The sequence below is a fragment of the Streptomyces sp. LUP30 genome, from assembly GCF_001746365.1.
Classification (GTDB): domain Bacteria; phylum Actinomycetota; class Actinomycetes; order Streptomycetales; family Streptomycetaceae; genus Streptomyces.
Map to the genome: position 1 here is coordinate 1 of NZ_MJAJ01000009.1, position 113,712 is coordinate 113,712.

The 113,712-nt window shown below is 71.6% G+C and carries 101 protein-coding genes and 5 pseudogenes (1 of these 106 only partly in view); 55 read left to right on the plus strand and 51 right to left on the minus strand.

Translation table 11 applies throughout. The features are described from left to right. The 3 genes and pseudogenes from BG482_RS10430 to BG482_RS40805 form a co-directional block, all read right to left on the minus strand. Nucleotides 1-1,886: glycoside hydrolase family 48 protein (locus BG482_RS10430; RefSeq protein ID WP_306286861.1), on the minus strand; the 1,886-nt coding region annotated here is incomplete at both ends. Nucleotide 1,887: 1 nt separating this feature from the next. After that, nucleotides 1,888-2,937, minus strand: a pseudogene (locus BG482_RS40800) (glycoside hydrolase family 48 protein); the annotation flags it as partial. A gap of 12 nt (nt 2,938-2,949) precedes the next feature. Then, a pseudogene (locus tag BG482_RS40805) lies at nt 2,950-3,277 on the minus strand (cellulose binding domain-containing protein); the annotation flags it as partial. A gap of 569 nt (nt 3,278-3,846) precedes the next feature. Between BG482_RS40805 and BG482_RS10435 the strand changes: the two are divergent. The 6 genes from BG482_RS10435 to BG482_RS10460 all read left to right on the plus strand — a co-directional run bounded on the left by BG482_RS10435 (nt 3,847) and on the right by BG482_RS10460 (nt 12,417). Beyond that, the gene (locus BG482_RS10435; RefSeq protein ID WP_069768665.1) at nt 3,847-5,667 is read left to right on the plus strand and encodes a glycoside hydrolase family 6 protein; all 1,821 of its coding nucleotides are present in this window, start codon (nt 3,847-3,849) and stop codon (nt 5,665-5,667) included. Nucleotides 5,668-6,022: 355 nt separating this feature from the next. Then, complete coding sequence (locus BG482_RS10440) at nt 6,023-6,814, plus strand: N-acetyltransferase (RefSeq protein WP_069768666.1); 792 nt, start codon at nt 6,023-6,025, stop codon at nt 6,812-6,814. Beyond that, nucleotides 6,811-7,035 (plus strand): translation initiation factor IF-1, encoded by a 225-nt coding sequence (infA, locus tag BG482_RS10445; protein ID WP_069768667.1) that lies wholly within the window; start codon nt 6,811-6,813, stop codon nt 7,033-7,035. Before BG482_RS10440 ends, infA begins: the two co-directional genes overlap by 4 nt. A 317-nt stretch (nt 7,036-7,352) precedes the next feature. Continuing rightward, entirely contained in the window at nt 7,353-8,180 is an 828-nt protein-coding gene (locus BG482_RS10450; RefSeq protein WP_069768668.1) for a PIG-L family deacetylase, read from the plus strand. 333 nt (nt 8,181-8,513) lie between these two features. Beyond that, nucleotides 8,514-9,965 carry a serine/threonine-protein kinase gene (locus tag BG482_RS10455; RefSeq protein ID WP_069768669.1) on the plus strand — a complete coding sequence of 484 codons (1,452 nt, stop codon included), beginning with the start codon at nt 8,514-8,516 and terminating at the stop codon, nt 9,963-9,965. 397 nt (nt 9,966-10,362) lie between these two features. Further along, complete coding sequence (locus BG482_RS10460; RefSeq protein WP_069768670.1) at nt 10,363-12,417, plus strand: alpha-L-fucosidase; 2,055 nt, start codon at nt 10,363-10,365, stop codon at nt 12,415-12,417. Nucleotides 12,418-12,504: 87 nt separating this feature from the next. On the opposite strand, the gene BG482_RS10465 is transcribed toward BG482_RS10460, so the two are convergent. From BG482_RS10465 to BG482_RS45090, 3 genes and pseudogenes are all read right to left on the minus strand, one after another. Beyond that, complete coding sequence (locus tag BG482_RS10465) at nt 12,505-14,508, minus strand: ricin-type beta-trefoil lectin domain protein (protein ID WP_069768671.1); 2,004 nt, start codon at nt 14,506-14,508, stop codon at nt 12,505-12,507. Nucleotides 14,509-14,570: 62 nt separating this feature from the next. Beyond that, nucleotides 14,571-15,642: glycoside hydrolase family 43 protein (locus BG482_RS10470; RefSeq protein ID WP_141746564.1), on the minus strand; the 1,072-nt coding region annotated here is incomplete at its 5' end. 1 nt (nt 15,643) lies between these two features. Next, nucleotides 15,644-16,313, minus strand: a pseudogene (locus tag BG482_RS45090) (alpha-L-arabinofuranosidase); the annotation flags it as partial. A 302-nt stretch (nt 16,314-16,615) separates the two neighbouring features. Here BG482_RS45090 and BG482_RS10480 point away from each other — a divergent pair. Continuing rightward, nucleotides 16,616-17,161 (plus strand): YciI family protein, encoded by a 546-nt coding sequence (locus tag BG482_RS10480; RefSeq protein ID WP_069768672.1) that lies wholly within the window; start codon nt 16,616-16,618, stop codon nt 17,159-17,161. A 411-nt stretch (nt 17,162-17,572) separates the two neighbouring features. Next, nucleotides 17,573-17,776, plus strand: a complete 204-nt coding sequence (locus tag BG482_RS10485; RefSeq protein ID WP_069768673.1) for a cold-shock protein — start codon at nt 17,573-17,575, stop codon at nt 17,774-17,776. 244 nt (nt 17,777-18,020) lie between these two features. Here BG482_RS10485 and BG482_RS10490 read toward each other — a convergent pair whose 3' ends face one another. Next, nucleotides 18,021-18,452 (minus strand): cupin domain-containing protein, encoded by a 432-nt coding sequence (locus BG482_RS10490; protein ID WP_069768674.1) that lies wholly within the window; start codon nt 18,450-18,452, stop codon nt 18,021-18,023. A gap of 143 nt (nt 18,453-18,595) precedes the next feature. Here BG482_RS10490 and BG482_RS10495 point away from each other — a divergent pair, with 143 nt between their 5' ends. Beyond that, nucleotides 18,596-19,201: a dihydrofolate reductase family protein gene (locus BG482_RS10495; protein WP_069768675.1), complete on the plus strand. Its 606-nt coding sequence runs from the start codon at nt 18,596-18,598 to the stop codon at nt 19,199-19,201. Between the two features lie 190 nt (nt 19,202-19,391). On the opposite strand, the gene BG482_RS10500 is transcribed toward BG482_RS10495, so the two are convergent. From BG482_RS10500 to BG482_RS10510, 3 genes are all read right to left on the minus strand, one after another. Next, nucleotides 19,392-21,344, minus strand: a complete 1,953-nt coding sequence (locus tag BG482_RS10500) for an RICIN domain-containing protein (RefSeq protein ID WP_256096325.1) — start codon at nt 21,342-21,344, stop codon at nt 19,392-19,394. Nucleotides 21,345-21,816: 472 nt separating this feature from the next. Then, entirely contained in the window at nt 21,817-23,829 is a 2,013-nt protein-coding gene (locus BG482_RS10505) for a glycosyl hydrolase (RefSeq protein WP_069768676.1), read from the minus strand. Between the two features lie 313 nt (nt 23,830-24,142). Continuing rightward, the gene (locus tag BG482_RS10510; RefSeq protein WP_069768677.1) at nt 24,143-24,547 is read right to left on the minus strand and encodes a hypothetical protein; all 405 of its coding nucleotides are present in this window, start codon (nt 24,545-24,547) and stop codon (nt 24,143-24,145) included. A gap of 500 nt (nt 24,548-25,047) precedes the next feature. On the opposite strand from BG482_RS10510, the gene BG482_RS10515 reads away from it, so the two are divergent. Beyond that, nucleotides 25,048-25,917 (plus strand): universal stress protein, encoded by an 870-nt coding sequence (locus tag BG482_RS10515; protein WP_069768798.1) that lies wholly within the window; start codon nt 25,048-25,050, stop codon nt 25,915-25,917. Between the two features lie 132 nt (nt 25,918-26,049). Here the strand turns inward: BG482_RS10515 and BG482_RS10520 are convergent, their stop codons facing one another. Together BG482_RS10520 and BG482_RS10525 are read right to left on the minus strand one after the other, a co-directional pair. Continuing rightward, nucleotides 26,050-27,051, minus strand: coding sequence for a nitroreductase family protein (locus tag BG482_RS10520; protein ID WP_069768678.1), 1,002 nt, complete (start codon nt 27,049-27,051; stop codon nt 26,050-26,052). Between the two features lie 118 nt (nt 27,052-27,169). Then, the gene (locus tag BG482_RS10525; RefSeq protein WP_069768679.1) at nt 27,170-27,835 is read right to left on the minus strand and encodes a DUF4389 domain-containing protein; all 666 of its coding nucleotides are present in this window, start codon (nt 27,833-27,835) and stop codon (nt 27,170-27,172) included. 421 nt (nt 27,836-28,256) lie between these two features. On the opposite strand from BG482_RS10525, the gene BG482_RS10530 reads away from it, so the two are divergent. Then, nucleotides 28,257-29,129, plus strand: coding sequence for a universal stress protein (locus BG482_RS10530; RefSeq protein ID WP_069768680.1), 873 nt, complete (start codon nt 28,257-28,259; stop codon nt 29,127-29,129). A gap of 365 nt (nt 29,130-29,494) precedes the next feature. On the opposite strand, the gene BG482_RS10535 is transcribed toward BG482_RS10530, so the two are convergent. Next, on the minus strand, nt 29,495-30,079 hold the full coding sequence (locus tag BG482_RS10535; protein WP_069768681.1) for a TerD family protein: 585 nt from the start codon (nt 30,077-30,079) through the stop codon (nt 29,495-29,497). 337 nt (nt 30,080-30,416) lie between these two features. Here BG482_RS10535 and BG482_RS10540 point away from each other — a divergent pair, with 337 nt between their 5' ends. Continuing rightward, nucleotides 30,417-31,178, plus strand: a complete 762-nt coding sequence (locus BG482_RS10540; protein ID WP_069768682.1) for a methyltransferase domain-containing protein — start codon at nt 30,417-30,419, stop codon at nt 31,176-31,178. 225 nt (nt 31,179-31,403) lie between these two features. On the opposite strand, the gene BG482_RS10545 is transcribed toward BG482_RS10540, so the two are convergent. Further along, complete coding sequence (locus tag BG482_RS10545; protein WP_069768683.1) at nt 31,404-31,862, minus strand: MarR family winged helix-turn-helix transcriptional regulator; 459 nt, start codon at nt 31,860-31,862, stop codon at nt 31,404-31,406. Between the two features lie 62 nt (nt 31,863-31,924). Here BG482_RS10545 and BG482_RS10550 point away from each other — a divergent pair, with 62 nt between their 5' ends. After that, nucleotides 31,925-32,293: a VOC family protein gene (locus tag BG482_RS10550; RefSeq protein ID WP_069768684.1), complete on the plus strand. Its 369-nt coding sequence runs from the start codon at nt 31,925-31,927 to the stop codon at nt 32,291-32,293. A 290-nt stretch (nt 32,294-32,583) separates the two neighbouring features. Here BG482_RS10550 and BG482_RS10555 read toward each other — a convergent pair whose 3' ends face one another. The 3 genes from BG482_RS10555 to BG482_RS10565 form a co-directional block, all read right to left on the minus strand. Further along, nucleotides 32,584-33,285 carry a response regulator transcription factor gene (locus BG482_RS10555; RefSeq protein ID WP_069768685.1) on the minus strand — a complete coding sequence of 234 codons (702 nt, stop codon included), beginning with the start codon at nt 33,283-33,285 and terminating at the stop codon, nt 32,584-32,586. Nucleotides 33,286-33,472: 187 nt separating this feature from the next. Continuing rightward, nucleotides 33,473-33,937 (minus strand): cyclic nucleotide-binding domain-containing protein, encoded by a 465-nt coding sequence (locus tag BG482_RS10560; RefSeq protein WP_069768686.1) that lies wholly within the window; start codon nt 33,935-33,937, stop codon nt 33,473-33,475. Nucleotides 33,938-34,086: 149 nt separating this feature from the next. Beyond that, nucleotides 34,087-35,799 carry a SulP family inorganic anion transporter gene (locus tag BG482_RS10565; RefSeq protein WP_069768687.1) on the minus strand — a complete coding sequence of 571 codons (1,713 nt, stop codon included), beginning with the start codon at nt 35,797-35,799 and terminating at the stop codon, nt 34,087-34,089. A gap of 333 nt (nt 35,800-36,132) precedes the next feature. Here BG482_RS10565 and BG482_RS10570 point away from each other — a divergent pair, with 333 nt between their 5' ends. From BG482_RS10570 to BG482_RS10610, 9 genes are all read left to right on the plus strand, one after another. After that, nucleotides 36,133-37,038, plus strand: coding sequence for a universal stress protein (locus BG482_RS10570; protein WP_069768799.1), 906 nt, complete (start codon nt 36,133-36,135; stop codon nt 37,036-37,038). Between the two features lie 44 nt (nt 37,039-37,082). Beyond that, entirely contained in the window at nt 37,083-38,105 is a 1,023-nt protein-coding gene (locus BG482_RS10575; RefSeq protein WP_069768688.1) for a zinc-dependent alcohol dehydrogenase, read from the plus strand. A gap of 5 nt (nt 38,106-38,110) precedes the next feature. Then, nucleotides 38,111-38,983, plus strand: a complete 873-nt coding sequence (locus BG482_RS10580) for a universal stress protein (protein ID WP_069768689.1) — start codon at nt 38,111-38,113, stop codon at nt 38,981-38,983. Nucleotides 38,984-39,057: 74 nt separating this feature from the next. Then, nucleotides 39,058-41,439 (plus strand): phosphoketolase, encoded by a 2,382-nt coding sequence (locus tag BG482_RS10585; RefSeq protein ID WP_069768690.1) that lies wholly within the window; start codon nt 39,058-39,060, stop codon nt 41,437-41,439. A 123-nt stretch (nt 41,440-41,562) separates the two neighbouring features. Further along, complete coding sequence (locus BG482_RS10590; protein ID WP_069768691.1) at nt 41,563-42,060, plus strand: flavodoxin domain-containing protein; 498 nt, start codon at nt 41,563-41,565, stop codon at nt 42,058-42,060. A gap of 404 nt (nt 42,061-42,464) precedes the next feature. Next, nucleotides 42,465-43,139 carry a pyridoxamine 5'-phosphate oxidase family protein gene (locus BG482_RS10595; RefSeq protein ID WP_069768692.1) on the plus strand — a complete coding sequence of 225 codons (675 nt, stop codon included), beginning with the start codon at nt 42,465-42,467 and terminating at the stop codon, nt 43,137-43,139. Between the two features lie 110 nt (nt 43,140-43,249). Next, nucleotides 43,250-43,690 (plus strand): pyridoxamine 5'-phosphate oxidase family protein, encoded by a 441-nt coding sequence (locus BG482_RS10600; protein WP_069768693.1) that lies wholly within the window; start codon nt 43,250-43,252, stop codon nt 43,688-43,690. A 298-nt stretch (nt 43,691-43,988) separates the two neighbouring features. After that, nucleotides 43,989-45,707: a GAF domain-containing sensor histidine kinase gene (locus tag BG482_RS10605; RefSeq protein WP_069768694.1), complete on the plus strand. Its 1,719-nt coding sequence runs from the start codon at nt 43,989-43,991 to the stop codon at nt 45,705-45,707. A gap of 801 nt (nt 45,708-46,508) precedes the next feature. Further along, nucleotides 46,509-47,036, plus strand: a complete 528-nt coding sequence (locus BG482_RS10610) for a DUF2231 domain-containing protein (RefSeq protein ID WP_069768695.1) — start codon at nt 46,509-46,511, stop codon at nt 47,034-47,036. 216 nt (nt 47,037-47,252) lie between these two features. Here the strand turns inward: BG482_RS10610 and BG482_RS45095 are convergent. The 4 genes and pseudogenes from BG482_RS45095 to BG482_RS10625 form a co-directional block, all read right to left on the minus strand. Beyond that, nucleotides 47,253-47,378, minus strand: a pseudogene (locus BG482_RS45095) (TetR/AcrR family transcriptional regulator); the annotation flags it as partial. A 521-nt stretch (nt 47,379-47,899) separates the two neighbouring features. Next, complete coding sequence (locus BG482_RS10615) at nt 47,900-48,865, minus strand: pirin family protein (protein ID WP_069768696.1); 966 nt, start codon at nt 48,863-48,865, stop codon at nt 47,900-47,902. A 177-nt stretch (nt 48,866-49,042) separates the two neighbouring features. Beyond that, entirely contained in the window at nt 49,043-49,531 is a 489-nt protein-coding gene (locus BG482_RS10620; protein WP_256096326.1) for a hypothetical protein, read from the minus strand. A gap of 26 nt (nt 49,532-49,557) precedes the next feature. Next, nucleotides 49,558-50,022 (minus strand): ATP-binding protein, encoded by a 465-nt coding sequence (locus BG482_RS10625; protein ID WP_256096327.1) that lies wholly within the window; start codon nt 50,020-50,022, stop codon nt 49,558-49,560. Between the two features lie 130 nt (nt 50,023-50,152). On the opposite strand from BG482_RS10625, the gene BG482_RS10630 reads away from it, so the two are divergent. Both BG482_RS10630 and BG482_RS10635 read left to right on the plus strand, forming a co-directional pair. Continuing rightward, entirely contained in the window at nt 50,153-50,383 is a 231-nt protein-coding gene (locus BG482_RS10630; protein WP_069768697.1) for a DUF397 domain-containing protein, read from the plus strand. 215 nt (nt 50,384-50,598) lie between these two features. After that, the gene (locus BG482_RS10635; protein ID WP_069768698.1) at nt 50,599-51,513 is read left to right on the plus strand and encodes a helix-turn-helix transcriptional regulator; all 915 of its coding nucleotides are present in this window, start codon (nt 50,599-50,601) and stop codon (nt 51,511-51,513) included. 74 nt (nt 51,514-51,587) lie between these two features. Here the strand turns inward: BG482_RS10635 and BG482_RS10640 are convergent, their stop codons facing one another. Then, nucleotides 51,588-52,406 carry an SAM-dependent methyltransferase gene (locus BG482_RS10640; RefSeq protein WP_069768699.1) on the minus strand — a complete coding sequence of 273 codons (819 nt, stop codon included), beginning with the start codon at nt 52,404-52,406 and terminating at the stop codon, nt 51,588-51,590. Nucleotides 52,407-52,599: 193 nt separating this feature from the next. On the opposite strand from BG482_RS10640, the gene BG482_RS10645 reads away from it, so the two are divergent. From BG482_RS10645 to BG482_RS10655, 3 genes are all read left to right on the plus strand, one after another. Then, entirely contained in the window at nt 52,600-53,316 is a 717-nt protein-coding gene (locus tag BG482_RS10645) for a transcriptional regulator (protein ID WP_069768700.1), read from the plus strand. Further along, nucleotides 53,313-54,290 (plus strand): pyridoxal-phosphate dependent enzyme, encoded by a 978-nt coding sequence (locus tag BG482_RS10650; protein WP_069768701.1) that lies wholly within the window; start codon nt 53,313-53,315, stop codon nt 54,288-54,290. The genes BG482_RS10645 and BG482_RS10650 overlap by 4 nt, the downstream gene beginning before the upstream one ends. Nucleotides 54,291-54,431: 141 nt before the next feature. After that, nucleotides 54,432-54,791: a cupin domain-containing protein gene (locus BG482_RS10655; protein WP_069768702.1), complete on the plus strand. Its 360-nt coding sequence runs from the start codon at nt 54,432-54,434 to the stop codon at nt 54,789-54,791. 92 nt (nt 54,792-54,883) lie between these two features. Here BG482_RS10655 and BG482_RS10660 read toward each other — a convergent pair whose 3' ends face one another. Further along, nucleotides 54,884-56,236 (minus strand): VWA domain-containing protein, encoded by a 1,353-nt coding sequence (locus tag BG482_RS10660; protein WP_069768703.1) that lies wholly within the window; start codon nt 56,234-56,236, stop codon nt 54,884-54,886. Next, entirely contained in the window at nt 56,233-57,090 is an 858-nt protein-coding gene (locus tag BG482_RS10665; RefSeq protein ID WP_069768802.1) for a MoxR family ATPase, read from the minus strand. Before BG482_RS10665 ends, BG482_RS10660 begins: the two co-directional genes overlap by 4 nt. A 122-nt stretch (nt 57,091-57,212) precedes the next feature. On the opposite strand from BG482_RS10665, the gene BG482_RS10670 reads away from it, so the two are divergent. Next, on the plus strand, nt 57,213-57,788 hold the full coding sequence (locus tag BG482_RS10670; RefSeq protein ID WP_069768704.1) for a hypothetical protein: 576 nt from the start codon (nt 57,213-57,215) through the stop codon (nt 57,786-57,788). A 43-nt stretch (nt 57,789-57,831) separates the two neighbouring features. On the opposite strand, the gene BG482_RS10675 is transcribed toward BG482_RS10670, so the two are convergent. From BG482_RS10675 to rhaI, 6 genes are all read right to left on the minus strand, one after another. Then, nucleotides 57,832-58,473, minus strand: a complete 642-nt coding sequence (locus tag BG482_RS10675) for an LUD domain-containing protein (RefSeq protein ID WP_069768705.1) — start codon at nt 58,471-58,473, stop codon at nt 57,832-57,834. Further along, a complete protein-coding gene (locus BG482_RS10680; protein WP_069768706.1) occupies nt 58,470-59,972 on the minus strand; it encodes a LutB/LldF family L-lactate oxidation iron-sulfur protein in 1,503 nt (500 codons plus the stop codon). The genes BG482_RS10675 and BG482_RS10680 overlap by 4 nt, the downstream gene beginning before the upstream one ends. Further along, nucleotides 59,969-60,724, minus strand: coding sequence for a (Fe-S)-binding protein (locus BG482_RS10685; protein WP_069768707.1), 756 nt, complete (start codon nt 60,722-60,724; stop codon nt 59,969-59,971). The genes BG482_RS10680 and BG482_RS10685 overlap by 4 nt, the downstream gene beginning before the upstream one ends. 74 nt (nt 60,725-60,798) lie before the next feature. Next, nucleotides 60,799-62,235 carry a rhamnulokinase family protein gene (locus BG482_RS10690; protein ID WP_069768803.1) on the minus strand — a complete coding sequence of 479 codons (1,437 nt, stop codon included), beginning with the start codon at nt 62,233-62,235 and terminating at the stop codon, nt 60,799-60,801. Nucleotides 62,236-62,240: 5 nt separating this feature from the next. Continuing rightward, nucleotides 62,241-64,280, minus strand: coding sequence for a bifunctional rhamnulose-1-phosphate aldolase/short-chain dehydrogenase (locus tag BG482_RS10695; protein ID WP_069768708.1), 2,040 nt, complete (start codon nt 64,278-64,280; stop codon nt 62,241-62,243). 142 nt (nt 64,281-64,422) lie between these two features. Continuing rightward, a complete protein-coding gene (gene rhaI, locus BG482_RS10700) occupies nt 64,423-65,583 on the minus strand; it encodes an L-rhamnose isomerase (protein ID WP_069768709.1) in 1,161 nt (386 codons plus the stop codon). Between the two features lie 318 nt (nt 65,584-65,901). On the opposite strand from rhaI, the gene BG482_RS10705 reads away from it, so the two are divergent. The 10 genes from BG482_RS10705 to BG482_RS10750 all read left to right on the plus strand — a co-directional run bounded on the left by BG482_RS10705 (nt 65,902) and on the right by BG482_RS10750 (nt 76,706). Continuing rightward, complete coding sequence (locus BG482_RS10705) at nt 65,902-67,419, plus strand: sugar ABC transporter ATP-binding protein (protein WP_069768710.1); 1,518 nt, start codon at nt 65,902-65,904, stop codon at nt 67,417-67,419. Further along, a complete protein-coding gene (locus tag BG482_RS10710) occupies nt 67,416-68,516 on the plus strand; it encodes an ABC transporter permease (RefSeq protein ID WP_069768711.1) in 1,101 nt (366 codons plus the stop codon). Before BG482_RS10705 ends, BG482_RS10710 begins: the two co-directional genes overlap by 4 nt. Continuing rightward, nucleotides 68,509-69,516 (plus strand): ABC transporter permease, encoded by a 1,008-nt coding sequence (locus BG482_RS10715; protein WP_069768712.1) that lies wholly within the window; start codon nt 68,509-68,511, stop codon nt 69,514-69,516. Before BG482_RS10710 ends, BG482_RS10715 begins: the two co-directional genes overlap by 8 nt. A gap of 36 nt (nt 69,517-69,552) precedes the next feature. Next, on the plus strand, nt 69,553-70,635 hold the full coding sequence (rhaS, locus tag BG482_RS10720; protein ID WP_069768713.1) for a rhamnose ABC transporter substrate-binding protein: 1,083 nt from the start codon (nt 69,553-69,555) through the stop codon (nt 70,633-70,635). 40 nt (nt 70,636-70,675) lie between these two features. Next, entirely contained in the window at nt 70,676-70,996 is a 321-nt protein-coding gene (locus BG482_RS10725; protein WP_069768714.1) for an L-rhamnose mutarotase, read from the plus strand. A gap of 51 nt (nt 70,997-71,047) precedes the next feature. Next, nucleotides 71,048-72,472 (plus strand): BNR repeat-containing protein, encoded by a 1,425-nt coding sequence (locus tag BG482_RS10730; RefSeq protein WP_069768715.1) that lies wholly within the window; start codon nt 71,048-71,050, stop codon nt 72,470-72,472. Between the two features lie 91 nt (nt 72,473-72,563). Continuing rightward, complete coding sequence (locus BG482_RS10735; RefSeq protein WP_069768716.1) at nt 72,564-73,604, plus strand: LacI family DNA-binding transcriptional regulator; 1,041 nt, start codon at nt 72,564-72,566, stop codon at nt 73,602-73,604. Nucleotides 73,605-73,776: 172 nt separating this feature from the next. Further along, entirely contained in the window at nt 73,777-75,078 is a 1,302-nt protein-coding gene (locus tag BG482_RS10740; protein ID WP_069768717.1) for an alpha/beta fold hydrolase, read from the plus strand. A 28-nt stretch (nt 75,079-75,106) separates the two neighbouring features. Beyond that, nucleotides 75,107-75,850, plus strand: a complete 744-nt coding sequence (locus tag BG482_RS10745; protein WP_069768718.1) for a PIG-L deacetylase family protein — start codon at nt 75,107-75,109, stop codon at nt 75,848-75,850. A 25-nt stretch (nt 75,851-75,875) separates the two neighbouring features. Beyond that, nucleotides 75,876-76,706 carry a pentapeptide repeat-containing protein gene (locus tag BG482_RS10750; RefSeq protein WP_069768719.1) on the plus strand — a complete coding sequence of 277 codons (831 nt, stop codon included), beginning with the start codon at nt 75,876-75,878 and terminating at the stop codon, nt 76,704-76,706. Here the strand turns inward: BG482_RS10750 and BG482_RS10755 are convergent. After that, nucleotides 76,668-78,344 (minus strand): cytochrome P450, encoded by a 1,677-nt coding sequence (locus BG482_RS10755; protein ID WP_079141731.1) that lies wholly within the window; start codon nt 78,342-78,344, stop codon nt 76,668-76,670. The two genes, BG482_RS10750 and BG482_RS10755, sit on opposite strands and share 39 nt — an antisense overlap. Before the next feature lie 108 nt (nt 78,345-78,452). Between BG482_RS10755 and BG482_RS10760 the strand changes: the two genes are divergently transcribed. After that, complete coding sequence (locus BG482_RS10760) at nt 78,453-79,067, plus strand: TetR/AcrR family transcriptional regulator (protein WP_069768720.1); 615 nt, start codon at nt 78,453-78,455, stop codon at nt 79,065-79,067. 127 nt (nt 79,068-79,194) lie between these two features. Then, nucleotides 79,195-79,920, plus strand: a complete 726-nt coding sequence (locus BG482_RS10765; RefSeq protein ID WP_069768721.1) for a DUF2470 domain-containing protein — start codon at nt 79,195-79,197, stop codon at nt 79,918-79,920. On the opposite strand, the gene BG482_RS10770 is transcribed toward BG482_RS10765, so the two are convergent. The 4 genes and pseudogenes from BG482_RS10770 to BG482_RS10785 all read right to left on the minus strand — a co-directional run bounded on the left by BG482_RS10770 (nt 79,888) and on the right by BG482_RS10785 (nt 84,295). Further along, entirely contained in the window at nt 79,888-81,165 is a 1,278-nt protein-coding gene (locus BG482_RS10770; protein WP_079141732.1) for a lactonase family protein, read from the minus strand. The genes BG482_RS10765 and BG482_RS10770 overlap by 33 nt on opposite strands. Before the next feature lie 326 nt (nt 81,166-81,491). Beyond that, on the minus strand, nt 81,492-82,745 hold the full coding sequence (locus tag BG482_RS10775) for an aromatic acid exporter family protein (protein ID WP_069768722.1): 1,254 nt from the start codon (nt 82,743-82,745) through the stop codon (nt 81,492-81,494). 301 nt (nt 82,746-83,046) lie between these two features. Beyond that, nucleotides 83,047-83,703 (minus strand): annotated as a pseudogene (locus BG482_RS10780) (PAS domain S-box protein). Beyond that, complete coding sequence (locus BG482_RS10785) at nt 83,696-84,295, minus strand: HD domain-containing protein (RefSeq protein WP_069768723.1); 600 nt, start codon at nt 84,293-84,295, stop codon at nt 83,696-83,698. Before BG482_RS10785 ends, BG482_RS10780 begins: the two are co-directional and overlap by 8 nt. A 177-nt stretch (nt 84,296-84,472) precedes the next feature. Here BG482_RS10785 and BG482_RS10790 point away from each other — a divergent pair, with 177 nt between their 5' ends. The 4 genes from BG482_RS10790 to BG482_RS10805 all read left to right on the plus strand — a co-directional run bounded on the left by BG482_RS10790 (nt 84,473) and on the right by BG482_RS10805 (nt 90,518). Continuing rightward, complete coding sequence (locus BG482_RS10790; RefSeq protein ID WP_069768724.1) at nt 84,473-87,658, plus strand: bifunctional cytochrome P450/NADPH--P450 reductase; 3,186 nt, start codon at nt 84,473-84,475, stop codon at nt 87,656-87,658. A gap of 24 nt (nt 87,659-87,682) precedes the next feature. Beyond that, a complete protein-coding gene (locus BG482_RS10795; RefSeq protein WP_069768725.1) occupies nt 87,683-88,645 on the plus strand; it encodes a phosphotransferase family protein in 963 nt (320 codons plus the stop codon). 90 nt (nt 88,646-88,735) lie between these two features. Then, nucleotides 88,736-90,073 (plus strand): ROK family transcriptional regulator, encoded by a 1,338-nt coding sequence (locus tag BG482_RS10800; RefSeq protein WP_069768806.1) that lies wholly within the window; start codon nt 88,736-88,738, stop codon nt 90,071-90,073. 208 nt (nt 90,074-90,281) lie between these two features. Further along, nucleotides 90,282-90,518 carry a hypothetical protein gene (locus tag BG482_RS10805; RefSeq protein WP_069768726.1) on the plus strand — a complete coding sequence of 79 codons (237 nt, stop codon included), beginning with the start codon at nt 90,282-90,284 and terminating at the stop codon, nt 90,516-90,518. 56 nt (nt 90,519-90,574) lie between these two features. Here the strand turns inward: BG482_RS10805 and BG482_RS10810 are convergent, their stop codons facing one another. Beyond that, nucleotides 90,575-91,603 carry an SDR family oxidoreductase gene (locus BG482_RS10810; RefSeq protein WP_069768727.1) on the minus strand — a complete coding sequence of 343 codons (1,029 nt, stop codon included), beginning with the start codon at nt 91,601-91,603 and terminating at the stop codon, nt 90,575-90,577. Between the two features lie 175 nt (nt 91,604-91,778). Here BG482_RS10810 and BG482_RS10815 point away from each other — a divergent pair, with 175 nt between their 5' ends. Next, the gene (locus BG482_RS10815; RefSeq protein WP_069768728.1) at nt 91,779-92,651 is read left to right on the plus strand and encodes an alpha/beta fold hydrolase; all 873 of its coding nucleotides are present in this window, start codon (nt 91,779-91,781) and stop codon (nt 92,649-92,651) included. Here the strand turns inward: BG482_RS10815 and BG482_RS10820 are convergent. From BG482_RS10820 to BG482_RS10830, 3 genes are all read right to left on the minus strand, one after another. Then, nucleotides 92,617-93,585: an SDR family NAD(P)-dependent oxidoreductase gene (locus tag BG482_RS10820; protein WP_069768729.1), complete on the minus strand. Its 969-nt coding sequence runs from the start codon at nt 93,583-93,585 to the stop codon at nt 92,617-92,619. The genes BG482_RS10815 and BG482_RS10820 overlap by 35 nt on opposite strands. 308 nt (nt 93,586-93,893) lie before the next feature. After that, nucleotides 93,894-94,550: an HAD family hydrolase gene (locus tag BG482_RS10825; RefSeq protein ID WP_069768730.1), complete on the minus strand. Its 657-nt coding sequence runs from the start codon at nt 94,548-94,550 to the stop codon at nt 93,894-93,896. Between the two features lie 63 nt (nt 94,551-94,613). Continuing rightward, nucleotides 94,614-95,654, minus strand: a complete 1,041-nt coding sequence (locus tag BG482_RS10830; RefSeq protein ID WP_069768731.1) for a PHP domain-containing protein — start codon at nt 95,652-95,654, stop codon at nt 94,614-94,616. A gap of 121 nt (nt 95,655-95,775) precedes the next feature. On the opposite strand from BG482_RS10830, the gene BG482_RS10835 reads away from it, so the two are divergent. Continuing rightward, nucleotides 95,776-96,012, plus strand: a complete 237-nt coding sequence (locus BG482_RS10835) for a hypothetical protein (protein ID WP_069768732.1) — start codon at nt 95,776-95,778, stop codon at nt 96,010-96,012. A 31-nt stretch (nt 96,013-96,043) separates the two neighbouring features. Here the strand turns inward: BG482_RS10835 and BG482_RS10840 are convergent, their stop codons facing one another. Next, a complete protein-coding gene (locus BG482_RS10840; RefSeq protein WP_176741344.1) occupies nt 96,044-96,676 on the minus strand; it encodes a VanZ family protein in 633 nt (210 codons plus the stop codon). A 145-nt stretch (nt 96,677-96,821) separates the two neighbouring features. Beyond that, complete coding sequence (locus BG482_RS10845) at nt 96,822-97,511, minus strand: DUF4230 domain-containing protein (RefSeq protein WP_069768733.1); 690 nt, start codon at nt 97,509-97,511, stop codon at nt 96,822-96,824. 359 nt (nt 97,512-97,870) lie between these two features. On the opposite strand from BG482_RS10845, the gene BG482_RS10850 reads away from it, so the two are divergent. Continuing rightward, a complete protein-coding gene (locus BG482_RS10850; RefSeq protein ID WP_069768734.1) occupies nt 97,871-98,824 on the plus strand; it encodes a ribose-phosphate pyrophosphokinase in 954 nt (317 codons plus the stop codon). 90 nt (nt 98,825-98,914) lie between these two features. On the opposite strand, the gene BG482_RS10855 is transcribed toward BG482_RS10850, so the two are convergent. Together BG482_RS10855 and BG482_RS10860 are read right to left on the minus strand one after the other, a co-directional pair. Continuing rightward, on the minus strand, nt 98,915-99,295 hold the full coding sequence (locus BG482_RS10855) for an anti-sigma factor antagonist (RefSeq protein WP_069768735.1): 381 nt from the start codon (nt 99,293-99,295) through the stop codon (nt 98,915-98,917). A 190-nt stretch (nt 99,296-99,485) separates the two neighbouring features. After that, a complete protein-coding gene (locus BG482_RS10860; RefSeq protein ID WP_176741345.1) occupies nt 99,486-99,878 on the minus strand; it encodes a MarR family winged helix-turn-helix transcriptional regulator in 393 nt (130 codons plus the stop codon). A gap of 179 nt (nt 99,879-100,057) precedes the next feature. Between BG482_RS10860 and BG482_RS10865 the strand changes: the two genes are divergently transcribed. Then, a complete protein-coding gene (locus tag BG482_RS10865) occupies nt 100,058-101,512 on the plus strand; it encodes an aldehyde dehydrogenase (RefSeq protein WP_069768737.1) in 1,455 nt (484 codons plus the stop codon). A 44-nt stretch (nt 101,513-101,556) separates the two neighbouring features. Next, a complete protein-coding gene (locus BG482_RS10870) occupies nt 101,557-102,663 on the plus strand; it encodes an NAD(P)-dependent alcohol dehydrogenase (RefSeq protein WP_069768738.1) in 1,107 nt (368 codons plus the stop codon). A gap of 7 nt (nt 102,664-102,670) precedes the next feature. Here BG482_RS10870 and BG482_RS10875 read toward each other — a convergent pair whose 3' ends face one another. After that, on the minus strand, nt 102,671-103,639 hold the full coding sequence (locus tag BG482_RS10875; RefSeq protein WP_069768739.1) for an NADP-dependent oxidoreductase: 969 nt from the start codon (nt 103,637-103,639) through the stop codon (nt 102,671-102,673). Nucleotides 103,640-103,709: 70 nt separating this feature from the next. On the opposite strand from BG482_RS10875, the gene BG482_RS10880 reads away from it, so the two are divergent. Continuing rightward, nucleotides 103,710-104,663 (plus strand): GlxA family transcriptional regulator, encoded by a 954-nt coding sequence (locus tag BG482_RS10880; RefSeq protein ID WP_069768740.1) that lies wholly within the window; start codon nt 103,710-103,712, stop codon nt 104,661-104,663. 282 nt (nt 104,664-104,945) lie between these two features. On the opposite strand, the gene BG482_RS10885 is transcribed toward BG482_RS10880, so the two are convergent. Together BG482_RS10885 and BG482_RS10890 are read right to left on the minus strand one after the other, a co-directional pair. Next, complete coding sequence (locus tag BG482_RS10885) at nt 104,946-105,509, minus strand: TetR/AcrR family transcriptional regulator (protein WP_069768741.1); 564 nt, start codon at nt 105,507-105,509, stop codon at nt 104,946-104,948. Then, nucleotides 105,506-105,868, minus strand: a complete 363-nt coding sequence (locus BG482_RS10890; RefSeq protein WP_069768742.1) for a DUF1304 domain-containing protein — start codon at nt 105,866-105,868, stop codon at nt 105,506-105,508. Before BG482_RS10890 ends, BG482_RS10885 begins: the two co-directional genes overlap by 4 nt. Nucleotides 105,869-106,075: 207 nt before the next feature. Here BG482_RS10890 and BG482_RS10895 point away from each other — a divergent pair, with 207 nt between their 5' ends. Next, nucleotides 106,076-106,468 (plus strand): VOC family protein, encoded by a 393-nt coding sequence (locus BG482_RS10895; RefSeq protein ID WP_069768743.1) that lies wholly within the window; start codon nt 106,076-106,078, stop codon nt 106,466-106,468. Nucleotides 106,469-106,641: 173 nt separating this feature from the next. Here the strand turns inward: BG482_RS10895 and BG482_RS10900 are convergent, their stop codons facing one another. Continuing rightward, entirely contained in the window at nt 106,642-106,938 is a 297-nt protein-coding gene (locus BG482_RS10900) for a DUF4235 domain-containing protein (RefSeq protein WP_069768744.1), read from the minus strand. Between the two features lie 51 nt (nt 106,939-106,989). Then, a complete protein-coding gene (locus tag BG482_RS10905; protein WP_069768745.1) occupies nt 106,990-108,009 on the minus strand; it encodes a glutathione S-transferase family protein in 1,020 nt (339 codons plus the stop codon). Between the two features lie 243 nt (nt 108,010-108,252). On the opposite strand from BG482_RS10905, the gene BG482_RS10910 reads away from it, so the two are divergent. Continuing rightward, nucleotides 108,253-109,170, plus strand: a complete 918-nt coding sequence (locus BG482_RS10910) for a cation diffusion facilitator family transporter (protein ID WP_256096329.1) — start codon at nt 108,253-108,255, stop codon at nt 109,168-109,170. Between the two features lie 172 nt (nt 109,171-109,342). Here the strand turns inward: BG482_RS10910 and BG482_RS10915 are convergent, their stop codons facing one another. Together BG482_RS10915 and BG482_RS10920 are read right to left on the minus strand one after the other, a co-directional pair. Then, nucleotides 109,343-109,792: a nitroreductase family deazaflavin-dependent oxidoreductase gene (locus BG482_RS10915; RefSeq protein WP_069768808.1), complete on the minus strand. Its 450-nt coding sequence runs from the start codon at nt 109,790-109,792 to the stop codon at nt 109,343-109,345. 178 nt (nt 109,793-109,970) lie between these two features. Continuing rightward, entirely contained in the window at nt 109,971-110,594 is a 624-nt protein-coding gene (locus BG482_RS10920; RefSeq protein WP_069768747.1) for a LysE family transporter, read from the minus strand. 332 nt (nt 110,595-110,926) lie between these two features. Between BG482_RS10920 and BG482_RS10925 the strand changes: the two genes are divergently transcribed. From BG482_RS10925 to BG482_RS10935, 3 genes are all read left to right on the plus strand, one after another. After that, the gene (locus BG482_RS10925; RefSeq protein ID WP_079141735.1) at nt 110,927-112,237 is read left to right on the plus strand and encodes a cytochrome P450; all 1,311 of its coding nucleotides are present in this window, start codon (nt 110,927-110,929) and stop codon (nt 112,235-112,237) included. 11 nt (nt 112,238-112,248) lie between these two features. After that, on the plus strand, nt 112,249-112,449 hold the full coding sequence (locus BG482_RS10930) for a ferredoxin (protein ID WP_069768748.1): 201 nt from the start codon (nt 112,249-112,251) through the stop codon (nt 112,447-112,449). A 248-nt stretch (nt 112,450-112,697) separates the two neighbouring features. Then, nucleotides 112,698-113,213: a flavoprotein gene (locus BG482_RS10935; protein WP_069768749.1), complete on the plus strand. Its 516-nt coding sequence runs from the start codon at nt 112,698-112,700 to the stop codon at nt 113,211-113,213. Between the two features lie 21 nt (nt 113,214-113,234). On the opposite strand, the gene BG482_RS10940 is transcribed toward BG482_RS10935, so the two are convergent. Continuing rightward, nucleotides 113,235-113,712, minus strand: partial view of a phytanoyl-CoA dioxygenase family protein gene (locus BG482_RS10940; protein ID WP_069768750.1) — the 3' portion only. It continues 383 nt past the right edge of the window; 478 of the gene's 861 nt are visible here — the last part of the coding sequence; its start codon lies beyond the right edge, outside the window; the stop codon is at nt 113,235-113,237.

A 113,712-nucleotide genomic window follows, 5' to 3' on the forward strand; every position in this document is an offset into this window, starting at 1 on the left:
TCCGCGTACGAGCCCATGGCCAGGGCGATGTCCGCCTGGGCCCAGAAGCGGTGGTAGGTGAACACGGGGGCGGCGCCGCCTGCGAGGTAGGCCTGGATCTTCGACCAGGCCGGGTCGTTCTTGTAGAAGGAGCGCAGGGAGGCGAAGGTGGAGGTGGAGTCGATGGCGTCGCCGTTGGGCATCTTGCCGGTGTAGCCGCTCGGGACGTAGACGCTGTCGTTGAAGCGGTTGTAGTCGGCGCGGGTTTCGGGGACGGCGATGCCCAGGGCGTCCTGGTCGTTGGTCCACATGCCGTCCAGGAGGGCTTTGGCGGTGGTCTTGGCCTGGGTGTTGCCGGACTTGGCGGCGTAGTACGTCAGGGTCTTGGCGTATGCGGCGGCCACGCCGACGTCGTCGGTGTAGTCGGCGACGGTGACGTGCAGTGCGGTGTTGGCGCCGGGGCTGGAGGCGTTCCAGGTGTCGGGCTGGCCGGACCATTGCAGGGTGGAGGGGATGCGGAAGGTGCCGTCGGGGTTGATCGTGGTCTTGGACAGTGCCCAGGCGACCCACTTGTCGAGGACTGTCTTGGCGGCCGGGTTGCCGGTCTGCTGGTAGTACTCGGCGACGCGTTCCATGGACCAGGCCTGGAAGCCGAACCACTGGTTGGAGGGGGGGTCGTGGTAGACGGGCTGCTGGTCGTAGTACATGCCGTAGAAGGTGGAGGTGCCGGTGGGGGGAGTGGCGTAGCGGCCGGCCCAGCTGTTGGTGGCTCCGCCGGCGATGGCGCCTTCGCTGGACTGCAGCCAGCGGTAGAACTCCAGTTGGCGGCCGAGTGACTTGGCCCAGTCGGCCTGTCCGGTCGCTGATTTGGGCTTGAGGTCGGCGTTGTTGCTCAGGGCGTAGGCGGCCAGGGGGTTCTGGTAGCCGCCGTGGGTGTGGCTGGAGCCGATGCGCCAGGCCCAGCCGGCGTTGGTGTCGGTGGCGCCGCCCCAGGCGTAGTACCAGGACAGCAGGTAGTGGGAGGCGTCCTTGCCGGTGCCGGCCGGGCAGGCGGTGGGTCCGACGCAGTTGCCGACCTTCTTGAAGTACTTGTCGTACATGGCGTAGCGCAGGTAGTCGCCCATTTTCGCGGCCTTGCCGACGGTGGTGGAGACGTCGGCGGCCTTGCCCTGCTGTCTGGCCCAGGTGTCGGCCCAGTAGGCGGCCTGCACGGCGCGTGCGTCGGCGTCGGGGGCGTCGGTGAACTTCCACTGCTTGGCGTAGGACGAGTCGCCCGTGAACAGGTCCAGGTAGCCGTTCTTGCCGCCGTACTTGAAGGCGTCGCAGGTCGGTTGCGGAACCGTTTCCCACACCGATTCCTGTGCGCCGCGCTGGAAGGTGTTGATGTAGGACGGACCGGTGTCGGTCGGTCCTGCCTCGCACTTGCCGGGCGCGTTGCCGTAGCCGTAGGTGTTGTCGACGTCCTCGAGCCAGTGCATGCCGTAGATGTCGTCGGTGCCGTAGGCGCTCTTGAGTTCACCGGCGATGGGGTCCGAGCCCACGGAGACACCGGTGTCCAGCTTGGCCGGGTACTCGTTCGGCGTGTCCAGTTCCGGGGCGTAGGTGGCCGGCTTGGASGCGTTGTAGAAGGAGTTGGTCGGCTGGTCGGCGTGGGTGGGGATCATGTACTTCTCCATGATTGCCCAGGCGCCGTTGAACTTCGACCAGTCGCCGGTGACCTTGCCGTACATGGCCTGCAGCCACAGCAGGTAGCTGTAGGCCTCCGAGGTGGTCTCGTGGCCCTGGTCGGGGGCCTCGACGATCAGCGTCTCGACCGAGTGGTAGGGGATGCCCGCGGGGGAGAAGTAGCCGTTCGCCGGGTTGGTGATCTTGCCGTAGAGGTCCAGGAACCGGGCGTCGTACGCCTTNGATCATGTACTTCTCCATGATTGCCCAGGCGCCGTTGAACTTCGACCAGTCGCCGGTGACCTTGCCGTACATGGCCTGCAGCCACAGCAGGTAGCTGTAGGCCTCCGAGGTGGTCTCGTGGCCCTGGTCGGGGGCCTCGACGATCAGCGTCTCGACCGAGTGGTAGGGGATGCCCGCGGGGGAGAAGTAGCCGTTCGCCGGGTTGGTGATCTTGCCGTAGAGGTCCAGGAACCGGGCGTCGTACGCCTTCGTGGCTCCCAGTTCCGTCACGGTGACCGAGGCCTTGGCGTGCCCCGGGGCCGTCGACTCGAAGACGGCGGGGCCGGTGCCGGAGGCGTCCGCGGTGACGGTCACCTTCTGGGCGGTGCTCCAGTTGGAGGGCGTGAAGGTGAGGCTCGCGCCGCCCGTGATCGACAGGCCCGAGTTGCCGCTCGCCCGAGCCGTCGTCACCGTCACGTTCGCGTTCGGCTGCTTCGACAGCTTCACCTCGTAGGTGCCCGTCTTGCCCTGCTGGACGCCCAGTTGGGTGGGCGTGGTGACCACGGTCGGGCCCGAGGCGACCGTGACGCCGACCGGGGTGGACTCTGCGGACGCGCCCAGGCTGTCGTACGCCTTGGCGATGAGCGAATGACTCCCTACGGCCAAGTCGGTGGCGGAGAACGTGTACGGCGCACTCGTGTCCGTGCCGAGCAGCTTGGTGTCGTCGTAGAACTCCACCTTGCTGATCGTCGCGTCGTCCGCGGCCGCCGCCGTGGCCGCGAGCGGCACCGCCTCGCCCTGCGTGTAGACGGCGCCCGCGGTCGGGCTGGTCAGCACCGTGACCGGCGGCTGGTGCGCGCCGACGCAGGCGGTGCCGTTGACCGAGAAGCTCGCGGGAGCGGCGTTCGTGCCGCTGTAGGTGAACTGCGCACCCGTGCTGACCGCCGCGCCCGCCGCGATCGTCCCGTTGTACGACGCGTTGTTCACCGTGATCTGCTGACCGGACTGCGCCCAGCTGCCGTTCCAGCCGTTCGACAGCTTCTGGTTGCCCGCGTAGGAGTACGTCAGCGTCGCCCGCCGCGATCGTCCCGTTGTACGACGCGTTGTTCACCGTGATCTGCTGACCGGACTGCGCCCAGCTGCCGTTCCAGCCGTTCGACAGCTTCTGGTTGCCCGCGTAGGAGTACGTCAGCGTCCAGCCGTTGATGGCGTCCGTGCCGCGGTTGGTGAGGGTCAGATCCGCGGTGAAACCGGAGCCCCAGTCATTGGTCTTGTAGTCCACATTGCACTGAACACCCGCTGCCTGTGCGGGGGTTGTGCCGGTGGCCAGCATCGACAGGGGCAAGGCCAATGCGGCTGCCGCGGCGGTCCACACGCGCCGAAGGGTGGTGCGTTTGCGTCCGGGATCCATGAACTGGTTCCTCCTAGCGGCTTGCGGCTCGGGGAAGGACAAGTCTTGGCCAGTGGGAGCGCTCCCATAATGGGGATGCGGGGTGCGGCGGTCAAGAAGCTTGAAGAGTCGAAAGCCCAGAAGCATGTGGTTCAAAGGAAGTTGAGCGCTCCCCCTGTGCAACCGGGCCACTTGGCGCTAACTTCCTTCGCACCAGTGGGAGCGGTTCCAACCAGTCGACGCACCGATCACGGCGCGCCAAGCTGAAGGAGTCGCTCATGCGACACCCCCCACCCTCGCACCCTGCATCCGCCGTGGGCGCGGACGCGCTCGTCGCGACGTCGGCCGTCCCGACGGGGCGGCCGCAGGTAGCGATGCCCTGGGCCGTGGAGCACACCGTCGCCGGCCCGCGGAACGACGGCGACCATGCGCCCCGCACGGGCCGGTCCACGACGACCGGACCGATTTTCCGGTGAGCCCTTCCTGATCACGACCACGCGCCGTACCGGCGTCGTGGGGCACCAAGCTGCGCGAACGCCTGTGCCTGCTCAACCAGTGAAGAAATCCCCGAAGCAGAAGGAACCGTTCTCATGAGTCGCACCAACATCTCCTTGCTCGCCGCGCTGGCGCTGTTGACCGGAGCCTCCGGGGCTGCGCTCCTCACGGCGCCGGCCGGGGCGGCCACCGCCTCCGTGCCCTGCGCGGTGGACTACAAGGTGCAGAACCAGTGGGACACCGGCTTCACCGCCGCCGTGACGATCACCAACAACGGCGCGGCCAAGTCGGGTTGGTCGGTGAAGTGGTCGTACGCCGGCAACCAGAGGATCTCCAACGGCTGGAACGCGAAGGTCACCCAGAGCGGGGCCGCCGTCACGGCCGCCAACGAGAGCTACAACGGCACGCTCGGCACCGGCGGTTCCGTCAGCTTCGGCTTCCAGGCCGCCTACAGCGGTTCCAACGCCGTCCCCGCCACGTTCACCCTCGACGGCGTGACCTGCAACGTCGACGACGGAAGCGGATCGGGCGGCGGCACGGGCGGAAGCACGGGAGGCGGTACCGGCGGCGGCACGGGAGGCGACACCGGCGGAGGCACCGGAGGCGACACCGGCGGCAGTACGGGCGGGGGCACGGGAGGCGACGACGGCGGTGGCACGGACGGCCGTGTCGCGAACCCCTACGTCGGTGCCAAGGGCTATGTGAACCCCGAGTGGTCGGCCAGGGCCGCCGCCGAGCCGGGCGGCAGCCGCATCGCCAACCAGTCCACCGCCGTCTGGCTCGACCGGATGGCCGCCATCAACGGTGTCGCCGGCGGCATGGGCCTGCGCGCCCACCTGGACGAGGCGCTGAAGCAGAAGGGCTCCGGCGAGCTCGTCGTCCAGCTGGTCATCTACGACCTGCCGGGCCGTGACTGCGCCGCCCTGGCCTCCAACGGCGAACTCGGACCGAACGACCTCGACAAGTACAAGAGCCAGTACATCGACCCGATCGCCTCGATCCTGTCCGACCCGAAGTACGCGGGCCTGCGGATCGCCACGGTCATCGAGCCCGACTCGCTGCCCAACCTGGTCACCAACGCCGGCGGCACCAACACCACCACCGACGCCTGCGTGACGATGAAGAGCAACGGCAACTACGAGAAGGGCGTCTCCTACGCCCTCGACAAGCTCGGCGCCATCGCGAACGTCTACAACTACATCGACGCCGGCCACCACGGCTGGCTCGGCTGGGACAGCAACCTCGCTCCGGCGGTGCAGGAGTTCGCCAAGGTCGCCACCAGCAACGGCGCGAGCGTGCACGACGTGGCCGGGTTCATCGTCAACACCGCCAACTACAGCCCCGTCAAGGAGCCCAACTTCAAGATCACCGACACGGTGAACGGGCAGACCATCCGCCAGTCGAAGTGGGTCGACTGGAACCAGTACGTGGACGAGCAGTCGTTCGCGCAGGGGCTGCGGGACAAGCTCGTCGCCGCTGGGTTCGACTCCGGCCTCGGCATGCTGATCGACACCTCCCGCAACGGCTGGGGCGGCTCCGCCCGGCCCGCCGGTCCCGGCCCGACGACCTCCGTCGACGACTATGTCAACGGCAGCCGGACCGACCGGCGCATCCACGCCGGCAACTGGTGCAACCAGAGCGGCGCTGGACTCGGTCAGCGGCCCACCGCGGCTCCGGCCGCCGGCGTGGACGCCTATGTGTGGGTGAAGCCGCCGGGGGAGTCGGACGGCAACAGCGCGGCCGTCCCCAACGACGAGGGCAAGGGCTTCGACCGCATGTGCGACCCGACCTACGGCGGCAACGCCCGCAACGGCAACAACCCCACGGGCGCACTGCCGAACTCGCCGCTCGCCGGACACTGGTTCTCCGCCCAGTTCCAGCAGCTGATGCAGAACGCCTACCCGCCGCTGCCGTAACTTTCTGACGCGGTGAACGTCCGCCGGGTCCGGGCCCCCATGAGGACCGGACCCGGCGGAACCATGTGCGTCCGGGGCAGCGCAACGCCGAAGGCCTGATGTGCCTGATCCCGCCTTCGCGGCCGACTCGGGTCCCGGAGAGGGTCGGTGACGCCTGGACGAGGTCGTGGAAAAGGATTTGAGGCGTTCGCGCCCCGCTGCTACTTTCGCGGTGGACCGTGAAATCGTCGTATGGAGGTGAGCCCCGTGAACACAGTTACCCGTGGGTGCTCCCTCAACCCGTCACGGTCCGGCGGCTGACGTTCGGTGTCGCCAGGAGCGCCTGAGATCGAGGCACTCCTGGAAGGAGACTCCGATGAATACCAGACGTTCGACCCCTGGCCTGAGCGAGAGCGCGGTGATGATCACGCGCGTCGCGGACAGGCAATGGCATGCACTGGATGACGACCTGGTGGTCGGCCGGGGGCATGCGGAGCACCGGCCCGACGGACGTTTGTTCGTCAGCGTGGACGCCTGGCACGACGCCGCCTTCGACCGGCTCGCCCAGGCGATGCTGACGGAATTGCCGGCGCCCCTGCACACGGTGGTCGACGAAGCCGACGTCGAGCTGACGGCGGCCTGGCGGCGGGCCGGGTTCTCGGTCCGGCGCCGCGAGTGGGAGTACGTCGTGCCCACCGACCCGCGGATCACCGGGCTCGAAGCGGTCCTGCCGCCCCCGGGCGTGACGATCGTGCCCGCCGGTCAGGCGGACGAGAGGCTGCTGAGGGCGGTGGACCGCGCGATCCGTGACGAAGTCGAGGCGACCGTCGGGTGGCAGTCGATGCCCGCGGAGGTCGTTCCCGGCCTCGACGGCCACACCATCGTCGACCCGTCCGTCTACGCGGTGGCCGCTGCGCCGGACCGTTACCTGGGTCTGATCCGGGTGGTGAGGGTGAAACGGCCGCGCATCGGGTTGGTCGCGGTGCGGGCCGGAGAGCAGCGCCGCGGCATCGCGCGGGCGCTGCTGGCCCACGCGCTGGGGACGCTGCACCGTTCCGGGGCCGCCGAGGCATGGACCGAGGTCCACGAGGGCGACCAAGCGGCCTCGGCGCTGTTCGAGGGCATCGGCGCCCGGCCGACGAGCAGCAACCTCGAGCTGGTGCGATGACGAGGAACAGGAACGTCATCGAAGTCGAGGGCAAGGTCGTCGAGTGTCTGCGCAGCGCCATGTTCACCGTGGAGCTCGAGAACGGCCATCAGGTGCTCGCGCACATCAGCGGCAGGATCCGCAAGAACTACATCAAGATCATGCTGGAGGACCGGGTGCTGGTGGAGCTCCCGCCGTACGACCTGACGCGCGGCCGGATCGTGTTCCGGTACCGGAACTAGCGGCGGTCGGCTCCTTCCGCGACGGCTGATCCCCCGCCCCCGGTCACGGTCCCTCCGTGACCGGGGGCCGACCGAGGCCGACGACGCCGCACCACAGGCGCGCACCGGGAACAGCCGGTGCGCCCGGCGTTGTTGCACCTCACAAGAGCCCGGCGTCGCGGACGGCGGGGCGCACAGAGATCGACAGGCCGTCCCGACGTGATCCATGGCCCCGGGTCCGCGGTACGCCCGTCATCCGACGTCTGATATTGAGGGGCGACCGCTCGACGCCCGCCGCGGACTTGGACCGGGACCTTTTCACACAGGAGGACTGTTTCATGAACGACTCGCCCTTGACGCTCATGGCGGTGCACGCCCACCCCGACGACGAGGCCACGGGAACGGGAGGCGTCCTCGCGCGATACGCGGCTGAGGGCATGCGCACGGTCCTTGTGACGTGTACCGACGGTGGTTGCGGAGACGGACCGGGGGGCGTGAAGCCGGGCGATCCCGGGCATGATCCGGCGGCCGTCGCCTTGATGCGGCGTCAAGAACTCGAGGCGAGCCGCGAGGTCCTGAAGATCAGTCACCTGGAGATGCTGGACTACGCCGACTCCGGGATGATGGGCTGGCCGACCAACGACGCCCCCGGATCCTTCTGGCGGACGCCCGTGGAGGAGGGCGCTGCCCGACTCGCGGAACTCTTGCTGCGCTACCGGCCCGACGTGGTCGTCACCTATGACGAGAACGGCTTCTACGGCCACCCCGACCACATCCAGGCCAACCGCATCACGATGGCGGCGCTGGCGATGACCGAGCTGACACCGAAGGTGTACTGGACGACGGCGCCCCGTTCGATGATGCAGCGGTTCGGGGAGGTCATGCGCGAGTTCGGCGGGCAGGAGCCGGATCCCGCCGAGGCCGCCGAGATGGCCGAGATCGGACTCCCCGACGAGGAGATCACCACCTGGGTGGACACGTCCGCCTTCGGAGGCCAGAAGTTCGATGCGCTGGCCGCGCACGCCAGCCAGGGCGAGAACATCTTCTTCCTCAAGATGGGCCAGGAGAGGTTCACCGAGCTGATGGGCGTCGAGACCTTCGTGCGCGTGCAGGACACCACCGGCGCGGCCGTCCCGGAGAACGACCTCTTCGCCGGACTGCGCTGATCCGCCCGACCCCCGCGTGCCCGGGAGCGCCGGAAGAGCTCGCCTGCGAGTCGCCGTCGCCCCGGCCACCCGTCGCCCCGGCCTCGTCGACCGGGAGGACCGCTCCCGTCACACAGGAGGCGCGGTCACTGAGAAGCCGGGCGGCGGGCTGGGCGATCCCTCCTGGGGCGGCCGCTCGGCGCAGCCGGTGTGAGCGTCGAGCGGGCCGCCCGGGGGCACGACCGGCTGCCGAGCGATTCGGGGGTAGGCCGGCGTCTGGTGGGTACCCGCGTCCGGCGTGCCTCGACAGACGGGAGCGCGCAGCAATGGTGCGTCGAAGCATGAGGTGATGGAATGCGGCTCCGCGAGTCGGCTCTGGCGTTGGCCTCCCGGTGTTCCGCCGAGATACTGGCCGGTCGCTACCGCCTGGACGCTCGCATCGGATCGGGCGGCGCGGCGGATGTCTACCGTGGCTTCGACCTGCGGATGAGGCGCGCCGTGGCGGTCAAGGTCTTCCGGCCCGGCACCGGTGTCGAGTCGGAGAAGAGCTCCGAGAGCGAGGCCGTGATCCTCGCCCGGTTGCAGCATCCCGGGCTGGTCACCGCCTACGACGCCGGACGGCATGACGGCCGCGCCTACCTGGTCATGCAACTGATCGAAGGCTCCACGCTCAAAGCCCGCATCGCCGAAGGCGCCCTGCCCTGCGAGGAGACCGCGACGCTGGGAGCCGACCTCGCGCGGGCCCTCGCACACGCCCACGAGGCGGGGATCGTCCACCGAGACGTCAAACCGTCCAACATCCTTCTCGACCTCTCGGGTCGCCCCTACCTGACCGACTTCGGCATCTCCCGGCTGCTCGACGCCACCACCCGGACCGCCACCGGAACCCTCGTCGGCACCGCCGCGTACCTCGCTCCGGAACAGGTGCTGGGTCGGCCCGTCGGTCGGCCTGCCGACGTCTACGCCCTGGGACTCGTGCTCCTCGAATGCCTCACGGGCCGGCTCGAGTACGACGGCGGCCCCCTCGAAGCTGCGATCGCGCGACTCCACCGCGAGCCCGTACTGCCGGGCGCCCTGCCCAGCGAACTCGCTGATCTGCTGAGGGACATGACCGCCCTGGACGAGCAGAGCCGTCCGTCGGCGCCGGACTGCGCCCGCACGCTGGCCGCCCTGGCCGACATGACCGTCTCCGCGCCCGACGGGCCCACCGCCCCGACGGCGTCGGCGGCCGACGCCACAGCCCTGGTGCGGAGCCGGAAACCGGCGCACGACGACGACGCGACGCACCTGGACGCGTTGCCGGCCCCGGTGCGAGCCGCCGCGAAGGCGGCTCCGGCGCGTGGCCGGGTCCTGGTGATGGGCGGAACCGTGGCGCTGGCCACGGTCATGGCGGCCGCTCTCGCCGCCACCGACGGCTTGCCGTACCAGGGGAGGGACGGGAACACCACAGGAGCGGTCACCCGTCCTGCCGAGAACGCCGACTCCGAAGGCGGCTCCGCCGGAAGGAACGACTCCTCCGCGCCTCCGAGGACTCCGTCGGCCTCGGCCCACGACACCTCTGACGGACCCCTCCGTGACGCCGCCTCCGTGCGCGGTGTCCGGCCCCCTTCCGGCGGCATGAGCCCGAAGCCGGTCCATGCGACGGTCATGTCTGTCGACAGCAGGTCCGGCAGCGGAGCACAGGCCGAGCGGAAGCCGGCCACATCCGGTAAGCAGTCGGGCAATCCGGAGAACGCCGGGAACGCCGCGAAGGCGGAGCTGAAGCCCAAGGAGAAGAAGCACCGGAAGCCGGGCAAGACCGACTGACGGTGCGGGGTGGGTCGGTGCGGGGCGGTGCGGGGCGGTGCGGTGCGGGGCGGGTCGTGTCGGGCCGGCTGGGACGGATCGAGGACGGGCAGGTGAGGTGCCCGGTCCCATCCGAGCCAGGGCCCACGCAGGGGAAGAGCTTCACGCCTTATATACATCCTATGTATGGTCGGATTCGTTGACGAGTGCCTGATCTTCCGGGCTCAAGAACCCCTGGTGCGACCCCGATCTTCTCGGTCTTCCGGGTCAATCTCGTCTCAGGTGTAGACGCGGCTGCCGTCGGTCTCCTATAAATCCATCCGATGTCTACTCTGGGGCGACGCGGAGCACGGCCGTTCGGTCGACGCTCCGGTCCTGGCGTCCTGTCATCCCCCACCTCGACAGATGGAGCCGCACCATGCCCTCTGACTCCCTCAGCAGACGTTCTCTGATGAAGGCCGCCGCCCTGGCCGGAGGAGTGGCGGCCTTCGGGCTGCCGCAGGTTCTGTGGCCCTCCACGGCCGAGGCGTACACCGTCCCCTCGAAGATGGACTGGTGGTACCAGGCCAGGTTCGGGATGTTCATCCACTTCGGGTCCTACTCGCAGCTCGGCCAGGGCGAGTGGGCGTTCGACAGTCAGCAGTGGAGCAAGGCGAACTACCAGAACCAGGTCACCAAGAACTTCGACCCGGCCCGGTTCAACGCCGCCACCATCGCCGAACTGGCCGAGAACGCGGGCATGAAGTACCTCGTGATCACCGCCAAGCACCACGAGGGCTTCGCCATGTGGAACTCCGACGTGGCGAGCTTCACCGACACCACGGCCGCCAACCTGTACAACCTGCACGACTACAACGGCGTCCAGAGCGACCCGCTCATGGAACTCAAGACGGCCTGCGAGAGCCGCGGGATCAAGTTCTGCCTGTACTACTCGATACTCGACTGGAACCACCCTTCCCAGACGGACCGCCATCAGGGCGGTCTCACCACGATGTCCTCCCAGGCCGCCCGCACCGCCTACATCACCGACCTGAAGGCACAGCTCCAGGAACTGCTGGACCGCTACGACCCGGCGCTGCTGTGGTTCGACGGCGACTGGTTCGGCGAACCTTCCAGCCCCACCCTGGAGGACTGGTGGCTGTCGTCGGACGGCGTCGACCTCTACAACTGGCTGATCGCCCGCAAGCCCGACCTCGTCGTCAACGAACGGGTCAAGCGGGACCACGGTCTCGGCGACTACGCGGTCGCGGAGTTCGGGATACCCGCCGAGCCGATGGGCCGCCCGTGGGAGCGGTGCTCCACCATGAACGGCGCCTGGGGTTACAACGCGTCGCGTGAGAACTCCTACAGATCCGTGAAGGACATCGTCCAGGAACTGGTCACGGTGGTCTCCCGGGACGGCAACCTCCTGTTGAACATCGGCCCCAAGGGCGACGGTTCGGTCACCTCCGGGACGCAGACCGTCCTCACCGGCCTGGCCTCATGGATGTCGGCGCACAGCGACAGCGTCCACGGGACCAGCGGCAGCCCGTTCGCCGTCGAACCCGCATGGGGGAAGGTCACCAAGAAGAACGGCAAGCTCTTCGCCCATGTCTTCGCCTGGCCCACGGACGGCCGCCTGCGGATCCCGGCGATCGACAACACGATCAGCCGCGTCTACCTGCTGAACAACCCCTCGGTCTCGCTCCCGTACACCGTCACCGACCAGATCAACGTCAGCGTGCCGGCCACCGCGCCGAACGCCGACGACTCCGTGGTGTGCGTCGAGGTCCAGGGCATGCCCGTGCGGGTCTCGGCGACGGTGTTCCAGAACGTCGGCTACGAAGGCGCCCACGCCGTTCTGCCGCTGGGCAGCTACACCTCGTCCCAGCTGTCCGCCGCCGGCCTGGGGCCCGCCATGGCCTCCTCCCTCCTGGTGCCCGACGGCTTCCAGGTGCAGGGCTACTCCGGCGACGACTTCACCGGCACCGCCTGGACGTTCACCTCGGACACCCCCGACCTCCGGGTGACCGGCAACAACGACGTCATCGCCTCGCTGAAGGTGATGTTCAGGACCGACAAGTACTTCCGCCTGGCCAACGTCACGAACCACCTGGTGCTGGACAGCGGCGGCAAGGTCGCCGGCGGCTCCGCCCTGAAACAGTGGGATCCGGTGGAGCACACCAATCTCCAGTGGCAGGCGATCGAACTCGGCAACGGTTACTACCGGCTCGTCAACCGCACCAACGGCATGGTCGCCGACGGCTGGGGCGCCACCGGCAACGGCGACCCGGCCCGTCAGCAGGCCTGGAACGGCAGCGACGCCCAGCAGTGGCGGATCACCCACCGGGGCCAGGGCCAGTACTCGATCGCCAACCGCAGCACGGGCCTGGTCCTCGACGGCGGTGGAATGGCCGCCGCAGGGGCCGTGACCAAGCAGTGGACGTGGCAGCAGAGCACCAACCTGCTGTGGACGTTCAGCCCGGTCGCCTGACAGGCCCCACCCCGACGGCACACCCGTGTGCCGGTGACCCGGGGCAGGGTCGGTCCGCGCCGGGCCGGCCCTGCCCCCCCCGGAACGTCAGGTGAGGGTCCATTTCTGGTTGGTCTGGCCGTTGCAGGTCCACAGAACGAGCTTGGTCGCGTTGGCGGTCGCCGCGTTCGACGCGTCGAGGCAGAGGCCCGAGAGGTTGTTGGTAAGGGTGCCGTCGGAGTTGGCGGTCCATTTCTGGTTGGGGCCGCCTGTGCAGTCCCAGATGATGACCTTGGTGCCGTTGGCGGTGCCGCTGTTGTCGGCGTCCAGGCACTTGTCGCCGTAGACGACGAGTTCTCCGCGCGAGGTTCGGGCGAAGGTCTCGTTGCGTCCGCCGGAGCAGTCCCAGATCTGGGCCTGGGTGGCGTTGACGAGGGTGTTCTTGTCGATGTCCACGCAGCGGCCGGAGGCCGAGCCGACAAGGGCGACGCCGTCGGCGCCGGGGATGCCCTGGACGCGAACGGCGTCGACGTCGGGTGCGGAACTGCCGGTGACGGCCGCGAACTTCACCGTGTTCGTGCCCTTGGCCAGGTGCGCGAGCACGGACACGGTGCGGTAGGCGGTCGCCGAGCCGGTCGGCGGGAAGGCCACGACGTACCTGTACTGGCCGTTGACCTGGATGGTCGCCTTACGGGCGGTGCTGGAGCCGTTGGCGTAGGTGATGTCGACCAGCTTGGTGCCCGCCGTGGCGGCGGTGACGTCACCGAAGGTCGGCGTGGCGGCGGCGGTGTTGTCCTCGAAGGTGGAGCCGGCCGCTTCCGTGCCGGAGACGGTCAGCAGCACGGCGTCGTTCGCGCCCACCGAGGTGGTGAAACCGGTGGCGAAGGAGCCGACGGCCGTGCGTGTCCAGGCGTTGCGTACGGACGCGGACGCCGAGGTCAGGCCGAGATCCGCCCAGCGGGCCGTGATGTTCGCGGCGGAGCCGGTGCGGTTGAGCAGCATCACCGCCCGCTTGCCCGTGCCCGTGAGCACCTTGCCGTAGACCTGCAGGCCGGGGGTGTCCTCGGCGACCTTGACGCCCTGCAGTCCGCGCGGGTCCTGATCGACGGCCAGGACCTCGGGGTTGGTGAGGATGTCGCGGGTCTCCGTGCTCATCGTGGCCACGTTGTTGCCCGCCAGCAACGGGGCGCCGGCGATCGACCACAGACTCATGTGCAGTCGGTTGCGCGCGGCGGTCATGCCGTTCAGGCCGACCATCATCATGTCGGGGTCGTTGTAGTACCCCGTGTGCTGGGCGGCGGGCTGCAGGGCCTGGTCGAAGTTGCGGTACATCTTCGTCAGGCCCGGCGTCTCCTGGTAGAAGAGGACGTCGTCACTGGTGCGCCACAGGTCGCCGTAGCCGGTCGCCCAGTTCCAGGGCAGACCGGTGCCCCACTCGCAGAAGGACAGCACCAGCTTGCGGCCGGTGACCGCCGAGGCGGCGTCGTTCGCGGCGGAGATCTGCCGGTACTGGGTCTCCTGGTTCAGTCCCTCCACCCGGCCGCCGCACCAGTCGATCTTGACGTAGTCGAAGCCCCAGCGCTGGAAGGTGCTCAGATCCTGCTGGTAGTGGCCCTCCATACCGGTGTTGGGGGCGGCCGGCCGGGTGGTGGGGTAGTAGTAGCCGCAGCCCTGCTTGCCCGCGTCGGTGTAGATGCCGGCCTTGAGCCCCTTGCTGTGGATGTAGTCGGCGATCGCCTTCATGCCGCCCGGCCACAGGTTCTCGTCGACGACGATGTCGCCGTTGGCGTCACGGGCGCCCTGCCACCAGCCGTCGTCGAGGTTGACGTACTTGTAGCCGGCCGCCGCCATGCCGGACGAGACCAGGGCGTCGGCCTGCTGCCTGATCACGGTGGAGTCGATGCTGCTGAAGAAGGAGTTCCAGGACGCCCAGCCCATCGGCGGAGGGGTGACGTCCATCTGGCTCGTGCTCACGGCGGTCGGCTCGGCGGACAGGGGCCCCGACGGCTCCGCCTGACGGTCGAGGGTCGCCAGACCCATGACGGTGAGTCCGACGGCGAGGGTCTGGACGGTCACGCGTCTGAGCCACTTTCGGGCAGCGGTGCGGGGCATACGGCTCTCCAGAGCGGGGGGCAGGGAAGGGAGCGCAGCGAGTGTCGACCAGCCGTGGCGCGTCAGTAGCCGACGGAGAAGGTGGCGTCCGCCCGGTCGGTGGCGGTGGCGATCGGGTCGATGCGCAGGACGTAGTCCGAGTGCCGGATGTAGCGGGTGGGGAAGTTGTGGGAGCGGAACGACGTCCACGCGGAGTCGGCCAGGCCGGCCTCCTTGTGGAAGGTGGCGTCCTGGGCGAACGTGCTGGTCCCGTCCCTGGCCTCCAGCCTCAGCTGGTAGTTGTAGTGCCGCAGGTAGCGCGTCGGTTGTGTCAGCGACTGGAAGGACACCCCGGAGCTGTCGGCGAGGCCGGGCACGATCTTCCACTGGGAGTCGGTGTACGGGTCGAAGGGGTAGGGGTCGATGCGGCCGACCGAGTCGGACTGCCTCACGTAACGGCCCGGGAAGTTGTACGACTTGATCCTGTTCCAGGCCGGGGCGCCCCACTGCGCGACCATGTTGTCGTACACGGTCGAGGTGATCGTGGTGATGCCGCAGTGTTTGGAGTTGAGCGGCTGGGTGTAGAGGCGCTGGTCGAGCGCGGTCCAGGTGCCCGCCGCGAGGTCGCTGCTCTGCCAGGCGTAGAAGACGCCGTTGGGGGTGTAGGTGTCGCCCCACAGGTACCAGGTCCCGGATGTCAGGGACTTGACCAGGGTCGGGGCTTCGGTGCCGCCGTGTGAGACGGCGGTGCTGAACGGGGTGAAGCTGCCGGGGTTCAGGGAGGTGGACCTGGCGCCGACGAGCGTTCCGTTCTTCTTGAAGTAGAGGTAGTTGACGCCGTTGACGCCGACGGCCATGTCGCCGTCGATGATGTCGTAGCCGGGGTCGAAGAAGACCTGGGGTGCGGAGGCGGTGACGAAGTCGGTCGTGTAGTTGACCATGATCACGTTGTGGCCGCTGCTGTTGACGGCGGAGTAGATGAGCGCGTACTGGCCGCGGCTCGCGTCCCAGAACGCCTCCGGCGCCCAGCTGTGGGTGTTCATGTCGTGCAGCTTCAGCCGGTGGTAGCCGGTGAAGGTGCGCAGGTCGGTGGAGTTCCAGACGTGGACGTACTGGCTGACGTAGTTCCAGTCGGTGCCCTTGAGGTCGGTGGCGNCCAGGTCTTCTTCGACCCCGGCTACGACGTCATCGACGGCCATGTCCCCGTCGATGACGTCGTAGCCGGGGTCGAAGAAGACCTGGGGTGCTGAGGCGGTGACGAAGTCGGTCGTGTAGTTGACCATGATCACGTTGTGGCCGCTGCTGTTGACGGCGGAGTAGATGAGCGCGTACTGGCCGCGGCTCGCGTCCCAGAACGCCTCCGGCGCCCAGCTGTGGGTGTTCATGTCGTGCAGCTTCAGCCGGTGGTAGCCGGTGAAGGTGCGCAGGTCGGTGGAGTTCCAGACGTGGACGTACTGGCTGACGTAGTTCCAGTCGGTGCCCTTGAGGTCGGTGGCGAGCACGACGAAGGTGCCGTCCTGCTTGCGCAGGATGAACGGGTCGCGCAGGCCGAGCGAGCCCTCGGTGGGGGTGACCACCGGGTTGTTCTGGTTCAGCGGCATCCACTGCAGACCGTCCCGGCTGACGGCCAGGTGCAGGCCGTAGTTGGCCTCGAGCATCGTCGTGGACTCGGTGAAGTAGGCCATGACGTATGCCGAGTCCGCGGCATGGGCGGCCCCCGCTCCGATGGTCACGTCGGCGATCGCGGCGGCCAGGGGGACGCCGGCGGCCATCCCGAGGAACCGCCGACGGGACGGCTGGAAGTCGGACCGGGAACTTGTGCTCATCTGCTCTCCAAGGCGACGTGCGGGCGGGCATGACACATCGACCGTCCGGTATATCGGACAAGGTTCGACTATTCGGTCAGAAGTTAGGGGTGAGGGAAGAGCGGGTCAATGGTTCTGTCGTTCGTCGTCGGATTTTGCGTGATCGGTCACGGCGGACCGCTCCGCCCGGACCGCGCCTTCGGTGCGGGCGGGAACGCCGCCATCCGTCGCCCGGAGTCTGCACGCGCTTCCGTCCGAGGCCGACCGGGCGTCCCGGAGGAAACCCGGTCGACCTGGTTCCCTCCTGGGAGAGATCCTTGCGCATGGAGTTCCTCTGCTACCACCGCGACCGGCCCGGCTCCCTGCCGCTGCGTGACGAGCTGCTGGAAGAGCACTGGTCCTATATGGACCGGTACGCGAAGGAGTTGATCGCCCGCGGCCCGACCTTCACCGACGACACACCCACCGGCAGCGTGCACATCGTCGACCTGCCCGATCCCGCCGCCGCCCGCGCGTTCGCCTTCGACGAGCCGAACTACCAGGTCGGCGTCTACCGTGACGTGCTGCTGCGACGCTGGCGCAACACGCTGGGACGCACCATGTGGGAGTTCCCCGGCGGCCGGACCGGCGGCAACCGGTATCTGGTGCTGGGCTTCGGCACGGGGGAGCCGGCCGACCTCGTGGTCCCGGCCGGCCGGGACGAGCTGATCGCCTACGGGCCGCTGCTGTCCGACGACGGCGCCACCTGGCTGGGCACGGCGGTGTTGCTCCGGGCGCCGGACCCGGAGAGGGCACGCGCCGTCCTGACCCGGGATCGGTACGCCGACATCGAGGTGCACGACTGGCAGTTCGGCGGGCGGCCTTCGTGAGCAGGACGCAGCGCCGCGGCCACGGACCGGTCGTGTCCGAGCACTGACCGCCGCTCCGGGGGATTCGCGGCGACCGCGGGCAACCGCGGTCGCCGCATGCGTCCCATGCCGGCGCCCGGCCCGCCCACCGGGCGTCCTGGGTCGAACGGAGAGGCCACCCCTGTACGACTGTCCGAGTGTGCGGACGGACATCGGGCTCACTCGGGTGGTCCGGGTGTGAAACCGGCGCGTGTCGGTGGCGGTCCGCGCTCTGGCGTTATAGCGTTGTGATCAGCAGTCGTGGTTCCGAAGTTCTGTTCGCCCGTGATCGCCGTCGCGGGCGTTCTTGCTGTTCAGCGCCTCTCCGGACCAGGGCGATCACCTCCCGGTCACGCAGGGTGCGTGCCCGGTTTCCCCTCGAAGGAGACAGTCATGGCCAAGGGCACTGTGAAGTGGTTCAACAGCGAGAAGGGCTTCGGCTTCATCGAGCAGGAGGGTGGCGGCCCCGACGTGTTCGCCCACTACTCCAACATCGCCAGCCAGGGATTCCGTGAGCTGCAGGAGGGCCAGAAGGTCGAGTTCGACGTGACCCAGGGCCAGAAGGGCCCGCAGGCGGAGAACATCCGCCCCGCCTGACGCCTCCCGCCTCGGTCCGGCCCGGCATCCCGACTCGGGACGCCGGGCCGGACCGTGTCCGGAGGTCCTCCAGCCGGCCCCGGAGGCGTCCCGGACTGCGGAGACCGACGTCAGCACGGCGTCTCCCGCGGCTACAACGCCCACGCGAACGCCCACGCGCGCGCCCGGCCCGAAGAAGACCGGCAGCCGCCCGTGCCGCAGCACGTCCTGTCAGCGCTATGAGCCAGGGCCACATCGTCCCGTGTCACAGCATCTCGAAGTCCTCGTACTCGAAGCCCGGGGCGACGATGCAGGACACCAGGACCGGCTGGTCACCGGCCGGCTGCGCGGTCTGCCAGACGCCGGCCGGCACGAGGAACTGCGGCTGCTGCCCGTACTCGACATCGGGTCCCACCGCAGCGACGGCCGCTTCCTGCGGAGCGGCTCCGCTGCCACCGAGTCGCAGGGTGAGTGGGCCGCCCCGGTGCCACAGCCACAGTTCGTCCGAACGCACCCGGTGCCAGCGGGACACCTCGCCGGGGTGGAGCAGGAAGTAGATGCCGGTCGCGAAGGGGCGTGGCCCTGCGTACCCGTCCGGAACCGCTGTCGGTCCGGTCCGCCATGTCTGCCGAAACCAGCCGCCCTCGACGTGCGGCTCCAGTCCCAGACGCGTCACCAGCTCGGAAATCTCACTCATGAGGACACATGCTGACGCATGCCCACCTCGTATGAGGCAACGTCCGGATCACCCCGGCTGCGTCGGTGCCGCACCGCGGGAGTGACTGCGCCGATGAGTTTCCGGCGGTCGTGCGGTCTACTCGTCAACGAAGGGAGCGCACCATGCGCAAGATCATTGTTTGCACGTTCCTGACACTGGACGGGGTCATGCAGGCGCCGGGCGGTCCGGACGAGGATGCCGAGAGCGGCTTCGAGCATGGCGGCTGGCAGAAGCCGGTGAGCGACGACGAGGTCGGCGCGGCCATCGCCGGTTGGTACGAGCATTCCGACGCGATGCTGCTCGGCCGCAAGACGTACGAGATCTTCGCGTCGTACTGGCCGACCGCCGATCCCGGCAATCCGTTCACCGAGCGGATGAACAGCATGGACAAGTACGTGGCGTCCCGGACCCTGACGTCCGTCGAGTGGCGGAACTCCACGCTGCTGGAGGGCGACGTCGTCGATGCCGTACGCGAGCTGAAGGCGTCCGACGGCGGCGACATCAACGTCGTGGGCAGCGGCGACCTGGCCCAGACCCTCATGCGGCACGGTCTCGTCGACGAGTTCCGGCTGACCGTCCATCCGGTGATCATCGGCAGCGGAAAGCGGCTGTTCGCCGACGGGGCGATCCCCACCGCGCTGGAGCCGGTCAGCGTCTCGACGACGAAGAGCGGCACCGTCGTCGGCGTCTACCGGCCGAACGGGAAGCCCGGCTACGACAGCTACTAGGGCGTTGAGTGCGCGTCACCGAACGGCCGGGGAAAGAGGAATTCCACGGATCCCTGTATCACCGAAACGGCAGATGACGTGGGAGCGGGCGTATTCGCACCGCTCCCCGTCGTCCGACACGGCGTCCCGGAGGTCCACGGGCGACGGGGGCGACGGGCGTCGGTGAAGGCGTCGCCCGTCGTCAGGACCGTCAGACGGCGATGATCTGCCACTGCTCCTCGGGCACGCGGTTGTAGGTGAACTGGTTGATGTTGGCGCCGTCGGCGGTCGAGCCTCCGTCGACGTTGAGGGACAGTCCGCTGAACCGGTTGGTGAGGTAGTAGTAGCCGTCGCCGGTCGGGGTGACCGCCCAGTGCTGCTGGGGGACGTTGCTGTCCCCGTAGAGGGCGACGTTCCCCCCGTCCGCCCGCGAGAGGCCGGCCACCTCCATCAGTTTGCCGCTGTTGATGTTCTTGATCTCGTAGTAGCCGTCTCCGGTGGAGGCGAAGGTCCACTTCTGGGCAGTGTTGTTCAGCCACGGCCACAGCTGGATGTTGGCGCCGTTGGCGGTGCCGAACTTGTAGACGTCGGCGACCTTGCCGCTCTTGCGGTTGACGATGCGGTAGACCGTGCCGTCGCCCGGGAGGACGTTCGACACCAGCGACGGCTTGGCCGTCCGGCCGCCGATCCTGACACCGCCCATGTTGGCGTAACCGCCGGTGGCCGCGTTCGCCTGGAGCCGTACGAAACCCACGTTATGGGCGGGCCATTCGGCGACCTTGGTGGTGCGGTCACCGGCCCAGGCGCCGGTGGCGACCTGGGTGAAGTTCGTACCGTCGGTGCTGGTGGAGATGGTGTAGGAGGTGATGTCGCCGTCGGTGGAGTCGCTGCGGTTCCACTGCTTGGGCAGGTACTCCAGGGTGGAGACGTTGCTCCACACCCCGCCCAGGTCGATCGTGATCGAGTGAGGCAGGGCCGAGGGCAGCCCCCACGTCGACCAGCAGGTCTCGTAGCCCTTGTCGCTGAGTCCGTCGATGGCGTTCAGCGGTCCCTCACCGGTGCGGAAGCCGGTGGCGTAGGCGCTGACGGGGGTGACGGGATGTTCGGCGCGGGGCATCTGGGCGGGCAGTCGCGGGCGGGAGGCGTTCGGGCTCCAGGCCGCCCCGACTTCGGCGAGCCGGTTGACGATGTTGGTGTCCAGCCTGCCGTCGCGGTTGGGCGGGCAGTTGAGGATGAACGAGGTGTACTTCGGTTCCAGGTCCGCCAGGTGCGACAGGATCGCCGCCTTGCTCAGGGGGTCGGTGGTCGGCGTGGTCGGATGCCAGAACCACCCGTTGCTGATCGTCTGCCCCTGCGTGGCGGCACAGGTGTTCCCGGCCGGCGCCGTGACGCCCAGCGGTTCCTCGAAGTAGATGGCGTCACCGAGGAAGGGCACCGACAGTCCGCCGTGGTCGATCATGACGATGTCCGGCTGGAGCGACTTCACGTGCTCGCGGATCCGCTGGTAGGAGACGGCCTGTTGGCCCATCTGCCACCCGTAGCCGTCGGTGACGAACAGGTCGATGGTGCCGTAGTTCGTGAGCAGTTCGGTGATCTGACCCAGGATGAAGGTCATGTCGCCGGGCTGGATGGCATCGGTGATATCGAGCCCGGCCACCTTGTGCCGGCTCTCCCACGCCTCGACGCCGAAGGTGCGGTCCCATATCGAGTAATAGAGCCCGACCTTCAGTCCCTTCGCGCGGAAGGCGTCGCAGTACGCCTTCACCACGTCCTGCTTGTAGGAGCTGTTCGCGACGTTCTGGGTGCCGTAGGCGCTCGGCCACAGGGCGAAGCCGTCATGATGCTTGGTCGTCAGGATGCCGTAACTCATCTTCGCCGCCGCGGCGGCGGCCGCCCACTGGGCACAGTCCACGGCCGTGGGGGCGAACAGGGCGGGGTTCTGGTTCGGGGTGGCCCACTCCTCGTCGGTGAACGTTCCCAGGTTGAAGTGGTTGAACATGCCGAACCGCATGTTCACCAGGTTTTCCAGGTTGGTCTGGGGGTCCGCGGCGGCCGCCTGCGCCAGCAAAGGCGACAAGGCGGGGATCACGGGCAGCGCGGTCGCCGCCACAGCGGCGCCCGCGGCGCTCAGCAGCGTGCGACGGGACAGTCTTTTTGACGACATGGGCTTGCTCCTACGTCCAGGGGATGGGGCGCCCGCATCCCCGGGAAACCGCTTCGTCCGTTCACGAGAGGGGAAACCGCCCGCGTCGAGGATGTGGACACGACACGAGGGCGTGCTTTTGTGGGGAACACACGAGTGGCGCGGTACTCCTGGGTGTTGGGTACCGGATGTTACGCATGAAGTTCGGCCATGCGACCCGCCCCTGTCAACGGGCGTGCAGGGATGAACTGCTGTCCCTGCGAAGTCCTTCTGTCCGTAAAGTTGGCTATGGTGTGATTTGCCCGGCGCCAGACATCGTATGTCTGGCGCCTTCGTCCCCGGGGTTGCTGCTTCCTCGTTTCGGTTCGGCGGGTGGGTGTGGGGGTCCGTGGTGGCGGCCCCGGAACATGCCGACGGGGTGGTGCTGTCGGAGGCATTCAGCCGCGCGTCGGCCGGGGCTCCCCGCCCCGCATCAACCATGGGTCGAGCTGCGTCATTCGGCTCGGACGTCGTCCAGGTGCACGACGCCCTTCGTCGCCGCGTCGCTCCCATGGACGAGGTACAGGCTGAACGCCGCCACCTTGGTGAGACGAGCGGTGTCGAGCACGGCTCCGGCGTGTTCGGTGTCCCAGGGAGCGGGCGTGAACTCGCTGAAGGGCGCCCGCAACTCCTGCCCGTCCGTGTCGGACAACGGGAACTGGTACCAGAAGTCGACTCCGTCGGCGGCGATCTGGAGCGCTCCGCCGTTCGCGGAACCGTCGCCCTGCAGCCACAGCGCGAGGGAGGTGAAGGCGGACCAGTCCGCGTCGACCGGCTTGCCCACGCCGGTGTACTCGGCGCCGGAGAAGTCGTACGCGTAGGCCAGCCCGTAGGAGCCCGAGGACTTGTGGTCGGCCGACAGGGTGAGGGTGTGGGAGTTGACATGGGTGTACGCCTCGTTCAGCGCGACGTCGTCTCCGGCGTATCCCTCGAAGTCGTCGACCCGACCGGCAGGCAGGGGGTCGGTCTTGCCGAGAAGGACCACGGCCGAGTCGGTGAGCATCCTGCCGTCCACCCGTGCGCTCACCGTGAGGGTCACCGAGCGGTTGTCCGGCGAGGCCTCGCAGACCGGCCAGTCGCCCGAGTAGAAGCCGTCCGCGTCGAGGCGCAGCGGTCTGGCGCGTCCGCCGTTCACGGAGTAGGTCACCCGGCCGGCCCTCGCCGGTGTGACACGCACCCGGACGGTGGTGTCGCGGGCCGTCACGCGCTGGCGGTCCGTGGGGGTGACCAGGTGCATGAGCGGGGCGTTGCTGACAGCGGTGGTGCGAGCGGAGTACACACCCCGGAGATCCGCGGCGAACAGGGTGTAGGGGTCCTGGTGGTACTTGACGAAGTCCGGCAGCAGGACGTGGCCCGGATAGGGCACGTAGGCGCGCTTGACGCCTCCGAAGTTGGCCCAGGTGAGCATGTAGGTCGCCTGACGGGCCAGCGGGTCCGCCTCGATGGCCTGCGACAGCCGGGTGAACCACTGCAGGTCGCGGACCTCGGTGCCGCCCTCTCCGAACTCGGTGAGGGCAGGGGCCTTGCCTCGCTCGTTCGCCAGCCGGGCCACCATCGCCAGGTCCGTCACGAGGCCGTCCAGCCAGGGGGTCGGCCCGGCGTTGTCGTCGTAGGAGTCGTAGCCGAGGATGTCGACGAAACGGTCACCCGGGTAGGTCCTCAGGTAGCCGGCCGGGTCGCCACCGAAACTCGAGTTGGGCGAGTAGGCGTACAGCAGATTGTGGACGCCTCTGGTGTCACGCAGGTACTCGACGGTGTAGCGGTACAGCTCGATGTACTCGCGCGAGGTGGTGTGGCCGGCGCCCCACCAGAACCAGCCCGCGTTGTTCTCGTGGTAGGGGCGGAAGACGACCGGGATCGCGGTGCCGTCAGGCCGCCGCGCGCCCTTGACCGCCTTCGCGACGCGGTCGAGGAAGGCCTTGAAGTCCGCGTGCTTGGCGCCTCCGGGAAGGATCTGGCTGACCACACGGCCCGTTGTGTCGTAGAAGTCCTTGCCGGTGACGAAGTTCGGCATGTGGGCGCTGAGGGTGTTGATCCCGCCGCGTGCGTCCCCCTGCCGGATGCACCGGCTGAGTGCGGCTATGTTCCCGGCTTCGGTTCCGCCCTCGACGCCGGGGCGTTCGGCTCCGTCGAGGATGAGGGTGTCCCAGCCGAACACAGCGGGGTGGTCGCCCACTGCCGCCCTGGTGTCGGACGCCTTGCCGTCGGGCGTGGTGAAGGTGAAGCCGTAGGTGAGGTCATGCTGGTGACCGAACATGATGCCTTTGCCCTGCTGCCGCCGCAGGTACGCGAACAGCGCGCGGGTGGCCGGGGTCGCCCTGTCGTCGACGATCCGTACCGGTGTCGGCATGCCTGCGGGCGCCGGGGAGGCCGCTGCCGCGGCCGCCGGATTCCAGGTCCCGGCTGCCATGGCGACCGTGGCGCCGATGAGGATGAACGCGCGACGCTTCATGGAGGGGTCGGACATGTACGTCTCCTTCGACGTGACGGACTTTCGCAAGGGGAAGCGCGGGGCGGAACAGGGCCGAGGAGACGGCACGACCTGCGAGCCTTCGGGCACCGGTTGCCACAGCTCTGAACGCCCGGGGGCTGTCGGTCACTTGTGGGGCCTTCTGTGACGCTGCCGGCGGCAGGGCGGCGTCGAAGGACGGGGGTCCCGGCCGCCGGGGGACGCGCAACTCACGACGCGCGTGTGCTTCAAGTGACGCTATTTGACTAGAGTTTCAAGGAAAGAGAAAGGGGTTGCGCTGAGGTTGGATCTGCCTCGGCCGAGCATCGCCTCAGGCGTCGCCTCTCGGCTCCCGGACCGCGTCGGCCACGCTGACCACGTCGTCCACGACGTCGGTCAACGGCTTGGAAGCATCGATGAGCGTCGCGCCATGGCCCTCGTAGATCGCTCGCATCAGAGGATTCCACTTCAGGGCCGCTGCGAGTTCCTCGGGATGACGACCGAACGCGTTCGTGGTCCGGGTCGCGAGCCGGTGGCGGAGGGTGTCCTCGTCGATCACCAGGCAGACGATGAGGTCGAAGAGATCGCGGACGTCCGCCTCGTTCTCCGCCGACCCGCACAGGAACGCGATCCGGGACCGGGACTCCTCGACGAGCGATGTGACGCGTTCGCGGACGATCGCCCACCCGTATCGATCGAGCCAGCCCCTGGGAACCGGATACGGAGGATCCGTCACGACCTCGTTCGTGGCCCGGTCGATCCAGTGACTGAAGCCGTCCTCGTCCGCATCGAGCGCGACGTGACCAGCTCGCGCAACGCGCCGCGGACGGTGGACTTACCGGTCCCTGAATTGCCCGTCACCCACACCAAGGCCACGCCGCCAGCATAGACATGACCACCCCGGTCCATCGACGCCGGCGCCGCGATCCGGCAAGGCGCGGATTCGTGCCGCCGCCGCTCCCACGGCCTGCCCGCCGTGCCGGGCCACCAGCGCCTTCCTGCGCGGCGATCGAAAAGCAATCGCCGGTCCCCTGCTGCTCGTGGGCCGACCCCGGCCGTGCTGCAGCCCGGTATCCGGTCCGGTTCCACATGCGGTGGGGAGGGGATGGAGTGATTCTCGAAGGAGGGAAGCAGCGTGTCCGGCACGTCGGCGGCTTCCGGACCGGGTTCGCCGTCGGGCTCGTACACCTTCATCCACGTCGCATCCCGCGTCGCAACGGGACGGAGGCCGCCGCCATGCAACCGGTCGTCACTGTGGGCCTCGACGGCTCAACCGAAAGTCTCGCCGCCGCTCGGTGGGCCGCCGACGAGGCCGACAAGCGCAGGCTCACGCTGCGTCTGCTGCATGCGTGGCCCCTGCTGTTGCCGGAGCCCGCGCACGCCACGTCCGAGGTCGACCAGAACTACTGGGCGAAGCGCCTTGTGCACACGGCGCAGGCCGAGGCGCAGGCCCGGCACCCGGGTCTGACCGTCGTCGGGAGTCTTGTGGCCGATGACGCGCACGTCGCTCTGCTCAAGGCGGCGTCGGAGTCGGAGATGACCGTGCTCGGCTCCCACGGGATGGGGACCGTCGAGAGCTACTTCATGGGCGAGGTCAGCATGCCGGTCGTGGCGCACGCCCCGTGCCCGGTGGTGCTCGTTCGCGCCGCGGCGCGGGACGGGGGAACGGATGCCGCACCCCCCGGTCCTGTGGTCGTGGCCCTCAAGTTGAACGGTTCCTGTGACGGTCTGCTTGATTTCGCGTTCCATTCCGCGGCGGCCAGGGACGTTCCGCTGGTCGTGACGCACGGTCGAAGTGTGCCCTTCCACGCGCGTGTGCCCTGGGGTGTGGATCACCAGGTGACCGAGGAGATGACGCGGGCGGCGCAGCACGAGATGAGCATGGTGCTCAATCCCTGGCGTGAGAAGTATCCGCAGGTGGAGGTGGCGGAGGACCTTCGTCTCGTAAGTCCCGCCAAGGCCGGGGTCCAGGCCTCCGCGGGCGCCGGGCTGCTGGTCGTGGGCCGACGGGCGCCCCGGCACGGTGGGGCGCCCCACCTCGGACCGGTCGCCCACGCCGCCATCCACCACGGGCGCTGCCCCGTCGCCGTCGTCCCGCATGACTGAGCCCGGACACCAGGGCTGACGTCCCACCGCCCGGAGTGCGCGAGACCCATGCCGCCGTCGTGCTCTTCACCGGGGATCGCGGCGCACTGTGGCCACCGCACGAAGAGGCGCCCCGGGGCAGGGGGAGGGGGCTCAGACGACGTCGAGTACCTCGGCCACGGGGCGGCGCGGTGTGCCGGGGCCCGCGGGTCCGTATCCGAGCCGGAGCACCATCTGGACGAACCCCATGGCCGACTGCGGGTCGCGCACGCTCCACCGGAGCTCCGGCCATTCGAGGGCCTGCGAGGTGAGGGACGTGGCCAGTCCGTCGAGGGTGGCCTGGAGCAGGACGCGTTCCATGGCCTGGCCCGCCAGGATCCAGTCCCTGGGCCTGTCGCGCACGGTGCCCAGCAGGGCGAGCTGGGGAGCGTTCTCGAACGCGGCTGCCTCCCGGCCCGGAACGACGCTCCTGCCCGCGTAGTCGCGCACGGGCGCCCTGCCGTAGAGCTTGCGCGGCCCGAAGGCGTACGCGGGCACCCCGTCGCTCGCCGCGCCCGCGCTCTCCGGGCCGATGCGGGTCCAGCGCCTCAGCTCCTCGGTTGCCGCGGCGTCCGTGGCATCGCGCCCCTCCGCGTCGTGCACCAGGTTCAGCAGCATCTGCACATGCCATTCATCGGGGAAGAGGAGCCGCACCCCCTCCAGCAGCGCGGCGGCGCTCAGGGCGTCCTTGATGGCCTGGGGTATCGCCTCGTCGGTGAACGGCTCGCGGCTGGTGTGGCGGCGACGGATCGCCGGATACAGCGGGGCGAGATCCTCCTCGACGCCGTCTCCCGTGAGCGCCGGTCCGGTCGGGCGGACCACCGCGAGCAGTCGAGGTTCCGCCGGATCGGGCAGCAACCGGGTGCTCGCCGCCCAGCCGGCGTGGGCAATGGCGACCCGCAGGTTGAACAGCGCGGCGGCGCACCCCAGGTGCAGGCCGCGAGTGGTGGGGTCGGCCTGCGGCATGGCGCGATCGAGATCCGAGTACACCTGGATCGCGCTGTCTTCGCGCAGGAACCGGAATCTCCACGGCTGCGCGTTGTGCATGGACGGAGCCGCGGCGGCGTCCTCGACCAACGCTGTCACGGTCGTCGTCCCGAGTGCGCCCACGGACATCGCACCCGCCTCCCTTCGAGGCCACCGATCCTCATGGAAGGGCGATTCCCGTCTCCTCCACTGTCCCACGGCCGCCCCCTGGCGGCCCCGGCGACTTCGCGGCGGGGGCGGCAACGGGTCATGACGGCAGGTGAGGGTCGTCGGGCTCGCCGCCTCCCATGTCGAGACGGAACGGCGGATAGACGTCCGTCATCAGGGTGACGTAGGCCGCGACGCGCAGTACCCATCGGTTCAGGCCTGTGACCAGGTCGAACAGGTCGCGCGGGTACTTTTCCGTGAAGGCGAGGACGACGGCGGCGATCAGGGTGAGCACGTCCACGAGTCCGCCCGTCCACCAGCCGAGGTGCCAGCCTCCGACGAAGAAGCCGATGACGATGTACTGCGGGATGGCCAGCAGCCACCACTTCACCAGGACCAGGCCCCGTGAGAGACGCTCGGGATACGCGATGTCCAGGCGTGCGGGGTAGTCCGGTTCCTCCCCCAGAGTGAAGGGCGGGTAGCGGTCGGTGGCCAGAGCGGCGTACGAGTAGTAGGCGACTCGCCAACTCCAGCGCAGTACACCCAGGTTGAAGTCGAAGAGGGGGCGTGGGTAACGCTCGGTGAACAGGATGGCGAAGAAGGCGATCACGGTGACGACGCCGAAGGCGATCCAGAGGAAGAACAGCAGCAGGCAGTGCGGAATGATCAGGATCCACTTCACCAGCCACAGCCAACGGGAGAGCGGGGCGTCGAGCCGGGCGGTGACCCGGACCGGTCTGTCGGGCTTGGCGACCGCAGGGCTCATGGCGATCAACTCCGCTTCGGTGCTCAGGTGGCCGGCCCGGTGCCTGTGACACGACGTCCTCACGCGGCAGGTCCGCCTCGGAGGCGGCGCCCGCGAGCGCTCGCCGTCGGCGACCGGTCCGGCGGGGATGGCTTCCGTCTCCCCGTGTCGCGTACGTTCCTCCTTCCACTCTCCGCCGGGTTCACGAGAGCCGCATGTGCCGAGCGGCCTCCACCGGCTCGCCGATGCGACGGAGCAGCCGTCAGGCACTCGGACGCCTGGGGGCCGGTGCAGCGTTTCGCCGCACTGTGGCGCCCGCTGAACGTCACCAGCAGTGTGGTGCGAGCGTGCTCACCCGCGAGTCGCGTGGCGTGGCGGGGCCCGGCGGCGGGGGCGACGCTGGAGGAGGGGTGCGACGGCGCGGAGATCTCCTGGAGGTGTCATGGCTGGTGCGGACGGGCGCAGGCCGATCGTCGTGGGCGTGGATCCCGATGCCTCGAAGCGACTCGCACTCGCCTGGGCGGCCGACGAAGCGGACCGACGGGGTCTACCGCTGCGGCTCGTGCATGCCCAGGGCGTGCCGACCCGCGGTTATCGGTCGCGGGAGGTGCGGCCCTCCTGGGAGGAGTGGAACCAGGCGCTGCACGGGGCGGGCGACCAGATCCTCGAGGAGGCGGTCACGTTCGTCGAGTCCCGGCGACCGGAGGTGGAACTGTCGACGCTGCTGGCGGAGGGAGAGCCGGCGTGGGTCCTGCGCGAGGAGGCGCGCGGTGCCTCCATGGTCGTGGTGGGCTCCTGGCACCTGAGCAGACGGCGTGAACTGCTCGCCTCCGCCGCCGTGGCCCTGCCCCTCGTGGCCCACGCCCCCTGCCCGGTGGCGGTCGTCCCGGAACCGGAGCACGTCACCCAGGAGCCGGCGTACTTCGTCGTCGGCGTCGACGGCAGCCCGCACTCGGCGGCCGCGGTGGATCTGGCGTTCGAGGAGGCGGCCCTGCGGGGGGCGGTCCTCCGCGCCCTGTACGTGTGGCAGCCTCCGCTCCTCGGCATCGTGGACGAGGACGCGGCGGTGCAGGAGGCCCGCCGCGTGCTGTCCGAGACGGTCGCGGGCCGTACCGCGACACACCCGGAAGTGGAGCTGCATCACGAAGTCCTTCTGGGGCACCCGGTGCACGTCCTCACGGAAGCCTCGGAGCACGCCCTCGGCCTGGTCGTGGGAACACGGGGGCACGGCGGATTCACGGACATGTTCCTGGGCTCGGTGAGCCAGGGGGCACTGCACCACGCACGCTGCCCCGTCATCACGGTTCCGGTGTGAGCCGTCGAACGAACCGGCCCTTCGTCGCGGACGAGGCCGTCCGGGCCCGAGGGAACAGGCCTCCGCCTCCGCCCTCCTCGCCGAGCTGCCGCGCGGGACCGGGACGGAGGCAGGACGGCCGGCTCGGCTGCGGCGCCGGTGCGGGCGGGGAGGGGGGGGTGGGTCCGTTCGGAAGCCTGTCGACCGAGCCCATGACGAACGCCTCGAAGTCCTCCGCGACCAAGGTGATCGCGAAGTCGTCCGCCCGCAGTCTTCCGGGGCGGTGGCGTTGATTCCGCCGTGTGCGCGTCGGGCCTGCTTCCGGCAGTCCCGGCGCCGGAGCGGAATGCGCCGCGGGCGCGGTCGGACGACGGCCGCAGGCAGGGTTACTTGCTGACGGCGAAACGCATCAGGGCGTGTTCGTCACCCTGCTTGATCTTGCCCGTGATGTTGATCACTTCGAGTTTCCAACTGCCCCCGACGCGGACGGCCTTGGCCACCGCGCAGCCGTTGTCCTGGGTCAGCAGACTCGGCCAGATGTCGGCGACCTGCTGCGAGCTGCCTCCGGTCGCGTCGTAGACCTTGAAGCTGATGTTGCGCGCCTTCTGGAAGGAGCTGCCCTTCTTGTACGCCGCGGCGACGAACACGATCGACGTGATCTGGGGCGGTATCCGGGCGAACTCGACGGTCACCGTCTCGTCGTCACCGTCGCCGTGCCCCGTCTGGTTGTCGCCGCTGTGCACGAGCGAGCCGTTGCCCATCGGGTCGAGCGAGTCGAGACCCGCGAGGCGCACCGGGTCGCCGCCCTGCATGGCCACGGCGATCAGGTCGAGGTCGGTGCCGGACTTGCGGCGCAGTTTGCCCAACACCCCGCCGCTGCTGCCGGCGGTGGGATCCCAGGAGACCCCGAAGGTCAGGCGGGTCACTCCGTCCAGGTCGGCGGGGCCGTCTTCTTTGGTGAGGGTGATCATGTGTGGCTCATCCTTTGCGCGAAGGGACTACAACACGCAGAGTGTGCCCAATGCCTTTCTGGTTCCCGCCTCACCCCCCGGGATCGGACCGGGCGGGCCCGAGGGTGATCATGCGCGGGGCCGGGGGCCGGGGAGACCGGGGCGCGTGCGATGGCGGCGGGGGAGACGCCGCCCACCATCGCCTGCACGTCACCCGCGCCGCGCCGCGGTGCGTGCCGTCGGGGCGCCCGGTCGGCAGGGCCGCGAGAGAGGCGGAGTGAAATGTCCGTCTCGCTGCGCGTCCGGGTCCGGGATCCTATGCTGACAGCGAGAGTGGGACGATCTGGGGGGTTGCCTGATGCAGGCAGCAGGCAAGGCATTGAAGTCGGGGGCCAAGCGGCTCCTGGGGCGTGCCGGGTTCGACATCGTGCGCAGCAGCAACAACCGGGGCGGCGTCGACGACTTCCTCCCGTTCGAGGCCACGATGCGGGCCGCACGGGCGGCCGGTCTGTCGGTCGGCGACCACATCGACCAGGTGATGAACGGGACGCCGGGCGCCACCCAGTCGACCATCGACGAGCTGCGCGCCCTCGGCGTCTTCGCCGGACGACCGACCTCGGTGCTGGAGATCGGGCCCGGGTCCGGACGCTACCTGGAGAAGACGCTGAAGGAGTGTTCACCGGAACGCTACGAGATCTACGAGACGGCTGCGCCCTGGGCCGACTACCTGGTGGAGACGTTCGGCGTGGTCGCCCGGCCGACCGCGGGAAGCAGTCTGGCCCCCACGCCCGACGCCAGCATCGATCTCGTCCAGGCGCACAAGGTCTTCAACACCGTGACCTTCCTCTGCGCCTCCCGGTACTTCCTCGAGATGGCACGTGTCACGCGACCCGGGGGTCGCATCGTCTTCGACGTGATGACGGAGACCTGCCTCGACCCGGACGCGGTGCGCACCTGGGCGACACAGGGCGGCGAGGGGCACGGCTCCTACCCGGCCGCGCTGCCTCGCCGGACGTGCGTGGACCTCTTCGCGACCCTCGGTTGCACCCTGGAGGCCAGCTTCGTGGCGCCCATGGGCGTCGCCACGACGGAGGTGCTCGTCTTCGGAAAGGCGGCTTGATCCGGAGCGGGCCTCCGCCTGCCGGTCGACGGGACGGTGGACCAACGGCCTTGCCCGGGGCCTGTGACGACGAGGGGCGCGGCGTCCCCGCACCCACGACGACGCCGAGCAGGGCGTTCGGCGGGCCTGGCAGGTCTTCTTCGCTCCGGATCCCTCCGTCGAAGTCGAAGACCGGGTTGCCGCCTTGGAAGGCCGCCCCGGCAAACGCTGACGGCCGAGGGCGAGCTATGCACCGCCGGTGTCATCGCGCAGGGAGTGAATCATCCTGCGCAGGATCAGGAAGGCGCCTGACTGCTCGCTCTCGGTCATTCCGGCCAGCATTCTGACCTCGACGGACCGCACCGCCGCGGACGCCTTCTCCAGACTCCGCCGGCCGCGAGGCGTGAGCCGCGCGGGAAGGGCCTTCCCGACAGGCGCCTGTGCGGGCCTGGTCACGTAGCCCTCTCGTTCCAGGTTCTGGAGCAGCACGTTCATCGACTGCCGTGTCACGAAGGCGCCACGCGCGAGCTCGGAGTTCGACAAGCCCGGCCGTTGAGCCAGGAGCTCGAGGCAGGAGTAGTGCGTCACGCTCATCCCCAGTGGCCGCAGCACCTCCTCCATGGCCGTGCGCAGGGCGCTCGAAGCCTCTTTCAGCAGGTAGCCCAGTGATGTGTCCAGGTCGATGCCGGCACCGTTTTGACTCATGTCAGGATTCTGACATACCTTGCCTGTGTCAGGAATCTGACACGAAGCGAAGGAGCATCATCATGCCCACCACCGGCCCCGACTTCATCTCGCTCCAGGTGCGCGACCTCGACGCTTCGCAGGCGTTCTACGAGCAGTACCTCGGCCTCGTCCGCTCGCCCGCCGGACCGCCGCACGCCGTCGTCTTCGAGACGAAGCCGATCGCGTTCGCACTCCGCGACGTCGTTCCCGGCACCGATCTCGCATCCGTCGCCCAGCCCGGCATCGGTGTCGCCGTCTGGCTCCACGCCACCGATGTCCAGGCCGCCCACGACGCCCTCGTCGCCGACGGTCACACCATCGTCTCCACGCCGATCGACGGCCCCTTCGGCCGGACCTTCACCTTCGCCGACCCCGACGGCTACCACGTCACGCTCCACGACCGCGCCTGACGAGCCGAACGCCGCCGACGATCACCATTCCCCCCGAAGGCCGCCGATCGAGAGGCCGATCAGATCCACGCCTTCGGCGATCACGACGAAGACGCTCACCGCACTGATCTCGCAATGATCAAGTGGCGCTTCGCCGTACCCAAAGGGCCGTACGCACCGCCCGTTCCCGTCTGGCTGCCCCCGGCCGACTAGGGCGCTGCTCGCTCGCCGGTGCGACGGCCACCGTCGTCGCGACCGCTGCCGACGCGGGCACCGGAGCTGTCACGCGGTCCCGACGGCTCCGGTCCCCGTCACCTGGTCCGGTGCTCGCCCGCTTCCGGTTGCTCCAACTGGGAGGCGAGGACCGCGGCCTGGACCCTGCGCTGCACACCGAGCTTCGCCAGCAGACGGGAGATGTGGTTCTTGACGGTCTTCTCGGACAGGTAGAGCTTCTTGCCGATCTCACGGTTGGTCAGGCCGTCGCCGATCAACGCCAGGATGTCCCTCTCGCGCGGTGACAGGCCCGCCAGCTCGGACGGCACGGCCGGGCTGTCCGCGGGGTCGGCCCGCAGCGAGCGCATCAGGCGGGCCGTGGTCGAGGGATCCAGCATCGACTGGCCGGCGGCGACGGTGCGGACCGCGGAGACGAGGTCGGATCCCTTGATCTGCTTGAGGACGTAACCCGAGGCGCCGGCCATGATCGCGTCGAGCAGGGCCTCTTCGTCGTCGAACGAGGTCAGCATCAGACAGGCCAGTTCCGGCATCTGGCTGCGCAGTTCCCGGCAGACCGAGATGCCGTCGCCGTCGGGCAGCCGCACGTCGAGGACGGCGACGTCGGGGCGGAGTGCGGGGCCCCGGACCAGCGCTTGGTCGTGGGTGCCCGCATCGCCGATCACGCAGATGTCCGGCTCGGCGTCGAGGAGGTCGGCCAGGCCGCGACGGACGACCTCGTGGTCGTCCAGCAGAAACACCCGGATCGGGTCCTGCTCGGTGAAAGTGCGTGGCTCTGGCATCGCGTCCCCTTGCTTCCCCTGAAGGGACAGGTTGCGGGTTCTCCTTCATGTCGATCATCACTCGCCCGGGCCGCCCGCACCAGGGGCCGACCGGCCCTACCTCGAAGGGAGGACCGGTCCGGGTTTGACCACCCTCGCGCGGGCCATGGTCCGGGCGGCCCGGGCGGGCGTGGCGTCCGGGGCCGGCTCAGACGGTGCTGCCGGCGCCGTAAGGGGCGTACAGGTCCAGCAGGCGCGTCCTGGTCGAGCGGAGTCGGTGGGCGAGTACCCGGCCGACCCACTGGCTGACGTCGTGGCCCAGCGCCGGGTCTTCCCGGCACATGAACCGGACGGCCGTGGCGTCGAACTCGTAGGCCCGCACGGGTGTGGTCGCCTCGGCGCCCATGTGCCACACGTGCGGGGGGAAGAGCCAGGACCAGCCGACCAGTTCGTTGTGTCCGAGGTTCTCGACGACGGCCGCCCGGCGGCCGGGGACGCGCGTGTCGAGTTCGATCCTGCCGGTGCGGATGATCCAGAAGCGGTCCGCGCGTCCGCCCTCTTCGAAGAGGCGCGTTCCCGGAGGGAAGGACACCTCGTGGGCGATCCGCATGAGCCGCTCGCGGTGATCGGCGGACAGCGAGCGCAGTATGCCGGCGGTGGGGCACGTGTTCATGGCCTGTCTCCCTCGAGGGGTCCCGACTTCCACTGCCACCCTGCGCCCCGGCGTCGAGCGGGGCCATGGGCCACCTGGCCCACACCGGTTCCCGGGGCGGCCCCGATCGCGAGCGTCCGCCCTCGCTCCGAGGCCCAGGGGGCGCCGGCCTACTGACGGCCCAGCCACGCCCGGTACGAGGCCACGGCCGTCGGGAGGGTCGGGAAGATCAGCTCCTCGCCGACCGAAGCGGTCAGGCCGTACGCGGTCAGGTCGGCCCACAGGTCCTGCTTCACCCGGGCGAGGGCGAACACGACGCCGCGGTGCACGAGTTCGCGGCGCAGCTCGTCGACCGCGTCGAGGGCGGTGATGTCCACCTCGACATTGGCCTCGGTGTTGAGGACGAACCAGCGCACCGGGTCGCTCTGCTCGTCGACGGCGGCCAGCGCACGCCTGCGGAAGTTCTCCGCGTTGGCGAAGAACAGCGGCGAGTCGTAGCGGTAGATCAGCAGACCGGGGATCGTCCGGGCGGTGGGATAGTCGTGGACGTCGTGCATTCCGGCCATGCCGGGGACGAGTCCCTCGACGGCGTCGTGCGGGCGGGCCACCCGGGTGAGCAGCTCGGCCACGGACAGCCCGACGGCGACGATCACTCCGTACAGAATGTCCAGGGTGAGCACCCCGGCGAGGCACCCGAGCGCCAGGAGCAGTTCACGGCGCCGGAAGGACGCCAGCCGGCGGAAGCCCGCGAGGTCGATCATCCGGACCGCGGCGTAGACGACGAGTGCGCCGAGCACGGCGGACGGCGTGCGGGCCAGCAGGGGGCTGAGGAACAGCAGCACACCGAGTACGACGGCGCCTGCGACCAGTGAGTACGCCTGGCTGTGGGCGCCCGACGAGGAGGCCAGCGCGGTGCGGCTGGCACTGCTGCTCACCGGGAAGCCGTGCAGCGCCCCGGCGCCGATGTTGGCCGCGCCCAGGGCGAGAAACTCCTGGTCGGCGTCGAGCTCGGGGCCGTCGTCGTCGTGGTCGGCGAAGGCCCGCGCCGTGAGGATGAAGTCGGTGTAGGCCACCAGGAGCACGCCCAGTGCGGGCAGCACGAGACGCGGCACCTCGCTCAGGTCCGGCAGGGCGAGAGCCGGCAGACCGGCCGGGATCTCGCCGATCACCTTGAGCCCGTAGCGGCCGTCGAGGTCGAAGGCCGCCACGGCGGCCGTGCCGAGGACGACGGCCGCCAGCGGACCGGGCACGAACCTGAGGTAGCGGGCCGGGCCGAACAGGAACACCAGGGCCGCCGCGGAGAAGAGGACGGTGGGGAGGTGCGCGTCCCCCACATGGGTGACGAAGGACCACAGCTGCGGGAAGAACTCCGAGCCGGTCGTCCGCACCCCGGTGAGTTTCGGCAGCTGGTCCACGATCATGATCAGGGCCACGCCCGCCAGATAGCCGATGAGTACCGGGCGGGAGAGCAGGTCCGCCAGAAAACCCAGGCGCACGGCCCGGGCGACCAGGCACAGCAGTCCGACCGTGACCGCCAGGGCCGCTGCCAGCGCGGCGTAGCGCCTGGGGTCTCCGGCGGCGAGCGGCGCGACCACCGTGGCCGTCATGAGGGCGGTGGTGGATTCGGGGCCGACCGACAGCAGACGGGAGGAGCCGAACAGGGCGTAGAGCGCGAGCGCCGGGAGGATCGCCCACAGGCCGGCCGCCGGGGGCAGCCCCGCCACCCCCGCGTAGGCCATGACCTGCGGCACCAGGTACGCGGCCACGGTCACCCCGGCGAGCAGATCACCCGGGAGCCACGCACGCCGGTAACCGAGCAGGGTGACGAGCCCGGGCGCAAGCCGGCGCCATGGCGAGACGCGCGGGGCCGAACTCCTGGACATCTGCCGCCTTCCGTCGTCTGCCCTCATGATCCACCGCTGTGTGACCGGGTGCGAGGCCGCTGGCCGCGACCGGCGCGTCCGCGGCGGGATCCGAGCCCAACGGCCCGCGCACACAGGGCCGTTCGGCCCTCTCAGCGCGGACCATCGGCATCCGGCGCCGACACGGGTGAAGGACGAGGGTCGGTCACGTCCGGCGATGACGCGACCGACCCGTCTCCGCCGCCGAGCCGGGCAGGGGCCGTTGGTCCGGAATCCGGGACCAGTGGCCCCTGCCCGCAGAACCGCCCGAGAACGACGCTGGAATCGGATCCCTCGCCCCAGGAGGTGGAGATCATGCTCCGCACCATCACCGTAGGTCTCGACGGCTCGCAGGAAAGCCGGGCCGCCGCGGAATGGGCGGCCCGCGAAGCGAATCTGCGCGGCCTGCCGTTGAAGATCGTCCACGTCCGGGAGCCGGTTCCGGAGCCGATGGCGCAGGCGCCGCTTCTCGGTGCGCAGACCCACCGGCACGGGACCGAGCGGGTTCCCCGGGAAGCCGCGGAGGGCCTCAGGCTGCGCCACCCCGGCGTCGAGGTGCGCACCGAGCAGGTGTCCGGCCGTCCGGCCGAGGCCCTGGCCGAGGCGGCGGACAGCGCCGAACTGCTCGTCCTCGGCTCACGCGGTCTCGGCGGGCTCGGCGGGTTCATGGTCGGCTCGGTCGGCCTGTCCGTCATCGCACACGCGGACCGTCCCGTCGTGCTGGTGCGGGCGCTGGAGGTGGCCGCCGACGAGCACGAGCCGGACCCGGTCGGCGTCCCCTCCGCCGCGACGCCCTTCCTGCCCGTGGTCCTCGGGCTCGATGTCGAGCACCCGGACGAGACGCTGATCGAGTTCGCCTTCGACACCGCCGGGCGCCGGGCGACGCTCCTGCGGATCGTCCACGGCTGGAACCCGCCGCCGTACTACGCCTACGGCACGCCCGTCGATCCCGCGCTGCACGAGGCACTGGCCGACGCCGCCGCCGAGGCCCTCGCCGAGGCGGTGCGGCCCTGGCGGCGCAAGTTCCCGGACGTGGAGGTCGCCGAGGCGTCCCGCTACGGCAGCGCGGCCGTCCACGTCGTGGAGGCCGCACGCGAGGCCTCCCTCGTGGTCGTGGGCCGGCGGATCCGCCGCAGCGCCCTGGGCGCCCACATCGGTCACGTCACGCACGCCGTCCTGCACCACAGCGCCGCCCCCGTCGCCGTCGTCCCCCACGGCTGACCCGCCCCCGGTCGCTCCCGAACACGCGCGAGGAGAAGAGAGCCATGAAAGCAGCGGTCGTACGAGCGTTCGGCGAGCCCCTGGTCATCGAGGAGCGCCCCGACCCGCAGCCCGGCCCCGGACAGGTCCGCGTCCGGGTGGAGGCGTCGGGGCTGTGCCACACCGACATCCACGCGGCGCACGGAGACTGGCCGGTCAAGCCGAACCCGCCGTTCGTCCCGGGACACGAGGGCGTCGGGCTGGTGGAGGCGCTCGGCGAAGGCGTGACCCACCTGTCCGCCGGGCAGCGGGTCGCCGTTCCCTGGCTCGGCCGGGCGTGCGGACGGTGCGAGCACTGCCTGTCCGGCTGGGAGACCCTGTGCGAGCAGCAGATCAACACCGGATACGGCTGCGACGGCGCACACGCCGAGAAGATGCTCGCCTGGGCCGACTTCGCGCAGCCGGTGCCCGACGGCATCACCGCCCTGGAGGCCGCCCCGCTGACCTGCGCGGGCGTCACGACGTACAAGGCGCTGAAGGTCGCGGGCGTCCGTCCCGCCCAGCTCGTCGCGATCTCCGGAGTCGGCGGCCTCGGCCATCTGGCCGTGCAGTACGCGAAGATCGCCGGCGCGACCGTGGCCGCGATCGACGTCACCGACGACAAGCTCCGGCTGGCCACGGAACTCGGTGCGGACATCGTCATCGACGCCCGCACGGAGGACGTCGGCGCGGTGCTCAAGCGGCACGGCGGCGCGCACGCCGCCATCGCGCTCGCGGTGAACGACGCGGCCTTCGAGGCCGTCAACGCCGGACTGCGGCGCGGCGGCAGGCTCGTCATGGTGGCCCTGCCCGCACACGGCACGGTCCGCGTGCCCGTCTTCGACACCGTGCTGAACGGCACCTCGGTGATCGGTTCGATCGTCGGCACCCGGCAGGACCTCGCCGAGGTCTTCCGACTGCACGCCACGGGCCGCACCGAGGTCGTCTACGAGGCCCGTCCCCTCGCCTCCGTCAACGACTCCATCGACGAGGTGCTGCGCGGCGAGGTCAAGGCCCGCATCGTGTTCGACCTCGGCGCGGGACGGTGAGGACCATGGACCTGCCGATCGTCGTGGGCGTGGACGGCTCGGAACCTAGCCTGCGGGCCGCCGACTGGGCCGCCGACGAGGCCGCCCTGCGCGGGGCCCCGCTGCGGCTGGTGTACGCCTCCCTCTGGGAGCGCTACGAGGGCGAGTCCCTCGCGGAGGACATCGGCAAGCCGCCCGAGCAGGTGCGGGCCGAGGACATCGTGCGGGTGGCCGCGGAACGCGCCCGGCTGCGGCAGGCCGGCGTCGACATCTCCACCGACGTGCTGCCGGAGGAGCCCGAGTACGCGCTCGTCCGTGAGGGACGCGGCGCCTGCGCGCTGGTGCTCGGCACCCGCGGTCGCAGCGGCCTGGCGGAGATGCTGCTCGGCTCGGTGAGCCTGACCGTGGCCGCGCACGCCGACTGCCCGGTGATCGTGGTGCGTCCCGGCAACGACAACCAGGTCCGTGCAGGTGCACACGGCCGCGTGGTCGTGGGCGTCGGGGAGCAGGGCGCGGACTCCGCGGCGCTGCGCTTCGCCGTCCGGGAGGCGAGGCTGCGCCATGCGAGCCTGGACGCCGTACGGGCCTGGCGGTGCCCCGCGCACGAGAGCACCGACCATCCCCTGCTCGCCGGCGAGCCCGCGCGGCTGCACGAACAGCACGCTGTCGAGGTCCTGGACAGGGCGTTGAAGGAGACGCCCGCAGACATGGACCTTCACCGGCTGACGGTCGAGGGCCCGGCCCGCAGGGTCCTGCTGAACGCCTCGCACGAGGCCGACCTGCTGGTGGTCGGCGCCCGCCGCAAGCAGGGACACCCGGGGCTCCAGCTGGGGCGTGTGGCCCACGCGGTCCTGCACCACCCGGCCTGCGCCGTCGCCGTCGTACCCGAGCCGGCGTGAGTTCCGCCTTCACGACGGCCGCCTCCGTCCAAGACCGCCCGACGATCCCACGCCGACGACACCCGGAGACCACCATGGCCACGGTCCGACACCAGGACGCCACCGCACTGACCGACGACGAGATGCGCACCCTGGACGCCCACTGGCGGGCCGCCAACTACCTGGCCGCCGGACAGATCTACCTGATGGCCAACCCCCTGCTGACCGAGCCCCTGAGGCCCGAGCACATCAAGCCCCGGCTGCTCGGCCACTGGGGCACCTCGCCCGGCCTCAACCTCGTGTACACCCACCTCAACCGGGTGATCAAGGCGCGGGGGCTCGACGCCCTGTGCGTCTGGGGCCCGGGCCACGGAGGCCCGTCCGTCCTGGCCAACTCCTGGCTGGAGGGCAGCTACAGCGAGACCTACCCGGACGTGCCGCGGGACGGCGCGGGCATGGCCCGGCTCTTCCGGCAGTTCTCCTTCCCGGGCGGAGTGCCCAGCCACGTCGCCCCGGAGACACCCGGTTCCGTCCACGAGGGCGGAGAGCTCGGCTACTCCCTGGCCCATGCCTACGGCGCCGCCTTCGACAATCCCGACCTGCTGGTCGCCTGCGTGATCGGCGACGGCGAGGCGGAGACCGGACCGCTGGCCGCGGCCTGGCACTCGAACAAGTTCCTCGACCCCCTGCATGACGGAGCGGTGCTGCCGATCCTGCACCTCAACGGGTACAAGATCGCCAACCCGACGGTGCTCTCCCGTCTCCCGGAATCCGAACTCGACGAGCTTCTGCGCGGCTACGGTCACGAGCCCCTGCACGTGACCGGCGACGATCCGGCCCAGGTGCACCGTGCCATGGCGGCGGCGATGGACGACGCCCTGGACCGGATCGCCGTGATGCAGCGGAGCGCACGCGAGGACGGCGTCACCGAGCGCGTGCACTGGCCCATGATCGTGCTGCGCACGCCGAAGGGCTGGACCGGCCCCGCCGAGGTGGACGGCGTCCCCGTCGAGGGCACCTGGCGCGCGCACCAGGTCCCCCTGGCCGGGGTCAGGGAGAACCCCGAGCACCTCCGCCAACTGGAGACGTGGCTGCGCTCCTACCGGCCCCAGGAGCTCTTCGGCACCGACGGACGGCCCGTCGCCGACGTCCTCGCCTGTGTCCCCGGCGGCGCCAAGCGGCTCGGCGCCACCCCGCACGCCAACGGCGGCCTGCTCGTCCGCGACCTGCCCCTGCCGGCGCTCGACGAGTTCGCCGTGCCCGTCGACAAGCCGGGCACCACCCTGCACGAGCCCACCCGGGTTCTCGGCGACCTCCTCGCCCGGGTGATGAAGGACACCGGCGGCCGCCGCGACTTCCGGCTGGTCGGACCCGACGAGACCGCATCCAACCGGCTCCAGGCCGTCTTCGACGTCAGCGGAAAGGCGTGGCAGGCCGAACACCTGCCGGTCGACGAGCACCTCGAACACCATGGCCGGGTGATGGAGATCCTCTCCGAACACACCTGCCAGGGCTGGCTGGAGGGCTATCTGCTGACCGGCCGGCACGGACTGTTCTCCTGCTACGAGGCGTTCGTCCACATCGTCGACTCGATGGTCAACCAGCACATCAAGTGGCTGAAGACATCGAGGGAGTTGGCCTGGCGTGCGCCCATCGCCTCCCTCAACTATCTCCTCACCTCCCACGTATGGCGCCAGGACCACAACGGCTTCTCCCACCAGGACCCCGGCTTCGTCGACCACGTCCTCAACAAGAGCCCGGACGTCGTACGCGTCTACCTGCCGCCGGACGCCAACACCCTGCTGTCGGTGGCCGACCACGTCCTGCGCAGTCGTGACTACGTCAACGTCGTCGTCGCCGGCAAGCAGCCGTGCTTCGACTGGCTGTCCATGGACGACGCCCGCGCGCACTGCGCCCGCGGCGCCGGGACCTGGGAGTGGGCCGGGACGGACCACGGCGGTGAACCCGACGTGGTCCTGGCCTGCGCCGGTGACGTGCCCACCCAGGAGGTGCTCGCCGCCGCCCAACTGCTGCGCCGACACCTGCCGGACCTCGCCGTCCGCGTGGTCAACGTCGTCGACATGACCCGGCTGCTGCCGCGTGAGGAACACCCGCATGGCATGAGCGACTTCGAGTACGACGGCCTGTTCACCACCGACAAGCCGGTGATCTTCGCGTACCACGGCTACCCCTGGCTCATCCACCGCCTCGCCTACCGCCGCACCGGCCACCGCAACCTGCACGTACGCGGCTACAAGGAGTCCGGCACGACGACGACGCCGTTCGACATGGTCGTCCGCAACGACCTCGACCGCTACCGCCTCGTCATGGACGTCGTCGACCGCGTCCCCGGCCTCGCGGTGCGGGCCGCCGCCGTACGCCAGCAGATGGCCGACGCACGCACCCGGCACCAGGCCTGGATCCGCGAGCACGGCACCGACCTGCCCGAGGTCGCCGACTGGACCTGGAACGACTGACCGCCCCGCACTCCGGAAGGAACCCACGCCAAGAACCCACGCCAAGACATACGGCTGGTGCCGCCGACGTGGTCGGCCGTCCCACCCACCGGCCGCGCCGACTGCGAAGGGAGGCGGACCACCATGGCCGACACCGTGCTGGTCACCTACGGAACGACGAACGGATCCACCGCGGAGATCGCCGAAGTCGTCGCCGACGTCCTGCGCAAGGCCGGACTGTCCGTCGAGTCGACGCCGGCCCGGTCCGTGACGGGCGTCGAACGGTACGACGCCGTCGTGGTCGGCGGCGCGCTCTACGCGGGGCGCTGGCACAAGGACGCGCGGCGGTTCGTCCGCCGCAACCGCGGCCCCCTCGCGGAGCGTCCGGTGTGGTTCTTCAGCAGCGGTCCCCTCGACGCCTCGGCATCCGAGCGGGACATCCCGCCCGTGCGGGGCGTGCGGCGGGCCCTGGACCGACTGGGCGTCAGGGACCACGTCACCTTCGGAGGGCGCCTGGAGGAAGGCGCCGAAGGGCGGGTGGCCGGGATGATCCTGCGCTCGGGCAAGGGCGGAGACTTCCGGGACTTCCGTGCGATCGAGGCGTGGGCCGAAGCCGTCGCCGCCGCACTGACGCACACCTGAGAGGAGCGGCACCGTTCGGCCGTCCCGACGGCCGGTGGGGAGGACCGGCCGGACAGGCGATGAGGGCCGGACGGCCCAAGCGGATCGAACGGAAAGACGACAATCTGGATGTGCTGGGGCATCCCGGCAACCGGAAAGGGACGGTGAAGAGCGTCATGACAGGCCTCCTCTCCCACGGCCCCGGCCTGCCCGCCCGGGAGGACGTCGTCCAGTACCCCGGCATCGCGGAGCCCGCCGACGCCGTCGTGCGGGTGGGCGCCGTCACCCTTCCCCCTGGACCGCATCGAGGAGGCGGACGACCTCTTCGCGCGGGCCGCCGACACCGGCGCTCGAGGTGGTCCTCGGCGAGCGATCGCACGCGGAGGCCGCTGTCCGGGCGGCCTGACGAGAGGACGTGACAGGTCATGACCGAACAACACACGGCGAAGGCGCCGGAGGGACCGCCGTCGGGCGATCTGGGCCGCCGGCTCGCCACCCGCCGCACGCAGCTCGGACTGACGCGCGAGGAGACAGCCGACCGGGCCGGCATGGCGCCCGGCTACCTGGGGCACCTGGAGGAACACCCCGACGCCTCGCCGAGCCACGGCGCGCTGCTCAGACTGGCGGGAGCCCTGGAGACCACCCTCTCGTCGCTCACCGGAGGCGACGCCGACCAGCCGCCCGGACCCGGACTGGCCGGTCACTCACCGAAGTTCACCGAGCTGAGCAGGACCGAGTGCGGCGACCTGCTCTCCACGCACGGTGTCGGAAGGCTCGCGGTGCCCACCGCGCAGGGCCCGGTGATCGTCCCCGTGAACTACAGCGTCATCGACGGCACGATCGTCTTCAGGACCGCACACGGCGCCACGCCGTCCCTCGCGGTCGGCTGCCCCGTCGCCTTCGAGATCGACCGCATCGACGACGCGTTCAGCCAGGGCTGGAGCGTGCTGGTGCGCGGCCACGCGCGCATGGTGACGGACCTCGGCGAGGCGCAACTGCTCGCGCGACGTGCGCACAGCACGCCCTGGGCCGGCGGCCGGCGTGACGTGTGGGTGCGCGTCGAACCGTATGCCGTCACGGGACGCCGCATCACCGTGTGAGCCGGTTCCTCCCCGGGTGGGCCGAAGGCCGCCGGCCTCCGGCCGGGGTCCCGCACGGCTCGACGACGGACCGGCTCAGCACATTCATCAGGTGAGAGGCGAGAAGGCAGATGGACGCCAACGACGGATTCCGCGACCTGGACCGGCAGGAGTGCCTGCGCCTGCTGGCCACGGCGCCGGTGGGGCGCATCGTGTACACACGGCACGCGCTGCCCGCCGTTCTGCCCGTCAACTTCTGCCTGGATCACGACGGCGCGGTGCTGGTCCGCACGTCGGCAGCCTCGGAAATGGTGCGCGCCGTCGACGGAGCACTGGTCGCCTTCGAGGCCGACGAGGTCGACGACGCCACACACTCCGCATGGAGCGTCGTGGTCATGGGAGCGGCCGCCGTAGTGACCGACCCCGCGGAGCACACGCGGATGCTGCGCACCGGGCCGCGTTCCTGGGCGCCCGCGGCGCAGGAGGTCTTCCTGCGTATCGACCCGGAGCTGCTCACCGGACGCGAGCTCATCGGCGGACGTTCCCTGTACGGCGTACGCCTTCCCCGGTGAACAGGCCTTGCCCGCAGGGTTCGTTCAGCATCGGGGAGGGTCCGTCCGGCGGATGCCGGTCACCTCGGTCGGCGCGCGTCCTGCCGCCGAGCAGTCCGGCGCGGTCACGGCCGCGCTCGGCGAGGTCGTACACATGACGGACCGTGGCGGCGGTCGGTCCTTTCCATGGGGCCGGTCGGCCCAGGCCGGAAACCCCGGCCACCCGGACCGATCCGCTACCGGGCGCTCAGGCCGGAGACTAACGTGGCACATGATCGGACCGCTGGGCGTCCGAGCGTCGAGGGCCGGAGGAACGCAGGTGGGAAGCTCCGAGGAAGCCCGCGTACGGCTGCCTCAGCTGCGACTGGACGAGCTGCTGGAGGAGCTGCAGGCACGGCTGGACGCGGCCCGCGGCACCCGGGACCGGGTGCACAGCCTGCTGGAGGCGGTGCTGTCGGTCGGCAGGGAGCTGGACCTGGAGCAGGCCCTGCACAGCATCGTGGAGGCCGCCGCGGCGCTGGTCGACGCGGAGTACGCCGCGCTCGGCGTGATCGGCCCGGACGGCAGGAGCCTGTCGGCCTTCCACACGGTCGGCGTCAGCGAGGAGCAGATAGCCGACATCGGCCCGTTTCCCGAGGGGCACGGGATCCTGGGGGAACTGATCCGCCATCCCGAGCCGCTGCGCCTGGCGAAGATCTCCGAGCACCCCGCCTCGTACGGCTTCCCGGCGCACCATCCGCCGATGAACACGTTCCTCGGCGTCCCGATCCGGGTGCGTGACCATGTCTTCGGCAACCTGTACCTGACCGAGAAGCGGGGCGGCGCACAGTTCGACGAGGAGGACGTCTCGGTCACGCAGACGCTGGCCGTGGCGGCCGGGGTCGCGATCGACAACGCCCGGCTCTACGAGGAGTCCCGGCTGCGGGAGCGCTGGCTGCGGGCGAACGCGGAGATCACGCACAGCCTGATGTCCGGCAGCGACCGTACGGAGGTTCTCGCGTTGATCGCCGAGCGGGCCGGCGAGATCACCGGATCCGCCCTGGCGGCGGTCGCGCTGCCCATGCAGGACACCGGGTCACTCGCCGTGGAGATCGCCGTCGGCATGGACGCGGAGGCGCACCGGGGTCTTGTGCTGCCCATGGACAGCAGCCTGATGGGGCTGGCCTTCTCCCGCGCCTCATCGGTTTCCAGCGCCGACGTCGGCCAGGACGACAGGATCTCCCTGGAGCCGCCGCGGTTCGACGGGCTCGGCCCCGCCGTGGCCGTGCCCATCGGCACGGGCTCCGCAGGTCCGCGAGGGGTGGTCCTCCTGGCACGCAAGGCCGGCCTGCCGGCGTTCTCGGTGACGGAGACCGAGCCGCTGCAGGCCTTCGCCGGGCAGGCCGCACTGGCGATGGAGCTTGCGGAACGGCGTGCGGACGCCGAGGAGGTCGCGGTGCTCCAGGACCGCGACCGCATCGCCCGCGATCTGCACGACCTGGCCATCCAGCGGCTGTTCGCCACCGGCATGACCCTTCAGAGCGCCGGCCGTTTCATCGAGCACGAGGAGGCCGCCGAGCGAGTGGCGCGCGCGGTCGACGACCTCGACGAAACCATCAAGATCATCAGGTCGACGATCTTCGCCCTGCGCACCCGAAAGGGAGCGGGAGAGGCCGGGCTGCGGGCGCGTGCCGTACGGGTGGTCGGAGAAGCCGCGCCGGTCCTCGGCTTCGCCCCCGGCGTCCGGATGGAGGGTCTGCTGGACACCGACGTACCGAAGGAGATCGCGGATCACGTGGTGGCGGTGCTCTCCGAGGCCCTGACCAACATCGCCCGCCACGCCCACGCGAGCCGTGCCGACGTCCTTCTCACCACCGACGGGCGGCAGGTGCGGCTGTCGGTCGCGGACAACGGGACGGGCATCCCGGCCGGCGGCCGCCGCAGCGGTCTGCGGAACATGGCCGAGCGCGCCGAGCAGTTGGGCGGCCGGCTGGAACTGGGCAGTCCGGAGGGTGGCGGCACCACGCTTACCTGGCAGGTGCCGGCGCGGAAGTCGTAGCCGTCCAGGAGCACGGCCCGCGCCTGGGGGGTCACGCGGGCCGAGAGCGGCACGAAAAGGCGGGCCTTCGCAACGACTGTGCGCGAAGGACGCCACCCGCTTACCGCGGATCCTGAGTGTGCGGTGTGCGGTGTGCGGTGCGCGGTGCGCGGTGTGCGGTGCGCGGTACGCGGCTTGCGAGCGCCGCTCCTCCGTGCCTTGGCCGCGATCTGCCCGCCACCTCCGGCACACCACCAGGACGGCACCGCCCGTCGCGCGCGGGGAGCTCGTCCCCGGCCCATCGAGCGGGGCGGCGGCATCTTCGCGGGGCCGATCGGCTCCCGGCGGGGACCTCCGGCCCCTCCTGCGGCCCGGGCGTCGCTCGGAGACTGATGGCGCACCCCTGAAGGAGGTCCGCACGTGCCCGCCGTCATCGTCGGTGGCGGTGGTCCCGCACGACTGACGCGAGCCGCCCGGTACTGACACGGTCGGTGTGCTGACCATCACGGTCCCGGTCCCGGAGGGGAGGGCGGGTACCAGGACCATCCGGGTGCGGCGCGGCTGCGGCAGGGCGCGTCGGGTCGCACCGGGTGTGCGCGGCCGGCGGGATCGTCGGCCGCGCACACCGAAGCCACGATCAGCAGCCCCAGCAGAGGCAGCCGACCGCTTGGAGGTGGCCACGCGAACGTCGTGCACACCGGGCTGCTGGGGTTCAGAAGAAGCTGAGAACTTCCTGTGCCAGGCTGACGCGTCGTACCGGCCGTCACGGGCAGACCGTGGGCGCGTCGTCTCCGCACGGTCACCTTCTGGAGGAAACACCCGATGAGCCTCACCGTCGTCAACGGGCTGCCCGCACACGTCCTGATCGTGCATTTCGTCATCGTGCTCGTCCCCCTGAGCGCATTGGCGGTCGTGGTCGGCGCGATATGGCCGAGCGCGGCGCGGCGCATGGGAGTGGTGCTGCCGTTGCTGGCACTGGTGACGCTCGCCAGTGTGCCCCTGGCCACGCAGGCGGGCGAGTGGCTGGAGGAGCACGTGGCCGGCAACGCCCTGGTGCGCAGGCATGCCGAGCTCGGCGACGGGCTGCTTCCCTGGGCTGCGGGTTTGCTGGTGCTGGCAACGGCGATCTGGTGGACGGCCCGCAGGTCGGCCGCGGCCGAGGCCGGATCCGGAGAGGGGAGCCGGCCCGTCGCGGCACGGTCCGCGACGGCCGTCCGTGTCGTGACAGCGGTGCTCTGTCTCGGGGTGGCCGCGGGCGCCATGGTGGACGTGTACCGGATCGGGGACTCCGGGGCCAAGGCCGCCTGGCAGGACGGCTTCTCCAAGACCGCCCGGGGCGACAACGGCTGACGGAGGGATACGCGGGTGGCGCGCGAGCACCGGGCTGCACCGGGCCACATGGAGAGCCGTGTGGCCGGGGCTTCCCGGGAGGTACGGGGGACGGCGGACCGGTCTGCCCCGCGCGTCAGGGAGTTCCCCGTACTGACCCAGCCGGCCGGGGGCGGTCTGCGGCACGTCGATATGACCACCCACTGCGGGTGACGCGGCGCCGCGGTGACGCGACGGTCAGGCAGTGGCGGGCAGGGGGCGCCTGGCGACCTCGTGGGCGTCCTCCTGGGGCAGGCCCAGCGTGCGCAGAACCATCTCAGCCAGGTTCGCCGCGGCCTCGTCGCCGTTCAGGTCGGGGCGGGCCCGACATGAGCACCAACGTCCTGCGCACCGCCGACGGTTACCAGGCGATCCTGCCCCAGACTCTCGGCTCCGCTCGGGCGGACGGCTCCGGGCCGGTCGGTGTGCGCCCCGGTCGAGCAGGTCGTCAACCCCGCCACCGCGGACGCCCCCGGCCTCGTCGACCACTACGCACGCCTGGGCGCCGTACGCCGAAAGCGGTGGGCCGCGATGTCCGTCGACCACGCACGTTGCGAGGGCCACGGCCGTGCGCCGAGCAGGCCCCCGCCGTCTTCAGCCTGGACGACGACGCCGAACTCGCCCACCACTTCGAGGGCGTCCGGTTACCTGCCGTGCATCAGCCCGCCGCTCGCGCCGCCGTAGAGGCCTGCCCGACGGCCGCCCTGCGAGCCCTGCCGTGAGCGCACGGCGCCCGGTGCTCGTCGTCGGCGAGGCGCTCGCCGGCGTCACCGCCGCCCGCCCCTGTCCGGGGCGGTCCTCGAGCAGTTGGCCGTCACGCAGACCGACGGCGGTGGATACCGAGGTCAGCGCACCCTTCCGCGCGGTTTCAGCGGCACCGACGGCAGCTCCGGTGCGGGCAGGGGGCCGCCGTCGTAGCCCTTCACCTCGCCGAAACGGGTGCCCTTCATCCAGTCCTCGCGAGCCTGCACGATCTCCTCCTGGGACCGGCCGACGAAGTTCCACCACATGACGAGCTCCTCCTCGAACGGCTCGCCGCCGAGCAGCATCAGGGCCGCGTCCGACTCGGCCCGCAGGGGCAGTTCGGTGCGGCCGCAGCCGAGGTAGAGCATGGAGCCGGGGAGGACGGGGACGCCGTCCACGTGCACCTCGCCGGACATCGACAGGACGCCGTACTCGAAGTCGGGCAGCAGCGGCAGCCGGACGTCGGCGCCCCGGGCGAGGGCGAGGTCTGCTCCCACGATGGGGGTGTACGCCGTTCCGGGGGACGTGGAACCGTCGAGGTCGCCGAGGAGCACCGTGGCGGTGAGGCCGGGCGCGGTGACCGTGGGCAGGTCTGCGTGGTGCTCGAAGCGGGGGTCGGTGTGCCGGTGGACGTCCGGCAGCGCCACCCAGAGCTGCGCGCCGTGAAGAAGGCGGGCGTGCGTCCGCGGACTCTCCTCGGAATGGCTGATGGCGCGCCCGGAGGTCATCAGGCCGAGTTCCCGGGGCCGGATGGTCTGCAGGCTGCCCGTCGAGTCGCGGTGCAGCACCTCGCCCTCGTGCAGCCAGCTGACGGTCTGCAGGCCCATGTGGGGATGCGGCGGGACCTGCATGCCGGGTTCGTCGGCGATGTCGTCGGGCCCGTAGTGGTCGACGAAGGCCCAGGCGCCGATCATGCGCCGGCCGAGATTGGGCAGCAGGCGGCGCACCTCGGTCGACCCGCCGAGTTTCACGTGGCGGGGGCTCAGCAGTTCACGGACGGGTTCGGTGACGACGAATCCGCGGCCGCCGCACACACTCGGCACGGGCGAGCGGTCAAGGTTGCTCATGCGGTCAACCTAGCGCTCGCGCGGGGGTGCGTGGGAACGGGGAGACGCGGCCCGAGGCCGGTGAGCCTCAGGACCCGCGTTCGCACCGGCGTTCGGCCCGGCCGGTCGGTTCGTCGAGCGGTCAGGCGGGTCGAGCGGGCGGTCGACGGCTGCTCGGTCGGTCGTACCGCCGAGCGGTCAGTCGGTCAGGGCGGCGGCGAGTTCTGTGGTCGCCCGTTTTATCTCGGTGTCCGGTTCGGCCAGGAGCTGGCGCAGGACGTCGCGCTGGGCGTGGACGGCGTGGCGGGCCGCGCGTTCCCACGCCACGTAGTTGCCCGGGTGGTGCAGCAGCTTGGGATACGCGACGGCCGTGGTCTCCCACTGCCGGGCGTCGGCGATGCTCTTCAGCAGGCGCAGGATCTTCGCGCGGCAGGTGACCTGGGGGAGCCGGACGAGTTCCCAGAGGAAGGGCACCGTCGCCGCCGTGGCCTCGTCCACGACGAAGCCGAACTGGCAGATTCTCCGGCGGAGTTGGCCGAGGGCGGAGTCGGCGCTGTCGGCGTCGCCCCGGGCCAGCGTGGTGAGCAGGAACGGGATGCCCGCGGCGGATCCGGTGGAGTCCCTGATCTCGGGCCACGGCACGTGTCCCAGGTCCGCGAGCGGTGCGGTTCTCTTCGTGGCAGTCATGTCCGGTGTCTGGTGTGGGTCGGGGATCAGGGCTGGTGTCGGGTCGGCAGCATGGCCCAGACGGTCTTGCCCACGGGGCAGCGACGGGTCCAGCCCCAGTGCTCGGAGAGGGCCTCGATGATGTGCAGTCCGCGGCCGTGTTCCAGGAGGTTGTCGCCGGCGTGCGGGTAGACGGGCAGGCTGTCGCTCGGGTCGGTGACGGCGCACACCAGGTGGGAGCGGCGCAGGGTGAGCCTGAGCCGCACGCGGAACTCGTCCGCCGAGGTGTGCGGGAGTGCGTGCAGCACCGCGTTGGCGGCCAGTTCCGTGACGACGGTGACCGCGTCGTCGCTGCAGTGGTTCAGGGACCAGCAGTCGAGGGTGCGATGGGTGAAGTCACGCGCCTGGGCGAACTCTTCGCGGCTGCCCGTGAGGTTCAGGGCGGCGGTTCTGGGCGAGTCGCGGACGGAGACGGACTCGTGGCTCCGGAGCTGCTGCGCAGGTGATGGCACGGGGCATCTCCCTGAGACGACGTCAGGACGGTGGGCCAGAAGTGCGGTTGACGGCATGGCTATTATCCACGCTGAAGAGGTCCTCGTGCAATTTCACGGGAAATTGCGCGTACGAAGCGAGGAGAGTGCAATGGCGTCAGTGCCGAACGGAGTGCGGGCGAGCTCGCTGGGCGTCCGCTGGCTCAAGAGCAGTCACAGCAACGCCGAGGGCAACTGCGTCGAGGTCGCGGCCCTGGAGGGGGGAGGCGTAGCACTGCGCAACTCCCGTGATCCCGACGGTCCGGCGCTGGTGTACACGCCGGCCGAGGTGGCCGCCTTCGTGGCCGGCGCGAAAGGCGGGGAGTTCGACCATCTGGTGTGAGGTCCGGGTGAAGGCGACGTGAGGATCCGGGGTGGACCCGGTGTGTCCGGCGGACTCGACGGAATCGCACGGGCGGGTGGGGATCCGTCGGAGCGTGAGAGTGTTCGACGGGTGCGAAGGTGCTCGACGGAACCTCAATTCCCCTGCAACGTGCGGCCCGAGGGGTTCGGATGCGATACTGCGGTCTGTCGTCTGCCGGTCCACGGGGAGTCAGGATGTCTGTCGAGTCACCTCGCGTGTCCCGCCTCGAACCGTATCTGAACCGGGCGGAGCCCGCCCCGACCTTGCTGAAAATGCTGGTCGGCGTGCAACTGACCGGCATCCGGGAGGATGCCGGCTACTCCCAGGACCAGGCCGCGCGCGCTCTTGGGTTCAGTCCGGCGAAGCTGTCGCGCATCGAGGCGGGCAAGGGGAGAAGGCCTCCCGTCGAGGCCGACGTGCGCGCCCTGCTGTCGCTGTACGGAACGGCCGAGCACGAGGCGTCCGTGTTGATCCAGCTGCTGCGGCAGGCGGGTCAGCCGGGATGGTGGCAGCGCTACGACAAGCGCCTGATGCCCGAGTGGTTCGACCGGCTGGTCGGCCTGCAGGAGGCGGCCACAGCGATCCGTACCTTCGAGATCCAGTACGTTCCCGGCCTGCTGCAGACTCCCGCGTACGCGCGTGCCGTCGTCGAGCGCGGGCTCCCGTCGGCGACGTCGCGGGAGGTCGAGCGCAGGGTGGAGCTGCGGACCCGGCGCACCGAACTCCTGCGTCGGCCGGACCCTCCGCGGATCTGGGCCGTCCTCGACGAGTCGGTGCTGCTGCGGGTGCTGGGCAGCCGTGAGGTGATGCGTGAGCAGCTCCACCACCTCGTGGAGCTTGCCGGTCTGCCCCATGTCACGGTCCAGGTGGTGCCGTTGGACGTCACGCACGCCTCGGCGCCGGCCATACCGGTCACCTACCTCCGCTTCGGCGGCGTCGATCTGCCCGATGTCGTCTATCTGGAGCAGATCCGCAGCGCCACCTTCCTGGAGGACCGGGACGAGACGGAGGAGTACCGGGTGGCGCTGGACCGGCTGGCCGACGAGGCGCTCAATCCGCGTGAGTCCGTGGCGCTGCTAGAAGCGACCGTGCGGCAGCGCTACGCCTGAGGGTGCGGGGGCGCCCGATCCGGTGTCGCGGCCCGCCGGGGTCGCGCTGATCTCGTGGCGCCGGACCGGGCGAGCTAGCCCAGGCGGGCCACACCGCCGAACTCGATCCACTCCTGCGTGAGTTGGCGGGGCGCGACCTCACTGTCGGGGCGCCAGGTGGAGACCTCGACGAGCCCCGGGTCGAGGATGTCGAGGCCGTCGAACAGCGCGGCGACGTCCTTCTCCTGGCGGACCCGGCCCCAGTGGCCCTGGGTGGCCTTGTCCATGAAGTCGGTGACGAACTCCCTGACGGCAGGGTCCTCGCTGACGAGCTGACACATCAACAGGAAGCTGCCGGGGGCGAGGTGTTCGGTCACCCGGCGCACCACCGCCCGGGGCCCGTCGGTGTCACTGTCGGGGATGCAGTGGAAAACCGAGTTGAACAGCACGGCCACCGGCCGGGAGAAGTCGATCAGCCGCTGGGTGTCCTGGTGGGCGAAGACGGCGTCCGTGTCCCGCATGTCGGCGTGGATGACGGTGGTGCGCTCGTCCTGCTCCAGCAGGGCCCGGCCGTGCACGAGGACCATGGGGTCGTTGTCCACGTAGACGACGTGTGTGCTGGGGTCGATGCGCTGCGCCACCTGGTGCACGTTGTCCTGGGTGGGCAGGCCGGAACCGTGGTCGAGGAACTGCCGGATCCCGTACTCCTGGCTCAGGGTCCGCACGGCCCGCTGCAGGAAGCGCCGGTTGTTCAGGGCGAGGGCGCGGGTGCTGGGGACGACCTTGTCGAGCTCCTCGCAGGCGGCTCGGTCGGCAGCGTAGTTGTCCTTGCCGCCCAGGTAGTGGTCGTACATGCGCGCGGCCGTCGGCACCGCGGCGTCGATCGACGTGGACAGCTGCTTGCCAGGCTGCATCTCTTCCCCCAGATCCCCACCGTGCCATGGGCCGGCGCGGCCGACAACCCATCCTAGGGAAACGGCAATTGACGGCACCACCCCTTGATCGACAGTTCCCCTGAAGGTGTCCACACCTGGCCGAAACCGTACAGGACAGGGGATGAGGGGTGGACTCTGTGTCCAATCGCTGGACTCGTGGTCTAATGGAGGTATGGAAGCCACCGAAGCGAGCCATGGCCGGGAAGCCGAGCGGGACGCGATCCTGCGCGCGCTGGCTCCCGTCGTCGAGGGGATCGCGGCGACTTTCGGGCCGGTGTGCGAGGTGGTCCTGCACGACTACCGGCGACCGGAGCGGTCCGTGACCGCCGTCGCCGGTTCGGTGACGGGGCGGACGGTCGGCGGTGCGATGAGCGAGATCGGCATGCGGGTCCTCGCCCGCGGCGACGACGCCGTCGACGAGCTGAACTACGTCACACGCACCGCCGCCGGGAAGCTGGTGAAGTCGTCCACGATGGTGCTGCGCGACTCGGCCGGCGCGGTGTTCGGCGCGCTGTGCGTCAATGTGGACGTCACGGAGGTGGACCGGGTGCAGAGCGTGCTGGCCGCGCTCGCGGGGACGGCGGGAGCACGGCCCGACACCCCGCCCGTGACCACGTTCGGCGACGACATCGACTCCGTCGTCGACGCCCTTCTCGACGCCCATCTCGCGCGCCAGGACCAGACCTGGGCCGGGCTCGACGGCCCGCGCAGGCTGGCGCTCTTCCGCGGTCTGGACGAACGGGGCGTCTTCGCCGTGCGCCGCGCCGTCGAGCAGGTCGCCGCCCGCCTCGGCATCTCCCGCGCCTCCGCCTACAACTACCTGTCCCGGTCCAGAGCCGCGCGCGACGCCGACGGCTCCGACAGCACCCCCGAGGGAGCACACCCGTGACGACCACACCCCTGCCGATCACCCTCGACGACGTGCGCGACGCGGCCGTCCGCCTCAAGGGCGTCGCCCACCGTACGCCCGTGCTCCGCTCCCGGACCCTCGACCGGACGGTCGGCGCCGAGGTTCTCCTGAAGTGCGAGAACTTCCAGCGTGTCGGCGCCTTCAAGTTCCGCGGCGCCTACAACGCGGCTTCCCGGCTGGCCCCCGAACAGCTCGCCCGGGGCATCGCCGCGTACTCCTCCGGCAACCACGCCCAGGCCGTCGCGCTGGCCGCGCGTGAGCTCGGCGCCACCGCCGTGATCGTCATGCCCGAGGACGCGCCGCGCTCCAAGCGGGCGGCGACGGAGGCCTACGGCGCCGAGATCGTGACGTACGACCGTTACAGCGGCGACCGGGTGGCCGTCGCCGAGGCGCTGGCCGCCGATCGGGGCCTGGCGCTGATCCCGCCCTACGAGCACCCGCACGTCATGGCCGGTCAGGGCACCGCCGCGCTGGAACTCCTGGAGGAGGCGGGGGAGTTGGACGCCCTGCTCGTGCCGGTCGGCGGCGGCGGGCTCGTCGCCGGCAGCGCGACCGCGGTCAAGGGCCTGCGGGCGGGCGTCCGCGTGGTCGGCGTGGAACCGGAGGGCGGGGACGACACCAAGCGGTCGCTGGAGGCGGGTCGGCGCATCGAGATCCCCGTGCCGCGGACCATCGCCGACGGCCAGGCCGTGCACGTCCCCGGAGAGCTGACCTTCTCGGTGAACCGGCGGCTCGTGGACGAGATCGCCCTGGTCTCGGACGACGAGATCCGCTCCGCCATGCGGTTCGCGTTCGAGCGCCTGAAGATCGTCATGGAGCCCAGCGGCGCCACCGGTCTCGCCGCCCTGCTAGCGGGCCGGGTCGTGGCCCCGGGCCGTCGGATCGGTGTGATCGTCTCCGGCGGCAACGTCGACGCCGCCCGCTTCGCCGAGCTGTGCGGTGGTGACGTCTAGGCCCGTGTCGCCCGGATGGCGGCCCCCGGTGGACAGGCGGACGATGGAGGCGTAGGGGTGCGGCTTCCACCGGCGCCGTCCAGGTCCGCCGGGGAGACCGGCCCCGGCCGTGGTCGAGCGCGGCCGGAAGGGAGGAGCGTCATGATCGAAGTGAAGACGCTCGACAAGCCGGACGAACGCCGCGATTTCCCCCGCGGGCACCTCGAGGCCGTCCATATGACGGGGCTCGACTTCGCCGTGGCGACCTTCGAGCCCGGCTGGCGCTGGACCGAGTCGCTCGCGTCGATCGCGGGCACCGCCACCTGCATGATCCACCACAACGGCTACGTCGTCTCGGGACGCATGCACGTCACGATGGACGACGGCGGCGAGGCCGAAATGGGCCCGGGCGACGTCTTCGTCGTCCCGCCCGGCCACGACGCCTGGGTGGTCGGCGACGAACAGTGCGTGGTGTACGACTTCGCCGGGGCGATGGCGAAGGACTACGCGAAGGCCGAGTAGGACCACGAGCAGGGCCGGGGGAGGGGAAGAGAGGGAAGAGGAGAGGAGGGGCGGCGCAAGACGGGGGCCCGGGGCGGGAGAGCCGCTTCGGATCAGATGGGGAGCAGGCGGCCGGTGAGCTCGCCGAGTTGGCGGGCGTTGCGGCATTCGTGCATCGCCACCAGCTCGGCGTACTCCGGCGCGGCCGAGTCTCCGGTGCCCCACAGCGAGCGCGGCTCCGGGTTCAGCCAGTACACCCGGCGGGCCCGTTCGGAGATCTCCCGTACGGACGACAGGTTCGGGTCGCTCATGTTGGTGCGCGCGTCCCCGAGGACGAACACCGTCGTGCGGGGCCCGACGGCCGCGCTGTAGCGCTGCGCGAACTCGCCCAGGGCGACGCCGTAGTCGCTGCTGCCGTGGTAGCCCGTCACCGTCGCCTCGGCCCGGATGCGCGCACCGAGGCCCTCCGGATCGGCGGCGCCGTGCTCCAGCAGCCCCGTCACCTCGTCGATCCGGTTGACGAAGGCGAACACCCGGAGCTTGCTGAACTGGTCGTGCAGCGCCTGCACCAGCAGCATCGTGAAGTCGGAGAACCCCGAGACCGAGCCCGACACGTCGCACAGCAGGACCAGTTCGGGGCGGACCGGCCGACGGCGGCGCAGCACGGGTCGCATCGGCACCCCGCCCGTCGACAGCGAGGCCCGCAGCGTGCGCCGCAGATCGATCGTGCCCCGGGCGGCCCGGCGGCGGCGCGCTGCCATGCGGGTGGCCAGTTTGCGGGCCAGCGGCTGTACCGTCCGCCGGAGTTCGGCCAGCCGGTCCTTTCCCGCGTACAGGAAGTCGACCCGGTCGGCGGTCGGCGCCACCGCGCGCCGGGCGATCTCGTCGCGCCCCCGCCGTTCCGCGACCCGGCGCCGTGCCTCCTGGGCGACCAGGGCGCGGAAGGACTCGATACGGCGCCGGATCTCGTCCTCCAGCAGCCGGTCGGCGAAGCCGGAAGCGCCGCCCCGGGCCCGGACGTCGTCCCGCACACGCGCCAACAGCGTCTGCGGGCGCAGCCGTTCGAGCGTCTGGTGCGACGACCAGCCGTCCGCGCCGGGCGAGCTCCCGTACCCGCCGAGCCCGTCGACCGCCTCGATCGCCAACCGGGCCAGCAGCGCCTCGTCGTCCGCGGCGAGCGCGGCGGCCAGCCGGTCGCGAAGGTCGTCCCGGTCGCCGGGCTCGTCCACCGGCGCGCCGACGCCGTACGGGAAGTACAGGTCGAAGACGGTGTCGAACACCCGTCGCTGGTCCGTGGAGTGCAGGAGCGTCGCGGCCAGTCCTTCTCGGAGCAGACCCCGGTCGGCGAACCCCAGGGCCGCCGCGGCCTCGGCGGCGTCGACCGTCTCGCCGGTGCCGACGCGGACGCCGTGTGCGCGCAGCGCGGCGACGAAGCCGACGAGGCGGTCGGCGACCTCGGCGCTCACCCGGCGTCCAGGTCGAGCTTCGCGCCGGCCTTGAGGATGTCGTCCTGGTGCTTGAGGATCACGCCGAGCGTCTCGCGGACGACGTCCTCGTCGAGGGTGTCGGCGCCGAGGGCGAGCAGGGTGCGCGCCCAGTCGATCGTCTCGGCGACGGAGGGCGCCTTGCGCAGGTCCATGGCGCGCAGCGCGCCGACCACCCGGACCACCGACTCGGCCAGCGCCGCGCCGATCCCGGGCACCTTCAGCCGGACGATGCGCCGCTCCAACTCCTCCTCGGGGAAGCCGATGTGCAGGAACAGGCAGCGTCGGCGCAGCGCCTCGGACAGCTCCCGGCTCGCGTTGGAGGTGAGGACGACGAACGGGCGGCGGGTCGCGGTGACGGTGCCCAGCTCCGGGACGGTGATCTGGAAGTCGCTGAGCACCTCCAGGAGCAGTCCCTCCACCTCGACGTCGGCCTTGTCGGTCTCGTCGATCAGCAGGACGGTGGGCTGGTCGCCGCGGATCGCGGTCAGCAGCGGACGCGGGAGGAGGAACTCCTCGCTGAAGATGTCGGTGCGGGTCTCGTCCCAGGTCTCGCCGCGGCCGGCGCTGATGCGCAGCAACTGCTTGGCGTGGTTCCACTCGTACAGCGCCCGGGACTCGTCGACGCCCTCGTAGCACTGCAGCCGCACCAGCCGGGCCTGCGCCACCTGGGCAACGGCCTTGGCGAGTTCGGTCTTGCCGACCCCGGCGGGGCCCTCCACGAGCAGCGGCTTGCCGAGCCGGTCGGCGAGGAAGACGGTCGTCGCGACGGCGGGGGAGGCCAGGTAGCCGCTCTCCGCGAGGCGGGCGGAGACATCGTCGACGGATGTGAACAACGGGGCCTCCGAGCGGTCGGCGCGGGCTGCGGGCATGGTCGGGGCACTATCTAAGCGCTTGTTCACCTCCTTTGTCATCAGATCGGGGACCGTTGTCAGTGGCGGGCGGTACGTTGCGGATCATGGGTGTTTATCTGGTGAGCGTGGACGCGCGGGAGTGGCTCGGGCAGCACGAGGGCGGGCACGGCGAGACCGCCGCCGCGCTGAACGAGGAGTTGCGGCGGCGCGGACAGCCGCCGTACCTGCCGGGAGAGCCCTCGGGCGCCGGGACCGGCTGGTTCGAGGAGAAGATGAGCCCGTCCATGGAGGGGTTCGCCGCACTGTGCCGGGCGCATCTGACCCGGGCCGAGGAGGAGACCCTCTCGGGGTGGTCCGTCCTGGTGCCGCTCTTCCTCGACCAGGAGATCGAGCTGCCGATCGGCACGTCGTACAGCGATGAGACGCTGGTGGCGGGAGCGCCGCAGGTCCTCGCGATCGCGGAGCGGCTGGCCGCCGTCCTCGACCTGCCGCTGGACGCGATACCGGCGACCGGGAACCTGGAACTGACGCTGTGGTTCCTGGACGGGCAAGGGCGTGAGGTCGCCACCGCCCGCCCCGGACCGTGGGCAGAGGACCTGGACACCGCCTTCTACGTGGCGGTGTATCTGCGGGCGGCCCAGTACTCCCTGCGGCACGGCTGCCCGATGGTCTACTCCTGAGCACCGCTGGAGCCCCGCGAGCGGTGCACCGCACGCGCGTGGTTCAGCCGACCAGGATCACCTCCAGGGTGCGCGGACCGTGCACGCCCTCGACCCGGTCCAGCTCGATGTCGCTGGTCGCCGAGGGGCCGGAGATCCAGGTCAACGGACGTCCCGGATCGAGCCGTTCGAGGGCCTGCGGCACCGAGGACACCACCTGCTCGGGCACGCGCACCACGCAGATGTGGTGATCGGGGACCAGGGTGATGCGGCGCCGGCCCTGGTCCGGTCCGCCGTCCAGCACGATCGTGCCGGTCTCGGCGACGGCCACCGCGCACGCCGTCACCACGCTGTCCACCTCGTCGAGTTCGTGCGCTCCGCTCTCCGCACGGTCCGCCACCCGCACGACGTCCGTCTCCGCCAGCCACGCCTCCTCGAGCCCGGACGGCACGAGCACGGTCGCCGCCTTCCGCTCCGCCAGCAACCGGGCCAAGAGGGAGGGCAGTCCGCCCTCTCCGCACCGGTGCACGATCGCCCGGTAGTCCGCCAGGTGCTCCGCCAGCAGCTCCACCGTCTCCTGCACGGTGCGCTCGCCGTGCTCGCGCAGATAGTCGCGCGCGACGGCGTTCTCGTACGGGGTGTCGTCCGGCGGCACGTCGGCCAGCGCGCGCCGCACCCGGCCCAGGATCAGTTCTCTGCTGCTCACTTCGCCGTTCCCTCCTCGGTGGTGCCGCCGTTCGTACGCTGCCACCAGTCGCGGAACGGCTCCGCGGGCACGGCCGGCAGATCGCGCGCGGCGCTCCACGCCCTGCCGGGGCCGGGCAGGGTCCGGGGATGCAGACCGCGCGTGCGCGACGCCAGTCGCTGTCCGGCGCGCAGGGCGCCGGGGCGGGAGAACGCCCAACGTGCGGCCCGCATCGCCGCCCGCTCGGCGGCGTGCCCCTTGGCCGGCTTCAGCACAACCCTGTTGCCCGCTCGCGTGACCGGGCCGCCCTCGACGACGCGCTCGCGCAGGTGCACCAGGACCTCCGGGATGTCGATCGCGACCGGACACACCTCGTAGCAGGCGCCGCACAGCGAGGAGGCGTACGGCAGCGAGGCGTCGATCTCGCTCGCGGTACCGCGGAGCTGCGGGCTGAGGATCGCGCCGATCGGGCCCGGGTACACCGAGCCGTAGGCGTGGCCGCCGGCCCGCTCGTACACCGGGCACACGTTCAGACAGGCCGAGCAGCGGATGCAGCGCAGCGCCTGGCGGCCGACCTCGTCGGCGAGGGTGTCGGTGCGGCCGTTGTCCAGCAGCACCAGGTGGAAGGTCCGCGGCCCGTCGCCCTCCCCGGCGTGGCCGTCCCGCGTGCCGGTCCACGTCGACGTGTACGGGTTCATGCGCTCGGCCGTCGAGGAGCGGGGCAGCGTCTGGAGGAAGACCTCCAGGTCGCGCCAGGTCGGCACGATCTTCTCGATCCCGACGACGGAGATCAGCGTCTCCGGCAGGGTGAGGCACATGCGGCCGTTGCCCTCGGACTCGACGACGACCAGGGTGCCGGTCTCGGCGACCATGAAGTTCGCGCCGGAGATCCCTACCTTCGCCCGCAGGAACTTCTCGCGCAGATGCAGCCGGGCCGCCTCGGCGAGCTCGGCGGGCGTGTCGGTGAGGCCCTCCGGAGCAGGACGGCCCCACTCGCTCATCTCCGCCCGGAAGATGTCCCGGATCTCGCCCCGGTTGCGGTGGATGGCCGGGACCAGGATGTGCGAGGGGCGGTCCTTGCCCAACTGCACGATCAGCTCGGCGAGATCGGTCTCGTAGGCCCGGATGCCCTCGGCCTCCAGCGCCTCGTTGAGCCCGATCTCCTGCGTCGCCATGGACTTGACCTTGACGACCTCCGACTCGCCCGTCTCCTTGACCAGACGGGTGACGATCCGGTTCGCCTCGTCCGCGTCCGCCGCCCAGTGGACCGTGCCGCCGGCCGCGGTGACCGCCGCCTCCAACTGCACGAGGTACTGGTCGAGCCGGCGCAGGGTGTGGTCCTTGATCTGCCGGCCCGCCTCCCGCAGTTCCGCCCAGTCGGACACCTCCGCCACCGCCGCCGCGCGCTTGGCGCGGATGGTGTGCGTGGCGTGCCGCAGATTGCCGCGCAGGGTGGGGTTGGCGACCGCCTCGCGCGCCGCCTTCGGAAACGCCGGCATCCCGACGAACGTCCCGCTCACAGTGCCCGCTCCCGTTCCGTGCTCGCCAGGATCTCCGCGATGTGCACCGGCCGCATGCCGGTCCGCAGCCGGGTCATGGTCCCGCCGATGTGCATCAGACACGAGTTGTCGGCCGCGCACAGCACCTGAGCGCCCGTCGATTCGGCGTTGCGCACCTTGTCGGCGCCCATCGCCGCCGAGACGTCCGCGTTCTTCAGCGCGAAGGTGCCGCCGAAGCCGCAGCACTCGTCGGCCCCCGGCAGTTCGACCAGCTCCAGACCCCCGACGGCCTGGAGCAGCCGCCGGGGCCGGTCCCCGAGCCCCAGTCCGCGCAGCCCGTGACAGGTCGGGTGGTAGGTCACCGTGTGGGGGTAGTACGCGCCGACGTCGGTCACTCCGAGCACGTCCACCAGGAACTCGGTGAGCTCGTAGGTCTTCGGGACCACCGGGGCCAGCGTGGCGGCCAGCGCGTCTCCGCGCCCCTCGGCCCGGGCGCGCTCGCCCATCCGCGGATACAGCTCCCGCACCATCGCCCCGCACGATCCGGACGGCGTCACGATGGCCTCGTACTCTCCGAAGACATCGGAGAAATGACGGGCCAGTGGCTCGGCCTCATGGCGGTAACCGGTGTTGTAGTGCGCCTGACCGCAGCAGGTCTGCGCCATCGGGAAGTCGACCTCCACCCCCAGCCTGGTCAGCAGTTTCACCACGGCACGGCCGGTGTCGGGATAGAGCGTGTCGTTGACACAGGTCAGGAACAGTGCGACACGCATCGCGGCTCCTTGAGGTAGATCATCGGATGAGTGAAGAGTAGACCGGCGCGGCGCTCCGGGGGGAGACCCCCGGTTCAGCGCACGGTGAGCCGGGCCTCCGCCTCCCGCCACCGCTCGGCGTCTCCCCGCGGCTCGTAGCGCGTCAGCGGCTGCGTACGGGCCAGCAGCCGGCGCATGTCGGCGCGGTCGCCGGCCAGGCCGTGGGCCCGTGCCTGAACGAGCACGTTGCCGAGAGCCGCGGCCTCCGTGGGACCGGCCACCACCGGCAGCCCGCAGGCGTCTGCGGTCAGCCGGCACAGCAGCGCGTTGCGGTTGCCGCCGCCGACGATGTGGACGACGTCGACGGGGTGGTCCGCGAGTCGCTGGGCGTCGGCGATCGCCCGCCGGTGCGCGAGGGCCAGGGAGTCGAGGATGCAGCGGGTGATCTCGCCGGGCGTGCGCGGAACCGGCTGCCCCGACGCCCGGCACGCCTCGGCGATCCGCTCCGGCATCCGCCCGGGCGCGAGGAAGGCGGCGTCGCCCGCGTCGACGACCGAGCGCAGGGCCGGTGCGGCGGCCGCGTCCCGCAGCAGTCCGCCCAGGTCCGGGTCGCCCCAGGCGCGTACGCATTCCTGGAGCAGCCACAGTCCCATGATGTTGCGCAGGTAGCGGACCGTGCCGTCCAGCCCCAGCTCATTGGTGAAGTTGGCGGCGCGGCTGTCCTCGCTGAGCACGGGCGCCGTCAGCTCCAGTCCGGCCAGCGACCAGGTGCCGGTGCAGATGTAGGCGAAGTGCTCGCCGACGGCCGGGACGGCTGCCACGGCGGACGCGGTGTCGTGCGAGCCGACCGTGGTCACCGGCACCGGGCCGGTCAGCCCCGTCTCCTCCAGCACCTGGGACCGCAGCAGTCCCGCCGGGTCGCCGGGCCGCCGCAGCGGGGCGAACAGCGTCAGGTCGATGCCGAGCCGCTCGGCGACGCCGTGGGACCAGTCGCCCGTGCGGGGGTCGATCAGCTGGGTCGTGGAGGCGTTGGTCAGCTCGGTGCCCTGCTCGCCCGTCAGCCAATAGGACAGCAGGTCGGGAATGAGCAACAGCCGTCGTGCCTGGGCCAGTTGAGCCGTGGAAGCCGCGGCCTTCAACTGGTAGAGGGTGTTGAAGGGCGCGTACTGCAGGCCCGTCGCCGCGTACAGCTCGGCCGCCGGCACGGTGGCCCACACCTTCTCGGCGACGCCCTCGGTGCGCGCGTCACGGTAGTGCACCGGGTTGCCGAGCAGGGCCCCGTCGGCGTCCAGCAGCCCGTAGTCCACGGCCCAGCTGTCGATGCCGACGGAGTCCACCCGACCGGCCGCCCGCAGCCCGTCCAGCACGCCCCCGTACAGGGACAGCACATCCCAGCGCAGCCCCTCCGGCACCCGGACCGGCCGGTTGGGGAAGCGGTGGGCCTCCGTCAGCTCCAGCGAGTCCGGGCCGACCCGGCCGACCATGACGCGTCCGCTGGACGCGCCGAGGTCGACGGCGGCGTACGACTTCACGGCCGTCACCGGAGGAAGGCGGCCGCCACACCCGCGTCGACGGGGACGTGCAGCCCGGTGGTGTGGGTGAGCTCGCCGCCGGTCAGCGCGAACACGGCGTTGGCGACGTGCTCGGGCAGCACCTCGCGCTTGAGGATGGTCCGCTGCGCGTAGAACTCTCCCAGCTTGTCCTCCTCCACCCCGTACACGGCCGCGCGCTGGGCGCCCCAGCCGCCGGCGAAGATGCCGGATCCGCGCACCACGCCGTCGGGGTTGACGCCGTTGACGCGGATGCCGTGCTCGCCCAGCTCGGCGGCGAGCAGGCGGACCTGGTGGGCCTGGTCGGCCTTGGTGGCGGAGTAGGCGATGTTGTTCGGTCCGGCGAAGACGGCGTTCTTCGACGCGATGTAGACGATGTCGCCGCCCAGCTTCTGCGCGATCATCACCCGGGCCGCCTCACGCGAGACGAGGAAGGAGCCGCGGGCCATGATGTCGTGCTGCAGGTCCCAGTCCCGGGCCGAGGTCTCCAGCAGCGGCTTGGAGATGGAGATGCCGGCGTTGTTGACCACCAGGTCGACCCCGCCGAAGGCGAGCGCGGCGGTCTCGAAGGCGCGGGCGATCTGCTCCTCGGACGTCACGTCGACGGTGACGGCCACCGCCTTGTCGGCGCCGCCGAGCTCCTCGGCGACGGCGGCAGCGTTCTCGGCGTTCAGATCGGCGACGACGACGCAGGCGCCCTCGGCGGACAGCCGGTGCGCGATCGCCTTGCCGATCCCGCTGCCGCCGCCGGTCACCAGGGCCACGCGGGTGGCCAGGGGCTTGGGCTTCGGCATCCGCTGGAGTTTGGCCTCTTCCAGGGCCCAGTACTCGATGCGGAACTTCTCCGACTCCTCGATCGGCGCGTACGACGACACCGACTCGGCGCCCCGCATCACATTGATCGCGTTGACGTAGAACTCGCCGGCGACCCGGGCCGTCTGCTTGTCCTTGCCGAAGGAGAACATGCCCACGCCCGGCACCAGCACGATCGCCGGGTCGGCGCCGCGCATGGCGGGGGAGCCCGGCTCGGCGTGCCGGGTGTAGTAGGCGGCGTACTCCTCGCGGTACTCGGCGTGCAGCTCCGCCAGCCGGGCGACGGCGTCCTCCAGCGCGGCGGTGGGGGGCAGGTCCAGGACGAGCGGCCGCACCTTGGTGCGCAGGAAGTGGTCCGGGCAGGAGGTGCCGAGCGCGGCGAGCCGTGGGTGCTCGGCCCGCGCCACGAAGTCCAGCACGGCGTCGGAGTCGGTGAAGTGCCCGACCTGGGGCCGGTCCCGGGAGGCGATCGCCCGCACGTGCGGGGCGAGAGCGGCGGCCCGTCGCCGGCGCTCGTCCTCGGGCAGTGCCTCGTACCCGGCGACGACCGGTCCGAAGGGCTCGGCCTTCCCCTTCTCCGCCAGGAAGGCCTCGGCGGTGCGGATGATGTGCAGCGAGTTGCGCTCGCACTCCTCGGCGCTCTCGCCCCAGGCGGTGATCCCGTGGCCGCCCAGCACCACGCCGATGGCCTGCGGGTTGGCCTCCTTGATGGCGGCGACGTCCAGGCCGAGCTGGAAGCCGGGCCTGCGCCACGGCACCCAGGCGACGGCGTCGCCGAAGCACTCGGCGGTCAGTTTCTCCCCGTCCGCCGCGCAGGCGAGCGCGATCCCGGAGTCCGGGTGCAGGTGGTCGACGTGGGCGGCGTCGACGAGCCCGTGCATGGCGGTGTCGATGGACGGAGCCGCCCCGCCCTTGCCGTGCAGGCAGTAGTCGAACGCGGCGACCATCTCGTCCTCGCGTTCGACGCCGGGGTAGACGTCGACGAGGCCGCGCAGCCGGTCCAGCCGCAGCACGGCGAGCCCGGCCTCGGTGAGCGTGCCGAGGTCGCCGCCCGACCCCTTCACCCACATCAGCTCGACGTCCCGACCGGTCACGGGATCGATGTCGGCGCCCTTGGCGGAAGCGTTGCCGCCGGCGTAGTTGGTGTTACGGGGATCGGCGCCGAGCCGACGGGACCGACCGAGGAGAGCGGCGGCTTCGGGGTGGGTGGTCATGCGGATTCCCTTACTTCTCGAACGTGGGCGACGGAGCGCGCCCCGGGGGGGCGGGGGGCTGTATCGATGTGCGGCTCCCGCCGCGCGGGCGCGACCAGCCACGACGGGCCGCAGTCCGCGACGGACAGGCGACGGCGGACGCTTACGCCCCCCACCCGGCCTGCTCCCCGCCGACCCGCTCGGCAACGATCTTCTCGGCGTACCCGGACGCCCGGTACGCGGCCATCGGGTCGGGGTCCAGCCCCGTCTCCTCCCGCACCTCACGCAGCAGCGGTCGCACGTCCGTGTTGTACGCGTCCATCAGCACGGCGTTGGCCTCCAGCACATCCCCCGAAGCCTGTGCGGCGGCCAGCGCCGAGCGGTCGACGAGCAGCGCCTTGGCCGTCGCCTCCTGCACGTTCATCACGGAGCGGATGATCGCCGGGATCTTGGCCTCGATGTTGTGGCACTGGTCGAGCATGAACGCCACGTCGGCGCTGAACCCGCCCCCGCGCACGACCTCGTACATGATCCGGAACAGCTGGAAGGGGTCGGCGGCGCCGACCATGAGGTCGTCGTCGGCGTAGAAGCGCGAGTTGAAGTCGAACCCGCCGAGCTTGCCCTCGCGCAGCAGCGTGGCGACGATGAACTCGATGTTGGTCCCGGGCGCGTGGTGTCCCGTGTCGACCACGACCTGCGCCTTCGGGCCCAGCTTCAGACAGTGCGCGTACGCCGTTCCCCAGTCCGGCACGTCCGTCGAGTAGAAGGCCGGCTCGAAGAACTTGTACTCCAGCAGCATCCGCTGCCCGTCGCCGAGCCGCGCGTACACCTCGGCCAGGCCCTCGGCCAGCCGGTCCTGCCGTGCACGGAGGTCGTCCTGGCCGGGATAGTTGGTCCCGTCGGCGAACCACAGCTTCAGATCGGCCGAGCCCGTCGCGTCCATGATGTCGACGCACTCCAGCAGATGACCGACGGCCTTGCGCCGGACCGCGGCCTCCGGGTGGCAGATGCTGCCGAGCTTGTAGGCGTCGTCCTGGAAGGTGTTGGAGTTGATCGCCCCCAGCTTCACGCCCCGGTCCTCGGCATGTTTCGCAAGTGCGGAGTAGTCCTCCACTTTGTCCCACGGGATGTGCAGCGCGACGGTGGGGGCCACGCCGGTGAACGCGTGCACCTGTGCGGCGTCGTCCAGCTTCTCCTGCGGGGTGCGGGGGACGCCCTGCTGGGCGAACACCTTGAACCGGGTCCCCGAGTTCCCGTACGCCCACGACGGTGTCTCGACGGCCTGGGTCTTCAGCGCGGCCTTCACCGCTGCGAGGTCGGTCACTTCGGGCTCCTGTGACATCGGTCCGGAAGAACATCCCCAGCGGCTGCCAGAGCCTTCCGAGGACGCTTCTGGAAACGCTGTTGATGAAACGATTCAGAACGGGAAGCTATGAGCCCGCAGGAGGACTGTCAAGCCCCCGGGCCTGGTCTGTTGTCCGTGACCACTGTGTGACCTTCGGCTATCGAAAACTTTTCGAGACGTACCCATTGACGTGACATGGCCGTCATGCCTAACGTCCCGGCCATCCAGTTGAAACCTTTCACGACGCCGTGACGGCCCTTGGGGCATCGATTCGCGGACGTCGTCGAGGAGCCACCCATGACCCACCCGTCCGACACGGGACCCGCCCCGGTGCTGGCGCTGAAGGACGTAGCCAAGTCCTTCGGCGCCGTACGCGCCCTGCGGGGCGTCTCCCTGGAGCTGTTCCCGGGCGAGGTCCATGCCCTCGCCGGGGAGAACGGCGCGGGCAAGTCGACCCTGATCAAGACCCTCGCGGGGGTGCACCGACCGGATGCCGGCCGGGTGCTGCTCGACGGCGAGCCCGTCGTGTTCCACGGTCCCGGCGACGCCCGTGACGCCGGTATCGCGGTGATCTACCAGGAGCCCACGCTCTTCCCCGATCTGTCGATCGCCGAGAACATCTTCATGGGCCGCCAGCCCCGGCGTGCCTTCGGCCGCATCGACCACAAGGCCACCCGTGCGGCCACCGCCGCCCTGATGAAGCGCCTCGGCGTCGAACTCGACCCCGACCGCCCGGCGAGCGGCCTGTCCATCGCCGACCAGCAGATCGTCGAGATCGCCAAGGCGCTCTCCTTCGACGCCCGCGTCCTGATCATGGACGAGCCGACCGCGGCCCTCACCGGCAGCGAGGTCGCCCGCCTCTTCGGCGTGGTGCGCACCCTGCGCGAGCAGGGCGCGGCGGTCCTGTTCATCTCGCACCGGCTGGAGGAGATCTTCCAGATCTGCCGGCGGGTGACCACCCTGCGCGACGGCGCGTGGATCGCCACCGAGCAGGTCGCGGGCATGACCGAGGACGACCTGGTCCGCCGGATGGTCGGCCGCGACCTCGACGAGCTCTACCCCAAGCAGGACGTCACGCCGGGCGAGGTCGCCCTCAGCGTCCGACGGCTCACCCGCGAGGGCGTCTTCACGGACGTCTCCTTCGAGGTCCGCCGCGGTGAGATCGTCGGCCTCGCCGGACTCGTCGGCGCCGGCCGCACCGAGGTCGCCCGCGCGGTCTTCGGCATCGACCGCTGGGACGCCGGCGAGGTCGTCGTGGACGGCCGCCCGCTCACCAACGGCGCGCCCTCGACGGCGATGACCGCGGGCCTCGCCCTGGTCCCCGAGGACCGGCGCGCCCAGGGCCTGGTGATGGACATGTCCATCGAGCGCAACATCGGCCTCACCGGCCTGCGCACCACCGTGAGGGCGGGCCTGATGGACCGCGGCGCCGAGCGCAGCCGCTCCCTCGACTGGGCGGTCAGGCTCCAGGTGAAGTACGCCAGGATCGCCGACACCGTCAACACGCTCTCCGGCGGCAACCAGCAGAAGGTCGTCCTCGCCAAGTGGCTGGCCACCGGCCCCAAGGTGCTGATCGTCGACGAGCCGACCCGCGGCATCGACGTCGGCACCAAGGCCGAGGTGCACCGGCTGCTCTCCGAGCTGGCCGCCGACGGGGTCGCCGTCCTGATGATCTCCTCCGACCTGCCCGAGATCCTCGGCATGGCCGACCGCGTGCTGGTGATGCACGAGGGCCGGCTCACCGCCGAGATCGCCCGCACCGAAGCCACCGAGGAAACCGTGATGGCCGCAGCCACCGGGAGGGCCGTCGCATGACGGTGACCACTCCTGATCAGGCCCCCGTCGCCGAGGCGCCCCGGTCCGGCGGCACCCGGCTCGTGGACCGCGTGTTCAAGATGCGCGAACTCGCCATCCTGGTCGTCTTCCTGGTGATGATCGCCGTCACCCAGGCCGGCAACAGCGAGTTCCTGTCCGAGCAGGGCATCAAGGACCTCCTGCTCAACGCGACCATCCTGGTGCTGGTCGCCACCGGCCAGTCCCTGGTCGTCATCACCCGCAACGTCGACCTGTCGGTCGGTTCCACCCTCGGCATCAGCGCCTTCGCCGCCGGCACGTATCTGCACGGCGGCGGCAACCCGGTGATCGCGATCGTGCTGGCCGTCCTGCTGGGCATCGGCTTCGGGCTCCTCAACGGTCTGCTGGTCAGCCTCGGCCAGGTGCCCGCCCTCGTCGTCACCCTCGGCACGCTGTACATCATCCGCGGCATCGACTCCATCTGGGTCGGCTCCCGGCAGATCACCGCGGCCGACCTGCCGAACCCTTTCGTGGACTTCGGCTCCGGCGGCCTCTCGGCCGTGCCCTGGCTCGCGCTGATCGCACTCGTCGTCCTCGTGGCCACCGCCTACTACCTCAAGCACTTCGGCAGCGGGCGCGAGCTGTACGCGCTCGGCTCCAACCCCGAGGCCGCACGACTGGCCGGCATCCCGGTCCGCAAGCGGATCCTCGCCGCCTACACCTTCTGCGGCGGCCTCGCGGGCCTCGCCGGAGCCATGTACCTGGCCCGGTTCGGCAACGTCGACTCCAGCACGGGCAACGGCTACGAACTGACCGTCGTCAGCGCGGTCGTGGTCGGCGGCGTGGTGTTCACCGGCGGGTCCGGCAGCGTCTACGGCGCCGCACTCGGCGCGCTGCTGCTCACCTCCATCAACAGCGTCCTGCCCGCCCTCGGCGTCAGCTCGGTCTGGGTGCTCGCCATCAACGGCGTACTGCTCCTGCTGGCCATCGCGATCGACCGGGTCGTCGCCGTACGGGTGGCGTCCGCTCTGAAGAAGAAGTCGGCCGCGGCCAGGGCCGCCGCCGTGAAGACCGCCGTGAAGACCCCCGTCAAGAAGGGAGACGCTCACGATGCCTGAGTCGCTCACCCGTGCGAGCCGCTGGTCCGCCCTCAGGTGGGACGGGGTCGTCGGCGCCCTCCTGATCGTCCTGCTGCTGTTCTCCTTCACCTTCGTGGACGGCTTCGGCAACGCGCTGAACCTGTCCTTCCTGATCGGCAACACCCTGCCGATCGCCCTGGTCGCGCTGCCGATGACCCTCCTGGTCGTCGCCGGCGAGATCGACCTGTCGGTCGCCTCCACGGCCGGACTGTCCGGCGCGGTGATGGGCGCCCTGTGGAACCAGGGCATGACGATCGAGGCGATCATCCCGGTCTGCCTGCTGCTCGGAGTGGTCTGCGGCCTCGTCAACGGCCTGCTGGTGACCCGGCTCGGGCTGCCCTCCCTCGCCGTCACCATCGGCACGCTGGCCGCCTACCGGGGCATCGCACAGATCGTCCTCGGCTCCGACGCGGTCACCGACTTCCCCACCCAGTACCTGGACTTCGCGGCCGGCCGGCTCGGGGACACCTTCCTCCCGCAGGCCTTCCTGCCCTTCGTCGTCCTGCTCGCGATCGCCGTGGTGGTCCTGCACGCCACCCCCTTCGGACGCTCGCTGTTCGCGATCGGCGCCAGCGAGGAGGCCGCCCGGTTCGCCGGCGTCCGGGTCAAGCGGCACAAACTGATCCTCTTCACGGTGACGGGCCTCATGGCCTCCCTCACCGGGATCTTCTGGGCGCTGCACTACGCCAGCGCCCGCTACGACAACGCCACCGGCCTCGAACTCTCCGTCATCGCGGCCGTGCTCCTCGGCGGCATCGACTTCGACGGAGGCAAGGGCACGCTCGGCGGCGCGATCGCGGGAGTCTTCCTGCTCGGCGCGGCGCAGAACGTGATGAGTCTCCAGGACGTCTCCGCCCAGTCGCAGATCGTCGTCACCGGCGTCCTGCTCGTCGTCTCCGTGCTCGGCCCCCGGGTCGCACGGCAGATCTCCGTCGCGCGGGCGGGCCGCCAGGCAGCCGCCTCGACACCGACGTCGTAACCCGCTCCGCCACCCTCGTAAAGGACCCACACCACCATGCGCAAGTCATCGCTCCGCCGTGCCTGCGCGGCCCTCGCCGCCGTCTCCTCGCTCGCCCTCGCCGCCACCGCCTGCGGCGGCACCACCAAGGAGGACGTGAAGAACGAGAGCACCGGCGCGGCCGCCGCGGCCGGCAAGGCCGACCCGAACGCGGCCACCAAGAAGGGCCTGACCGTCGGCTTCCTGCCCAAGCAGGTCAACAACCCCTACTTCACCTCCGCCGACAAGGGCGGCGAGGGGGCCCTGAAGGAGCTGGGCTCCAGCTACAAGGAGGTCGGCCCGTCGAGTGCCACGGACACCTCCGGGCAGGTGTCGTACGTCAACACGCTCACCCAGCAGCAGGTCGACGGGATCGCCGTGTCCGCGCAGGACCCGGGCGCCCTGTGCACCGCGCTCAAGCAGGCGATGAGCAACAAGATCAAGGTCGTCACCTACGACTCGGACACCAACCCCGGCTGCCGCAACGCCTTCGTCTCGCAGGCCTCCGCCGAGGACCTCGGCCGCACCGAGGTGCAGCTGCTCGCCGAGCAGATCGGCTACAAGGGCGAGATCGCGATCCTGTCGGCCGCGCAGACCGCGACGAACCAGAACGTCTGGATCGACTTCATGAAGAAGGAGCTGGCGGACCCGAAGTACAAGGACGTCAAGCTCGTCAAGGTCGCCTACGGCAACGACGACGCCCAGCAGTCCTTCCAGCAGACCCAGGGCCTGCTCCAGCAGTACCCGAACCTGAAGGGGATCATCTCCCCGACCACCGTCGGCATCAAGGCGGCCGCCCAGTACCTGTCGGGCTCCAAGTACAAGGGCAAGGTCAAGCTGACCGGCCTGGGCACCCCGAACGACATGCGCACCTACGTCAAGAACGGCACAGTCGAGGCCTTCGAGCTGTGGGACCCCTCGAAGCTCGGCGCGCTCGCCGCGCAGACCGCGGTGGCGCTGGTCTCGGGCCAGATCACCGGCGCGCAGGGCGAGACGTTCAAGGCCGGCGGCACCACGTACACCATCGGCAAGGACGGCGTGATCAGCCTCGGCAAGCCGACCGTGTTCGACGCCAAGAACATCGACCAGTTCAACTTCTAGTCACCCCTCGACCCGACCCCCCACCGAGGAGCGGTACTTCATGCAGCGCGTCTGTTTCCTGCTCAAGGTCCGTCAGGACATGCTCGCCGAGTACCGCGAACGCCATGCCGCCGTGTGGCCGGAGATGCTCGAAGCTCTCTCGGCCACCGGCTGGCACAACTACTCGCTCTTCCTGAGGGACGACGGTCTGCTCGTCGGATACCTGGAGACCGAGGACTTCGCGGCCGCCCGGGCCGCGATGGAGGCCACCGACGTCAACACCCGCTGGCAGGCGGAGATGGGCCCGTTCTTCGAGTCGCTCGACGGCGACCGGCCCGACGAGGCCATGAGGCCGCTCACCGAGGTCTTCCACCTCGCCTGACATCCGCACCCCTTGATTTCCCGCTCTCGCACGACAATGGAGTCCCCCGAGATGAGACGACGCACCCTGCTGGCCGGCGCCCTCCTCAGCGCCGCGGCCACCTCCCTGCCGACCGCCGGCACCGCACGGGCCGCCGACCCCGGACCGTCGGTGACGAAGAAGGGCACCACGCAACTCGACGCGCAGGCCGTGTTCTTCGTGTCCTACGACGGACTCGTCAACAACAACTCGTTCCAGAAGAACGGGCTGTTGACCTACAAGGGCTACCAGTACGCCACCTGGTACACCGCCACCAGGAACGCGGTCGTCGCCCGCCGTGTCCTCGGCGGCACCACCTGGTCGACGGTCACCCTCGCGCACCAGCTCAAGACCAGCGACTCGCACAACGTCATCTCCATGGGCGTCTCCAAGGGCGACGGCCGCCTCCACCTGAACATGGACTCCCACAGCGACGGCTTCTTCTACGTGAAGTCGGTCGCCGGACTTCTCGACAACCCGTCGACCACCGCCTGGACGTCCTCCGTCTTCGGCGCCGTCCAGACCACCCTCGACGGCCTGGCGCTCACCGGCCAGTTCACCTACCCGCAGTTCGTCGCAACCCCCGAGGGCAGGCTGCAGCTCAGCTACCGGGCCGGCATCTCCGGCAACGGCCGCAACGCCCTCGCCGAGTACGACGGTTCGACCTGGACGAACCTCGGCGAATGGTCCAGCTCGACGGGGACGTACACCAGCGAGCACGGCTCCTCCACCGCCCGGAACATGTACCTGCACGGCATCGACTACGACGTCGCCGGCAGACTGCACTCCCTCTTCACCTGGCGCGAGCAGAACGGGGCGGTGATGTGCTCCAGCGGCGGCATCACCAACCACGACACCGGTTACGTGTACTCCGACGACCGCGGCCGGACCTGGCGCAACGACGCGGGCGCCGTCGTCGGCGTCACGGGCGGCTCCGACAAGGTGGCCGTCACCGACGGCGGGCTCGTCGTGGACGCGCTCAACCCGGACCACTCCCTGATGAACCAGGAGAGCCAGGCCACCGACTCCGCGGGCCGGCCGCACGCGATCATCAGCTACGTCCCGGGCCGCTTCGGCCAGTGCACCACGAACTACGTCGCCGACCGCACCGCCAACGGCCGCGCCTTCCACCTGCGCAAGAACGCCTCCGGCGGCTGGCAGAAGACGGAGATCCCGGTCGTCCTCGGCTCCAGCCAGCGCACGAAGCTGGTCCTGGACAAGTACGACAACGCCTACGCGATCTTCCCCTTCGGCCGGATCGCCGGCGCTTCCAAGGCCTCCGGGCACACCGACTGGAGGGTGCTCTTCGACGGCAGCGGACTCAACGCGTTCGGCGAGGTCGTCATCGACGAGCTACGGGTCAGGGCCGACAACGTGCTGTCGTTCATGTACCAGGAGAAGTCGAGCGGTACGACCCCCTCGGCGCTCCACGTCATCGACTTCGCGCTGCCCGCATGACCGGAGCACCGACTCGGACGGGAGCCCGACGGCATGGCGGTAATGTGAAGGCCGTCCCGCCGTGCCCCATTCACCTGGAGGTTCCCGCCTGATGGCCCAGTCGGTGGGTATCAAGGACGTCGCCCGTGCCGCCGGAGTCTCCGTCGGCACGGTGTCCAACGTCATCAACCGCCCGGACACGGTCGCCACGGAGACCCGCGCCCGGGTGCTCTCGGCGATAGACCGACTCGGGTACGTCCGCAGCGAGTCCGCCCGGCAGTTGCGCGCGGGACGCAGCCGGATCATGGGGCTGCTCGTCCTCGACATGGGCAACCCCTTCTTCGTCGACGTCGCCCGCGGCGCCGAGCGGGCCGCCCGGGACGCCGGTCTCGGCGTGATGGTCTGCAACAGCGCCGAGAGCGCGGGGGAGGAGGCCGAGTACCTGTCGCTCTTCGCCGAGCAGCGGGTGCGCGGTGTGCTGCTCACCCCGGCCGACGCCACCGGCCGCAACATCGAGTCCTTCCGCCGGCACGGCATTCCCTTCGTGCTCGTGGACCGGGTCTCGGAAGGCACGGCCGAGTGCTCGGTGTCGGTGGACGACGTGGCGGGCGGCGCGCTCGCCGTCCGGCATCTGATCGACGCCGGACATCGCTCCATCGCCTACGTCAGCGGCCCGCCCGGCTTCACCCAGGTCCGCGACCGCCGCACCGGCGCGCTGAACGCGCTGGCGGAGGCCGGTCTCGGCCCCGACAGTCTGCGCGAGTTGCCCACCGAGCGGCTCGACGTCGCCGCCGGACGCGACGCGGGCGCCCGGCTGCTCGGCCTCGCCGACCGCCCGACCGCCGTGTTCTGCGCCAACGACCTGCTCGCCCTCGGCGTCCTGCAGGCCATGTACGCGGCCGGCGTCGGAGTCCCCGACGACCTCGCCATCGTGGGCTACGACGACATCGAGTTCGCGGCCGCCGCGGCCGTCCCGCTCACCTCGGTGCGCCAGCCCGCCGTGACCATGGGCGCCCTGGCCGCCGAGATGCTGCTGGAGGAGACCGAGGAAGGCGGCTCGGGCGAGGGGGGCGGGAAGCGGGCTCACGAACACCGCCGGGTGGTGCTCCAGCCGGAGCTGGTGGTGCGCAGGTCCAGCCTGTCCGCACGGTGAGCGAATGACGGGCCGGCGTGCTGAACGCCCGTTCAGCAGCTTACTGAGCCGCCGTTCAGCACCGGGCCGAGCGTCGGTTCCGCGCCGTTCATGATCCCCCGGGCTGGGACGCCGCCCGGACATGTGCTGAACTGGGCCGCGGTCCGCACACCGATCGTCCCGGGAGCCTTCGTTGTCCGTCAGCTACCGTCAGCCCGGCGTCGTCCTCACCGACCGCCGTTTCACCGTGCCCCTCGACCACGCCGACCCCGCAGGGGAGACGATCGGGCTCTACGCCCGTGAGGTCGTCGCGAGCGACAAGGCGGACCAGGACCTGCCGTGGCTGCTCTACCTCCAGGGCGGGCCCGGCTTCGGCGCCCACCGGTTCGTCGGCAGGCCGTCCTGGCTCGGCCGCGCGCTGGAGGAGTACCGCGTCCTGCTCCTGGACCAGCGCGGCACCGGGCACTCCACCCCGGCCAACCGCCAGACGCTCCCGCTGCGCGGCGGTCCGGCCGAACAGGCCGCCTACCTCGCGCACTTCCGCGCCGACTCCATCGTCCGCGACTGCGAGCTGATCCGCCGCGAGGTCACCGGCGGCGCACCCTGGACGGTCCTCGGGCAGAGCTTCGGCGGCTTCTGCGCGGTCACGTACCTCTCCTTCGCCCCCGAGGGCCTGGCCGCGGCCCTGATCACCGGCGGGCTGCCCTCCCTGGACGCCCACGCGGACGACGTCTACCGCGCCGCCTACCCGCGCATGGAACGCAAGACCGCCGCGCACTACGCCCGCTACCCGCAGGACGTCGAGCGCGCCCGCCGCATCGCGGAGCACCTTCTGCACCACGAGGTGTCCCTCCCGAACGGCTACCGGCTGACCGTCGAGGCGTTCCAGACGCTCGGCATCCTGCTCGGCGGCGGCGAGGGCAGCCACCGACTGCACCACCTCCTCGAAGAGGCGTTCGTGACCACCCCGCGGGGTCCTGAGCTGTCCGACGCCTTCCAGGAGGAGCTGCAGGGGCAGCTCTCCTTCGCGGGACACCCCCTCTACGCCCTCGTCCACGAGGCGATCTACGGGCAGGGCGCCCGCCCCACCGACTGGTCCGCCGAGCGGGTGCGCGCCGAGTTCCCGCAGTTCGACGCCGCCAAGACGCTCACCGGCGACGGCCCGCTCCCCCTCACCGGAGAAACGATCCACCCCTGGATGTTCGAGGCCGATCCCGCTCTGCGCCCGCTGCGCGAGACCGCCGAGCTCCTCGCCGCCCGCACCGACTGGCCGACGCTGTACGACCCCGCACGGCTGGCCGCCAACGAGGTGCCGGTCGCGGCCGCGATCTACCACGACGATCTGTACGTCGACACCGCCCACTCGCTGCGCACCGCGCGGGCGATCCGGGGGCTGCGCACCTGGGTCACCGACGAGTTCGAGCACGACGGCGTCCGGGCCGGCGGCCCCCGCGTCCTGGACCGCCTGCTCGCCCTCGCCCGTGACGAGGTGTGACGACGACGTCACCGGATAGTCTGCGGGCATGACCGAGCCGACGACCCCCCAGCTCCAGCCCATGCCCGAGGACTGGCAGCGCGCCCTGGCCGTGGTGGCGCACCCGGACGACCTGGAGTACGGGTGCGCCGCGGCGATCGCCGCCTGGACCGACGCCGGCCGCAAGGTCGGCTATGTGCTGGCGACCCGCGGCGAGGCGGGCATCGACACCCTCGCCCCCGCCGAGTGCGGCCCGCTGCGCGAGCGGGAGCAGCGGGCGAGCGCGGCCGTGGTCGGCGTCTCGTCGGTCGAGTTCCTCGACCACCGCGACGGCGTCGTCGAGTACGGTCCCGCCCTGCGCCGGGACATCGCCGCCGCCATCCGCCGGCACCGTCCCGAACTCGTGATCACCCTGAACCACCGCGACACCTGGGGCGGGGTCGCCTGGAACACCCCCGACCACGTCGCCGTCGGCCGGGCCGTCCTCGACGCGGCCGGGGACGCCGGCAACCGCTGGATCTTCCCCGAACTCGTCGAGCAGGGCCTGCAGCCCTGGAACGGCGTGCGCTGGGTCGCCGTGGCCGGGTCCGCCACGCCCACCCACGCCGTGGACGCGTCCCCGGGACTGGAGCGTGCGGTGGCCTCGCTGCTGGAACACCGCGCCTACATCGAGGCGTTGACCGACGAGGCGCCGGAGGCCTACGCGAGGGGATTCCTGACCGGGACGGCGGCGTCGGTGGGGGAGAGGTTCGGCGGGCGGCCTGCCGTGGCGTTCGAGCTGTTCAACAGGTAGTCCGGCACGTCAGTAGGCTGGCGGCATGCGAGACAAGACGGTGCAGCCGGCCGACCTGCGCGGCGACTGCGAGAACTGCTTCGGACTGTGCTGCGTGGCCCTGCCCTTCGCCCGCTCCGCGGACTTCGCGATCGACAAGCCCGCCGGCAAGGCGTGCCCGAACCTGGGCCCCGGCCACCGCTGCGGCATCCACGCGAGGCTGCGGGAGTCCGGCTTCACCGGCTGCACGGTCTACGACTGCTTCGGCGCCGGGCAGAAGGTCTCCCAGGTCACCTTCGGCGGCCGGGACCGGGACACGGCCCCGCGTGCGGAGGCCCGGCGCATGCTCGAGGTGTTCCCGGTGGTCCGCCAGCTCCACGAACTCCTCTGGTATCTCACCGAGGCGCTCGCCCTCCCCGCCGCCCGCCCGATCCACGGCGAGCTGCGGCGGCTCCTGGACCGCACCGACGAACTCACCCGGCTGTCCCCGGACGAGCTGGCCGCGCTCGACGTGCCCGCCCACCGCGGCGACGTCAACGTGCTGCTGCTGAGGACCAGCGAACTGGTCCGCTCCGGCATACCCGGGCGCAGGAAGGAGCGGCGGGGCGCCGACCTGATGGGCGCCCGGCTCAAGGGGGCCGATCTGCACGGCGCGAACCTGCGCGGCGCCTGTCTGATCGCCGCCGACCTCACCGGCGCGGACCTGCGCCGAGCGGACCTGATCGGCGCCGACCTGCGCGACACCGACCTGACGGACGCCGATCTGAGCGGCGCGTTCTTCCTGACCCAGCCGCAGCTGAACGCGGCTCGGGGGAGCGCGGGCACCCGCCTGCCGGAGTCAGTCGCCCGGCCCGCGCACTGGACAGCGCGGCGCTGAGTCCGGCGCCGCACCCTCTTCGCCGACCGGATCCCCACCGGGTCGGCCGACCGGGCCGCCCGCCTGTTCCAGGGGCCCGCCGGACGGTTTGCGCGTGCGCCGCTCCAGATGCATCCGCAGCCCTTCCGGCATCAGCGTCAGCCGTTCCGTGACCCGCAGCCGGTAGTCGGGGTCCGGCCGCAGGTCGTACCGGCGCAGCAGCAGCCCCAGCACCAGCACGGCCTCGTGGAGCGCGAACTGCCGTCCGATGCAGGCCCGGGCGCCGGTGCCGAACGGCTTGTAGGTGTGCGGAGCACGCGCGCGCACGGACCGGGCGTCGAAGCGGTCGGGGTCGAAGCGTTCGGCGTCCGGCCCCCAGACCTCGGGGTCGCGGTGCAGCATGGCGGTGAGGACCAGCGCCCAGCCGCCGCGCCGCATCGGGTGCTCGCCCCCCAGCACGGTGTCCGCCCTGGCCTCGCGTGCGAACGCGGGCGCCGTCGGCCACAGCCGCAGCGCCTCGTCGAGCACCCGGCGCACATAGCGCAGTTTCGCCACCTGCTCGTAGCCGGGCACGGCCGTGTCGCCCCACACCCGGTCCACCTCGGCGCGGGCGCGGGCCGCGAGATGCGGGTTGAGGGAGAGGTAGTGCAGGGCGAAGGAGAGCGCGCCCGAGGTCGTCTCGTGGCCGGCCACCAGAAACGTGACGACCTGGCGGCGCACGTTCAGCGCCGACAGCCGTTCGCCCGTCGAGGGGTGGGCGGTGTCGAGCATCCGGTCGAGCAGGTCGCCCTCCCCGCCGCCCGCCGACCGGCGCTCCCGGACCAGATCGTCGACGGTGCGGTTGAGGAAGGCGATGTCGGCCTCGTTGCGGCGCGTGGCCCGCCGCAACAGGGCGGGGGAGGGCACGGTGTTCAGCCGCTGTGCGTAGGTGAGGGTGCCCACCATCGCGGAGACGAAGGGGTGCGGCCGTGCGCGCTCGAAGGAGCCGAAGTCGTGCCCGAAGCCGGTGCGCGCGATCGTCTCCAGGGTCAGTTTGGTCATGTCCCCGGGGACGTCCACCGCCCGGCCCGCCGCGAGTTCCGCGTCCCAGTGGCCGGTGAGACGTGCCGCCACGTCCAGCATCATCGGGTGGTAGGCGGCCATGGCCTCCCGGCTGAACCCCGGTGCCAGGACGTCGTGCGCCAACTGCCAGTTCGGCTCGTGGTTGTACGCCGTGAACAGGGCGTCCCCCACCACGGGGCGCAGGTTGGCGATGCCCAGTCCCACGTGTTTGGCGAACCGCGTCTCGTCCGCCATGTCGGCGGCCAGGGCCGCGCCCCCGACGAACACGAACTCCCGGTCGAACACCTTGCGGCGGAAGATCGGCCCCAGCTCCGCGGCGTACCGCAGGGAGTCCTGCAGGGGGGTGCGCCGGCTCGCCCCCAGGAGGTCGCCGAGGAGGGGGATCCGGTGCGGCGGATGCGGTATCCGCGCCAGTTCGGGCCAGCCGAGCTCCGCACTGCGGAAGCCCCTCGGCAGGGTGTCCGCGGGCGTCGCCCCGGCCGTCGCCGTCGGCAGCGGGGCCGCCGCGCTCCGCGGGGATCCCGTCGAGCCCGCCGGCCCGGCGCACCCCGCTGTTCCCGCAGGCTCCGCTGTTCCCGTCGTCCCCGTCTCCGCCATGACGCGATCTCCCTCGATGCAGCGGCAGGTTGAGCATGTTGTACATGGGTTCAATAGCGCGCCTCAGTCTGGTGCCGCCGTTGAACCGGCGTCAAGTAAGGTGCGGCCATGGCCGCGAACCACGGGGAGGAGCGCACCCGGCGTCGACTCAGCACCGAGGAGCGCAGGGAACAGCTCCTGTCGGTCGGTGCGCGGCTCTTCTCGGAGAGTCCGTACGACGACGTGTGGATCGAGCAGGTCGCCGAGATCGCCGGGGTCTCCCGCGGGCTGCTCTACCACTACTTCCCCACCAAGCGGGACTTCTTCGCGGCGGTCGTCGAGCGCGAGAGCGAGCGGATGCTGCGCATGACGGCGGCCGTGCCCGGCGTCCCGGTCCGCGAACAGCTCGTGTCCGGTCTCGACACCTATCTGGAGTACGTGGAGACCCACGCGCACGGCTATCGCGCGTTCCACCGTGCGGACGCCGCCGGCGACCAGGCCGTGCGCAAGGTCTACCAGCGGGCGCTCGCGGCACAGGAGCAGCAGATGCTGGCGGCCCTCGGCGCCGACCCCGAGTTCGGGCGGGTCCTGGAGGAGCGCCTCGACGTACGGCTCGCGGTGCGCGGCTGGCTGGCGTTCACGACGGCGGTCTGCCTGGAGTGGCTGCGCGGCTCCGAGCTCTCCCGCGAGCAGGTACGGGAGTTGTGCGCCAGGGCGCTGCTGGGGGTCATTTCTCCGGAGTGATCTTCTCCGGCGTTGTCCGGCCAGGTCCGGTGACGTGCTCGTCGGCAATGGTGGAGGCGAGGGCGGTGGTTGGCGCGACCTCGGATCTCCGATAGGTTAGGCAAGCCTTACCTTAGGAGGTTTCAGGATGGGTGACAGCCACAGCTGGGCCGCGGCGCCCACGGCCGCCGAGCGGGCCCGATCGGTGCTCGCCACCGCATGGTCCTGCGCGGTGACCGCGGGCGGCGAACGCGAGGAGTTCGTCGGCGCGCACACGGTCGACGACGACGGCCGGGTGGTCCTGCGCGTCCCCGAGGACAGCGCCCTGCTCACGGCGGCGATCTGCGCGCCCCACGGCGAGCCGTCCGCCGTGCTGGAGTTCGCCGACGTCGCACCCGTTCCGGTGCGCCGCCGGGTCCGCTCCCGGCTCCGGCTCGCCGGCTGGTTCACCCCCGAGGGCGACCGGCTCGCCTTCCAGGCCGCCCGCATCGTGTTCACACCGTCCACGGGCGCGGTCGTCCTCGCCCTCGACGAGTTCGCGCAGGCCCGGCCCGACCCCCTCGCCGCCGACGAGGCCCGGCTGCTCACGCATCTCGCCGACGCCCACCCGGACGCGGTGGAGCGGCTCACCCGGCTCGTCCCGCCGGACAGCCTGCACGGCGCCGTCCGCGTTCAGCCGCTCGCCGTGGACCGGCTCGGGCTGACGCTGCGCGTCGAACGCGCCCGCGCCCACGGCGACGTGCGGCTGACTTTCCACGCCCCTGCCGACGACGTCGCCCGGCTCACCGAGCGGATGCACGTCCTGCTCACCCGGGCGGCCGGCGCGTCCTGCCCGCGCGCCCTACAGCGGCAGCGCGCAGACGGCGACGGGTGAGGCGAACGGTTTGTCCGCGAGCCGGAGTTCGCCGTTCGTGCCGTCCACCCGGAAGACGTTGACCGTGCCGGATCGCTGGTTGGCGGCGAACAGCAGTCGGCCGTCCCGGGAAAGGGCGATCTGCCGCGGGAAGTCGCCCTCCACCGGCGTCGTGCCGAGCAGCCGCAGCCGCGCGCCGGCCGCTTCCACCGCGTAGCGCGCGACGGTGTTGTCGCCACGGTTGGCGAGGAAGGCGTACGCGCCGTCCGGCGTGACCGCCAGCTGCGCCGGGTAGTTGGTGTCCGCCTTCGAGCCGCTGGACTGCGGCCGCCCGATCGTCAGCCGGCCGCTCGACGGCTCGTAGGCGCACACCGTGACCGTGTCGTCGGCCTCGTTCGCCAGATAGGCGTGCCGGCCGCCGGGATGGAACGTGAGGTGGCGCGGACCTGCGCCCGTCCGGGTGTGCGCCTGGGCGACCTCGGTGAGCGTGCCCGCCTTGTCGTCCAGGCGGTAGCTGTACACGGTGTCCGTGCCGAAGTCGACGGCCAGGACGTGTCCGCCGTCCGGAGCCGTGATGAACTGGTGTGCGTGCGGCCCCTGTTGGCCCGGCCGGGGCGCAGGGCGGGTGTGCCGGACCATGTCGGTGCGCTCACCGAGCGCCCCCGAGGCGTCGATCGGGTGGACGGCCACGGTGCCCGAGCCGAAGTCGGCGCTCAGCAGCCACCGCCCGCCGGGGTGCACCGACAGATGGCACGTGGCGGCCCCGCCGGTGGCCCGGCTCCCCAGCACCTTCTCGTCGGACAGCCGCACCGCGGTCACCGCGCCCCGCTCGCGTTCGTTCACCGCGTACAGGGTTGCGCCGTCCGGGTGCACCGCCAGGTAGGACGGATCCGGCACGCCGGTGATCGTGCCCTTCCCGGTGATCCGGCCCGAGGCGCCGTCGTACGCGGCGACGCCGATGCCCTTCCCGCCGCCCTCCGCGGAGGTGTAGGTGCCCAGGTACAGCGGGCGCGCGCCGGAGCGGCTCGGCGAGGGGTGGGGCGAGGCCTTCGGTGCCGCGGACGACGACGGCTGCCGGGGAGGTGCACCCCGCCGCGCCTCCCCGACGTCGGCCGGATCGCCGTCACCGCCGCATCCGGCCAGCGCCGATCCCGCGGCCGCGCCGCCGAGCGCGCCGACGAAACGGCGCCGCGTCCAGCGTCCACGGTCCCCGGATTCCGGCGGGCCGGGGGACCCCCGTCGCGCCGCTCCCGTCCCACTGTCCATGCCCGCACCTCAGGTCGTCGTCCGCCTCCGCCGTGACAGCCACCTTCACCCGGACCGACCGGCGAACGCAAAAGCGGACGCGGAGGCCGACTCGCGCCGGGGCGCGCGTCCGGTCGCGGGTCGGCCGCGGGGACGCGCGTGCGGACGGACGTGCGGACGGACGTGCGGACGGACGTGCGGACGGACGTGCGGACGGACGTGCGGCGGGGCGCCGGGGCGCCAGGACGGCTCTGCGGATGCCCGGACCGGCGTACGGCGGGAACACGGCGGGGCGTACGGCGGTGCCGGTCCTCCCCCTGTCCCGCTCGTCGTCCTCGTCGCGTGCGTCAGTCGGCACGACGTCGGGCGGCGGCCCGGCTTCGCCGCAGCCGGCCCGGTATCCGCAGCCGCGCCCTGAGCCGGTACAGCCATGGCCGGCGCTCCCGCTGCTCCTGACTGTTGCGGTCCAGCTCCTCCAGGAGCCGGCGGGAGCGGTGCTCGGTGTCCAGCTCGTCGAGGATGCGGTCGACCTCGGTCAGGACCGCGCCGTGCAGCTGCCACTGGCGGGCGTCGTGCTGGAGCTGCTCCAGCAGCAGCTGGGCCAGCTTGTCGCGGGTGGTGGCGGCCTGGCGCAGCTCGGCGGTGAGCCGGGCCTCGGCGGCGTCCGCGTTCAGGCTGACGTGCGTGGTCACCAGCACGGCGAAGCTGACCACCGCGTCGGCGATCTCGGAGAGCACCCGCTCCACGACCTCGCCGGTCGCGGGCGGGAACAGCGGATGCGGCTCCCGCTCCTTGGCGAGGTCGGTGAGGGACCGGGCGAGCACCCGCAGCACCACCGTGCAGATCTCCAGCGTGTCCAGACCGGTGCGCAGCACCACCCGGTGCAGCAGCCCCTCCCGCACCCGGGGATTGAGCCGCAGGCTCTCCTCGGCCTGCCGCAGGGCCGCGTCCACCTCGACGATGTCGTGGTCCAGCCGGCGCGCCTCGTGCAGCCTGGCGGCCGCCTGCTCGGCCGGGGTACGGCCCGCGGCCTCCTCGCCGATGCGCAGCATCAGCTGCCGCAGCCGCCGGGCCAGCCCCTCGATCGACTCGCCGGCCTCCTCCACCCACACCGGCGGCGGCAGCAGCAGATTGCAGCCGAGGCCGACGACCGCGCCGATCAGCGTCTCCACCACCCGCGCCCACGCCGTGTCCCCGACGGTGGTGACGCCCAGCACCAGCATGGCGCTGATCGCCACCTCCGGGACGTACTCGTCGACCCGCACCAGGTGCCCCACGCCCAGCGAGGCCACGATCAGCAGCCCGAGGCTCCACCAGGTCAGACCTACCAGGAGGCTGAAGACGATGGCGACGACGACGCCCGCGACCACCGCGGTCACCCGGCGGACGCCGTTGGTGAGGGTCGCGTACAGGGTGACCTGGACGACCAGCAACGCCGTCAGCGGCGCGGTGAGCGGCAGTGCCTCGGGGCTCAGGCGCAGTGCGACGACGTAGGCGATCGAGGCCGCGGCGGCCGACCGCAGAGCCTGGAGGACGACGGGGTCCCGATGGCGCCGCACCAGCCGCACGAGCGGCGCCGCACGTTGACGTACTTCTTGCATCCCCAGACCAGTTCCCCTTCCTCACCTGCCTCGAACGTCTCTTCCGCCCCTCGCTGGTCCGGACGGCCGACCGGGCCGTGTCCCGGGCCGCCGGAGAGCCGGGGAGCCGGGGAGCCGGTCAGGCGTACCGCGCGTCGAGGAAGGCGGACAGGTTGTGCGTCGTTGGGGCGATCTGCTCCTCCAGCGTGAGGCCCTCCTCGGAGCGGCCCGCCGCGCCGCCTCGCGTGCGGTCCTCAGGGAGACCCCGCCGCCGGGGTGGAAGCGCCCGCCCGGCGACGGGCGGAGACGGCAGGGGCGTGGCTTACTCGTCGCCCGCAGGAGAAGGCGGCCAGACCCCTGCCGCCAGCACCCCCAGCGCATAGGCGCGGGCGACCAGTTCGGTCCGGTTCGCCGCGCCCTAGCGCGTGGACAGCCGCCGCAGGTGGTACGTCACCCCGTCCGGGGTGAGGCCGGTCTCGCGGGCGGCACGGGCCGTCGTGGCGCCCCCGGCGAGCAGCGCGAGGATGCGCCTCTCGACGGACGTGACCCGGACCGGGGCGTCCGCCCTGCGCGGAGCCGCCTCGCCGAGGACGCGCAGCATCACCAGCAGCGCGGGAGTCTCCTCGACGGTGTCGCTGACCGGGTCCGCCGTGAGCTCCCCGAGCCGCTCACCGCCGCCGGGGGCCCGCCAGCGCACCGCCACCTGGTAGCGCGAGCGGTGCCGAAGCCGCAGCGCCTGCGCGATCCGCTCCACCTGGTTCGACTCCCGCGGCCGGAACAGCTCCAGCACGTCCCGCCCGCGCAGGCGCCCCGGACTCGTTCCGCACTCCGCCGCCATCGCCGGATTGGCCAGCAGGACCGCGCCGTACACGTCGCACACCGCGACCGGCACCGACACCCGGTCGAAGAGCGTCAACGCACGGTTGCGCCACACCACGGCATGCTGCGCTCCCTCGCCCGGCTCGCCGCTCTCACCCATGGACGGGATGCGCCGCCTGCCAGGCCAGCCGCAGGTCCGCCTCCTCGCCCAGAACGGTGAGGAACTCGTCCAGGTCGAGGAACTCCTGCCACACGGGCCGCCCGCTCACCCGGCACAGCTCCGCCACGACCAGGTCCTCCAGGTCGGCCACCCGCTTGTTCTTCCACACCTTGTCGGCCAGGCTGACGAGCAGATCCTCCAGCCCGGCGTCCGGGCTCCCCCAGGAGGCATGGGTCGCGGCGAACCGGGCCAGGCCCGGGCTCACCCCGTGGGCCAGCAGCAGGTCCCGCCCGGCCTCCTCGTGCCGGGAGCCGGGGCCGGACAGCTCGCCGGGGTGCAGGGTCTTGCCGATGTCGTGCGTGGCCGCACCGAACAACACCGCCCACCGGTCCACCGGCGGCGCCGGATCGCGCCGTCCGACGCGGTCGAGGAGCCGGGCCGCCACGTCGTGCACGGCCCTGAGGTGAGCGACCAGCCGGGGCGGGGCGCCGATCTCGGCCAGAAGCGCCGCCACCTCCTCGGGCAGCGGGCGCAGCACGGGAGCCGAGGTCTCGCCCAGGGCGATGGACAGCACGGTCGGGACGGTGGTCATCCGACAAGCCTAATAACCGCCGGTCGCCCGCTCCCGCAACCCCTTGCCGGCCTCGCCCACTGCACGAACATGTAGTGCGACGGCACGGGCCGCCGCCGCGAGTGGATCACGCTGTACTCCGGTACGCCGTACACCCGGTACGCCTACCCCCGCACAGCGAAAGGCAGTTGTCGCGCCATGCCCCCCACCGCGCAGCGCACCCTCCGGTCCGCCGGCTCCGTCCCCGTCGCCGACATCAGCGCCACCGGCCCCGGCCGCACCCCCGTTCAGCAGGTCATGGAGCTGATGCGCGAACACGGGCCGCTGCTCGTGCGGCGGTTGCACGGCCGCGACACCCTGTTCGTCGCCGACGCGGACCTGGTCGCCGACCTCGCCGACGAACGGCGGTTCGCCAAGCACGTCGGGCCCGCTCTGGAGAACGTCCGCGAGTTCGCCGCCGACGGCCTCTTCACCGCCTACAACGACGAGCCCAACTGGGCGAAGGCGCACGACATCCTCATGCCGGCCTTCGCCCTCGGCTCCATGCGCGCCTACCACCCCGTGATGCTGAAGGTGGCGCGACGGCTCATCGACGCCTGGGACCGCGCCGCCCGGGCGGGCCGGCCGGTGAACGTCCCCGACGACATGACCCGCATGACCCTCGACACCATCGGACTCGCCGGCTTCGGCTACGACTTCGGTTCGTTCGAGCGGGACGAGCCGCACCCCTTCGTCGAGGCGATGGTCCGCTGCCTGGAGTGGAGCATGACCCGACTCGCCCGCCTCCCCGGCGAGGACCACTCGGCCGCCGACGCCGCCTTCAGGGCCGACGCGGACTACCTGGCCCGGGTCGTCGACGACGTCATCGCCGCCCGCACCGCGGACGGCGGCGAGGCCGCCGAAGCCGACGACCTCCTCGGGCTGATGCTCGCCGCCGAGCACCCGTCCGACGGCGCCACCCTCGACCTCGCCAACGTCCGCAACCAGGTCATCACCTTCCTGATCGCCGGCCACGAGACCACCTCCGGCGCGATGTCGTTCGCGCTGTACCACCTGGTCAAGGACCCCACGGCGCTCCGGCTCGTCCAGCGCGAGGTGGACGCCCTGTGGGGCGACACCGCCGACCCCGAGCCGACGTACGACGAGGTCGGCCGCCTGACCTACACCCGGCAGGTCCTCAACGAGGCGCTGCGGCTGTGGCCCACGGCGGCCGCCTTCAGCCGCGCGGCGCTCCAGGACACCCTGCTCGGCGGGCGGGTCCCGCTGAAGGCGGGGGAGTCGGTGGTCGTCCTCGCCCCGATGCTGCACCGCCAGCCCGTCTGGGGCGACAACCCCGAACTGTTCGACCCCTCCCGCTTCACGGCCGAGGCGGAGGCGGCCCGCCCGGTGCACGCCTTCAAGCCGTTCGGCACCGGCGAACGGGCCTGCATCGGACGGCAGTTCGCGCTGCACGAGGCGACCATGCTGCTGGCCGTGCTGGTCCACCGCTACCGGCCGCAGGACCACGCCGGCTACCGCCTCGCGGTGAAGGAGACCCTCACCCTCAAACCCGACGGCTTCACTCTCACGCTCGGGCTGCGCACGCCCGCCGACCGGAACCACCCCGACCTCCCCGGCGCCGCCCGGGCCGAGACCGCACAGGCCGACGGGGGTGCGCTTCCCGCCCGGGTCCGCCCCGGCTCCGGCGCCCTCTTCCTGCACGGCAGCAACTACGGCACCTGCCGTGAGTTCGCGGCCCGGCTCGCCGACGAGGCGGCCGGGATCGGCTGCGACACCGACGTGGCCCCGCTGGACGCCTACGCGGGCAGGCTCCCCGTCGACCGTCCGGTGATCGTGGTCGCCGCCTCCTACAACGGCCGCCCCACCGACGACGCCGCCGCCTTCGCCGCCTGGCTGGAGGGCGAGCACGACCTCTCCGGAGTGACGTACGCCGTCCTCGGCGTCGGCGACCGCAACTGGGCCGCCACGTACCAGCAGATGCCCGTGCGCATCGACCAACGGCTCGCCGAACTCGGCGCCGTCCGCCTCCTCGACCGCGCCGCCGCCGACGCGTCCGGCGATCTGACCGGCGCCGTGCGGGAGTTCACCACCCGGCTGCGCACCGCGCTCCTGGAGCGGTACGGCGACCCGGACGCCGTGGAACCGTCTGCCGGACCCGACGCCGGGCCCACGCCCGCCTACGAGGTCCGCACCCTGACCGGCGGTCCGCTCGACGCCCTCGCCGCCCGGCACGGGCTGGTCGCGATGCGGGTCACCGAGGCCCGCGACCTCACCGCCCCGGGCCACCCCCGCCGCAAGCGGTTCCTGCGCATCGCCCTGCCCGAGGGGACCGACTACCGCACGGCCGACCATCTCACCGTGCTCCCCGCCAACGCCCCCGGCCTCGTCACCCGCGTCGCCGCCGCGCTCGGCGTCGACCTCGACGACGTGCTGGACATCCGCCCCGGCCGTTCCCGGCGCGACACACTCGCCGTCGACCGGCCCCTGACCGTACGTCAATTGCTGACTCGTCACGTCGAGTTGCAGGAACGGCCGGGCACCGCCCAGCTCGCCGTGCTGTCCGCTGCGAACCCCTGCCCGCCCGAACGCGCCGCGCTCGCCGCCTTCCCCGAGGGCGACCCGCGCACGCTCGTCGAGGTCCTGGAAGCGTTCCCGGCCCTGCGCGGCGCCCTGGACTGGCCGCGGCTGCTGGAGCTCCTCACCCCGCTGCGTCCGCGGCACTACTCCATCTCCTCCTCGCCCGCCGTCGACCCCCGCCACGCGGACCTGATGGTCTCGCTGCTGGAGGCGCCCGCCCGGTCGGGCGAAGGCGTCTACCGGGGCACCGGCTCCGGGCATCTGGCCGGCCTCGCGCCGGGCGACACCGTGTACGCCCGGGTCCAGCCCTGCCGTGCGGCCTTCCGCGTGGACGACTCCGCGCCCGTGGTCATGGTGGCGGCCGGCACCGGCCTGGCGCCGTTCCGCGGCGCCGTCGCCGACCGCGTCGCGGCCCTCGCCGCCGGGAAACAACTGCCGCCCGCGCTCTGTTACTTCGGCTGCGACGCGCCGGACGCCGACTTCCTGCACGCCGACGAGCTGCGCGCCGCCGAGGACGCCGGCGCGGTCACGCTGCGCCCCGTCTTCAGCGCGGCCCCCGAGGACGGCATGGCGTTCGTCCAGCACCGTATCGCCGCCGAGGCCGACGAAGTGTGGCGGCTGCTGGCCGGCGGCGCCCGGGTGTACGTGTGCGGCGACGGCTCCCGGATGGCTCCCGGCGTCCGGGACGCGTTCCGTACCCTGTACCGGGAGCGCACCCCCGGCGCCGACGACTCCGCCGCCGCGGCGTGGCTCGACGAGCTGATAGCGCACGGCCGTTACCTCGAGGACGTGTACGCGGCGGGCTGACCGGAGGAAGGGGAGGGGCGCACGGTGACGGACTCCTGGGCACGGGCCCGAGGCGTGCTGGAGGCGGCGGGCATCCCGCCCGACCGCCTCGCCCGGCTCCGCCCGCTCGGCGGCGGCACCTACAACACCGTCGAGGAACTGGGCCTCACCGACGGCAGCCGCTACGTGCTCAAGGTCGAGCCCGCGGCGGTGGGCCTCAGTCACGAGAGCCGACTGCTGGTGGGCGAGGCGGAGTTCTGCCGGGGGGCCGCCGAGGCCGGGGTGGCGGTGCCGCATGTCGTGGTCCTCGACGGGCCCTGTCTGCTGATGACGCCGTGTCCGGGCGACCCCTGGGACGACTCGCTCACCGCCGCCGAACAGGTTCCGCTGCGAACGGAGTCGGGCCGTCAGGTCGCCCGGCTCCACGAGGTGACCGGCCCGGGGTTCGGCTATCCGACCGGCGCGCTCGGCCCGCTCGCCCCCGACTGGCGCACCGCGTTCACGGCGATGTTCGACGCTCTCCTCGACGACGCCCGCCACTACGGCGCCCCCCTGCCCCGCCCGGTCGACGAGGTGGCCGCGGTGGCCCGGACCGCCTATGACGCCCTCGACGAGGTGACCGTCCCCCGTCTGGTCCACTTCGACCTGTGGCCGGGCAACATCCTGGTCGACCGCGCCGGCGGCGAGCCCCGGGTCGGCGGCCTCATCGACGGCGAGCGCATGTTCTGGGGCGACCCCCTCGCGGACTTCGTGTCCCTGGCGCTGCTGGGCGACATCAGGACGGACGAGGCGTTCCTGCGGGGGTACCGCGAGGGCGGCGGGCGGGCCGTGTTCGGCGCGTCCGCCCGGGCGCGTCTGGCGCTCTACCGCGCCTACCTCTACCTGATCATGCTCACCGAGACGGTCCCGCGGGCGGCCGGCCCCGAACACCTCCGCTGGGTGCAGGAGAGGGTCGCTCCCGAGCTGGTGGCGGCGCTGGATGAGATCGCCACCGCGGACCTCTCTTAGCTCACATCGTGAACTAAGGGTTGGAGAATGTCGCGCACGCCCTCCCACGGAGGTATGTTGCAGGTCGGGCAGGGCTCGGAGGGGAGCGACATGACGGGGCGGAACGGGCGCACGGTACGCGACCTCAGGCGGGCCAACCGCACGGCCGTACTGCAACGACTCTACTTCGACGGGCCCCTCAGCCGTTTCGAGCTGGGGCCGGCCACCGGCCTGAGCTCCGGCTCGATCAGCAACGTCGTCGCCGACCTGGTCGCCGACGGACTGGTCGAGGAGGCCGGCAGCGTCGACTCCGACGGCGGCCGCCCCCGCATCCTGCTGCGGGTGGCCCCCGCCGGCGGCCACATGATCGGCGTGGACGTCGGCGAGACGCGGGTGCGGATCGAGCTGTTCGACCTCACGCTCACGGAACTCGCCCGCGCCGAAAGGCCGTTGGAGCAGAGCCGGTACGAGGTCGACGGGATCGTCGCCCATATCCGCGAGGGAGTCGCCGAGGTCCTGGCGACGGCCGGCGTCGACGCGGGGCGGCTTCTCGGGGTCGGCATAGGCGTCCCGGGCATCGTCGAGCACACCCCCGAGCGCGGGGCCGTCGTGCACGGCCAGACCATCGGCTGGGACGCCGTGCCGGTGGAGGCGCTCCTGCGCGAGGGAGCCCTCCTGCCGGAGAGCGTCCCGTACTTCATCGACAACGGCGCCAAGACGCTGGGCCAGGCCGAGATGTGGTTCGGCGGCGGCCGGGGCGCACACAGCGCGGTCGTCGTCCTGTTCGGCTCCGGCGTCGGGGCGTGCCTGGTCACGCCGGAGGTGGAACACGGCCGGGCCGTCGAATGGGGCCATCTGACGGTCCGGGTGCGGGGCCGCCGCTGCCGCTGCGGCGCCCTGGGCTGTCTGGAGGCGTACGCGGGCGCGGAGGCGCTCCTGGAACGCTGGCGCGAGCAGGGCGGCCGGCCGCCGGAGAACGTCGACGAGGAGACCGCGCTGACCGCGATGCTGACCGCCGCCTACCCCCCGGCCGGACCGGACGGCGGCCGGCCCGCCGACGGCGTGGAGACCGCCGGTGCGGGGCGGACCGCGGACCCCGTCGCACTCGCCGTGCTGGAGGAGACCGCCGAGTACCTCGGCGCCGGTCTCTCCGATCTGATCAACCTCTTCCAGCCGGAGCGCATCCTCATCGGCGGCTGGGCCGGCCTGCAGCTGGGCGCCCGCTTCCTGCCCGCCGTGCGCCGGCACGCCACCGCGTACGCGCTGCGCCACCCCGCCCAGAAGGTCACCGTCGAGCTGGGGCGGCTCGGCCCGGACGCCGTCACCGTCGGGGCGGCGATCCTCCCGCTCGCCGACTTCTTCGGCCGCGGCGGCCGACGCCCCGAGCCCGCACCCACCGGCCCGGCACCGGCCTGGCGCACGGTACTGGAGGAACGCGCCCCCCGCTGAACCCGTGGTGCGCTGCCCGTGCGGCGCGCTGTGCCCGCCTCCGCTGTCCCGGTCCGGGCGGGCGCCGTGCCCCGGGCCGTGGCCTGCGAGGCCGGTGGGTCCCACGTTTCGCCGTCCGTGCGGGAGGTACTCGCGAGTCGCCCGGACGAACGCCGTCCGGGGACCGTCGCCCGCGTTCGACGCGGTGCGACCGCGAAGGGAGGACGTCGTGGCCGAAGACCGTCTCCAGGGACCCGGCGGGAACGGTGCGCCGGTCCCGCGCGACCCGCCGGACCAACAGGCCGACGGGGGCGACGACCGCTGGGACGTCGCCGAGCCCGAGCAGTCACCGGAGGCCGCCGAGGACGTCCCCGACACCGACGAGGCGGGAACGGGCCCTCAGGGCGCCCCGCACGCGGGCAGCGGCCAGTCCGAGCACCCCGAGCCCGAAGAGCCGACCGCCTGACCACCGCCGTCCGGGGACACCCGGCCGTGGGGTGGCCGGGCGCCCGCGGCCGGGTGTCAGCTCGCCTTGCGGCCCTGGAGGGGGTCGGTCGGGGCGCCCGCTCCCTCGCGCAGGCCGAACAGGAACTCTTCCAGTACTTCCGGCGCCGTGTGCTCGGGGCGCCAGCCGAGTTCGACGCGGGCGCGGGTGCAGTCCATCAGGGGGAGCCGCAGGACCGCGTCGAAGAGGTGGGGTGAGGCGGGCAGGAGGTGCAGGTTCCAGGCCGCGGCGATCGCCGTGCGCGCAGCCGTGCGGGGCAGCCGCAGCGGTTGGGCGCCGAACATCTCGCCCAGCAGCTTCGCGTCCACGGCCGGCTCGGCTGCCAGGTTGAACGGGCCGCGCACCTCGGTGCGCAGGGCGAGCCGATAGGCCTCGGCGGCGTCGTCGGTGTGCAGCGTCTGCATCCGCAGCCCGGGCACGTCCGGCAGGAAGGGCAGCAGTTCGGGGCGGGCGAGCGGGCCGGGCAGGAACCTCCCGCCGAAGATGCGCCGCTGCTCGCTCGCCGACTCCCGCTTGAACAGGAACGCGGGCCGCATCCGCACCACCCGGGTCTGCGGACGGTCACGTTCGAAGATGTCCAGGGCGCGTTCCAGGTAGGCCTTCTCCCGGCAGTAGGCGGCGTCCGGCCAGCCGTGCGTGGGCCAGGACTCGTCCACCGGCCGGTCCTTCGGGCCCGGCGAGTACGCACCCACCGAGGACGCATGGACCAGCACGGGCACCTGCGCGGCGGCCACGGCCTCGAACACGCGCAGGCTGCCGAGGACGTTCGTCCGCCAGGTAGCCGCCGGGTCGTGGGTGGGCTGGAACGCCCACGCCAGATGCACCACGGCGTCTGCGCCCTGGAACACGGCCGCGAGATCCGACCGTTCGGAGGCCAGGTCGACGGCCGTCCAGTCGGTCTTGCGCGGGGACCAGTCCGGGATCCGTCGCGCCAGCCCGCGGACCGAGGCGACCTCCGGATCCTCGGACAGACGACGCACCACACTCGTGCCGACGTTGCCGGTGGCGCCCGTGACCACGATGTTGCTGCCCGTTGCGCTGCTCACCTTCGGCTCCTCTCGGGGTCCTGGGGGAGCCGACCGAGTACCCGGCCCGCACCGGCGCACGCGGCCCCGGTCCCGGGCACCTGACCTCGGAGGTAATCGACCCCCGCGGCCCGGGCGGCGAGCATGGACGACGTCACCGTTCACCGCATCCCGCACGCACCGCAGGAGGACGTCCATGCCGTACTTCACGAGCCCCGTCGACGGCGCCCGGCTGCACCACATCGACTACGGCCCGGCCGACGGGCCGGTGATCGTCTTCGTGAACAGCCTGTATTTCGGGTCCGAGATGTGGGAGTACCAGATGCTGCCGCTGGCGCGGGAGGGCCACCGCTGCGTCGGCTTCGACCGGCGCGGCCACGGCCGTTCGGACGACGTCTGGGGCGGGTTCGACCTGGACAGCCTGGCCGACGACGTCCAGGGCCTGCTGGACCACCTCGACCTGCGGGAGGTGACCCTGGTGGGCCACTCGGTCGGCGCGGCCGAGGCCGTCCGCTGTCTGACCCGGCACGGCGCCGACCGGGTGGCCCGGGTGGCGCTGGTCGCCGGCATGACGCCCGGTCCCGCCCGGTCGGCGAACCACCCCGAGGGCGTCGACCCGGAAGTGATGCTGGCCGGCGTCGAGGCCTTCCGGCGCGACCGCTCCGCGTTCTTCGCCGACGGGGCCCGCGCCTTCTTCGCCCTGGACCGCCCGGGCAACGACCTCTCCGCGGCATACGTGCAGACCATGATCCGGCGCTGCCACGGGTCCACGGCTCGCGCCGGCGTCGCCGTCGGCGAGCTGATCGCCGCCCTCGACGTCGCACCCGAACTGGCCGCGCTCGACCTGCCCGTGCTCGTCGTGCACGGCACCCACGACACCTCCGGGCCGCTCGAGCTGACGGGCCGCCGCGCCGCCGCCCTCGCCCCGAACTCCACCCTGGAGGTGTACGAGGACGCCGGTCACGGCCTCTTCGCGACCCACGCCGACCGGCTCACCGCCGATCTGCGCAAGTTCGCGGCGGGAGTGAGCCGGACTATCCCTGAGCCGGGAAGGCGTTCACGCCCGTGAGCTCGGCGGACAGCTCCCACAGTCGCGCCGCCTGCTCCGGGTCCGTCGCCCAGTCCCTGACACCGGACCGGACGTCGCCGTCGACGGCGGGCTCGGCGACGTCGCAGTCCTCCAGGTAGAGACCGCCCATGCCGGCCAGCTGCGGCGAGGTCGCCGCCCAGACCTGGGTGGCCGCGCCCTGCTCGGGGGACTTGAAGCCGGGCTGGTCGATCACGTTGCCGTCCTCGTCGATCCAGCCGCGCTCCACCATCTCCTCCTTGGGGATGTGGCGCTGGAGGGGCGTGATGATCCCGCCGGGGTGCAGCGAGAAGGCCCGGACGCCCCGGTCCCGGGCGAGCCGGTCGAGGTGGACGGCGAAGAGCGCGTTCGCGGTCTTCGCCTGGCCGTAGGCCTCCCACTTGTCGTAGCCCTGCTGCCAGTGGACGTCGTCCCAGCGCACGCCGGAGAAGTGGTGGCCGCGCGAGGACACCGAGACCACGCGGGCCCCGCCGGGCTCGATCGCGGACCACAGCCGGTTCACGAGCGCGAAGTGCCCGAGGTGGTTGGTCGCGAACTGGGCCTCCCAGCCGGGCCCGACGCGGGTCTCGGGGCAGGCCATGACGCCGGCGTTGCCGATGAAGAGGTCGACGGTGCGGCCGGAGGCGAGGAAGCGGTCGGCGAAGCCGCGCACGCTGTCCAGGTCGGCGAGGTCGAGCTCGTCGACCTCGACGCCGTCGATGCCCTGCACGGCCTCCCGTGCGGTGTCCGGGCGGCGGGCGGGGACGACGACGCGGGCGCCGGCCCTGGTGAGCGAGCGGGTGGTCTCCAGGCCCAGCCCGGAGTAGCCGCCGGTGACGATCGCGAGCTGTCCGCTCAGGTCGATGCCGGCGAGGACGTCGTCGGCGGTGCTGTGGGCGTCGAACCCCGAACCGATCTTGTGCTGTGCAGTGCTCATGTCCGAGACGCTACGAATTGAAGTGCGCTCGAAGTCAAGCGCGTACCGCGTTTCGCGCAGTCCGCGCGCCCGGACAGGGAGAAGCCCCGACCGGACGGGGGAATCACGGTCGGGGCGGTCTGTGCGTGGGCGCGGACGGCGGTCGCCTCTCGGCGAGACGCTCCACAGGGCTTCAGCCGGACGATCGTCCCTGTGGGCAGAAGGTGAGGCCCGGGGACACTGTCCCGTCCACACCCACGGTTGGTTCAACGGGTAACTACCTATGCGTGTTCCCCGGTTCGCCGCGGCAAGCGGTGACGTCCGTCACCTCATGCCAGCGGACTCGTCGTCAGGGAGGCCAGGAGGTCGGCCGGGTCGTCGTAGACGGCTTCCGCGCCCGCCTCCAGCAGGTCTGCCCGGGGAATGCCGCCGCAGAGGACGCCCACGCAGCGCACCCCGGCCCGGCGGCCGGCCTGCATGTCCCACACGGTGTCGCCGACGAACACGGCCTGCTCGGCGGGGGCGCCGGCCAGCTCCAGGGCGTGCTGCACCGGCTCCGGCGCGGGCTTGCCCTCCTCGACGTCGTCGGCGCTGGCCGTCGCGGCGATGACGTCGTCCGCGTCGATGGCGGCGCGCAGGGCCGACAGCTCGGGCCCGCTCGCCGAGGTGGCGAGCACGACCGTCCAGCCGTCGCCGTGCAGCCGGCGCAGCAGCGAACCGGCGTCCCGCAGCGGCGGCAGCCGGTCGAAGTACTGTCCGTACAGGGCTTTGTGGGCGGCGCTGAGTTCCGCGTCCTCGTCCTTGTCCCGGTCGTCGCCGAGCAGGCGGGCGATGAGGTCCTCGGATCCGAGCCCCACGGCCCGCAGCACGGCGTGCATCGGCACCCGGTGGCCCGCCTGCCGGAAGGCCTCCCACCAGGTGACGACATGCAGGTGGTTGGTGTCGACGAGGGTGCCGTCGACGTCGAACACGGCGGCGCGAGTCATCTGAGTCCCTTCTCCTTCTGCGGGTACCTCTGCGTACCCCGGGCGATACCCCCGAGTACCACCTCACGGGCCGGTCACGCCCGCCGGCACCCGGCCCTCCCGCGTCCAGGCCAGCAGGTCGGCCAGGGGCCAGGCGGTCACGATCCGCTCTACGGGCACCTCGCACTCCTCGGCCCGCGCGCAGCCCAGGATCTGCCAGTCCAGCTGGCCGGGCGCGTGCGCGTCGGTGTCGACCGAGAACAGCACACCGGCCGCCAGGGCCCGGCGCAGCAGCCGGCGCGGCGGGTCGAGCCGCTCGGGCCGGCTGTTGATCTCCACCGCGGTGCCCGACTCGGCGCACGCCGCGAACACCTCGTCCGCGTCGAACTCCGACTCGGGCCGCCCCCGCCCGGTCACCAGCCGCCCGGTGCAGTGGCCGAGGATGTCGGCGTGCGGATCGCGCACGGCGTTCACCATGCGGCGTGTCATCGCCCGGGAGTCCATCCGCAGCTTGGAGTGCACGGACACCACCACCACGTCGAGCCGGTCCAGCAGCTCGGGTTCCTGGTCCAGCGACCCGTCGTCGAGGATGTCGCACTCGATGCCGGTCAGCAGCCGGAAGGGCGCCCAGGTGGCGTTGAGCTCCTCGACCACCTCCAGCTGGCGGCGCAACCGCTCGGGGGACAGCCCGCGGGCCACCGTCAGGCGTGGCGAGTGATCGGTGAGCACGGCCCACTCATGACCGAGCGCGGCCGCGGCCCGGCCCATCTCCTCGATGGGGCTGCCGCCGTCCGACCAGTCGGAGTGGACATGGCAGTCGCCGCGCAGCAGAGCGCGCAGCCCGGCCCCCGCGCCGTCCGTCAGGGGCCGTCCGGCCTCCTCCTCCAGCTTCTCCAGGTAGGACGGCGTCCGGCCGGCGAGCGCCTCGCTCGCCACCTGCGCGGTCTTCGGGCCCACGCCCTTCAGCGACTCCAGCGTCCCGGCCGCCGCCCGCTGCTCGACCTCCGCCGAGGTCAGTCGTGCCAGCACCCGGGCCGCGGTCCGGAAGGCCCGCACACGGTACGTCGGCGCCAGGGACCGCTCCAGCAGGAAGGCGATCCGGTCCAGTGCCTCGACGGGATCCATCGCCACCTCCTGGCTCCAGAGTTCCCCACCGGCGCCCCGACCGCACGACGAGCGGAGCGGCCTTCCCGGCGGGGGACGTTCGATGATTCATACCGGTGCGTTCCGCTCTACCCTCTATGTCATGAGCGAAATCGCGAGCCTGCGCGTCTCCCGGCCGCGGATCATGGTGCTCGGAGTACAGCCGGGCCCCGCGCCGTTCCGCATCGTGGAAATCGATGCCGAGGTGGTCGGCGAGGCGAGGGACGTGACCGACGTCCTCCAGATCGCCGCCGCCTTCGGCATCACGGTCCACGACCTCGACGACCCGGACACCGTGCGCTGGGTGGGCGGGGACAAGTACACCTGGAAGCCGCACTGAGCGGCGCCCCCGCTGCCCGTCCCGCGCCGCCTCACACGCGCTGCTTGCGCGCGTGCACCGCGCGGCTCACCCTGCGCCCCAGGAGCAGGTAGCCGATCAGGGCGCCCGTGGTGTTGAGGATGACGTCGTCGATGTCGAAGGCGCGTCCGGTCACCAGCGCACCCTGGGCGAACTCCACGAGCAGCATGACGGTCGCGGTCAGCAGCAGCACTCGCACCAACCCGCGCGCCCGGGGCGCGACGACCGGCACCAGCACCCCGAAGGGCACGCCGAGCAGCAGGTTTCCGCCGATCTGCTTCACCGCGTCGCGCAGCGCCGGCTGGTCCAGGTAGGCCCGCAGCGAGTCGCCGGGGCGCAGGTTGGAGTGCACCAGCGCCGCCGACGCCGGCGACGGCTCCAGGGTGATGCGGGCCAGGGCGACGGCGAACGCCACCATGAACGCGAACGCCACCAGCATCGCCAGCAGCCGGAGCGGGAACGGCAGTGGCCGGTGCTCGGGACGCGCCGACTCCGCCTCCGCGGCCCTCTCTGCCTTCCTGGCCCTGCGCGAGCTCCCCGCTCTCCGGGCCCGCTGTGCTCGGTCCGGCTCGGCGGGCTCGGGTGCGGCTGTCTTGCCGGTGCGCAGGCGGAACGTGGTGAGCGGACGTAGCGCTGCACGGGCCATGCGGTCCTCCAGTGTTCAACATCCGGGCGTCGTAGGGCGATTACCCTCGAACGGCCCGGGGATGCGGGCGGACGGCTCCGGGGCTCTCCCGCGGCCGTCACGTCCGCCGCGGTCGCCCGCGCGTCCGCCCGCCACGGCCCGGGTGTCAGGTGCCGTAGGACACCTTCACCTCCTTGAAGCCGAGGGAGCGCAGCAGCCCCTGGAGCATGTCGGTGGTGTTGGTCTCGGCGCGCTTGGTGAGCTCGCTCTCCTTGGCCGCGTCCCCGATGTGCTTGACCGCGAGTTTCTGCACGGCCTGCTCACCGCCCGGGTTGTCGGAGAAGAGGTCGCCCAGGCGGTCGAGGAGGCCGCGCTGCTTGGACACCGCGTAGGAGCGGTCGGGGTCGAGGGCCGGCTTGCCGAGCTGGGCATGGGGCAGCCGGAGCGTGGCCGAGGTGCGGTTCTCGTCGACCGTCACGTTCTTGTCGCCGACCTTGCCGAGGTCGACGTAGGCGTCGACGGTGCCCGCCCCCACGTACAGGGTGCGGGTACCGCGGATGGCGTCGGGAAGGTACTTGGCGTCCTTCTCCAGGTCCACGACGACCTGGAAGTTGCCGGAGGCGGCGTCGTAGCGGCTCATGTCCTGGATGGACTTGAGCAGGGCGGGACCCGAGCGGTCATGGGTCTCCGTGCCGAAGAAGTCGCGCAGCCCCGGCAGCAGGCTCAGCCGGATCCCCGCGAACATCACGACGAGCACGACCACGACGGCGGTGAGCACCTTGGCCCAGCCGGGTATGCGGCCGGGCGGACGCCGGGTGGACTTGGTCTCCCTGGTGGGCTCGATCGAAGTCGTCATGCGGACGGTCCTCTCTTCCTCCTGACCGGATTCCCGTCAATGCCCGTGTCAGACCGCCCTGTTGAGGAGCTGTGACAGTACGGGCCATGCGCGGTGCTCTTCCGCGCACGCCGGCCCGAGCGGGAGAACGCCGGAAGGGGGCGGTGAGCGGACGGCTCACGAGGCGCCGTCGGGATCGCCGGGCTGTGCCGCGACCCGGCGAACCACCTGATCACTCGGCTCGCGGGGGTCTGGCCGGTTCGGGGCCTTCGAGGGACTCCCTGGTGCCGCCGGCGCTTTCTGCGGGTGGGCAAAACGGACGCGGTCCGTAGCATGAGAGGCCCCGCCCCCGGCCGGACACGATCAGCGAGGAGCCGACCGTGCGAGACATCTCCGTGTTCAGCGGCAGTGCCCACCCCGAGCTGGCGGCCGAGGTCTGCGCCCACCTCGGTGTGCCCCTGAGCCCCACCCGCCTCAGCAGATTCGCCAACGACTGCCTGGAGGTCCAGCTCCAGGCCAATTGCCGGGAACGGGACGTCTTCCTCGTGCAGCCCCTGGTCCGGCCCGTGCAGGAGCACCTCGTGGAGCTGCTGCTGATGTGCGACGCGGCCCGCGGGGCGTCGGCGGGCAGGATCACCGTCGTCATGCCGCACTATTCCTATGCGCGCTCCGACAAGAAGGACGCTCCCCGCATCTCGCTGGGCGGACGTCTGGTCGCCGATCTGATGGCGGCGGCCGGCGTCCACCGGGTCCTCGCCATGACGCTCCACTCGCCCCAGGTGCACGGCTTCTTCTCGATGCCGGTGGACCACCTGCACGCCCACCGGGAACTGGCCGCGCACTTTCGCCGCTACGACCTCACCCGTACCACCGTCGTCTCGCCGGACCTCGGCAACGCCAAGGAGGCGGCCGCCTTCGCCCGGATGATCGGCGCCCAGGTGGCGGCGGGCGCCAAGCAGCGCTACGCCGACGACCGGGTCAGCATCAGCGCGGTGATCGGCGAGATCGCCGGGCGGGACGTCATCGTCCTGGACGACGAGATCGCCAAGGGCAGCACGGTCCTGGAGCTCCTGGACCGGCTGAGGGAGTCGGAGCCCCGCTCGATACGGGTGGCGTGCACGCACGGACTGTTCGCCGCCGGTGCGCTCAAGCGGCTCAGCGAGCAGCCGGACGTCCTGGAGATCGTGTGCACGAACACGGTGCCGGTTCCCGTGGAGGAGCACACCGAAAAGCTGCGGATCCTGTCCATCGCCCCCGCTCTGGCGGAGGCGGTGCGCCGCATCCACAACGGCGAGTCCGTCAGCGCCCTGTTCGACGCGGCGCGCGGCCAGTAGCGCGGCGGGCGCCCGGGGCCGGGACGCACGGGGCGGACCGGCGGGGGCGGACGGGACGGCTGAAGGGTCGGGCGGCGCTTCGGGGCGCCGTCATAACGTGCCCGACGTGGCGCCGGGCCGCTCCAGGGCCGCGTCCAGCGTCGTGGCGGGCGGCAGCAGCCGGGACAGCCCGGTGGCCCGCAGGATCCGCAGCGTGAGCGGATGCGCGCAGACGAGGTGCAGATGCCCGTCGTGGTCGAGTACCCGGCCGCGCGCCCGGTACAGCAGGCGCAGCCCGGAGCAGTCGAAGAACTCGATCCGGGTCAGGTCGATCACGATCCGCGGTGCGGGACCGGCGGTCGCGTCGTCGAGCAGCGGGCCGATCTCCGTGGCCGCGACGAGATCGATCTCGCCGCGGAACTCCAGCACCGTGTATCCGCGGTCCTGGCGGACGCGCAGATGCGGGGAGTCCGCCGCGGGTTCCACCTGCACGACGACATCGCCTCCAACCCGCTCCACCGGTCGGGAGCTTCCAACGGCCGGGGAGCACGCAGCAGTTCCCCGCCTCAGCAAGTTACCCCCGATGGAGTGAATTCCAGCATGTTCGATTGACATATGTCTTCGAAATGCAACCGACTCTGGGCGAGTTTTTTCGCGTCGTGAGCAAAGGGGGGACAAAGCGTTACGACAGCGCGTGCCACGCCTTGGAGAGGGCGGTGCGCAACTGCTCCGTCTGGTGGCCCGTGAGGTCCCGGACCATGCGGTCCTCCAGCTCCCGCACCGGGCCGGCGTGCCGCTCCAGCAGTCCGCGCCCCTCCTCGGTGAGCAGGATCAGCAGCTCGCGCCGGTTGCGCGGATTGCGCTCGCGGCGGATCAGGCCGCGCCCCTCCAGGGAGCGCACCAGGTCGGCGATGGACTGGGCGGTGACGAAGGAGTCCCGGGCCAGCTGGGCGGCGGACAGTCCGTCGTGCCGCTCCAGCACGGTCAGCGCCGTGTACTGCAGGGCCGTGATCCCGGACGGCTTGACCAGTTCGTCCAGGTGGGATCGCACGACCAGCTCCACCTGCTTCACCATGTAGAGCAGGGACGGGGGTGTCCTGTGCGGCGGGGATGCGGGCGCCGCTGCCTGGGTTGTCCGGGGGCCGACCATGATGCAGAGCGTAGACCATTGACAGGAAACCTGTCCGTAATGAGACTGCCAACCAACAGGAATCCTGTTTGTTGAAATCTTGGCGACGATGCTGAGGAGTGGCGATGACCGCCTTCGAGATCGACCCCGGCCGACTGTTCGTCGGGGGACAGTGGCGAGACGCCGCGGACGGTGCCCGGACCGAGGTGGTCGATCCGTCCCGGGGCACGGTCCTCACCACCGTCGCGGAGGCGGGGGCCGCCGACGTGGACGCCGCCGTGCGGGCCGCACGGGAGGCCTTCGACGCCGGGCAGTGGTCCGGTCTCAGCGGCCGGGAGCGGGGCCGCGTGCTGCTTCGCGTGGCCCAGCTGATCCGCGAGGAGGCCGACGACATCGCCCGGCTGGAGAGCCTGGACGTCGGCAAGCCCATCACCCTCGCGCACGCCGTCGACGTCACCAACGCGGCCAACGACTACGAGTACTTCGCGTCCCTCGCCTTCGCCCTGGACGGCGCCCACCGTGACACCCCCATGAACGCCCTCGCCTACACCCGGCGGGACCCGATCGGCGTGGTCGCCGCGATCACCCCCTTCAACTTCCCGCTGATCCTGGCCGGATCCAAGATCGCCCCGGCCCTCGCCGCGGGCAACACGGTCGTCCACAAGCCCGCCGACGAGACCCCGCTCAGCGCCCTGTACATGGCGGGACTCTTCCAGCGGGCCGGCGTCCCCGACGGTGTGGTCAACGTCGTCACCGGCGCGGGCCCGGTCGCCGGCGAGGCGCTGCTGCGCCACCCCGGCGTCGACAAGATCGCCTTCACCGGTTCCACCGCGGTCGGCCGGCACGCCGCGAGCGTCGCGGGCGAGAACCTCAAGCCGGTCACCATGGAACTCGGCGGCAACGCGGCGCACCTCGTGTTCGAGGACGCCGACCTGGAGAAGGCCGTCGGCGCGGTCATCAAGGGCTTCGTCTTCAACACCGGCCAGTTCTGCATGGGCGGCCCGCGTCTGCTGGTGGCCCGCCCGGTCTACGCCACCCTGCTCGGCATCCTCGCCGAGGCCGTCCCCGGGGTGCCGGTCGGCGACCCCCGGCTGCCGGAGACCGTCGTCGGCCCGATGGCGGGGGAGCGGCACCTGCGCAAGGTCGAGGAGTACGTCGACCTCGCCCGCAAGGAGGGCGCCCGCATCGTCTGCGGAGGTGAGCGCCTCGACCTCGACGGCGGCTACTACTACAAGCCGACCGTGATCGCCGACCTCGCGCCCGACTCCCGTGTCGTCCAGGAGGAGATCTTCGGCCCCGTCCTCACCGTCCAGCCCTTCGAGGGCGAGGACGAGGCGATCGCGCTGGCCAACTCCACGCCGTACGGACTGGCTTCGGGCGTCCAGACCGGCAACCTGGCCCGTGCCCACCGCGTCGCCGACCGCCTGCAGGCCGGCATCGTCTGGGTCAACGACTGGGCGATGCTCGACCCCGCCGTCCCGTTCGGCGGCGTCAAGGACTCCGGCTTCGGCCGCGAGTACGGCCCCGAGGCGCTCGCCGCGTACACCAGGGTCAAGTCCGTCGTCGTCTCGCTCGACTGAGTGCGGTCACCCGAACACCTCTGCCCGACAAGGGAGTTGCACCGATGCCCATCACCACACGCGCCGCCGTCGTCGAGTCCGCCGGAGCGCCCTTCACCCTCTCCGAGGTCGTGCTCGAAGACCCCGCACCGCACGAGGCGGTCGTCCGACTGGTCGCGGCCGGTCTGTGCCACACCGACCTCGGCGTGGCGAGCGGCGGACTGCCCTTCCCGCTGCCCGGAGTCCTCGGGCACGAGGGCGCGGGGGTCGTCGAGGCGGTCGGCTCCGCGGTCACGGGCGTGGCCCCCGGAGACCACGTCGTGCTGTCCTTCACCTCGTGCGGCGACTGCCGCAACTGCCACGGCGGCCACCCCGCCTACTGTGCCGCCTGGCTCCCGCTGAACCTCCTCGGCGGCCGCCGCGCCGACGGCAGCGGCACCGTCAGCCGGGACGGCGAGGTCCTCGGCGGCCACTTCTTCGGCCAGTCCTCCTTCGCCGAGCGGGCGCTGGTCGACGAGCGCAGCCTCGTGAAGGTCGACCCCGACGTCCCGCTGGCGTCGATCGCGCCGCTGGGCTGCGGGGTCCAGACCGGCGTCGGCGCCGTCTGGAACGTGCTGAAGCCGACGGCCGGCGCCGCCGTGGTCGTCCTCGGCGCCGGAGCCGTCGGCCTGTCGGCCGTCGTGGCGGCCGCGCTGTCGCCGGCGACCACGATCATCGCCGTCGACCGGGTCGCCGAACGCCTGCAACTGGCACGTGAGTTGGGTGCCACCCACACCGTCGACGCCGGTCAGGCCACGTTGGGCGAGGTCGTCGCGGAGATCACCGGCGGGCAGGGCGCCGACGGCGTCGTGGAGACCACGGGCAACACGGCCGTGCTGCGCCAGGGCGTCGACGCGCTCGCCGCCCGCGGCACCCTCGTCGTCGTGGGCGCGCCGCCCTTCGGCAGCGAGGTCGCCCTGGACGTCAACGGGCTGCTGGGCGGCAAGCGCGTCGTGGGCCTCACCCTCGGCGACAGCGAGACGCAGGCCTTCATCCCGGCCCTGGTCGAGCTGGTCAAGGACGGGCGTCTCCCGCTGGACCGCCTGATCGGCTTCTACCCGTTCGCGGACATCGAACAGGCGGTGCGGGACATGACCGCGGGCAAGACCGTCAAACCCGTGCTCGTCTTCTGACGACCGGTCAGTCGACCGTCAGGACCAGCTTCCCGGTCGTGCGGCCGGTGTCGCCGAGCCGGTGCGCCTCGGCGGCCTCGGCCAGCGGGAAGGCCCCCGCGATCGTGGCGCGCAGCCGGCCCGCCTCGACCAGCTCGGCGATCGCGCGCATCCCCGCCCGGTCGGCGTCCACGAGCATCCGCACCGCCCGCACCCCGAGCCGCTCGGCCTCCGCGTGGAACTCGTCCGACCCCACCGGCAGGATCGACACGACGATCCCGCCCGGCCGCAGCACGCCCAGCGACTTCACCGAGGTGTCGCCGCCCAGGGTGTCCAGGACGACGTCGACGTCCTTCACGGCCTCGGCGAAGTCGGTCTCCCGGTAGTCGATCGCCTCGTCGACGCCCAGCTCGCGCAGGAAGTCGTGCTTGCCCGCGCTGGCCGTCCCGATCACGTACGCGCCGCGCGCCTTGGCGATCTGCACGGCCACATGGCCCACGCCGCCGGCTGCGGCGTGGATCAACACGCGTTGCCCGGGGCGGAGTTCGGCGGTCTCCACCAGCGCCTGCCAGGCGGTCAGCGAGACCAGCGGCAGCGCGCCCGCCTGGACGTGGTCGACGCTCTCGGGCTTGTGCCACAGGGCGCGCACCGGCGCGATGGCGTACTCGGCGTGCGAGCCGTGGCCGTAGGGGTAGGGCAGCATGCCGAAGACCTCGTCGCCGGGCGCGAAGGCGGCGACGCCGATGCCGACCGCCTCCACGGTTCCGGAGAGGTCCCAGCCCAGGACGAAGGGCGGCTCGCCCAGGAAACCGCCGGTGGCGCGGTGCTTCCAGTCGGTCGGGTTGACGCCGGCGGCGCGCACCCGGACCAGGACCTCGTTCGGGCGGGGCGCGGGCCGCTCCACCTCCGTCTGCTTCAGTGTTTCGGGACCGCCGAGGACGTCCTGACCGATGACGCGCATGGTCGTACCGGTGTGCGGGGTGTTCACAGTGCTCATGCTGAACAGCCTGCCCGGTGCGACCCGGCCGCGAAATGGCATGATTGCCAACATCCGATAGGATCGTGCCATGCCTTCCGGAGACCAGCACCGTGTCGTCGTCCTCGCCCTCGACGGCGTCTACCCGTTCGAGCTCGGCATCCCGGCCCGCATCTTCGGCGCGGCCGACGGTCACTACGAGGTCCTGACCTGCACCGTCGACGGCGGTCCGGTGCGGACGAACGCCGATTTCACGATCGGCGTCGAGCACGGCCGCGAGGTTTTGGCGACGGCCGACACGGTCGTGATCGCGCCGGTGGCCCCCGACCGGGTGACGCACGACCTGCCGGACGAGGTGGCCGAGGCACTCGCCCTGATCCGCCCCGAGGCGCGCATCGTCTCCATCTGCACCGCCGCGTTCGTCCTTGCCGCGGCCGGACTGCTCGACGGCCGCCGGGCCACCACCCACTGGCAGGTCACGGAGGTGTTCCGCCGGATGCACCCGCAGGTCGAACTCGACCCGGACGTGCTCTTCGTCGACGACGACCGGGTGCTGACCTCGGCCGGAGCCGCCTCCGGCGTCGACGTCTGCCTGCACATCGTCCGCAAGGACCACGGAAGCGAACTCGCCAACCAGGTGGCTCGCCGCTGTGTGGTGCCGCCGTTCCGGGACGGCGGCCAGGCGCAGTACATCGAGCAGCCCGTGCCCGTGGCCGGCGCGGCCGGCACGGCCGCCACCCGCTCCTGGGCCCTGGAGCGGCTTCACGAGCCCCTCGCCCTCGCCGACCTCGCCGCGCACGCCCGGATGAGCCTGCGCACCTTCGCCCGCCGCTTCCACGACGAGGTCGGCCTCAGCCCCGGCCGCTGGCTGATCCAGCAGCGCGTCGCGCACGCCCGGCACCTGCTGGAGGCCAGCGATCTCTCCGTGGACCAGATCGCCGCCCGAGTCGGCTTCGCCACCGGCGCCTCGCTGCGCCAGCACCTGCACACCGCCATCGGCGTCTCCCCGCAGGCCTACCGCAGAACCTTCCAGGCCACCCGCTGAACGTGCGGCGCGACACCGGGGCGACCCGCGGCCGCGGCTGGTCGGGGATGAACTCCACTGCGTACCAGAGCAGTTGAGACTCGCGGGCGCCCTCAGTGAGTGCCGAGTGCCGAGTGCCGAGTGCCGAGTGTGGAGTGTGGAGACGGCGTTGAGGCGGGAGTCGCAGGGGGAGAGACCGGGGCGAGGGATGCATGCGGGTCGACGTCGGCGGGCCGGGCTTCCGGCCCGCCGACGTCGACCCGCCCCCGGCGAAGGGCGCGGCGTCCGGCCGGTGATCGCCGCTCAGCGGCTCGCGTGCAGGGCGACCAGCAACTGCCAGACCTGGTCGGCGATTTCGGCGGGTGTGCCGTCGAGGTCGCCGTGCAGCCAGTCCGCCAGCACGCCGGCGAAGGTCGCGGCGACGGCCGAGGCGATCAGGGGTGCGTCCGCCGCGCCCGCCCGCTCACGTTCGCGCAGGCTGTAGGCGCGCAGGTCCCGGTGGAGCACCCGGCCGAGCGGCCCGCCGCCGCCCCGCGTGAGCAGGGTGCGATACAGCGTGGCGTGGGGCGTCAGTGAGCCGAAGAAGTCCGCCAGCGCGGCCGGGGCGCGGACCGGGTCCGGCCGTCCGCGCCAGGCGTGCAGTGCCTCCACCGCCTCGCGGACGACGTCCGCGCAGGCGTCGACGGCGAGGGCCTCCAGGTCGGGATAGTGCACATAGAACGTGGCCCGTCCGACGCCCGCCCGGCGCACCAGCGCGGCCACCCCGACCTCCTCCAGAGGCCGCTCGGCGCACTCCTGGAGCAGCGCGGCGCGCAGCCTGGCCCGGGTGCGGGCCGCTCGTGGGTCCTCGGCTTCGCCGCGGGTCACTGCGCGATCAGAACGGCGGCCAGGGCGATCGCGCCGGGCAGCGCCTGTGCGAACAGGATCCGCCGGTTCGCGGTGGCGGCGCCGTACACCCCCGCGACGATCACGCAGGACAGGAAGAACACCTGTGCCCTGAAGCCGGTCGGATCGGCCGCGACCAGCCCCCACACCAGTCCGGCCGCGAGGAAGCCGTTGTACAGCCCCTGGTTGGCGGCCATCGAGGCGGTCCGCCTCGCCAGCTCGGCGTCGAAGCCGTGGAACGACATCCCCGGCGCCTTCTGCCACAGGAACATCTCCATCACCAGGATGTAGAGGTGCAGCGCAGCCACCAACCCGACCAGCACGTTCGCCAGAATGTTCATGCTCTCCCTCGACTTCTGCGGGCAACTTCCCAGACAGGTGTCCACTATAGCGGGACACCTGTCCAGGAAGTCCAGCGGCGTTCCCCGCACGGCACGAGACGACGCGTGACGGGGCGTGGCCGGTGGCTGACGCAAACGGGGGTATCCGCAAGGTTCGGGGACGGGACTCGCCCGCCCCGGCCCGGATTTCGCGGAGGAGACGACGACATGGCAGTGGTGAAAGCGGGCGTCGTGGTGCTCGACTGTGCCGAGCCCGAGAAGCTCGCCGAGTTCTACAAGGGGCTGCTGGACGCCGAAGAGACCGACACGAGCGCCAACCGCGTGGAGATCAGGGGCGCCGACGGCATCCGCCTGGCCTTCCGGCGGGACGTGAACGCGACCCCGCCGAGCTGGCCCCGCCCCGAGAACTCCCTCCAGGCCCATCTGGACTTCATCGTCGACGACCTCGACGAGGTGGAGCGCAGGGTCGTGGGTCTGGGCGGTCGCCCGCTGGAGACCAAGGGCGCCCCCGGCCCGCACGAGGAGCGAGGCTACGCCGACCCGGCCGGCCACTCCTTCACCCTGCGTCTCGAACCTTCCACAGCGCCGAAGCAGGGCTGAAGCCGAAGCAGGGCTGAGGGGACCGAAGCGCGGCTGAAGCGGGACGGCACCCGGGCCGCGCACGGGATCGACGCCCGGTCATGGCGTCCCGGCAGCCGACTCGGGGCCGCCCGGCATCTCGGCCGGGCGGCCCCGAGTCGGCTGCCGGGGGACGGGCGTGCGCCCGTCAGGGCTCAGTCCCGGCCGGACTTCTCCTTGGCGGGCCACACACCGGTGGACCGTTCGATCGCCTTGGCGCCGGTCCGGTCGGCGGCGCTGCGTGCCGCCGCGAAGATCGCGCCCTGAACCGCCGCCGCGAGCAGGATCTCGCCCCAGCCGCGGTCCCGGTCCAGAGCGTCGGGGGCGTCGTCCTCGTGACGGATCGCCTTCCAGGCCTTGCGGAACGCGAGGCCCGCCAGGGCGCCGCTCGCCCAGCCGAGCGCGAAGCCCACGGGCTGGTAGACGAGGGGCAGTTTCCTCTTCTTCGACACGTCGGTCTCTCCTTGTCTGAGGGGTACGGGTGGTGTCAGGGGTACGGGGTCTCAGGGGCGTCCCCGTGCCGGAACCTGTTCCTCGGCGCGCACCGGTCCGGGAGGAGTCCCGTCGCCGAAGGGACGGCCGCCGAGCTCCTCCCTGTGGTGCGGGGAGCGCCAGCCGGCCAGGTCCGGACCGAGGGGGACGATCCGGGTCGGATTGATGCCGGTGTGCACTCGGTAGTAATGCCGCTTTATGTGGTCGAAGTCGACGGTGTCGCCGAAGCCGGGCGTCTGGAACAGATCGCGGGCGTACGCCCACAGCACCTGGTTCTCGGTCAACTTCCAGCGGTTGCACTTGAAGTGACCGTGATAGACGGCGTCGAAACGCACCAGCGTGGTGAACAGCCGGATGTCCGCCTCGGTGATCGTCTCGCCGACCAGGTACCGCTGCCCGGTCAGCCGGGACGCCAGCAGGTCCAGACGCCGGAAGACGCCCGCGCACGCCTCCTCGTACTCCTTCTGCTCGGTCGCGAAACCCGCTCGGTACACCCCGTTGTTGACGTCCTCGTACACCTCGGCCATCACCGTGTCGATCTGGTCGCGCAGCTGTTCGGGGTACAGGTCGGGGGCGCCGGGGCGGTGCCGGGCCGACCACTCGGTGGCGAGGTCGAGGGTGAGCCGTTGGTAGTCGTTGGTCACCAGCTTGCCGCTGGGGACGTCCACCACGGCCGGCACGCTGACCCCGCCCGGCGGATCGCTCTCCCGGCGTTCGTAGGCCTCGCTGAGGTAGCGGATGCCGAGCACCGGGTCACGGCCGTCCGGGTCGAGGGTGAAGCGCCAGCTGCGGTCGTCCTGGATCGGGTCGGCGATCGCCATGGACAACGCGTCCTCCAGACCGAGGAGCCGCCGCGAGATCACCGCCCGGCTCGCCCACGGGCAGGCACGGCTGACGACCAGCCGGTAACGGCCCGCCTCGACGGGCCAGCCGTCGCGGCCGTCCGCCGTGACGCGGTCGGTGAACCGGCTCGCGGACCGTACGAACGACGTGTGCCCGTACGCGGCGTTGTCGTCGCCCCTGCCGCCCATGCTTCCTCCCGGTGATGATGCGTTCCGTGCGTGACGGGTTCCGTGCGTGACGGGTTCCCTGCTCACCGCGTTCCCCGATTTCGGCCGCCGGCACGGTGTGAGCCGCACCCGCCGGGGCAGTCGGCGAACGTGAGCGGGACACCTTCAACACGGAACGCCGAACGCACAGGCGAAGAGACGACCCCGGAGAAAGGCGAGCGCGGTGCCGAACGGAAAGCCGACCGGAAGACACGTGTCACGGTCCTGGTGGCCCTCGCCGCCAACCTGATCATCGCGGCGGCGAAGGCGGTGGGCGGCCTGGTCGCGGGTTCGCCCGCGCTGCTGTCGGAGGCCGCGCACTCCGTGGCCGACAGCCTGAACGAGGTCTTCCTCCTCGCCGCGCTGCGCCGCAGCCGCCGCCCCGCCGACCGACAGCACCCCTTCGGCTACGGCAAGGAACGGTTCTTCTGGTCGCTGCTCGCCGCCGTCGGGATCTTCGTCATGGGCGGCTGTTTCTCCGTCTTCCAGGGCGTCGAGGCGCTGCGGTCGGGCGCCGACGAGAAGACGAGCGGCTATGTGGCCGGCCTCATCGTGCTCGGCGTCTCCTTCCTGGCCGAAGGCGCCTCGCTGCTGCGGGCGCTGCACCAGGTCCACGGACAGGGCGGCGCCGTCGCGGGGCTGCGCGACCCCGCCCTGCGGACGGTCGTCGCCGAGGACGGCACGGCGGTGCTCGGCGTCACCCTGGCCGCGGTCGGGATGGCCCTGCACATGGTGACCGGGCAGGTCGTGTGGGAGGCGTCCGCCTCGCTGGCGATCGGCGCACTGCTCGTCTTCGTCGCCTACCGGCTCGGGCGTGAGGCCCGTGACCAGCTCATCGGCGAGGCCGCCGACCCCGAGACCGGCTCGCGCATCCGCGCCCTGCTCGACGCCCAGCCCGAGATCGACAGCGTGGAGGCGCTGTTCACGATGAAGATGGGCCTGGACTCAGCTCTGGTGGCGGCCCGCATCGACCTCATGCCGGGTCTGGACAGCGAGCGGGTGGAGGAGGTCGCCGTCCGGATCAAGCGTTCGATCGCCGGTGTGGTCCCCGAGGCCGACCAGATCTTCCTGGACGTGACCGACCGTCCCACGCGCGAGGCAGAGGAAAGCCCCGCCGCGACGGGGGAGCGCGGCGGGGCCTGACAGTCGGCTGCCCGGCAGGAACGCCTTCATGCCCGCACCGGCGGAACTTCTTCCAGGAGTTGTGCGAGGCGCGCGGGGTCCGTCAGATCCGGGAGCCGGACCCACGGACCCCGAGGTCCTCGCGGGAGGGCCCTCCGCATCGGCGGAGGGCCCTCCCGCGTCCGCGCCCGGGTCAGCTGCCGCCGTCAGGTTCCACGACGAACACCGGGATCTCCCGGTCCGTCTTCTTCTGGTAGTCCGCGTACGGGGGGTACGCGGCGACGGCGCGCTCCCACCACTCGGCCTTCTCCGCGCCGGTGACCTCGCGGGCGGTCATGTCCCTCTTCTGCGGCCCGTCCTGGAGCTCCACCCGGGGCTCGGCCTTGACGTTGTGGTACCAGACCGGGTGCTTCGGCGCGCCGCCCTGGGAGGCGACCAGCGCGTACCGGCCGTCGTGCTCGACCCGCATCAGCGGGGTCTTGCGCAGCTTCCCGCTCTTCGCGCCCCGGGTGGTCAGCAGGATGACGGGCATGCCCGTGTCCCGCAGCGTCGTCGCCTCCTTGCCACCGGAGCGTTCGTACTGCTCGACCTGGTCGCGCACCCACTGTTCCGGGCTGGGTTCGTACTCGCCTTCGAGAGGCATGGCATCCGTCCCCTTCGTCGTGTCTTCCGTCGTCATGGCGGCCGTCGTGTCCGTCGTCGAGCCGTCGCCGTGCGATCCGCGTCGCACACGTCGGTCCCGCACTCGTCGATTCCACACACGTCGGCTCGCGTCGTGCTTCAACACCGGTACCCGGCTGTTTCATCCGTACCGGTGCGGTCTATGCCACCATGCGCACGGCCAGCCCGGTCATCACCGCGCTCGACAGGAGCGCCGTGGCCAGTCGTCCGCGGTGACCCGTCAGGGCCCTGCCCAGCAGCGCGCCGCCGCAGGCGACCAGAACCTGCCAGCTCGCCGACGCGACGAAGGCCGCCAGCACGAACACGCCCTGTTCGAGGGGGCGTACCGCGTCGTCGGCGTCGTTGCCGAGGACCAGCGCGGCGAAGTAGACCACGGTCGTCGGGTTGAGGAGGGTGATGCCGAGGAGGCTCAGGAAGGCCCGCGCCGCGCTCGGCGGAGGCGGTGCCGAGCGGGTGCTGAGCCGGTGGGCCCGGTACTGGGACAGCGCCGTGACCGCGCCCCGGGCCGCCAGTGCGAGCAGCACCAGGGCCGAGGCCCAGCGCAGGGGCGTGAGCACCGGCCGCAGCACGGCGGCGACGGCGGCGCCCCCGGCCGTGGCGACCAGGGCGTACAGCCCGTCGGCGGTGGCGACGCCGAGCGCGGCGCACACACCGGTGCGCAGCGAGGTGCGTGCGGTGAGGGAGACGAGATAGGTCGCGACAGCGCCGACGGGTACGGCGATGCCGTATCCCGCGACCAGACCCGCGACGAGCGCGGCCGTCACGAGGCTGCGGTGTCGGGCCTCCGGGGGACGCCGGGCTGCTGCTGGACCGGGGCCGTGGAGGCGGCGGCGGACGTCGGCAGCGGCAGGGCTTCGTCTGTGGGCATGGCGGGATCGTGCGGGTGGCGACCACCCGACGGCAACTGTTTTTCCCCAGGCCGGCGCCCACGCCGTCGCGGAAGCTGCCTGATCCGCCGTCGAGGCGGGACTTCGGAGCGAACGATTCCGGCCCTATCGCCCCATTCGTCGATCTGGCCGAACTCCATGTCGCCTTATAGGTGCCCGGGGCATCTAATGAAGATCGGCAGGACGCACCCCTCGTCTGCGAGGTCACCATGACGGATACCCAGGTCACGACGGACGCCGAGATCGCGACAGATACCCAGGCCGCCCACGACACCCGGATCGCCACGCACGACGAAGGCGCGGCGTGCCCGGCGGAGGCGGCGGTGCGGGGCGAGACCCCCGTCGCCTTCCCGCAGGACCGGACCTGCCCCTACCGACCGCCGGCCGCCTACGATCCCCTGCGCGCCTCCCGTCCGCTCGCCCGCGTCACCCTCTACGACGGCAGCACCGCCTGGCTGGTCACCGGTCACGAGACGGCCCGCGCCCTGCTGGCCGACCCCCGGCTGTCGACCGACCGCACCCGCCCCGGCTACCCGGCGACCTCTCCCCGGCTGCGGGCCCTGCCGGACCGCAGGGCCGCTCTGCTCAACGTCGACGACCCCGAACACCACGCCCAGCGCCGGCTGGTGCTGGCGAACTTCACCCTCAAACGCGCCACGGCCATGCGCCCGGCCATCCAGCGCGTCGTCGACGAGCGGATCGACGCCATGCTCGCCCAGGGACCGCCCGCGGAGCTGGTGAGCGCCTTCGCGCTGCCCGTGCCGTCCACCGTGATCTGCGAGCTGCTCGGCGTTCCGTACGCCGACCACGAGTTCTTCGAGGAGCAGTCGCGGCGTCTGCTGCGCAGCAGGGTGCAGCAGGAGGTGCGCGACGCGCGCGACCGGCTCGACGCCTACCTCGGCGCCCTGATCGACCGCAAGCTGGAGGCTCCGTCCGGCGACGGCGTCCTCGACGTCCTGGTCGACAAGCAGGTGCGCGAAGGGACGGTGGACCGCCAGGAGGCCGTCTCGCTGGCCACGATCCTGCTGGTCGCCGGACACGAGACGACCGCCAACATGATCTCCCTCGGTGTCTACACCCTGCTCCAGCACCCCGATCGGCTCGCCGAGCTGCGAGCCGACCCGTCGCTGCTGCCGGCGGCCGTCGAGGAGCTGATGCGGATGCTGTCCATCGCGGACGGGCTGCTGCGTCAGGCCACCGACGACATCGACGTCGGCGGGACGACGATCCGGGCCGGGGACGGCGTGGTCTTCGCGACCTCGGTCATCAACCGCGACGAGAGCGCCTTCCCCGCGCCGGACGACCTCGACTGGAGCCGCTCCGCCCGCCACCACGTGGCCTTCGGCTTCGGCATCCACCAGTGCCTCGGCCAGAATCTGGCCCGCGCCGAACTGGAGATCGCCCTGGGCACGCTCCTTGCGCGGCTGCCCGGCCTGCGTCTGGCCGTTCCGGCCGAGGAGGTCCGCTTCAAGCCCGGAGACACCATCCAGGGGATGCTGGAACTCCCCGTGACCTGGTGAGGGGCCACCCCATGGACATCCACATCGACACCGACGTCTGCATCGGCGCGGGCCAGTGCGCCCTGGCCGCGCCGGGCGTCTTCACCCAGGACGACGACGGCTTCAGCGCCCTGGTGCCAGGCCGCGAGGACGGCGGCGGCGACCCGATGCTCCGGGAGGCCGCGCGCGCCTGCCCGGTCGGCGCGATCAAGCTGTCCGGTCCGCCGGGCTGACGCTCGCCGGATTCTCTCCCGGCCCGACGGCAGCAGCGCCGCCTCCTGGACCTCCGCCGCCGGGGCGGCGTCGCCGCTGATCCCTTCCTCCCCGTCGCGACCTCGGCCGGGAGGAACAGCCGGCCGGTCGGCGCGGACGGCGGGCTCGTCTCGGCCACCGGTCCGGCCAGGCAGTCCAGGAACGCCTGCTCGTGCGCGCGACCGAGAGCGGACAAGGGGTGCCCTTCCCGCTTCAGTAGGGTTCGCGGGTGACCCCACAGGACGAACAGCAGCCGTTCCTCTACCTCGTCGTCTGCGCCGCGGGCGTCGCCGCGGACGTCGGCGAGCTGATCACCGCCGCACAGAAGCGGCGGTGGCGGGKCGGCGTCATCGCCACGCCGCCCGCCGTGAACGGCTTCTTCGACGTCGCCGCCGTGGAGGCGCAGACCGGGCGTCCGATCCGCTCCGCCTGGCGACGGCCGGGCGACCCGCGGCCGTTCCCGGATCCCGACGCGGTCGTGGTCGCCCCGGCCACGTTCAACACCGTCAACAAGTGGGCGGCGGGAGTGGCCGACACGCTCGCACTGGGCACCCTGTGCGAGGTCGTCGGACTCGGCGTCCCCGTCGGCGTCCTGCCCTGCGTGAACGAGACGCTCGCCCGTCATCCCGCCTACCGGGAGAGCCTGACGCGGCTGCGCGCGATGGGTGTGCGCTTCGCGCCCGCGTACGAGCGTGCCGCGGGGGAGGGGTTCGGGTGGGAGCGGGCGCTGGACCTGCTCGACTGAGCCGGTGCGGCGGGCCGGGACTCACCCGGGGCCGGCCGGTCCGGGTTCCGGATCGCGGGGGGTCCGCGACGCGAACTCCGTGCCGCAGGGTCCCGAGCCCTCGCTCTCCGGCAGGACCACCCGCGACCCGCTCATGGTCAGCGTCCGGTAGTACCCGCCGATCCGCTCCGCCGACCGGCCGACGTAGTGGCCGATGAACGAGCGGCGGAACCGGTCGACGCTGCGGTTGGGGCGGGATCCGTGCACCAGGCTGCCGTTGAAGAACAGTACGTCCCCCGGCGCCATGTCGACCGGCGTCGGCGTCAGACCGGGCGGCGGCGGCACGTACTCCCGCGCGAACGACACCTGCTCGTCCGCCTGTTCCGGGCAGAACAGCTGCATCCGGTGCGTGCCGGGCACGACCTCGAGTCCGCCGTTGTCCCGGTCGATCACGTCACAGGCCAGCCAGGCGGCCACGCAGGTGCCCGGCTCGACCCGCAGATAGAAGTTGTCCTGGTGC

Coding starts and splice junctions, on each gene's coding strand:
- BG482_RS10875 (WP_069768739.1), bottom strand. CDS start 103,639: ATGAGCACTGTGAACACCCCGCACACCGGTACGACCATGCGCGTCATC.
- BG482_RS10895 (WP_069768743.1), top strand. CDS start 106,076: ATGGCAGTGGTGAAAGCGGGCGTCGTGGTGCTCGACTGTGCCGAGCCC.
- BG482_RS10535 (WP_069768681.1), bottom strand. CDS start 30,079: ATGATCACCCTCACCAAAGAAGACGGCCCCGCCGACCTGGACGGAGTG.
- infA (WP_069768667.1), top strand. CDS start 6,811: ATGACGAGGAACAGGAACGTCATCGAAGTCGAGGGCAAGGTCGTCGAG.
- BG482_RS10645 (WP_069768700.1), top strand. CDS start 52,600: ATGGAAGCCACCGAAGCGAGCCATGGCCGGGAAGCCGAGCGGGACGCG.
- BG482_RS10640 (WP_069768699.1), bottom strand. CDS start 52,406: ATGCAGCCTGGCAAGCAGCTGTCCACGTCGATCGACGCCGCGGTGCCG.
- BG482_RS10560 (WP_069768686.1), bottom strand. CDS start 33,937: ATGAACACGTGCCCCACCGCCGGCATACTGCGCTCGCTGTCCGCCGAT.
- BG482_RS10575 (WP_069768688.1), top strand. CDS start 37,083: ATGAAAGCAGCGGTCGTACGAGCGTTCGGCGAGCCCCTGGTCATCGAG.
- BG482_RS10630 (WP_069768697.1), top strand. CDS start 50,153: ATGGCGTCAGTGCCGAACGGAGTGCGGGCGAGCTCGCTGGGCGTCCGC.
- BG482_RS10495 (WP_069768675.1), top strand. CDS start 18,596: ATGCGCAAGATCATTGTTTGCACGTTCCTGACACTGGACGGGGTCATG.
- BG482_RS10540 (WP_069768682.1), top strand. CDS start 30,417: ATGCAGGCAGCAGGCAAGGCATTGAAGTCGGGGGCCAAGCGGCTCCTG.
- BG482_RS10545 (WP_069768683.1), bottom strand. CDS start 31,862: ATGAGTCAAAACGGTGCCGGCATCGACCTGGACACATCACTGGGCTAC.
- BG482_RS10685 (WP_069768707.1), bottom strand. CDS start 60,724: ATGCGTGTCGCACTGTTCCTGACCTGTGTCAACGACACGCTCTATCCC.
- BG482_RS10755 (WP_079141731.1), bottom strand. CDS start 78,344: ATGGCGGAGACGGGGACGACGGGAACAGCGGAGCCTGCGGGAACAGCG.
- BG482_RS10670 (WP_069768704.1), top strand. CDS start 57,213: ATGGGTGTTTATCTGGTGAGCGTGGACGCGCGGGAGTGGCTCGGGCAG.
- BG482_RS10580 (WP_069768689.1), top strand. CDS start 38,111: ATGGACCTGCCGATCGTCGTGGGCGTGGACGGCTCGGAACCTAGCCTG.
- BG482_RS10480 (WP_069768672.1), top strand. CDS start 16,616: ATGGAGTTCCTCTGCTACCACCGCGACCGGCCCGGCTCCCTGCCGCTG.
- BG482_RS10550 (WP_069768684.1), top strand. CDS start 31,925: ATGCCCACCACCGGCCCCGACTTCATCTCGCTCCAGGTGCGCGACCTC.
- BG482_RS10585 (WP_069768690.1), top strand. CDS start 39,058: ATGGCCACGGTCCGACACCAGGACGCCACCGCACTGACCGACGACGAG.
- BG482_RS10570 (WP_069768799.1), top strand. CDS start 36,133: ATGCTCCGCACCATCACCGTAGGTCTCGACGGCTCGCAGGAAAGCCGG.
- BG482_RS10490 (WP_069768674.1), bottom strand. CDS start 18,452: ATGAGTGAGATTTCCGAGCTGGTGACGCGTCTGGGACTGGAGCCGCAC.
- BG482_RS10485 (WP_069768673.1), top strand. CDS start 17,573: ATGGCCAAGGGCACTGTGAAGTGGTTCAACAGCGAGAAGGGCTTCGGC.
- BG482_RS10745 (WP_069768718.1), top strand. CDS start 75,107: ATGACCGAGCCGACGACCCCCCAGCTCCAGCCCATGCCCGAGGACTGG.
- BG482_RS10520 (WP_069768678.1), bottom strand. CDS start 27,051: ATGTCCGTGGGCGCACTCGGGACGACGACCGTGACAGCGTTGGTCGAG.
- BG482_RS10765 (WP_069768721.1), top strand. CDS start 79,195: ATGGGTGACAGCCACAGCTGGGCCGCGGCGCCCACGGCCGCCGAGCGG.
- BG482_RS10870 (WP_069768738.1), top strand. CDS start 101,557: ATGCCCATCACCACACGCGCCGCCGTCGTCGAGTCCGCCGGAGCGCCC.
- BG482_RS10845 (WP_069768733.1), bottom strand. CDS start 97,511: ATGACGACTTCGATCGAGCCCACCAGGGAGACCAAGTCCACCCGGCGT.
- BG482_RS10465 (WP_069768671.1), bottom strand. CDS start 14,508: ATGCCCCGCACCGCTGCCCGAAAGTGGCTCAGACGCGTGACCGTCCAG.
- BG482_RS10785 (WP_069768723.1), bottom strand. CDS start 84,295: ATGACCACCGTCCCGACCGTGCTGTCCATCGCCCTGGGCGAGACCTCG.
- BG482_RS10530 (WP_069768680.1), top strand. CDS start 28,257: ATGGCTGGTGCGGACGGGCGCAGGCCGATCGTCGTGGGCGTGGATCCC.
- BG482_RS10565 (WP_069768687.1), bottom strand. CDS start 35,799: ATGTCCAGGAGTTCGGCCCCGCGCGTCTCGCCATGGCGCCGGCTTGCG.
- BG482_RS10455 (WP_069768669.1), top strand. CDS start 8,514: ATGCGGCTCCGCGAGTCGGCTCTGGCGTTGGCCTCCCGGTGTTCCGCC.
- BG482_RS10555 (WP_069768685.1), bottom strand. CDS start 33,285: ATGCCAGAGCCACGCACTTTCACCGAGCAGGACCCGATCCGGGTGTTT.
- BG482_RS10905 (WP_069768745.1), bottom strand. CDS start 108,009: ATGGGCGGCAGGGGCGACGACAACGCCGCGTACGGGCACACGTCGTTC.
- BG482_RS10695 (WP_069768708.1), bottom strand. CDS start 64,280: ATGACCACCCACCCCGAAGCCGCCGCTCTCCTCGGTCGGTCCCGTCGG.
- BG482_RS10930 (WP_069768748.1), top strand. CDS start 112,249: ATGGACATCCACATCGACACCGACGTCTGCATCGGCGCGGGCCAGTGC.
- BG482_RS10705 (WP_069768710.1), top strand. CDS start 65,902: ATGACCCACCCGTCCGACACGGGACCCGCCCCGGTGCTGGCGCTGAAG.
- BG482_RS10635 (WP_069768698.1), top strand. CDS start 50,599: ATGTCTGTCGAGTCACCTCGCGTGTCCCGCCTCGAACCGTATCTGAAC.
- BG482_RS10460 (WP_069768670.1), top strand. CDS start 10,363: ATGCCCTCTGACTCCCTCAGCAGACGTTCTCTGATGAAGGCCGCCGCC.
- BG482_RS10735 (WP_069768716.1), top strand. CDS start 72,564: ATGGCCCAGTCGGTGGGTATCAAGGACGTCGCCCGTGCCGCCGGAGTC.
- BG482_RS10505 (WP_069768676.1), bottom strand. CDS start 23,829: ATGTCCGACCCCTCCATGAAGCGTCGCGCGTTCATCCTCATCGGCGCC.
- BG482_RS10440 (WP_069768666.1), top strand. CDS start 6,023: ATGAATACCAGACGTTCGACCCCTGGCCTGAGCGAGAGCGCGGTGATG.
- BG482_RS10610 (WP_069768695.1), top strand. CDS start 46,509: ATGAGCCTCACCGTCGTCAACGGGCTGCCCGCACACGTCCTGATCGTG.
- BG482_RS10435 (WP_069768665.1), top strand. CDS start 3,847: ATGAGTCGCACCAACATCTCCTTGCTCGCCGCGCTGGCGCTGTTGACC.
- BG482_RS10600 (WP_069768693.1), top strand. CDS start 43,250: ATGGACGCCAACGACGGATTCCGCGACCTGGACCGGCAGGAGTGCCTG.
- BG482_RS10890 (WP_069768742.1), bottom strand. CDS start 105,868: ATGAACATTCTGGCGAACGTGCTGGTCGGGTTGGTGGCTGCGCTGCAC.
- BG482_RS10815 (WP_069768728.1), top strand. CDS start 91,779: ATGCCGTACTTCACGAGCCCCGTCGACGGCGCCCGGCTGCACCACATC.
- BG482_RS10730 (WP_069768715.1), top strand. CDS start 71,048: ATGAGACGACGCACCCTGCTGGCCGGCGCCCTCCTCAGCGCCGCGGCC.
- BG482_RS10770 (WP_079141732.1), bottom strand. CDS start 81,165: ATGGACAGTGGGACGGGAGCGGCGCGACGGGGGTCCCCCGGCCCGCCG.
- BG482_RS10615 (WP_069768696.1), bottom strand. CDS start 48,865: ATGAGCAACCTTGACCGCTCGCCCGTGCCGAGTGTGTGCGGCGGCCGC.
- BG482_RS10830 (WP_069768731.1), bottom strand. CDS start 95,654: ATGGATCCCGTCGAGGCACTGGACCGGATCGCCTTCCTGCTGGAGCGG.
- BG482_RS10595 (WP_069768692.1), top strand. CDS start 42,465: ATGACCGAACAACACACGGCGAAGGCGCCGGAGGGACCGCCGTCGGGC.
- BG482_RS10835 (WP_069768732.1), top strand. CDS start 95,776: ATGAGCGAAATCGCGAGCCTGCGCGTCTCCCGGCCGCGGATCATGGTG.
- BG482_RS10820 (WP_069768729.1), bottom strand. CDS start 93,585: ATGAGCACTGCACAGCACAAGATCGGTTCGGGGTTCGACGCCCACAGC.
- BG482_RS10800 (WP_069768806.1), top strand. CDS start 88,736: ATGACGGGGCGGAACGGGCGCACGGTACGCGACCTCAGGCGGGCCAAC.
- rhaS (WP_069768713.1), top strand. CDS start 69,553: ATGCGCAAGTCATCGCTCCGCCGTGCCTGCGCGGCCCTCGCCGCCGTC.
- BG482_RS10790 (WP_069768724.1), top strand. CDS start 84,473: ATGCCCCCCACCGCGCAGCGCACCCTCCGGTCCGCCGGCTCCGTCCCC.
- BG482_RS10860 (WP_176741345.1), bottom strand. CDS start 99,878: ATGGTGAAGCAGGTGGAGCTGGTCGTGCGATCCCACCTGGACGAACTG.
- BG482_RS10775 (WP_069768722.1), bottom strand. CDS start 82,745: ATGCAAGAAGTACGTCAACGTGCGGCGCCGCTCGTGCGGCTGGTGCGG.
- BG482_RS10865 (WP_069768737.1), top strand. CDS start 100,058: ATGACCGCCTTCGAGATCGACCCCGGCCGACTGTTCGTCGGGGGACAG.
- BG482_RS10915 (WP_069768808.1), bottom strand. CDS start 109,792: ATGCCTCTCGAAGGCGAGTACGAACCCAGCCCGGAACAGTGGGTGCGC.
- BG482_RS10880 (WP_069768740.1), top strand. CDS start 103,710: ATGCCTTCCGGAGACCAGCACCGTGTCGTCGTCCTCGCCCTCGACGGC.
- BG482_RS10750 (WP_069768719.1), top strand. CDS start 75,876: ATGCGAGACAAGACGGTGCAGCCGGCCGACCTGCGCGGCGACTGCGAG.
- BG482_RS10710 (WP_069768711.1), top strand. CDS start 67,416: ATGACGGTGACCACTCCTGATCAGGCCCCCGTCGCCGAGGCGCCCCGG.
- BG482_RS10725 (WP_069768714.1), top strand. CDS start 70,676: ATGCAGCGCGTCTGTTTCCTGCTCAAGGTCCGTCAGGACATGCTCGCC.
- BG482_RS10525 (WP_069768679.1), bottom strand. CDS start 27,835: ATGAGCCCTGCGGTCGCCAAGCCCGACAGACCGGTCCGGGTCACCGCC.
- BG482_RS10620 (WP_256096326.1), bottom strand. CDS start 49,531: ATGACTGCCACGAAGAGAACCGCACCGCTCGCGGACCTGGGACACGTG.
- BG482_RS10840 (WP_176741344.1), bottom strand. CDS start 96,676: ATGGCCCGTGCAGCGCTACGTCCGCTCACCACGTTCCGCCTGCGCACC.
- BG482_RS10590 (WP_069768691.1), top strand. CDS start 41,563: ATGGCCGACACCGTGCTGGTCACCTACGGAACGACGAACGGATCCACC.
- BG482_RS10925 (WP_079141735.1), top strand. CDS start 110,927: ATGACGGATACCCAGGTCACGACGGACGCCGAGATCGCGACAGATACC.
- BG482_RS10655 (WP_069768702.1), top strand. CDS start 54,432: ATGATCGAAGTGAAGACGCTCGACAAGCCGGACGAACGCCGCGATTTC.
- BG482_RS10760 (WP_069768720.1), top strand. CDS start 78,453: ATGGCCGCGAACCACGGGGAGGAGCGCACCCGGCGTCGACTCAGCACC.
- BG482_RS10515 (WP_069768798.1), top strand. CDS start 25,048: ATGCAACCGGTCGTCACTGTGGGCCTCGACGGCTCAACCGAAAGTCTC.
- BG482_RS10450 (WP_069768668.1), top strand. CDS start 7,353: ATGAACGACTCGCCCTTGACGCTCATGGCGGTGCACGCCCACCCCGAC.
- BG482_RS10825 (WP_069768730.1), bottom strand. CDS start 94,550: ATGACTCGCGCCGCCGTGTTCGACGTCGACGGCACCCTCGTCGACACC.
- BG482_RS10715 (WP_069768712.1), top strand. CDS start 68,509: ATGCCTGAGTCGCTCACCCGTGCGAGCCGCTGGTCCGCCCTCAGGTGG.
- BG482_RS10500 (WP_256096325.1), bottom strand. CDS start 21,344: ATGTCGTCAAAAAGACTGTCCCGTCGCACGCTGCTGAGCGCCGCGGGC.